The 111,622-nt window shown below is 60.3% G+C and carries 113 protein-coding genes, 1 other RNA gene and 2 pseudogenes (2 of these 116 running past the window's edge); 71 read left to right on the top strand and 45 right to left on the bottom strand.

The window, feature by feature from the left end; translation table 11 throughout:
* Positions 1-229, bottom strand: the beginning of a protein-coding gene (locus DTW90_RS04900; RefSeq protein WP_149336729.1) for a M3 family oligoendopeptidase. Its footprint begins 1,622 nt before the window's first position; only the first 229 of its 1,851 coding nucleotides appear in the window; the start codon lies at positions 227-229; the stop codon falls past the left edge of the window.
* Positions 230-446: 217 nt separating this feature from the next.
* Between DTW90_RS04900 and DTW90_RS04895 the strand changes: the two genes are divergently transcribed.
* Entirely contained in the window at positions 447-2,027 is a 1,581-nt protein-coding gene (locus tag DTW90_RS04895) for a sigma-54 dependent transcriptional regulator (RefSeq protein ID WP_149336727.1), read from the top strand.
* Positions 2,028-2,199: 172 nt separating this feature from the next.
* Positions 2,200-4,218, top strand: a complete 2,019-nt coding sequence (locus DTW90_RS04890; protein WP_149336725.1) for a DUF882 domain-containing protein — start codon at positions 2,200-2,202, stop codon at positions 4,216-4,218.
* Positions 4,219-4,344: 126 nt separating this feature from the next.
* Here DTW90_RS04890 and DTW90_RS04885 read toward each other — a convergent pair whose 3' ends face one another.
* From DTW90_RS04885 to DTW90_RS04875, 3 genes are all read right to left on the bottom strand, one after another.
* Positions 4,345-4,608, bottom strand: a complete 264-nt coding sequence (locus DTW90_RS04885) for a DUF2312 domain-containing protein (RefSeq protein ID WP_132518183.1) — start codon at positions 4,606-4,608, stop codon at positions 4,345-4,347.
* Positions 4,609-4,704: 96 nt separating this feature from the next.
* Positions 4,705-5,010 (bottom strand): DUF1244 domain-containing protein, encoded by a 306-nt coding sequence (locus tag DTW90_RS04880; protein WP_132518185.1) that lies wholly within the window; start codon positions 5,008-5,010, stop codon positions 4,705-4,707.
* A 12-nt stretch (positions 5,011-5,022) separates the two neighbouring features.
* Complete coding sequence (locus DTW90_RS04875; RefSeq protein ID WP_132518187.1) at positions 5,023-5,817, bottom strand: N-formylglutamate amidohydrolase; 795 nt, start codon at positions 5,815-5,817, stop codon at positions 5,023-5,025.
* Positions 5,818-6,021: 204 nt separating this feature from the next.
* Here DTW90_RS04875 and DTW90_RS04870 point away from each other — a divergent pair, with 204 nt between their 5' ends.
* The 3 genes from DTW90_RS04870 to DTW90_RS04860 all read left to right on the top strand — a co-directional run bounded on the left by DTW90_RS04870 (position 6,022) and on the right by DTW90_RS04860 (position 9,020).
* The gene (locus DTW90_RS04870) at positions 6,022-6,507 is read left to right on the top strand and encodes a DUF1036 domain-containing protein (protein WP_348642628.1); all 486 of its coding nucleotides are present in this window, start codon (positions 6,022-6,024) and stop codon (positions 6,505-6,507) included.
* Positions 6,507-7,946, top strand: coding sequence for a pyruvate kinase (pyk, locus tag DTW90_RS04865; protein ID WP_132518191.1), 1,440 nt, complete (start codon positions 6,507-6,509; stop codon positions 7,944-7,946). Before DTW90_RS04870 ends, pyk begins: the two co-directional genes overlap by 1 nt.
* 192 nt (positions 7,947-8,138) lie before the next feature.
* A complete protein-coding gene (locus tag DTW90_RS04860) occupies positions 8,139-9,020 on the top strand; it encodes an NAD(P)-dependent oxidoreductase (protein WP_149336723.1) in 882 nt (293 codons plus the stop codon).
* An 18-nt stretch (positions 9,021-9,038) separates the two neighbouring features.
* Here DTW90_RS04860 and DTW90_RS04855 read toward each other — a convergent pair whose 3' ends face one another.
* The 6 genes from DTW90_RS04855 to DTW90_RS04830 form a co-directional block, all read right to left on the bottom strand.
* Positions 9,039-10,022: a threonine/serine dehydratase gene (locus DTW90_RS04855; RefSeq protein ID WP_149336721.1), complete on the bottom strand. Its 984-nt coding sequence runs from the start codon at positions 10,020-10,022 to the stop codon at positions 9,039-9,041.
* Positions 10,023-10,172: 150 nt separating this feature from the next.
* Positions 10,173-11,363 carry an aminotransferase class I/II-fold pyridoxal phosphate-dependent enzyme gene (locus DTW90_RS04850; protein WP_132518197.1) on the bottom strand — a complete coding sequence of 397 codons (1,191 nt, stop codon included), beginning with the start codon at positions 11,361-11,363 and terminating at the stop codon, positions 10,173-10,175.
* A gap of 218 nt (positions 11,364-11,581) precedes the next feature.
* The gene (locus tag DTW90_RS04845) at positions 11,582-12,121 is read right to left on the bottom strand and encodes an RES family NAD+ phosphorylase (RefSeq protein WP_149336719.1); all 540 of its coding nucleotides are present in this window, start codon (positions 12,119-12,121) and stop codon (positions 11,582-11,584) included.
* A 114-nt stretch (positions 12,122-12,235) separates the two neighbouring features.
* Complete coding sequence (locus DTW90_RS04840) at positions 12,236-12,808, bottom strand: DUF4865 family protein (protein WP_149336717.1); 573 nt, start codon at positions 12,806-12,808, stop codon at positions 12,236-12,238.
* Positions 12,805-13,233 (bottom strand): cupin domain-containing protein, encoded by a 429-nt coding sequence (locus DTW90_RS04835; RefSeq protein ID WP_149336715.1) that lies wholly within the window; start codon positions 13,231-13,233, stop codon positions 12,805-12,807. Before DTW90_RS04835 ends, DTW90_RS04840 begins: the two co-directional genes overlap by 4 nt.
* 20 nt (positions 13,234-13,253) lie before the next feature.
* Positions 13,254-13,643, bottom strand: a complete 390-nt coding sequence (locus DTW90_RS04830) for a tautomerase family protein (protein ID WP_149336713.1) — start codon at positions 13,641-13,643, stop codon at positions 13,254-13,256.
* 112 nt (positions 13,644-13,755) lie between these two features.
* Between DTW90_RS04830 and DTW90_RS04825 the strand changes: the two genes are divergently transcribed.
* Positions 13,756-14,682 carry a LysR substrate-binding domain-containing protein gene (locus tag DTW90_RS04825; protein WP_132518206.1) on the top strand — a complete coding sequence of 309 codons (927 nt, stop codon included), beginning with the start codon at positions 13,756-13,758 and terminating at the stop codon, positions 14,680-14,682.
* Here DTW90_RS04825 and DTW90_RS04820 read toward each other — a convergent pair.
* Positions 14,679-15,530, bottom strand: a complete 852-nt coding sequence (locus tag DTW90_RS04820) for a helix-turn-helix transcriptional regulator (RefSeq protein ID WP_132518208.1) — start codon at positions 15,528-15,530, stop codon at positions 14,679-14,681. The genes DTW90_RS04825 and DTW90_RS04820 overlap by 4 nt on opposite strands.
* Positions 15,531-15,634: 104 nt before the next feature.
* On the opposite strand from DTW90_RS04820, the gene DTW90_RS04815 reads away from it, so the two are divergent.
* A complete protein-coding gene (locus DTW90_RS04815) occupies positions 15,635-16,468 on the top strand; it encodes an SDR family NAD(P)-dependent oxidoreductase (RefSeq protein ID WP_149336711.1) in 834 nt (277 codons plus the stop codon).
* 49 nt (positions 16,469-16,517) lie between these two features.
* Positions 16,518-17,240: an SDR family oxidoreductase gene (locus DTW90_RS04810; RefSeq protein ID WP_149336709.1), complete on the top strand. Its 723-nt coding sequence runs from the start codon at positions 16,518-16,520 to the stop codon at positions 17,238-17,240.
* Here the strand turns inward: DTW90_RS04810 and DTW90_RS04805 are convergent.
* The 6 genes from DTW90_RS04805 to DTW90_RS04780 form a co-directional block, all read right to left on the bottom strand.
* Entirely contained in the window at positions 17,237-18,271 is a 1,035-nt protein-coding gene (locus DTW90_RS04805; RefSeq protein ID WP_149336707.1) for an alpha/beta hydrolase, read from the bottom strand. The two genes, DTW90_RS04810 and DTW90_RS04805, sit on opposite strands and share 4 nt — an antisense overlap.
* A 74-nt stretch (positions 18,272-18,345) precedes the next feature.
* On the bottom strand, positions 18,346-18,963 hold the full coding sequence (locus tag DTW90_RS04800) for a tetratricopeptide repeat protein (protein WP_149336705.1): 618 nt from the start codon (positions 18,961-18,963) through the stop codon (positions 18,346-18,348).
* Between the two features lie 122 nt (positions 18,964-19,085).
* Positions 19,086-19,211 (bottom strand): type B 50S ribosomal protein L36, encoded by a 126-nt coding sequence (gene ykgO / locus DTW90_RS04795; RefSeq protein ID WP_003582204.1) that lies wholly within the window; start codon positions 19,209-19,211, stop codon positions 19,086-19,088.
* A 169-nt stretch (positions 19,212-19,380) separates the two neighbouring features.
* Positions 19,381-20,436: a 5-(carboxyamino)imidazole ribonucleotide synthase gene (locus DTW90_RS04790; RefSeq protein WP_149336703.1), complete on the bottom strand. Its 1,056-nt coding sequence runs from the start codon at positions 20,434-20,436 to the stop codon at positions 19,381-19,383.
* Positions 20,433-20,927 (bottom strand): 5-(carboxyamino)imidazole ribonucleotide mutase, encoded by a 495-nt coding sequence (purE, locus tag DTW90_RS04785; RefSeq protein ID WP_132518220.1) that lies wholly within the window; start codon positions 20,925-20,927, stop codon positions 20,433-20,435. The genes DTW90_RS04790 and purE overlap by 4 nt, the downstream gene beginning before the upstream one ends.
* A gap of 15 nt (positions 20,928-20,942) precedes the next feature.
* A complete protein-coding gene (locus DTW90_RS04780) occupies positions 20,943-21,146 on the bottom strand; it encodes a DUF465 domain-containing protein (protein WP_132518222.1) in 204 nt (67 codons plus the stop codon).
* Between the two features lie 230 nt (positions 21,147-21,376).
* Here DTW90_RS04780 and DTW90_RS04775 point away from each other — a divergent pair, with 230 nt between their 5' ends.
* A complete protein-coding gene (locus tag DTW90_RS04775) occupies positions 21,377-21,550 on the top strand; it encodes a DUF465 domain-containing protein (protein ID WP_132518224.1) in 174 nt (57 codons plus the stop codon).
* A 199-nt stretch (positions 21,551-21,749) separates the two neighbouring features.
* On the opposite strand, the gene DTW90_RS04770 is transcribed toward DTW90_RS04775, so the two are convergent.
* Positions 21,750-22,010 (bottom strand): metalloregulator ArsR/SmtB family transcription factor, encoded by a 261-nt coding sequence (locus tag DTW90_RS04770; protein ID WP_132518226.1) that lies wholly within the window; start codon positions 22,008-22,010, stop codon positions 21,750-21,752.
* A gap of 284 nt (positions 22,011-22,294) precedes the next feature.
* On the opposite strand from DTW90_RS04770, the gene DTW90_RS04765 reads away from it, so the two are divergent.
* Both DTW90_RS04765 and DTW90_RS04760 read left to right on the top strand, forming a co-directional pair.
* The gene (locus tag DTW90_RS04765; RefSeq protein WP_149336702.1) at positions 22,295-22,948 is read left to right on the top strand and encodes a thiamine phosphate synthase; all 654 of its coding nucleotides are present in this window, start codon (positions 22,295-22,297) and stop codon (positions 22,946-22,948) included.
* Between the two features lie 9 nt (positions 22,949-22,957).
* A complete protein-coding gene (locus tag DTW90_RS04760) occupies positions 22,958-24,109 on the top strand; it encodes a tetratricopeptide repeat protein (RefSeq protein WP_149336700.1) in 1,152 nt (383 codons plus the stop codon).
* Positions 24,110-24,168: 59 nt separating this feature from the next.
* On the opposite strand, the gene DTW90_RS04755 is transcribed toward DTW90_RS04760, so the two are convergent.
* On the bottom strand, positions 24,169-25,911 hold the full coding sequence (locus DTW90_RS04755; RefSeq protein ID WP_149336698.1) for a chemotaxis protein: 1,743 nt from the start codon (positions 25,909-25,911) through the stop codon (positions 24,169-24,171).
* Positions 25,912-26,269: 358 nt separating this feature from the next.
* On the opposite strand from DTW90_RS04755, the gene DTW90_RS04750 reads away from it, so the two are divergent.
* The 12 genes and pseudogenes from DTW90_RS04750 to DTW90_RS04700 all read left to right on the top strand — a co-directional run bounded on the left by DTW90_RS04750 (position 26,270) and on the right by DTW90_RS04700 (position 40,238).
* Positions 26,270-26,593 (top strand): STAS domain-containing protein, encoded by a 324-nt coding sequence (locus DTW90_RS04750; protein ID WP_132518234.1) that lies wholly within the window; start codon positions 26,270-26,272, stop codon positions 26,591-26,593.
* The gene (locus tag DTW90_RS04745) at positions 26,590-26,958 is read left to right on the top strand and encodes a response regulator (RefSeq protein WP_132518236.1); all 369 of its coding nucleotides are present in this window, start codon (positions 26,590-26,592) and stop codon (positions 26,956-26,958) included. Before DTW90_RS04750 ends, DTW90_RS04745 begins: the two co-directional genes overlap by 4 nt.
* A complete protein-coding gene (locus DTW90_RS04740) occupies positions 26,955-29,009 on the top strand; it encodes a chemotaxis protein CheA (RefSeq protein WP_132518238.1) in 2,055 nt (684 codons plus the stop codon). The genes DTW90_RS04745 and DTW90_RS04740 overlap by 4 nt, the downstream gene beginning before the upstream one ends.
* Entirely contained in the window at positions 29,006-29,506 is a 501-nt protein-coding gene (locus DTW90_RS04735) for a chemotaxis protein CheW (protein WP_132518240.1), read from the top strand. Before DTW90_RS04740 ends, DTW90_RS04735 begins: the two co-directional genes overlap by 4 nt.
* A 35-nt stretch (positions 29,507-29,541) precedes the next feature.
* Positions 29,542-31,251, top strand: coding sequence for a methyl-accepting chemotaxis protein (locus DTW90_RS04730; protein WP_132518242.1), 1,710 nt, complete (start codon positions 29,542-29,544; stop codon positions 31,249-31,251).
* 374 nt (positions 31,252-31,625) lie between these two features.
* Positions 31,626-33,662, top strand: a complete 2,037-nt coding sequence (locus DTW90_RS04725; RefSeq protein WP_149336696.1) for a methyl-accepting chemotaxis protein — start codon at positions 31,626-31,628, stop codon at positions 33,660-33,662.
* A 215-nt stretch (positions 33,663-33,877) separates the two neighbouring features.
* The gene (locus DTW90_RS04720; protein ID WP_149336694.1) at positions 33,878-35,797 is read left to right on the top strand and encodes a methyl-accepting chemotaxis protein; all 1,920 of its coding nucleotides are present in this window, start codon (positions 33,878-33,880) and stop codon (positions 35,795-35,797) included.
* 127 nt (positions 35,798-35,924) lie between these two features.
* Positions 35,925-36,473, top strand: a pseudogene (locus DTW90_RS38145) (MCP four helix bundle domain-containing protein); the annotation flags it as partial.
* A 48-nt stretch (positions 36,474-36,521) separates the two neighbouring features.
* Positions 36,522-37,751, top strand: a pseudogene (locus DTW90_RS04715) (methyl-accepting chemotaxis protein); the annotation flags it as partial.
* A complete protein-coding gene (locus tag DTW90_RS04710; RefSeq protein WP_188079871.1) occupies positions 37,748-38,245 on the top strand; it encodes a chemotaxis protein CheW in 498 nt (165 codons plus the stop codon). The pseudogene DTW90_RS04715 and the gene DTW90_RS04710, both read left to right, overlap by 4 nt.
* 26 nt (positions 38,246-38,271) lie before the next feature.
* Positions 38,272-39,132 (top strand): CheR family methyltransferase, encoded by an 861-nt coding sequence (locus DTW90_RS04705; protein ID WP_149337052.1) that lies wholly within the window; start codon positions 38,272-38,274, stop codon positions 39,130-39,132.
* A 14-nt stretch (positions 39,133-39,146) separates the two neighbouring features.
* Entirely contained in the window at positions 39,147-40,238 is a 1,092-nt protein-coding gene (locus DTW90_RS04700; RefSeq protein WP_132518252.1) for a chemotaxis response regulator protein-glutamate methylesterase, read from the top strand.
* Between the two features lie 45 nt (positions 40,239-40,283).
* Here DTW90_RS04700 and DTW90_RS04695 read toward each other — a convergent pair whose 3' ends face one another.
* Positions 40,284-41,030: a 3-oxoacyl-ACP reductase family protein gene (locus DTW90_RS04695; RefSeq protein WP_149336690.1), complete on the bottom strand. Its 747-nt coding sequence runs from the start codon at positions 41,028-41,030 to the stop codon at positions 40,284-40,286.
* A gap of 75 nt (positions 41,031-41,105) precedes the next feature.
* The gene (locus DTW90_RS04690) at positions 41,106-41,684 is read right to left on the bottom strand and encodes a TetR/AcrR family transcriptional regulator (RefSeq protein WP_149337050.1); all 579 of its coding nucleotides are present in this window, start codon (positions 41,682-41,684) and stop codon (positions 41,106-41,108) included.
* Between the two features lie 223 nt (positions 41,685-41,907).
* Between DTW90_RS04690 and DTW90_RS04685 the strand changes: the two genes are divergently transcribed.
* The 5 genes from DTW90_RS04685 (at position 41,908) to DTW90_RS04665 (ending at position 46,671) form a co-directional block, all read left to right on the top strand.
* Positions 41,908-42,525: a 50S ribosomal protein L11 methyltransferase gene (locus tag DTW90_RS04685; protein ID WP_149337048.1), complete on the top strand. Its 618-nt coding sequence runs from the start codon at positions 41,908-41,910 to the stop codon at positions 42,523-42,525.
* Positions 42,526-42,669: 144 nt separating this feature from the next.
* Complete coding sequence (locus DTW90_RS04680) at positions 42,670-43,440, top strand: DUF4239 domain-containing protein (protein WP_188079870.1); 771 nt, start codon at positions 42,670-42,672, stop codon at positions 43,438-43,440.
* A 204-nt stretch (positions 43,441-43,644) separates the two neighbouring features.
* The gene (locus DTW90_RS04675) at positions 43,645-44,445 is read left to right on the top strand and encodes an inositol monophosphatase family protein (protein WP_132518254.1); all 801 of its coding nucleotides are present in this window, start codon (positions 43,645-43,647) and stop codon (positions 44,443-44,445) included.
* Between the two features lie 135 nt (positions 44,446-44,580).
* Complete coding sequence (locus tag DTW90_RS04670) at positions 44,581-45,636, top strand: MotA/TolQ/ExbB proton channel family protein (RefSeq protein WP_132519829.1); 1,056 nt, start codon at positions 44,581-44,583, stop codon at positions 45,634-45,636.
* Positions 45,637-45,639: 3 nt separating this feature from the next.
* Positions 45,640-46,671: a peptidoglycan -binding protein gene (locus tag DTW90_RS04665; protein WP_132518256.1), complete on the top strand. Its 1,032-nt coding sequence runs from the start codon at positions 45,640-45,642 to the stop codon at positions 46,669-46,671.
* Here the strand turns inward: DTW90_RS04665 and DTW90_RS04660 are convergent, their stop codons facing one another.
* From DTW90_RS04660 to DTW90_RS04645, 4 genes are all read right to left on the bottom strand, one after another.
* Complete coding sequence (locus DTW90_RS04660) at positions 46,672-47,919, bottom strand: DUF6596 domain-containing protein (RefSeq protein ID WP_149336688.1); 1,248 nt, start codon at positions 47,917-47,919, stop codon at positions 46,672-46,674.
* 7 nt (positions 47,920-47,926) lie between these two features.
* Complete coding sequence (locus DTW90_RS04655) at positions 47,927-48,265, bottom strand: YciI family protein (RefSeq protein ID WP_149336687.1); 339 nt, start codon at positions 48,263-48,265, stop codon at positions 47,927-47,929.
* A 239-nt stretch (positions 48,266-48,504) separates the two neighbouring features.
* On the bottom strand, positions 48,505-48,693 hold the full coding sequence (locus DTW90_RS04650; protein WP_132518262.1) for a YegP family protein: 189 nt from the start codon (positions 48,691-48,693) through the stop codon (positions 48,505-48,507).
* Positions 48,694-48,850: 157 nt separating this feature from the next.
* A complete protein-coding gene (locus DTW90_RS04645; protein WP_149336685.1) occupies positions 48,851-50,653 on the bottom strand; it encodes an ABC transporter transmembrane domain-containing protein in 1,803 nt (600 codons plus the stop codon).
* 194 nt (positions 50,654-50,847) lie between these two features.
* Between DTW90_RS04645 and rpmE the strand changes: the two genes are divergently transcribed.
* The gene (gene rpmE / locus DTW90_RS04640; RefSeq protein ID WP_132518266.1) at positions 50,848-51,069 is read left to right on the top strand and encodes a 50S ribosomal protein L31; all 222 of its coding nucleotides are present in this window, start codon (positions 50,848-50,850) and stop codon (positions 51,067-51,069) included.
* Positions 51,070-51,175: 106 nt separating this feature from the next.
* On the opposite strand, the gene DTW90_RS04635 is transcribed toward rpmE, so the two are convergent.
* The 4 genes from DTW90_RS04635 to DTW90_RS04620 form a co-directional block, all read right to left on the bottom strand.
* A complete protein-coding gene (locus DTW90_RS04635) occupies positions 51,176-52,081 on the bottom strand; it encodes a S1C family serine protease (RefSeq protein ID WP_149336683.1) in 906 nt (301 codons plus the stop codon).
* A 217-nt stretch (positions 52,082-52,298) separates the two neighbouring features.
* Positions 52,299-52,814, bottom strand: a complete 516-nt coding sequence (locus DTW90_RS04630) for a DUF1465 family protein (protein ID WP_132518270.1) — start codon at positions 52,812-52,814, stop codon at positions 52,299-52,301.
* 377 nt (positions 52,815-53,191) lie between these two features.
* Positions 53,192-53,383, bottom strand: coding sequence for a DUF1192 domain-containing protein (locus DTW90_RS04625; protein ID WP_149336681.1), 192 nt, complete (start codon positions 53,381-53,383; stop codon positions 53,192-53,194).
* Between the two features lie 16 nt (positions 53,384-53,399).
* Entirely contained in the window at positions 53,400-54,677 is a 1,278-nt protein-coding gene (locus tag DTW90_RS04620) for an MFS transporter (RefSeq protein ID WP_132518274.1), read from the bottom strand.
* A gap of 181 nt (positions 54,678-54,858) precedes the next feature.
* Between DTW90_RS04620 and DTW90_RS36990 the strand changes: the two genes are divergently transcribed.
* Positions 54,859-55,020, top strand: coding sequence for a hypothetical protein (locus tag DTW90_RS36990; protein ID WP_165927752.1), 162 nt, complete (start codon positions 54,859-54,861; stop codon positions 55,018-55,020).
* On the opposite strand, the gene DTW90_RS04615 is transcribed toward DTW90_RS36990, so the two are convergent.
* Positions 55,017-55,934, bottom strand: a complete 918-nt coding sequence (locus DTW90_RS04615; RefSeq protein ID WP_149336680.1) for a PhzF family phenazine biosynthesis protein — start codon at positions 55,932-55,934, stop codon at positions 55,017-55,019. The two genes, DTW90_RS36990 and DTW90_RS04615, sit on opposite strands and share 4 nt — an antisense overlap.
* A gap of 147 nt (positions 55,935-56,081) precedes the next feature.
* A complete protein-coding gene (locus DTW90_RS04610) occupies positions 56,082-56,459 on the bottom strand; it encodes a nuclear transport factor 2 family protein (protein WP_149336678.1) in 378 nt (125 codons plus the stop codon).
* A 128-nt stretch (positions 56,460-56,587) separates the two neighbouring features.
* Here DTW90_RS04610 and DTW90_RS04605 point away from each other — a divergent pair, with 128 nt between their 5' ends.
* Positions 56,588-57,049, top strand: a complete 462-nt coding sequence (locus tag DTW90_RS04605; RefSeq protein WP_149336676.1) for a MarR family transcriptional regulator — start codon at positions 56,588-56,590, stop codon at positions 57,047-57,049.
* 97 nt (positions 57,050-57,146) lie between these two features.
* On the opposite strand, the gene DTW90_RS04600 is transcribed toward DTW90_RS04605, so the two are convergent.
* Together DTW90_RS04600 and DTW90_RS04595 are read right to left on the bottom strand one after the other, a co-directional pair.
* Positions 57,147-58,349, bottom strand: coding sequence for a phosphoglycerate kinase (locus tag DTW90_RS04600; protein WP_149336674.1), 1,203 nt, complete (start codon positions 58,347-58,349; stop codon positions 57,147-57,149).
* A 72-nt stretch (positions 58,350-58,421) separates the two neighbouring features.
* Positions 58,422-60,272, bottom strand: coding sequence for a potassium/proton antiporter (locus DTW90_RS04595; protein WP_132518284.1), 1,851 nt, complete (start codon positions 60,270-60,272; stop codon positions 58,422-58,424).
* Positions 60,273-60,972: 700 nt separating this feature from the next.
* On the opposite strand from DTW90_RS04595, the gene DTW90_RS04590 reads away from it, so the two are divergent.
* Entirely contained in the window at positions 60,973-61,869 is an 897-nt protein-coding gene (locus DTW90_RS04590; RefSeq protein WP_132518286.1) for a fructose bisphosphate aldolase, read from the top strand.
* Positions 61,870-61,986: 117 nt separating this feature from the next.
* Here the strand turns inward: DTW90_RS04590 and gap are convergent, their stop codons facing one another.
* Entirely contained in the window at positions 61,987-62,997 is a 1,011-nt protein-coding gene (gap, locus tag DTW90_RS04585; RefSeq protein WP_132518288.1) for a type I glyceraldehyde-3-phosphate dehydrogenase, read from the bottom strand.
* Positions 62,998-63,073: 76 nt separating this feature from the next.
* Positions 63,074-65,050: a transketolase gene (tkt, locus tag DTW90_RS04580; RefSeq protein ID WP_132518290.1), complete on the bottom strand. Its 1,977-nt coding sequence runs from the start codon at positions 65,048-65,050 to the stop codon at positions 63,074-63,076.
* A 397-nt stretch (positions 65,051-65,447) separates the two neighbouring features.
* On the opposite strand from tkt, the gene DTW90_RS04575 reads away from it, so the two are divergent.
* From DTW90_RS04575 to ssrS, 3 genes are all read left to right on the top strand, one after another.
* The gene (locus tag DTW90_RS04575; protein WP_132518292.1) at positions 65,448-65,723 is read left to right on the top strand and encodes a DUF4164 domain-containing protein; all 276 of its coding nucleotides are present in this window, start codon (positions 65,448-65,450) and stop codon (positions 65,721-65,723) included.
* A gap of 50 nt (positions 65,724-65,773) precedes the next feature.
* Entirely contained in the window at positions 65,774-66,151 is a 378-nt protein-coding gene (locus tag DTW90_RS04570; protein ID WP_132518294.1) for a cell division protein ZapA, read from the top strand.
* A gap of 60 nt (positions 66,152-66,211) precedes the next feature.
* Positions 66,212-66,370, top strand: a non-coding RNA gene (ssrS, locus tag DTW90_RS04565) — 6S RNA.
* A 49-nt stretch (positions 66,371-66,419) separates the two neighbouring features.
* Here ssrS and DTW90_RS04560 read toward each other — a convergent pair.
* Positions 66,420-67,592 (bottom strand): MFS transporter, encoded by a 1,173-nt coding sequence (locus DTW90_RS04560; protein WP_246664900.1) that lies wholly within the window; start codon positions 67,590-67,592, stop codon positions 66,420-66,422.
* A 157-nt stretch (positions 67,593-67,749) separates the two neighbouring features.
* Here DTW90_RS04560 and DTW90_RS04555 point away from each other — a divergent pair, with 157 nt between their 5' ends.
* The 4 genes from DTW90_RS04555 to DTW90_RS04540 all read left to right on the top strand — a co-directional run bounded on the left by DTW90_RS04555 (position 67,750) and on the right by DTW90_RS04540 (position 73,383).
* The gene (locus tag DTW90_RS04555; protein WP_210251406.1) at positions 67,750-68,223 is read left to right on the top strand and encodes a helix-turn-helix domain-containing protein; all 474 of its coding nucleotides are present in this window, start codon (positions 67,750-67,752) and stop codon (positions 68,221-68,223) included.
* A 297-nt stretch (positions 68,224-68,520) separates the two neighbouring features.
* Complete coding sequence (mprF, locus tag DTW90_RS04550) at positions 68,521-71,130, top strand: bifunctional lysylphosphatidylglycerol flippase/synthetase MprF (RefSeq protein WP_132518300.1); 2,610 nt, start codon at positions 68,521-68,523, stop codon at positions 71,128-71,130.
* Positions 71,127-72,509, top strand: coding sequence for an AcvB/VirJ family lysyl-phosphatidylglycerol hydrolase (locus tag DTW90_RS04545; RefSeq protein WP_132518302.1), 1,383 nt, complete (start codon positions 71,127-71,129; stop codon positions 72,507-72,509). The genes mprF and DTW90_RS04545 overlap by 4 nt, the downstream gene beginning before the upstream one ends.
* Positions 72,510-72,702: 193 nt before the next feature.
* Positions 72,703-73,383 (top strand): HAD family hydrolase, encoded by a 681-nt coding sequence (locus DTW90_RS04540; RefSeq protein WP_348642625.1) that lies wholly within the window; start codon positions 72,703-72,705, stop codon positions 73,381-73,383.
* 142 nt (positions 73,384-73,525) lie between these two features.
* Here DTW90_RS04540 and DTW90_RS04535 read toward each other — a convergent pair whose 3' ends face one another.
* A complete protein-coding gene (locus DTW90_RS04535) occupies positions 73,526-74,965 on the bottom strand; it encodes an FAD-binding oxidoreductase (protein WP_149336668.1) in 1,440 nt (479 codons plus the stop codon).
* A gap of 210 nt (positions 74,966-75,175) precedes the next feature.
* Here DTW90_RS04535 and DTW90_RS04530 point away from each other — a divergent pair, with 210 nt between their 5' ends.
* The 3 genes from DTW90_RS04530 (at position 75,176) to DTW90_RS04520 (ending at position 77,705) form a co-directional block, all read left to right on the top strand.
* Positions 75,176-75,763 (top strand): 5-formyltetrahydrofolate cyclo-ligase, encoded by a 588-nt coding sequence (locus tag DTW90_RS04530; RefSeq protein ID WP_149336666.1) that lies wholly within the window; start codon positions 75,176-75,178, stop codon positions 75,761-75,763.
* A gap of 3 nt (positions 75,764-75,766) precedes the next feature.
* Positions 75,767-76,591 (top strand): TIGR00282 family metallophosphoesterase, encoded by an 825-nt coding sequence (locus tag DTW90_RS04525; RefSeq protein WP_149336664.1) that lies wholly within the window; start codon positions 75,767-75,769, stop codon positions 76,589-76,591.
* A 253-nt stretch (positions 76,592-76,844) separates the two neighbouring features.
* Positions 76,845-77,705 carry an MBL fold metallo-hydrolase gene (locus DTW90_RS04520; RefSeq protein WP_132518310.1) on the top strand — a complete coding sequence of 287 codons (861 nt, stop codon included), beginning with the start codon at positions 76,845-76,847 and terminating at the stop codon, positions 77,703-77,705.
* 56 nt (positions 77,706-77,761) lie between these two features.
* Here the strand turns inward: DTW90_RS04520 and DTW90_RS04515 are convergent, their stop codons facing one another.
* The gene (locus DTW90_RS04515; RefSeq protein ID WP_132518312.1) at positions 77,762-78,265 is read right to left on the bottom strand and encodes a pyridoxamine 5'-phosphate oxidase family protein; all 504 of its coding nucleotides are present in this window, start codon (positions 78,263-78,265) and stop codon (positions 77,762-77,764) included.
* A gap of 184 nt (positions 78,266-78,449) precedes the next feature.
* Between DTW90_RS04515 and DTW90_RS04510 the strand changes: the two genes are divergently transcribed.
* A complete protein-coding gene (locus DTW90_RS04510) occupies positions 78,450-79,196 on the top strand; it encodes a YebC/PmpR family DNA-binding transcriptional regulator (RefSeq protein ID WP_132518314.1) in 747 nt (248 codons plus the stop codon).
* Between the two features lie 214 nt (positions 79,197-79,410).
* On the top strand, positions 79,411-80,037 hold the full coding sequence (locus DTW90_RS04505; RefSeq protein WP_132518316.1) for a LysE family translocator: 627 nt from the start codon (positions 79,411-79,413) through the stop codon (positions 80,035-80,037).
* A gap of 3 nt (positions 80,038-80,040) precedes the next feature.
* On the opposite strand, the gene DTW90_RS04500 is transcribed toward DTW90_RS04505, so the two are convergent.
* Both DTW90_RS04500 and DTW90_RS04495 read right to left on the bottom strand, forming a co-directional pair.
* On the bottom strand, positions 80,041-80,850 hold the full coding sequence (locus tag DTW90_RS04500) for an anti-sigma factor (RefSeq protein ID WP_149336662.1): 810 nt from the start codon (positions 80,848-80,850) through the stop codon (positions 80,041-80,043).
* Positions 80,847-81,632, bottom strand: coding sequence for a sigma-70 family RNA polymerase sigma factor (locus tag DTW90_RS04495; RefSeq protein ID WP_149336661.1), 786 nt, complete (start codon positions 81,630-81,632; stop codon positions 80,847-80,849). Before DTW90_RS04495 ends, DTW90_RS04500 begins: the two co-directional genes overlap by 4 nt.
* A gap of 294 nt (positions 81,633-81,926) precedes the next feature.
* Here DTW90_RS04495 and DTW90_RS04490 point away from each other — a divergent pair, with 294 nt between their 5' ends.
* On the top strand, positions 81,927-82,901 hold the full coding sequence (locus DTW90_RS04490) for an MBL fold metallo-hydrolase (RefSeq protein WP_132518322.1): 975 nt from the start codon (positions 81,927-81,929) through the stop codon (positions 82,899-82,901).
* 31 nt (positions 82,902-82,932) lie between these two features.
* Complete coding sequence (locus tag DTW90_RS04485; RefSeq protein WP_245512621.1) at positions 82,933-83,376, top strand: tetratricopeptide repeat protein; 444 nt, start codon at positions 82,933-82,935, stop codon at positions 83,374-83,376.
* An 83-nt stretch (positions 83,377-83,459) separates the two neighbouring features.
* On the opposite strand, the gene DTW90_RS04480 is transcribed toward DTW90_RS04485, so the two are convergent.
* Positions 83,460-84,461, bottom strand: coding sequence for an LLM class flavin-dependent oxidoreductase (locus DTW90_RS04480; RefSeq protein WP_149336659.1), 1,002 nt, complete (start codon positions 84,459-84,461; stop codon positions 83,460-83,462).
* Positions 84,462-84,676: 215 nt separating this feature from the next.
* Between DTW90_RS04480 and ruvC the strand changes: the two genes are divergently transcribed.
* From ruvC to DTW90_RS04445, 7 genes are all read left to right on the top strand, one after another.
* Entirely contained in the window at positions 84,677-85,189 is a 513-nt protein-coding gene (ruvC, locus tag DTW90_RS04475; RefSeq protein ID WP_132518328.1) for a crossover junction endodeoxyribonuclease RuvC, read from the top strand.
* 60 nt (positions 85,190-85,249) lie between these two features.
* Positions 85,250-85,504, top strand: a complete 255-nt coding sequence (locus tag DTW90_RS04470; RefSeq protein WP_132518330.1) for an AbrB/MazE/SpoVT family DNA-binding domain-containing protein — start codon at positions 85,250-85,252, stop codon at positions 85,502-85,504.
* A complete protein-coding gene (locus DTW90_RS04465) occupies positions 85,504-85,917 on the top strand; it encodes a type II toxin-antitoxin system VapC family toxin (protein WP_149336657.1) in 414 nt (137 codons plus the stop codon). The genes DTW90_RS04470 and DTW90_RS04465 overlap by 1 nt, the downstream gene beginning before the upstream one ends.
* 12 nt (positions 85,918-85,929) lie before the next feature.
* Positions 85,930-86,544, top strand: a complete 615-nt coding sequence (gene ruvA, locus DTW90_RS04460; protein WP_149336655.1) for a Holliday junction branch migration protein RuvA — start codon at positions 85,930-85,932, stop codon at positions 86,542-86,544.
* A 75-nt stretch (positions 86,545-86,619) separates the two neighbouring features.
* The gene (gene ruvB, locus DTW90_RS04455; RefSeq protein ID WP_149336653.1) at positions 86,620-87,660 is read left to right on the top strand and encodes a Holliday junction branch migration DNA helicase RuvB; all 1,041 of its coding nucleotides are present in this window, start codon (positions 86,620-86,622) and stop codon (positions 87,658-87,660) included.
* An 11-nt stretch (positions 87,661-87,671) separates the two neighbouring features.
* On the top strand, positions 87,672-88,181 hold the full coding sequence (locus DTW90_RS04450) for an NUDIX hydrolase (RefSeq protein ID WP_149337042.1): 510 nt from the start codon (positions 87,672-87,674) through the stop codon (positions 88,179-88,181).
* Between the two features lie 44 nt (positions 88,182-88,225).
* The gene (locus DTW90_RS04445; RefSeq protein WP_149336651.1) at positions 88,226-88,789 is read left to right on the top strand and encodes a DinB family protein; all 564 of its coding nucleotides are present in this window, start codon (positions 88,226-88,228) and stop codon (positions 88,787-88,789) included.
* Here DTW90_RS04445 and DTW90_RS04440 read toward each other — a convergent pair.
* From DTW90_RS04440 to DTW90_RS04430, 3 genes are read right to left on the bottom strand one after another with little or no spacing between them, the layout of a single operon-like run.
* Positions 88,758-89,690 (bottom strand): NAD(P)-dependent oxidoreductase, encoded by a 933-nt coding sequence (locus DTW90_RS04440; RefSeq protein ID WP_149336649.1) that lies wholly within the window; start codon positions 89,688-89,690, stop codon positions 88,758-88,760. The genes DTW90_RS04445 and DTW90_RS04440 overlap by 32 nt on opposite strands.
* Positions 89,687-90,553 (bottom strand): glycosyltransferase, encoded by an 867-nt coding sequence (locus tag DTW90_RS04435; RefSeq protein WP_149336648.1) that lies wholly within the window; start codon positions 90,551-90,553, stop codon positions 89,687-89,689. Before DTW90_RS04435 ends, DTW90_RS04440 begins: the two co-directional genes overlap by 4 nt.
* On the bottom strand, positions 90,550-91,770 hold the full coding sequence (locus DTW90_RS04430; protein WP_132518346.1) for an NAD-dependent epimerase/dehydratase family protein: 1,221 nt from the start codon (positions 91,768-91,770) through the stop codon (positions 90,550-90,552). Before DTW90_RS04430 ends, DTW90_RS04435 begins: the two co-directional genes overlap by 4 nt.
* A 138-nt stretch (positions 91,771-91,908) precedes the next feature.
* On the opposite strand from DTW90_RS04430, the gene ybgC reads away from it, so the two are divergent.
* The 16 genes from ybgC to serA all read left to right on the top strand — a co-directional run bounded on the left by ybgC (position 91,909) and on the right by serA (position 109,529).
* Complete coding sequence (ybgC, locus tag DTW90_RS04425) at positions 91,909-92,361, top strand: tol-pal system-associated acyl-CoA thioesterase (protein ID WP_149336646.1); 453 nt, start codon at positions 91,909-91,911, stop codon at positions 92,359-92,361.
* 369 nt (positions 92,362-92,730) lie between these two features.
* Positions 92,731-93,450 carry a protein TolQ gene (gene tolQ, locus DTW90_RS04420; RefSeq protein WP_132518350.1) on the top strand — a complete coding sequence of 240 codons (720 nt, stop codon included), beginning with the start codon at positions 92,731-92,733 and terminating at the stop codon, positions 93,448-93,450.
* Between the two features lie 24 nt (positions 93,451-93,474).
* The gene (gene tolR / locus DTW90_RS04415; RefSeq protein ID WP_132518352.1) at positions 93,475-93,936 is read left to right on the top strand and encodes a protein TolR; all 462 of its coding nucleotides are present in this window, start codon (positions 93,475-93,477) and stop codon (positions 93,934-93,936) included.
* 9 nt (positions 93,937-93,945) lie between these two features.
* Positions 93,946-95,229, top strand: a complete 1,284-nt coding sequence (locus DTW90_RS04410; RefSeq protein ID WP_149336644.1) for a hypothetical protein — start codon at positions 93,946-93,948, stop codon at positions 95,227-95,229.
* Positions 95,230-95,249: 20 nt separating this feature from the next.
* Positions 95,250-95,684 carry a hypothetical protein gene (locus tag DTW90_RS04405; RefSeq protein ID WP_149336642.1) on the top strand — a complete coding sequence of 145 codons (435 nt, stop codon included), beginning with the start codon at positions 95,250-95,252 and terminating at the stop codon, positions 95,682-95,684.
* A 20-nt stretch (positions 95,685-95,704) separates the two neighbouring features.
* Positions 95,705-97,012, top strand: coding sequence for a Tol-Pal system beta propeller repeat protein TolB (gene tolB, locus DTW90_RS04400; protein WP_149336641.1), 1,308 nt, complete (start codon positions 95,705-95,707; stop codon positions 97,010-97,012).
* A gap of 145 nt (positions 97,013-97,157) precedes the next feature.
* The gene (gene pal / locus DTW90_RS04395) at positions 97,158-97,691 is read left to right on the top strand and encodes a peptidoglycan-associated lipoprotein Pal (protein ID WP_132518360.1); all 534 of its coding nucleotides are present in this window, start codon (positions 97,158-97,160) and stop codon (positions 97,689-97,691) included.
* A gap of 180 nt (positions 97,692-97,871) precedes the next feature.
* The gene (gene ybgF, locus DTW90_RS04390) at positions 97,872-98,915 is read left to right on the top strand and encodes a tol-pal system protein YbgF (RefSeq protein ID WP_149336639.1); all 1,044 of its coding nucleotides are present in this window, start codon (positions 97,872-97,874) and stop codon (positions 98,913-98,915) included.
* A complete protein-coding gene (gene tilS, locus DTW90_RS04385; RefSeq protein ID WP_246664885.1) occupies positions 98,905-100,248 on the top strand; it encodes a tRNA lysidine(34) synthetase TilS in 1,344 nt (447 codons plus the stop codon). The genes ybgF and tilS overlap by 11 nt, the downstream gene beginning before the upstream one ends.
* A gap of 125 nt (positions 100,249-100,373) precedes the next feature.
* Positions 100,374-102,317 carry an ATP-dependent zinc metalloprotease FtsH gene (gene ftsH / locus DTW90_RS04380; protein WP_132518364.1) on the top strand — a complete coding sequence of 648 codons (1,944 nt, stop codon included), beginning with the start codon at positions 100,374-100,376 and terminating at the stop codon, positions 102,315-102,317.
* Positions 102,318-102,539: 222 nt separating this feature from the next.
* Positions 102,540-103,892 carry a phosphoglucosamine mutase gene (gene glmM, locus DTW90_RS04375; RefSeq protein WP_132518366.1) on the top strand — a complete coding sequence of 451 codons (1,353 nt, stop codon included), beginning with the start codon at positions 102,540-102,542 and terminating at the stop codon, positions 103,890-103,892.
* 212 nt (positions 103,893-104,104) lie between these two features.
* Entirely contained in the window at positions 104,105-104,953 is an 849-nt protein-coding gene (locus DTW90_RS04370; protein ID WP_132518368.1) for an outer membrane protein, read from the top strand.
* A 202-nt stretch (positions 104,954-105,155) separates the two neighbouring features.
* Positions 105,156-105,449 carry a KTSC domain-containing protein gene (locus tag DTW90_RS04365; protein WP_165927753.1) on the top strand — a complete coding sequence of 98 codons (294 nt, stop codon included), beginning with the start codon at positions 105,156-105,158 and terminating at the stop codon, positions 105,447-105,449.
* 203 nt (positions 105,450-105,652) lie between these two features.
* Positions 105,653-106,486 carry a P44/Msp2 family outer membrane protein gene (locus DTW90_RS04360; protein WP_149336637.1) on the top strand — a complete coding sequence of 278 codons (834 nt, stop codon included), beginning with the start codon at positions 105,653-105,655 and terminating at the stop codon, positions 106,484-106,486.
* Positions 106,487-106,667: 181 nt separating this feature from the next.
* Positions 106,668-107,849 (top strand): phosphoserine transaminase, encoded by a 1,182-nt coding sequence (locus DTW90_RS04355; RefSeq protein ID WP_132518374.1) that lies wholly within the window; start codon positions 106,668-106,670, stop codon positions 107,847-107,849.
* Between the two features lie 84 nt (positions 107,850-107,933).
* Positions 107,934-109,529 (top strand): phosphoglycerate dehydrogenase, encoded by a 1,596-nt coding sequence (gene serA, locus DTW90_RS04350; protein ID WP_149336635.1) that lies wholly within the window; start codon positions 107,934-107,936, stop codon positions 109,527-109,529.
* Positions 109,530-109,592: 63 nt separating this feature from the next.
* On the opposite strand, the gene DTW90_RS04345 is transcribed toward serA, so the two are convergent.
* Positions 109,593-110,516, bottom strand: a complete 924-nt coding sequence (locus tag DTW90_RS04345; RefSeq protein WP_149336633.1) for a LysR substrate-binding domain-containing protein — start codon at positions 110,514-110,516, stop codon at positions 109,593-109,595.
* Positions 110,517-110,908: 392 nt separating this feature from the next.
* Between DTW90_RS04345 and DTW90_RS36985 the strand changes: the two genes are divergently transcribed.
* The gene (locus DTW90_RS36985; protein WP_188079888.1) at positions 110,909-111,055 is read left to right on the top strand and encodes a hypothetical protein; all 147 of its coding nucleotides are present in this window, start codon (positions 110,909-110,911) and stop codon (positions 111,053-111,055) included.
* A gap of 158 nt (positions 111,056-111,213) precedes the next feature.
* A protein-coding gene (locus DTW90_RS04340; RefSeq protein WP_149336631.1) for a histidine phosphatase family protein crosses the window boundary here: on the top strand, positions 111,214-111,622 show its 5' portion. The gene runs 173 nt beyond the window's last position; 409 of the gene's 582 nt are visible here — the first part of the coding sequence; the start codon lies at positions 111,214-111,216; its stop codon lies off the right edge, out of view.

Here is a 111,622-nt window from a genome sequence, read left to right as displayed (position 1 = left end):
CCTCATCGCCGCTCTTCATCGCTGCCGTTGCGAGCTTGCCTTTCCATTTTTCCTCGAAGGCGATCGATGCCTTGCCTGCCTTTTCCATATCGCTGACGAAAGCGGTCGATGTGGCCGAAGGATAGAGATCCTGCAATTTCCAGGTCGGCAGGTCGCCGAGCTCGGCCGAACCGGCTGCGGAAGGATCGGCTGAAAGGTTAAGGGCGGAGCGGAAGGAATGGGGACTCATGAGCATTGTTCCTCTGCTTTTCTTTATCTGGCACGGTCCATACCGTGTCTATTGCGCCCTGAAGGCCACCGCAAGCCTTGATTTTCGGGCAGAAAGCGTCGGTCTGGAACGATTTCGACGTTTGTTGCGATGCTTAAAATGCAATTGTTTCTCAAAACTGGATGTTCAAGCCTTTCTGTCAGAGTCCCCGCCAGGTTTCGCATGAGGTGAGGCACCAATGACCGCATATAACGACGCCAAGGGGGGCGCGCAGATTCTTGTTGTAGAGGATGATCCTGTACAGCGGCGTCTGCTCAAGAATGCCGTGGAGCGATATGGATATATCGCCCATATGGCAGAGAACGGCCGGCTCGGCCTGGAAATCTTGAAGCGCAACAGCGGCCAAATCAATGTGATCGTACTCGATCTCATGATGCCGGAGATGAACGGCCTGGAGTTTCTCGGCGCCCTGCACGAGATGGGAACGGATATTCCCGTCATCGTGCAGACGGGGCAGGGGGGCATCGAGACCGTGGTGCAGGCCATGCGGGCCGGCGCCTTCGATTTCGTGGTCAAGCCGGTATCGCCGGAACGGATCGCGAGTTCGATCTCCAATGCGCTGAAGCTCGACCAGCGCGAGGCAAAGGCCCGTGCGGGACGCAAGTCGCGTTCGGGGGCCATCAGCTTCGAGGATATCGTATCCGCCAGCCCGGCGATGATGCGGGTCATCGATCTGGCCCAGCGCGCTGCGCAATCCACGATCCCTGTCGTACTCGAAGGTGAATCCGGCGTCGGCAAGGAGCTGGTGGCACGCGCCATCCAGGCCGGCAGCGATCGCTCGGGCAAACCGTTCGTGACGGTCAATTGCGGTGCCATTCCGCATAATCTCGTCGAGAGCATTCTCTTCGGCCACGAGAAGGGCGCGTTTACCGGCGCGACCGAGCGTCACATCGGCAAGTTCATGGAAGCCGATGGCGGCACGCTCTTCCTCGACGAGGTCGGCGACCTGCCGCTCGAGGTCCAGGTCAAGCTGCTGCGCGCCGTACAGCAGGGCGAGATCGAAACGGTCGGCGCTCGCCAGCCGCACAAGGTCAATGTCCGGCTGATCTCGGCCACCAACAAGGACCTCATAGAAGAAGTGAAGGCCGGCCGGTTCCGCGAGGATCTGTATTACCGCCTGAACGTCTTCCCGATTACCATGCCGGCGTTGCGTCGCCGCAAGGAAGACATTCCGCATCTCGTCCGGGTCTTTGCCGAGCGGTTTGCGCATGAGCAGAAGATCGGCCATTCGATCGGCGTCAGCGCCGGCGCGCTTGCGCTGCTGACCGCCTATGACTGGCCGGGCAATATCCGCCAGCTGGAAAACGCGATCTTCCGCGCCGTGGTGCTTGCACAGGGTCCGGAACTCGTGGAAGCCGATTTCCCGCAGATCGCAGCACAGCTGCCCGGATACCTGACTTCGGAGCATCTGACGATTGTTGCAGATGGCCGCCGTCCCTCGCTTGTCGAGACGGTTCCTGCTCCGATCGATGGCCACGAAGGGGGTGTTGAACCGGTCCATGCACCGATGTCGCATGTCTCGCCAGCAGAGGCCGTCGATCTCTTCACGCCGGACAATGTGATCGTCAGCACAGGTCCCTCGGGCGACGTGCGCAAGCTTGCCGACGTGGAAGAAGAGCTCATTCGATTCGCGCTGAAATTCTACCGCGGGCAGATGAGCCAGGTGGCGCGCAAGCTCGGGATTGGCCGATCAACCCTCTATCGAAAGTTGAAGGACTACGGGATAGACCCGGATGACCCGCAAAAACACGCCGCATGACGGATTTTTTAATGATTAGACAAGCATAATTTGTTACCCGTCGTAAATGTCTTGTTAGTGGATCGTTCACTATGTAAAGAAGAGGTTGATCAGCTGTGGCATTTTTGCCATCGTGTGACCGCAATTGACAGCCATTTGATCGTGATACGACGTCTGTCGGACGGGGACCGATTTGCCTAGTTTGAATGGAAATACCAAGCGCGAAGGCTTGAGCATATTTTCCGTGTGCTCTGCGATAAGCCGCAAGGTGGCCAAGGCAGTTGCTGTGGTCCTCCTTGCCGCAGCCGTTTCCACTCCCGTATTCGTCAGTACGCCTACGCAGGCGACTGGCGATACGCGCAGTCTCAAGATCTATTACGTCCATACCGGCGAAAAGGCGGTCATCACCTACAAGCGGAACGGCAAGTTCGACCCGCGTGGCCTGGAGCAGCTGAACCGAATCCTGCGTGACTGGCGCAAGAATCAGCCGACCAAGATGAACCCCCGCCTGTTCGATCTGATCTGGGAAGTCTACCGCGAGAGCGGCTCGCATGAATTCATCTACGTGATCTGCGGCTTCCGTTCGCCGGAAACCAACGAGATGCTGCGCACCCGCACGTCCCATACCGGCGTTGCGAAGAAGAGCCAGCATATGCTCGGCAACGCGATGGATTTCTATATACCCGATGTCAAGCTCTCCAAGCTTCGCGAAATCGGCATGAAGCAGCAAGAGGGCGGCGTCGGCTTCTATCCGACTTCGGGCTCGCCTTTCGTGCATATGGACGTCGGCGGCGTGCGCGCATGGCCGCGTATGGATCGCCAGGATCTCGTCCGTCTCTTCCCCGATGGCAAGACGATGCATATTCCGGCCGACGGCAAGCCGCTGCCGGGCTATCAGGAGGCCGTCGCCGATTACAAGCGCCGTCTCGCCGGCGAAGATATCCAGATGGCCAGTGCTTCGCCGAAGCATCGCGGCTTCTTCGCCATGCTGTTTGGCGGTGGCGGTGCTGACGAGGACGAGGATAATTCCGATACCGAATCGGATACCGCAACTCCTGACAAGGCTGCCCCTGTCGCGGTCGCCTCCAATCAGGCGCAGTCTGACGATGACGATTCAGGCGCGCCCGCTGCTGCCGCTCCGGCTGCTGCGCAGGTCGCAAGCGTGAACGCGCCCATTCCGCAGGTTCGTCCGGCCTTCGGCGATGCGCCTGGCGGCAGCGAAGTAGCCTCCGCACTGGTTTCGCCTTCGCAGGGCAATGCCGCCCAGGATGCGCTCAATGCTGCCTTGCCTGCCAATGGCCAGCAGCAATCTGCCGATCTCAGCGCCTATAACGTTCCGGTGCCCTCGCTGCTTGAAAACCGGCGCTCGCCCGGGGATGCCGGAGTCGCCTCTGGCGATCCCGAAATCGCGTCGGTCGATCCTGACATGAGTGGAGAGCGGCTCACCGGCGTTCCGGTTCCGGCCGAGCGTCCTGCCGTCGCCGAGAACCTTCTTGCATCGACTGATGCCGATCCCGACGCACAGGACGATGCAGCCGACGAGGGCACGCTGTCTCCCGCAGTCGTAGCTGCGCTTGAGCAGCGTCGCGCCGATGAGAACCTTCAGAACACGGTGTCCGCGCCTGCGGTTCCGGTCAATACTGCTCCGGCGGTCGCTTCCAACCCTGCTCCGACGGTTGCTTCCAATTCGGTGCCCGTGCCGGTTCCGCCGCCTGGACAGATGCCTGTGAACGCCTTGCAGGCCATCAACGCGGCAATGCCTAAGAAGGTGCCTACGCCGCGTCCTCCGGTGCAGATGGCAGCGCTTGCGCCTGTCAGCGTCAGCGGCACTGCTCGTTTTGGCGATGCGTTCGAGGTGCAGCCGCAATCCTCTGCACTGCAGGGTAATCCGATCGCGGCAGGTCTTCCCGTCAAGGGCGGTCGTCCCGGCAAGCAGGATGCAGATGTTGCGAGCGCAAGCCACGCCGCCGTCCGCACCGAGCCTAAGCTGACCGAAAAGATGATCTCGCAATGGGCGCTGACCAATTCCCGCCTGGAGGTCAGCAACCGACCCGTCAAGGCGCCGCGCTTCGTCAGCCAGACGCTCCGCGCCCAGCCGGTCGCGGTCTATACACAGGGCTTCAAGGTGCAGACCGCGTCGATCGATCCGGGTCGCTTCAGCGGCACCGCCGTGAATTTCCTGGAAGTCAAGAAGTTCAATTCGGTCCAGTAATCGTAGGGTTCATTCCAAAAGAAAACCGCCGGAGCGATCCGGCGGTTTTTCGTTTCTGCGTCAAATCAAAGAGACAGAGCGCTTCCGCGATTTCAAGAAAAGCGGAAATGCCCTAACGTCCTTGGCTCAGCCTTCCGGCGGAGCCTCGATCATGCCGAGTGCATGCAGGTAGGTATCGAGGATCAGGTCCTCTTCCATGCGTTCCTGATCGTCCTTCTTGCGCAGCGCGACGACCTTCTTCAGGATCTTGGTGTCGAATCCCATGCCTTTGGCTTCGCCATAGACATCCTTGATATCGTCGGCGATGGTCTTCTTTTCTTCTTCCAGCCGTTCGATGCGCTCGACAAAAGCGCGAAGCTGATCGCGGGCGACGCCATGAGCATCAGACATCATTGTCTCCTGATTGCGTGATGGATTTGGAATTTGGTCGGGTCGTTGACCTGCCGCGAACGGGACCGAAGGTCAAGCCGTTTCAAGGGAAGGCGGCTATTCTTTCGGTTTATTGCGTTCGAAATCGGCTTTTTGCACAGGGCTGGCCTCGGCCTGATGCAGCCTTTTCCAATCTTCGTAGGGCATGCCGTAGACCTTTTCGCGCGATTCCTCCTTGGAGACATCGAGGCCGGCCTCGTCGGCGGCTTCGCGATACCAATTGGAGAGGCAATTGCGGCAGAAGCCGGCAAGGTTCATGAGGTCGATGTTCTGGACATCGCTACGCTCGCGCAGGTGCGAGATCAGGCGACGGAAGGCAGCGGCTTCCAGTTCGGTCTGCTGGTCTTTGCTCAACTCGGTCATTGGTCTGTCTCCTCACGCCTCATATGGGCCGGTGCGCGAAGCGTGGATTTCGTATTCGTGCAGCGCCGGATCAGCGTTCAATTGTTCGAAGATCGGCGCCAGCCGGGCGGCCCATTCGGCAATGCCGTCTTCGTCGCCGATCAGATCCTGCCGAACCTCCAGCAACGCATGCGGTATGCCTTTCACCATGCAATGGCGGTACATGGTATCGCCTCTCAACGCGCCGTCATAGGGTTCGTTGTCACCGATCACGAGATCGGTATCCTCACGCAGCTTTGCAAGCAGCGGCAGGACCGCGCGAGCATCGCTGTCCCACAGCACGCTCGCATGCCACGGGCGAGGCACGCCCTTCCAGGCGGGCGTGAAGGAATGCATGGACAGCACCAGCGGTGCCTTGCCGATTGCGCGCTCGATCGCGGCGATCTCGGCCGATACGGCATGATGATACGGCCGGTGGAATGCGTCGATGCGATAGTTCCATTCTTCATCCGAGATCGGATGATTGCCGGGAATGATGGCGCCGTCGGAGATCTTCATGATCAGCGTCGGGTCGTCCTCGCCGCGGTTAGGATCGATCAACAGACGGGAAAAGCCGCCGAGGACAGCCGGGACGCCGAGCTTTTCGGCGAGCGCCTTGCACAGGCCTTCTACGCCGATGTCATAGGCGATGTGGCGGGCAAAGGCGGTCTCGGCAAGGCCCAGGCGACCATAGCGATCGGGCAGGCGGTTCATGGCGTGGTCGCCAAGAATGACCATGCCTTTGTCACGATTGCCGGATATGATTTGGTAAGGATTGAAGTCGTCCACGAGGGGATTGCCCTTGCCTCATTTACAGTCGCTGCTTGATGGCATGCGTGCGCCGAAGGTGCAAGGCTTGCCGGATCGCCAGTGCTGCGAGAGGTCGTCATGACGATGGCGTGAAACGAATATAACCGATTAGCATTGCGTTGACATTCGGCTGATGGCAGCGCAAGAAGACGAAACAAAAATAACCGTGGAGCCATTGAAGCCGTGTTCAGCACAGTCGCGCCAAGCTTCGTTACGCGGTCCGGTCCGCTTGCTCGAATTGCCCTCTTCGCCTTTGCCGCCTTCTCGCCGTTCTTCATAGCGAATGCCGCCCATGCGGACTTCCGTGTCTGCAACGGAACACAGAATCTCGTCGGCGTGGCGATCGGTTACCGGGCCAAGGAAGGCTGGACGACGGAAGGCTGGTGGCAGGTGCCGGCAACGACCTGCGCGACGCTGATCGAAGGCCCGCTTCAATCCAGATATTATTACCTTTACGCAGAGGACGCCGCCCGGGGAGGACGTTGGACGGGCGATGTCGACATGTGCGTGGCGGAAAATGAATTCAAGATCGTCGGCGTGAAGGATTGCTACGCCCGCGGTCATCAGAAAATGGGATTCAAGGAATATGACACCGGACGTCAGGCGAGCTGGATGGTTCAGCTCTCCGATAGTCCTAGCGCCCAGGCAAATCAGGGAAGCCAGAATTAATGAGACGCAACCGAAAAGTTAAAATCCTCGCCACGCTGGGTCCGGCCTCGTCCTCCGAGGAAATGATCCAGAAGCTGCACGAAGCCGGCGCCGATCTGTTCCGCATCAACATGAGCCATGCCAGCCATGATGTGATGCGGTCGCTGATCGAGCGCATCCGTGCGGTCGAGACCCGTTCCGGTCGTCCGATCGGCATTCTCGCTGACTTGCAGGGTCCCAAGCTGCGCGTCGGGAAGTTTGCCGATACCAAGGTCGATCTCAAGATCGGCCAGACGTTCACGCTGGATAACAACGACACGCCCGGCGACAACAGCCGCGTGTTCCTGCCGCATCCGGAAATTCTCGAAGCGGTAAAACCTGGCGATCGCCTGCTGATCGACGACGGCAAGCTCGCTCTGCGCGCTGAAAAATGCGATGGCAAGAGCATCGTCACGACCGTGATTGCGGGCACGAAGATTTCCGACCGCAAGGGCGTGAGCCTGCCCGATACCATTCTGACTGCCGGCGTTCTGACGGACAAGGACAGGGCCGACCTCGACGCGGTTCTCGCAACCGACGATGTCGACTGGATCGCACTGTCCTTCGTGCAGCGTCCGGAAGACCTGGTCGACGTGCGCAAGATCGTTCGCGGTCGCGCCGGCCTGATGGCGAAGATTGAAAAGCCGCAGGCGATCGAGCATATCGAAGAGATCATCGAGCTGTCCGACGCGCTGATGGTTGCCCGCGGCGATCTCGGCGTTGAAATGCCGCTCGAAGCTGTTCCGGGCATCCAGAAGCAGCTGATCCGCGCCTGCCGCCGTTCCGGCAAGCCGGTCGTCGTTGCGACGCAGATGCTGGAATCGATGATTACGTCGCCGGTTCCGACCCGCGCCGAAGTGTCCGACGTCGCGACCGCCGTCTTCGAAGGCGCCGACGCCGTCATGCTGTCGGCAGAATCCGCTTCGGGCGACTATCCGGTCGAAGCCGTCGCCATGATGGCCTCGATCGCCCGCACGATCGAGCGCGAGCCGCATTATCCCGGCGTCATCTACGCCCAGCGCCCGCAGCCGGAAGCAACCGGCGCCGACGCCATCTCGCTTGCCGCCCGTCAGATCGCAGAGACGCTGAAGCTTTCGGCGATCGTCTGCTACACCTCGTCGGGTACCACTGGCCTTCGCGCTTCGCGCGAGCGTCCGCAGGTTCCGATCATCGCCCTGTCGCCGATCATCCAGACCGCTCGCCGTCTCTCCGTCGTATGGGGCCTGCACTGTGTGGTCACGCATGATGCGACCGACCTGGACGATATGGTCGATCGTGCCTGCCGCATCGTCGCCGCCGAAGAGTTCGGCAAGCCGGGCGACCGCATCATCATCTCCGCCGGCGTCCCTCTCGGAACGCCTGGAGCCACCAACATGCTGCGCATCGCCTATATCGGTTCCGACGGCCAGAGCGGCATCTGAACCGATCAAGATCGAATAGCTGAGGCCCGCTGCCGAAAGACAGCGGGCTTTTTCGTTGATAAAGGGCGGCATGTGGCCCTTTACGACGCATAGCTGTTCTGCCCTGACACGGGATTTGAAAGGCGGACGCGCTTGTCTACATTGCCGGGGGTATTCGGGCGGATCGTCGCTAGGCAAGATGGAGAAGAAGAGATGAAAGTCGGCTTTATCGGATTGGGTCAGATGGGCAGCGCCATGGCGTCAAACCTGTTGAAGGCGGGCCATGTGGTGACGGTTTACAATCGCTCGCGCGACAAGGCAGAAGCGCTTGCAGGAGAGGGCGCAAAGGTTGCGGCATCGCCGGCCGAGGCCTGCGACAACGAAGCGGTGTTTACCATGCTAGCCAATGACGATGCGCTTTCGGCCGTCGTTCACGGTGACCAAGGGCTGATTGCCGGTCTTGCCAAGGGGGCGATCCATATCTCGGCTAGCACCGTCAGCGTTGCCATGTCCGAGCGGCTTACCGGGGAGCATGGAGAAGCCGGCCAGCGCTTCGTCGCAGCCCCCGTCTTCGGCCGGCCGGAAGCAGCTGCCGCCGCAAAGCTCTTCGTCATTGCGGCCGGCGCCAAGGATGCTGTCGACGCGGTCTCACCGCTGTTTGACGCGATCGGCCAACGCACCTTCGTCGTTTCCGAGGAACCGAAGGCGGCCAGCCTCGTCAAGCTCAGCGGCAACTTCATGATTGCTTCGACCATCGAAACGCTCGGCGAAGCTATGGCGCTGGCGGAGAAGGGTGGTGTCGATCGCCATCAGTATCTCGACATCCTGACCTCGACGCTGTTCACGGCGCCGATCTTCAAGACCTATGGTGGATTGATCGCCGACCGCAAATTCGAGCCGGCAGGTTTTGCAGCACCCCTCGGCCAGAAGGATATCCGTCTGGCACTTGCCGCTGCTGAATCGCTCAACGTGCCGCTGCCGCTGGCAAGTCTTTTGCGTGACCGCTTCCTGACCTTGCTCGCCCATGGTGGCGAGAAGCTGGACTGGTCCGCGGTCGGCGCCCTGGCAGCAAAGGACGCCGGATTGAAGGATTAAAAGAGGCCCATCGGGCCTCTATGCCGCAACGCTGGCGTGGCTCAATGCGCGCGTGAACACGTCGCCATCGACATTGCCGCCCGATGTCACGGCGATCACGGTATCGCCGTTGATCTCGCTGCCGTGGAAGAGTGCCGCCGCCAACGCGACGGCGCCCCCCGGTTCGACGACGATCTTGAGCCGGGTAAAGGCAAGAGCCATGGCTTCCTGCGCCTCATCGTCGGTCACGACGATGCCGGGACCGCACAGGCGCTTCATGATCGGGAAGGTAATGTTGCCGGGCTGCGGGGTGACGATGGCATCGCAGATCGAGCCCTGCATGGCGGCGTTGCGCTCGATCTTGCCTGATGCCAGAGAGCGTGTCGTGTCGTCGAAACCGAAGGGTTCGCAGGGGCGAACCTTGAAGCCGGGGGCCTTGGCTTCCAGCGCCAGGGCTATGCCCGATGTCAGGCCACCGCCGCCGCAGGGGACCAGCACCTCGGCGGACGTAATTTCATGCTCCTGCGCCTGCTCGGCGATTTCAAGCCCTGTCGTGCCCTGGCCGGCGATGACCAGAGGCTCATCGAAAGGCTTGATCAGGGTCAGGCCGCGTTCTCTGGACAGGCGCGCGCCGATCTCGTCACGGTCTTCCTTGACGCGATCGTAGAGCACGACTTCGGCACCGAATGCGCGGGTATTGTCGATCTTCAGCTTCGGCGCATCCGTCGGCATGACGATGACCGAGGGGACCCCGTGCAGCTTGGCGGCCAACGCCACGCCCTGCGCATGATTTCCCGATGAAAAGGCAATCACACCTTTGGCGCGGATCGACGGTTCCAAGGCAGAGACCGCCGACCAGCCGCCGCGAAACTTGAACGAACCGGAATGCTGGAGGCATTCGGCTTTCACGAAGAGGCGGCGGCCTGCGATGTCATCAAGGAAAGGGGAGGAGAGAATCGGCGTGCGGCGTGCGCGGCCGCCCAGGCGAATGCGGGCGGCTTCGATCATTGCGATATCGACCATGGAAAATGCTCTCTGCTGCAGGAAGGTAAGTATCTCTATCCATAGGACGGAGCGACATTTTGCGAAACAGCGACTTTGTCGCGGTGACAGCATTTTTTTTCGAGGTCAGGCAGCAGATGCCGCCCCTTGGTAATTCCTGCTCGCCAGGCGTTAGGCCGCGACTTCCCGGATCGCTCGCGCAAAGACGGGCAAGGAGCGCTCCACCATGCCGTCGTTTGCGGTCAAGCTGATCCGCAGGCGTCCGGGCAATTGGGCGACGCTGCCGGGCAGCACCCAGATGCCGTCCTTTGCAAGACGCGCCGCGAAGGCCATGTCGTCAGGTATCGGGGAGCGGGGAATGAGATAGAAGGTACCTTCGGGCACCGGCAGGTCGTATCCCGCTGCTCTCAGGCCTTCGATCATGCGATCGCGCCGCCGCTGAAGGGCTGCGACATCGACGCTGAGTTTCTCCAGATCAGGCAGTGCCCGCTGCATGGTACGGCCGGCGAAAGCCCAACCATGTGAAACCTGTGCCATGTCGACAGCCTCGCGCAGCCGTATGCGGTCCGCCTCGGGCATATCCGCCCCGAGTGCGAGCCAGCCCAGGCGCTCGCCGGGGGCGAGCAAGGTCTTGCCGAAGGAATAGGCGACCAGCGTGTGCGGATAGCTCTCGGCCGGGCTGATATGGGCATGGCCGTCAAACACCAGCCGCGCATAGGGCTCGTCGGCAAGGAGATAGATCACCCTGCCAAATCTTTCGGACGCAGCCGTAAGCTTATCCGCGAGCGCGTCGAGCTGGGCGCGGGGAAAGATGCGGCCGGTCGGATTGTGCGGCGTGTTGACAACAACGACGCGGGTGCGCGCGGTGATCATTGCCTCGATCCTTGCGAGATCGAGGTCAAAGGTTTCCGGCACGAGGTCGACAGCGACGGGTGTTCCTGCAGCGCCGCGAATCTGGGCGCCATAGGCAAACCAGCCGGGACGCGGATAGATGACCTCATCTCCCACCTCAAGCACGGCAAGCAGCGCTGCCGCGATTGCGCCGAACCCTCCGGCCGTAATCGCAATGTCGGCCGGCTCATAGGAGCGGCCGCGGGCTTCGCTCAGCCTGCGGGCGACCGTTTCGCGCGCCGGAGAATCATATTTCTTGTAGCCGAACCAGTGAACATCCTGCGGCTCGGCGTGGCGGACCAGCGCATCGACGAGGCCGCGCAACGGCATTTCCTGCGGATTGCCGAACATGAAATCACAGGCATCAGGCCCGAGACCGTCGCCCTCCAGAACCTTTTGCGCAAAATCCATGACGGTGCGCATTTCCTCTGTCACGGCGAGCATCCGGCTGGACACGGTGGCGATTGGCATGACGCACCCCCTGTTGCAGGCGGTGCATATCCCCGACGAAACCGCCCCTCACCAAGACTACCATTCTTTCGTGATCCACAAATAGTAGAAAGTTCTTATATATTGAGGGAGGCCGACATAAACGAACTTGGCTGGACAAATGGCTGTGTCAGGTCGACATCAGGCATACGACGATCGGGTGACGTAGACTTAATTCCTCGTTCGACAACAGCGACCGCTCACAAGCCCCATTTTGGCCCATCAGGGGTCAGGATGATTTCGACGGGATCACCGCAGACTTCCACGCAGGGGCCGCCAAGTTCATTCCAACGGAACAGGTTGAGGTGCCATCCGCCGGGTATCATCCGAGACCGATCGATGATGCCGTCTGCCCCGGCGGATCGAGCAATATCAACATTGCGCCAGGAGGCGGGCTCTCGTCCTTCGGACAAGGCAATACGCCAGGATTCGTTGGATAGATCACGATCAATTCCAAGCTGCCTGCAAGCCTGTTCGTCATGTTGATCGAGCACCGCAGCCTCACTGACCCTCAACGGAACGACAACCCGCGGGCGTTGATCCTCACGCATGTATCCGGCAATGGCCATGATGGACCATTCCAACGCGGCGCTTGTGTAAAGGGTCGGCTCTCCCAAACGATGGTAGCGACCTGCACTGGCCGGACCCGGAGGGTCCAATACCTGGTCAACACGATCTGCCATGACAGAGCGGAAGAAAATCCCGGATACTTTTCTAAATGGTGTTTGGGTCCCGACCATTCCGCAGCTCCGCCCGCTTTGTTCGACTATGCTGCCTCGGCGTCTATGGCGCTATTGCGAAGGTCTCGTGACAGTTACTTCAAGCCGATAGCCGATGCGCTTCAACGGCTACAGTCAATTCGTGTCAGGCAGAGACAGATGGCCGACACTGTAGGTCTGCGCGCCGAGTTGCCGGGCCGATTTCGGCAGATCGGCCCAGAGCCGGAAGCGGACCTCAGTCCAGCTTCCCGGTTCGAAGGCGGCGACTGAGGCGAGTGCTTCGTTCCGTGCGACATCGGCAGAGACGGCATCGCTCTCGCGCTTCCGGATTTCCGCGAGCGGGGCATAGGGCTCTATGTCGATGATCTCGCGGGTGGCGAAACGGGCGGCGCGGATATGTTTCGAGACTTCCGCGTTCCAGACGATCCAGGTCTTCACCTGCGGCCAGCCGAAGGATTGCGTCAGCGTTTCGAAGCCCGGGCCACAGATGAAGTCGCTGAGGCCCTCGCCCTTTTCCCAGACATAGAAGGGTGCATAGAGGTTTTCGGTGCTTGACGTCACCGCATCAGCCTTCCGGGCACTGAGATAGGCCTTGAACTTGAGGTTGGGGAAATTGTCCAGCAGGGGGCCCTTGTCGCGGATGCGGCGATCGATGATCGTCATGTCGTAATCCGCCGGCAGGGTGAAGGAATATTGCATCGCGATCATGGTCTTGATCCTCCGTCTTGCTCGACGGTTTCCAGCCAGGTGGCGGCGCTGCCGTCTTTGACAGCCTGGATGCTGATATAGGAGAAGGTGTTTTCCGGGGTAGCGCCATGCCAATGGCGCTCTCCGGCTTTAAAGGTGATGCAGTCGCCGGCGCGCAGTTCCTCGACCGGACCATCGCCGCGCTGGGCCAGTCCCACGCCTGAGAGAACATAGAGGATCTGGCCCTCAGGATGCGTATGCCAGCGCGTGATCGCGCCTGGTTCGAGGACGGCGCGCATGGCGGTGAGATCGCCATCCCTGTTGCCTTCAACCAGCATCTCGACCCAGAAGGACGCCGTGGCAATGCCGTCAGGAGAGCGCGTAGTGGCACTGCCCGCGCGGTGAACGGGAGAAGCGTCGGTTGTTTGTTTCTGCGAGTTCTGCATTGCCTTCGTCCGGTCCCGTCTCAGGCCTTTTCCAGCATTTGCGCGATGCCGTTGCTGAAGGACCAGTCTTCGAGTTGCGTGGTGGTAACCGTCACCATCACGTCCTCAGGCCGTACGCCGGGTGCGTCGGCGAGCAATTCGACGATGCGCCGGTAGAAGGCCTGCTTCACCTCGGCCGAACGTGGCCTGCCGATGGTGACGTCAAAGAAGACGAAATCATCGGAGCGCGGGCCGCCGAAATAGTTGCGATCGAAAATCAGTTCGCCGGGCTCCAGCTGATGGATCGTCTGGAAACGGTCGGCCTCGGGCACATTGAAGGTTTCGACCATGGCGCGATGAAAATTGTCGGAGAGGGCCTTCAGGTATTCCGGCGACTTGCCGCGATGAAAGGAGATACGGGTGACAGGCATGAGAGCCTCCTTGTTGTTCATCGAACTTGACGCAGCTGTTATCGCACGCGATAATTATCCGGAAAATCAGATAATATTGGATCGATGATCCCAAAAAATAGGATGATTTCAGATGGCCCGCGTCATCTTCGATCTCGATGTCTTGCGCAGCTTCGTTACCGGTATGGAGCTCGGCAGTTTTGCCAAAGCCGCCGATCGGCTCGGGCGCTCGACGTCGGCCGTCAGCGCGCAGCTGAAGAAATTGGAGGAGCAGGCGGGGACGCCGATCTTCCGCAAGGCCGGGCGCGGCCTGGCGCTGACCGAAGCCGGCGAGACGATGCTTGCCTATGCCCGCCGTCTGCTCGACCTTAACGACGAGGCCGCTGCTGCTGTCCACGGCCTCGAGCTGGAAGGCTGGGTTCGGCTCGGCCTGCAGGAGGATTTCGGCGAGAACCTGCTGCCTGAGGTGCTTGGACGATTCGCCCGGGCGCACCCGAAGGTGAAGATCGAGGCTCGTGTCGTGCGCAATATCGAGCTGGTGGAACGCGTGACCTCGGGGCGGCTCGATCTGGCGCTCGCCTGGAGCGACGGCTATCGCTCCGCCCATTGCGACCGCATCGCCGAGGTGCCGATGCGCTGGATCGGCCCGGCGCATGGTGACGTCGGCTGGAATATGCAAAGCGGCGAGCCGATGCCGATGGCTTCGCTGGAAGCGCCTTGCCTGCTGCGGAGCGTTGCGACCAAGGTGCTCGACCATGCCGGCGTTCCCTGGCGAATCTCCTTCGTCAGCCCAAGCCTTGGCGGGCTCTGGGCGGCGACTGCCGCGGGACTTGGTCTGACAGTGCGGACGCCGCTTGGCCTGCCGGACAAGGTCCGTCTTCTCGATCCCGGCGAAGCGGGATTGCCGGCGCTGCCGAAGCTCGATCTGGTGCTGCACCGGGCTGAAGCCGAGCCAAGCCCGGCGACGCAACGGCTGGCCTCGATCGTGTTGCAGACCGTGCGGTCATCGATTGGGGAGCTGGGTCTTCTTCCGACCGAAAGCGTTACCGCTGCCGCTTAGACATTCCGGCGCAGCAGTTCGGTGAGCTTGTCGATCGTTCCGTCTGCCTCGACGGCGGTGTAGACGACAAGCTTCAGGTCCGGACGATCGGTCACGGCGAAGCTCGTATGCTCGAATGACATCAATCCCTGCTGTGGGTGATTAAGTCGCTTGTGGCCGGCGGGGAGCTGCAGCACTTCGTGGCGCGCCCACCAGTCGCGGAATTCGCGGCTGTCGCGTTTCAGCGCTGCGATCAACCGTTCGAAATCCGGATCGCCGGCATAACGGGCATTGTCCGAGCGGAACATGGCCAGCGACATGCGGGCAAGGCCCTCCCAATCGACCAGCAGCTTGCGATGGTCCTTGTTGGTGAAAACGAGGCGCATGATGTTGCGTTCGTCACCTTCCAGCTTGCCGTAATCGCCGAAGAGGGCGACGGCCGCACTGTTCCAGGCAAGCACATCCCAGCGGCGGCCGATGACATAGGCGGGTTGCTGCGTCAGGCTCGCCAGCATGCGCTGAAGGGGCTCGCCGACATGATCGGGATCGGCCATTTTCGGCTCCGGCGGCTGCCGGTCGTTGAGGATGAAGAGATGACGCCGCTCCACCGGGTCCAGCAGCAAGGCGTCCGATAGCGCCGTCAGCACTTCGGGGGAGGGGCGGACGTCGCGACCCTGTTCCAGCCAGGTGTACCAGGTCGTGCCGACGCCGGCGAGCAGCGCGACTTCCTCGCGCCGCAGGCCGGGCGTGCGGCGACGGTAACCTTCCGGCAACCCGACATTGGATGGCGACAGGCGTTCGCGGCGCGAGCGGAGGAAGGCTCCGGCTTCGCGGCGGCGGGCTTCGACGGCAATCTGAAGATCTCTCATCCGCTCATCATATCAGGATTGATACTAGGATAAAACTGGAACTGTTTGGCCTTTTTCAATTGTGCGAACGTCTCCTCATCAGCAGGCAAAACGAGGTGCATCGCATGACGGAAAGACAGAAAATCGTGCTGGTGACAGGTTCGACGGATGGCGTCGGCCGTTACGTCGCCATTCAGCTCGGGCGGGATGGCGCCACTGTGCTGGTGCATGGACGCGACCGGATGCGCGGCGGGGAAGTTGTCGCCGAGATCGAGGCGGCGGGTGGAAGCGCGCAATTCTACGAGGCTGATTTCTCCTCGCTGGATGGCGTGCGCGAATTGGCCAACGCGATCGGCAAGGACCATCAGCGGCTCGACGTACTGGTCAACAATGCCGGGATCGGTACCGGTGGGCTCGACAACAGGCGACAGCTCAGCCGCGACGGGTACGAGCTGCGTTTCGCGGTGAACTACCTGTCCGGTTTTCTCCTGACCTATCTTCTGATGCCGCTGTTGAAGGCAGCGCTCTCCGCGCGGATCGTCAACGTCTCCTCGGCCGGTCAGCAGGCGATCGATTTCGACGATCCGATGCTGACGCGAGGCTATAGCGGCACGCGCGCCTATTGCCAGAGCAAACTCGCGCAGATCCTCTTCACCTTCGATCTTGCGGCCGAGCACGAAGGATTCGGCATCACCGCCAACTGCCTGCATCCGGCGAGCTACATGGACACGACCATGGTTCGTGCCGCCGGGATTTCACCGGCCAGCACGGTGGAGGAGGGCGGCAGGGCGATATTGCAGTTTGCAGCCTCGGCTCAACTGGAAGGCCGAAGCGGGCTCTATTTCGACGGGCTGCGGGCCAGCCGGGCAAACGCGCAGGCCTATGATCTCGCGGCCCGCGATCGTCTGCGTGCACTCAGCCTGGAGCTCTGCGGACTGCCGGCGCGGCCCAGTGCCTGAAGCGCTTTCACTCTCTCATTTATCACAAGTCACGGAAGGAAATCATATTATGTCATCGCAACATGCAGTCATCGTAGGCGGCTCCTCGGGCGTGGGGCTGGCCACCGCGGGTACACTCCTAGCACGCGGATTTCGCGTCACCATCACCGGCCGCGACGCGCAGAGATTGGAAAAGGCGAAAGCGTCGCTGAGGGGCGATGTTCACGCCCTGGCGATAGATGCGGCCGATGCGGCAAGCGTTGCCGAGGGCTTTTCGGTGGTCGGCCCGTTCGATCATCTGGTGCTTGCCATGAGTGGCGGAAGGGGCGGCGGTCCCTTCGCCTCGGTGCAGGCGGCCGATATCAGGGCGGCCTTCGATGAGAAGATGTTTCCACATTTTGCAACAGCGCAGGCGGCGCTGCCGAGTCTTTCGAAGACCGGCAGCATCACCTTCGTCTCGGCCGTTTCTGCCCATGCCGCCTTGCCGGGAACCGCCGGTCTCGGCGCGGTCAATGCGGCGGTGGATGCGCTAGTGCCGATCCTTGCCAATGAGCTGAAGCCTCTGCGCGTCAACAGCGTCTCGCCGGGCGTTCTGGATACGCCGTGGTGGGATTTTCTGGCCGAGGAACAGAAGGCGGCGCTCTTTGCCGAGTATGCAGCAAAGACGCCGGTCGGCAGGATCGGGCGTCCGGAGGATGTCGCCGAGGCGATCGCCTTCCTGATCGGCAACAGCTTCATGACCGGCCATGTCTTGATCTGCGACGGCGGCGTCCGGCTCGCGATCGCGAGTTAGCCGTTGGGTTCCAGAGCCGGCATTGCCGTCCCTGTCAGGCCGGCAATGCGCGTTTCGGCCTGTCGGCCGATCGCCTGAAGGTCGCGGGGCAGTCCGGCAAGCTTCTCCATCGCTGCGATCGCCACATCATTGGCGACATAGTCGGGCTTGTGGCCGAGATTTCTGATGGTGATGAGTTCGGCGCCGGGAATATCGCGCGCCAGGCCGCGGGAATGCAGCTCTTCGAGCACGACGCCATCACTGTCGCCGGTGATAATGACAGTCGGTGCGGTGATCTCGCGGTAGCGAGGCGATTCGGCGGTCACATAGGCCAGCAGCCGGGCGACATCGACGGCATTGTTGCGGAAGGCATGCGGCCGGAGCACCAGGGCAGGCCCGGTCTTTGCCACATAGTCTTCGGGCCGTGCATTCGGCCTGAAGACGCCAAGCGTGCCGCTTTCAAGCCTTCGCATGCCCATCGGTACGACAAGCGAGCGAGTGAATAGCCAGCCCAGGAAGGGCATTGCCGCGAGCGTATAGTACCAGTCTACGCCGCCGGGCCAGGGATGGGTTGCCGGCGCCAGAAACAGCACGCCGATCGTCCTGTCCGGGTGGCGCAACGCGAAGGCAGCGGCAATGGCTCCGCCGAAGGAGTGGCCGACGATGATGGCTTGGCTGATGCCACGCTTCTCCATGAGCTTTGCGATCGAATCGGCCTGACCCGAAGGCACAGCATTTTCCGGGCCGCCGCGCTCGGAATAGCCGTGGCCCGGGCGGTCGACGAAAAGCATTTCCGCCCGTTGCCGCAGGGGATGGCTGAAAGCTTCGAATTGGTCGCGAAGATTGCCGCTGGCGCCGTGGACGAAAATGAGCGGTGGGAGATCCGCATCGGCCGGCCGTGCCAGATGGACGGCGTTCATGCGGAAGCCGCCGATGTCGGTCAGTTCGCCTATGTTCGGGTAAGTCCGTTCGATCTGCGCAGCATGATAAGCGGAATAGCCGAGACTGGCAGCGATCATCACAAGGAGAACGATGACAAATGTGAGCAGCATGGAGCCAGGATCAAACTCGGTCAGACATCAGATGCATCGTCGCCAGTCCGACCATCGAAGTGTATTGCTTCAGGCTATGTTCGGCTGCCGGCGAGCTTTTCGGAAAGCGTGTCGACCTGCTGCTGGGCAGCACGGTTGGCGGGGAAGATTTCCAGGAACCGCTCCCAGGCCTTCAATGTCACCTGATCGTTGCCGCTGTCGCCGAGAATCGCGGCCATGCCGGCCAGCGCGCCGAAATGGCGCGGCTCGATGCGCAGCACCTGATCGATGTCTTCCATGGATTTGCGATAGTCGCCCAGCGCGTAATTCAGCGTGGCGCGGCGATTCCAGGCTTCGGCATAATCCGGCTTCAGCGCGATCGCCTGGTCGAGAAAATCATAGGCTGCCGCATTCCGCTTCTCGGCAATGGCCTTGTCGGCCCATTGCATCAGCAGATTGATCGTGGCGCTGCCCGAATCGGCCCATTCCATCCGAATCTGGTCGGCGATGATATTGGCCCGCTCAGGATCGCGCTCGCGCTTCAAGTCGGCGAAAAGCTGGTCTAACCGCTGCTTTGGAGTCGTGTCAGCGCCCTGTTGCTGCTCGGCAGGCTTCGAATCGTCAGCCGCCGCGAAAGAAGGAACGGTGAGACCAACAACGAGAAGAATCGGCAAGGCCGAGCGTGACAAAGCATAAAAGCGCATGGCGGGCATAGTAGCCCGCCAGCGCTGAAGATCAAAGCAATTTTGATGTGATCACGGCAAAGCGACCTGTCTCAGGTCGTTCCGCGCGCCGGCTCAAGGCAACGGCGCGGCGGACAAGCGCACGCGAAAAATCAGCCCTGACGAGCCTTGTAGCGCGGGTTCAGCTTGTTGATAATGTAGATGCGGCCCTTGCGGCGAACCAGACGGTTGTCACGGTGGCGAGCCTTGAGCGACTTGAGCGAATTCTTGATCTTCATTTTTCTGATCCGCGATGTTTGGGGGAATGTCACATTCGCCCGTATCTCTATTAAACAATCAAAAGCGCGCTCAGGGCGCGCTCTTTAGGGTGGGGAGCAAATACCCTGTCGCCCCTTGCCTGTCAACCGGTGCGGCGGGGTTTTTCCCCTCCGTACTGGCAGGCATTCCCTAAAGAAGCTGCGTTATATGGCCCATTTTGCGGCCAGGACGCGATTCCGTCTTGCCATAGAGATGGACGAGAACATTGGGGCGTCTCAGCCAGTCCGGCACGTCAAGAACGTCGTCGCCGATCAGATTCTGCATCACACAATCCGAGTGCCTGGCGGGATCGCCAAGCGGCAGGCCCGCTATGGCGCGGATATGCTGCTCGAACTGGGAGATGACGCAGGCCGCCTCCGTCCAGTGGCCGGAATTATGGACGCGCGGCGCGATCTCGTTGGCGATCAGGCTGCCGTCGGCAAGGACAAAGAACTCGATCCCGATGACGCCAACATAATTCAGTGCGGCAAGGATCTTCTCGGCGGCCTCACGGGCAGCCTCGGCGGTTTCGTCCGAAATGCGGGCGGGCAAGGTCGAGGTATGAAGGATGCCGTTGCGGTGAACGTTCTCTGCCGGATCGTAACAGGCGACCGTGCCATCGACGCTGCGAGCGGCGATGATCGAAATTTCGCGTTCGAAATCGACGAAGCTTTCCAGGATGAGCGGCACGCCGCCGAGCGCGTCATAGCCGCTCCGTGGATTATCCGCAGGCGAGCGATAGATGCGCTGGCCCTTGCCGTCATAGCCGAGGCGGCGGGTCTTCAGAACGCCTTTGCCGCCAAAATCCTGAAGGGCCGATTCGAGGTCTGCCTGGCTGTCGACCGCGTGGAAACGGGCCGTCTCTATGCCGCAGCCGTTGATGAACTGCTTTTCTATCAGCCGGTCCTGCGCCACTTCGAGCGCTTTCGGCGGCGGATAGACCGGTACGTCCTTTGCAAGACGCTCCGCTGCAGCAACAGGCACGTTCTCGAATTCGTAGGTGACGAAATCACAAAGGCCGGCCAGTTCGGCAAGCCCGGTCGGATCATCGTAAGCCTTGACGATCTGATGATTGGTCAGCTGCGCCGCCGGGCAGTCATCCAGGGGCTCCAGGATGACGGTGTGGAAATTCAAACGTGAAGCCGCGATCGCGAGCATGCGGCCGAGCTGGCCACCACCGATAATGCCGATCGTCTGAGACATCACAAATCGTCCATTGGGTATTCGGCAACGGCGGCACTCTGGCGTGCGCGCCACTCGTCGAGCCGCTCGGCCACCTCTTCATCCGAAAGGGCGAGGACGGCTGCTGCAAGCAATGCGGCATTCACGGCTCCCGCCTTGCCGATGGCAAGCGTGCCGACCGGAATGCCGGCGGGCATCTGGACGATCGACAGAAGGCTGTCCTGTCCCGAAAGGGCTTTCGATTGCACGGGAACGCCGAAGACGGGCAGAGGCGTCATCGACGCCGCCATGCCCGGAAGATGGGCAGCGCCCCCTGCACCGGCAATGATCACCTTGAAACCCTCGTCGCGCGCACCTTTGGCAAAATTCACCAGGCGGTCGGGTGTACGATGTGCCGAGATGATGCGGGCGTCATAGCTGATTTCCAGCGCTTCCAGCGTGTCTGCGGCATTCTTCATCGTCTCCCAGTCGGATTGACTGCCCATGATGATGGCAACGGGAGGTCTTTCTGTCATCGTGTCGTCTATTCCTCAGGCGATGATATCGGGAATAATCTGGTCTTCCAGCTTGCTCAGCTTGTCCTTGATTACAAGCTTCTTTTTCTTCATGCGCTGGACTCTGAGCGCGTCGCAGCCCGTTTGGATCATGGCGTTGATCGCGGCGTCATAATCTTCGTGCTCTTGGCGCAGGCGCGCTACCAAAAGCCTGACTTCCGCCTGTTCCTGATCGGCCATTTCAAAATCCCCAGTATCGCCGTCGGAATCGTATCTCCCCGGCGCATCAATTGCGCAAGCTCCTATCACCAAATAGTGGTAACGGGAAGTTATCCTTGATCACGAATTTGCCGCGGACAAGTCATGTTTTCGCCTTCGACACACACGGAATATTATGGCACACTAAATAGGTTGACACCTAGAGCCCCAGCGATGGATGGCTGGGGCGGGTAAGAGGAAGGAAGGGTCAAATGACTGTTCAAGCTCATCTTGAATCGCTCCAGAAAAAGCATGTCGCTCTTGAGGAGGAGCTGCATTACGCAATGACGTCTCCCTCTATGAATGATCGTGACATTGCAGAAATCAAACGTAGAAAGCTCCGTATCAAAGACGAAATCCAACGTCTGAGATCCTCAGTTCATTGATGACTGAACATGTCGAGGTCGCCGCATATTGGAGTTGTGACAGGGTGAAGTGAACTTCGAAGTTCCAAAATTCCATCCGAATGCGATGATCCGAAAAAAGAATTGATGCGCCAGCTTCTATAAGTGCGGAGTGAAGTTGGCGCCATCCTCGGTAAGGCAAAGCTTAAAAGCCGGTCCGCAGCCCCCACATAATTCCGGCTTAACCCCAGAACTGATCCAGCCACAAATTCAGCTTGTCGAAGCCCCGGCTATTGACCGCATAGATGCGCTTGGTCCCATCAGAGGTCACCGAAACAAGATTGCTGTCGAGCAGCGCCTTGAGATGCTGGGATACGGCCGGGCGGCTGATCGGAAGGCCCTGCGCAAGCTCGTTCACCGTTTTGGGTGCCCGCCGCAGTTCCTCAAGCAGATAGCGCCGGTTCCGGTCGGCGATCGCGGCGAAGGGATCCATGTTCGACATGCCGAAAAGCTACGTCAAACGCCTGTAGGCGGCAAGTCAATTGTGCTGCGCAAAGGTAGTAGAGCACTATCAGTTCGAGGGTTCCGATCCGCCTGAGTTGTAGAAATTATCATCCATCCGGAGGTTATTCACTGCCTTTGCTTCGTTGCGGCATTCGGTGGGGTAAAACCAGGCCTTGTTTTCACGACATCCTCTTGTCAGCCCGGCCCAACGGATTTACTCACACTGGATCGTTAGCGGCATGGTCCTATATGGCTGACCAGGCGCCCAATATGGAAGCTCGCATGACCGGACCGGAAAACCGCTGCCGCCTCGTTCTCATCGTCCCCGACATGGCGGACGCCAGCGAACAGGCGACCATCGTTGCCGATGCGCTGAGGGGTGGGGATGTCGCCTCCGTCATCATTCCTCAATATGGTCTCGACGATGGAACCTTCCAGAAACATGCCGAGAAACTGGTGCCTGTGGTGCAGGCAGCGGGTGCGGCAGCCCTGATTGCCGGCGACACCCGCGTTGCAGGCCGCGCCAAGGCGGACGGATTGCACGTGACCGGCAGCCCTTCCGAACTCGAAGAGGCGATCGAGAAATTCGTGCCGAAGCTGATCGTCGGCGGTGGCAATGCGACGGACAGGCACCATGCGCTTGAAGTCGGTGAGTTGCGCCCCGACTACGTCTTCTTCGGCAAGCTAGACGGCGACATCAAGCCGGAGGCGCATCCGAAGAACGTGGCGCTCGGCGAATGGTGGGCTTCGATGATCGAGATCCCCTGCATCGTGATGGGCGGCACCGATCCGGCCTCGGTGCTGGATGTTGCGGCCGCGGGCGTGGAGTTCGTGGCGCTGCGTCTTGCGGTATTTTCCGATCCGGCGGCCGCGCCTTCGATCGTTGCGCAGGTGAATGCGCTTCTTGACGAAAAAGCGCCACGGTTTGAAGATTGATATCACGGCATGTCGCTCACGCCCCAGCATCGGCTTCGGCCATTTCTTGTCACGCTCGCAGCCTGTCTGACGGCTTTGCCGTTGGTCGCGGCAGCGCAGCAGTCCGATCCCAGTGTCGTTACCCGTCCGCCGGTCGAAAATCCCGGGACATTCAAGAACGAGCGCGTCGAGCCATCCAATGAACCGAATGCGCAGCCTTCCCAGGGGGGCGACAAGCCGGCAGCGTCGGCAGGCGCCAATGATGTCAAGCCTTCCGAAGGCATCGGCATTTTCGACCGCATGGGCGCCAAGCTCCCCGATCTGCCGCCGGAAAAAACTTATAAGGGACCGGTCGACGACGCCTATGGTGCGTTTCAGCGCGGCTATTACCTGACGGCCTTCCAAAAGGCGTTGCCGCGCGCGCAGCTCGGTGATCCGGCAGCGCAGACACTGATCGCCGAGTTGATGTCGCAAGGCCTCGGGGTGAAGCGGGATACGAAGAACGCCGCCTTCTGGTATGGCAAGGCGGCCGAGGGTGGCGATGCCAGCTCGATGTTCAAGTATGCGCTTATCCTGATAGAAGGTCAGGACGTGCCGCGCGATCGCAAGAAGGCCGACGAGTGGATGAAGAAGGCGGCCGATGCCGGACAGGCTTCCGCCGAATTCAACTGGGCGCAGAGCCTGACGGCCGACAATCCCGGTCTCAAGGGTCTTCAGCTTGCGCTGCCCTATTATGAGAAGTCGGCAGCGCAGGGGATCGCAGATGCGGAATATGCGGTCTCGCAGCTTTACATGAGCCTTCCCGATATCTCGCCGGAGAAAAAGAGCGAGGCGCGCATATGGCTATTGCGCGCGGCCAATGCGGGTTACGATACGGCCCAGCTCGATATGGGCGTCTGGCTGATCAACGGAACCGGCGGCAAGCCCGACCTTGAAGCAGGCTTCACCTGGATGAAGATCGCGGCCTATCGCGGCAATGTGGCCGCGCAGAACAAGCTTTCCCATCTCTATATCAATGCGATCGGCACGAAGCAGGATCCTATCGCAGCGGCCACCTGGTACGTCATCTCCCGCCGCGCCGGGTTCAAGGACCCGGAGCTCGAGGATTTCTATCTCGGTATCGAGGACGATCAGCAAAAGGCGGCGATCGACGCCGCCAACAAGTTCCATCCAGCCAAGTAAAGCCGGGCCAGCAAAGTAAAGCCGGGCCGGGGACACGAATTTCGGTCCCGGCTCCGATCTTAAAACAGCGCGTCGGCGAAAAGGTCTTCGTCGTCTTTCTTTTCGGTCTCGACGAGGGTCAGGACCGGGGCGCCGTTTGCGGCCGGGATGACGTCGCGGTGGACGACGCGTTCCTGCGACATCGTATAGACCTTGAAGATGCGCTCGCTCAGCGGCGCAATGACCTCTTCGAGATCGGATATGTCGGCAATGTAGTCGCCGGCCATCTCGCTCAAGGTGTCGGCACAGCTGCTCAGGACTTCGCCGAGATCGTGCTGGAAATCGAGCTTGCTGATCGACAGCGTTATCTTGCTTGCGACCTCGCGGCCGTGCTCGGATAGCGTGGCCAGTTCGCCTTCCATGACGTTTGCGGCCGAACGCAGGCTCTCGACGGCACCGCTCAGGCGTTCGTCGAGGCGACGGCCGCCGGCTTCCTGGCCGGAAGCGATGCTGGACGCAGCGCCTTCCAGGCCGGTCAGGCCGGTCACGATATGGTCGGCGGATTCATCGAGCTTGGCCGCAAAGATGCGGAGTTCGGCAGTGACGACGTTGATCGAACGGCCTTCTTCTCCCATGCGGCTGCAGCGCAGGTTGGTGTTCAGCGCCATATAATGGATGTCGGTCTTGACGGCGCGGATGGTCTCGATGCGCTGAAGCAAGTTCGATGCGGTTCCGAGCGTCGACTGGCTGATCTTGTCGGCCTGGAGGCGTGCGGTTTCGACCTGACGGACGATGCCGAGGGCCGTCGAGACGCTCGCCTCCAGTTCGCGCATGAAATTGCCGTCGGCGCTGTCGCCCTGACCCTGCATTTCATCGCGAAGATCGAGAATGCCCTGCGTGTCGCCGCCGAAGCTCGCAATCGTCTTGACGACGCTGCTGGAGTCCCGCTGAAAATCCGCGACCATGTCGCGCATCTGCGCTGCGGTCAGATGGTGAATGACGTTCTCGATGCGCTCGCGCGCATCTGCATTCAGTGCCCGGCCTTCATCGCTGGCGAAGAAGTCCTCCAGGAAAGCGAAGGAGCTCTGTACGTGCTCGATGCGCTGGCGGGTAATGTCGCCGATCTGCAGGGCCGAAAGGGTGGAAGCGACCTTGCTCTGTACACCGCGTGCAATTGCGCCAACCTGGCTTGCAATCCTTGCCAGTTCCTTGCGGTGGCCGGAGATGGTCTGAACATCTCTTTGAAGTGCTTCGACGACCTTGGGGACCGTAGTGTCATAGGCCTTGGCCGTCGTCGAGCCGAAGCTCATTGCGACCTTCAGGTCTTTTTCAAGCGCATTCAGCTGTGCTGCGAAATCGTTGACTTCGGTCGTGCCGGAGTGGATGCGCTCCAGGATTTCTTCCGCGAAACCGGCAAATTCGGCAATGCCCGCACCGGTTATCTTTACGGTAACAGCGAAGGTGCGGAGGTAGCGCATCGTCTCCTGCATGTCGGTCACATGCGTGCGCAGTTTGGTACCGGCCTCGGAGAGCACACCAAAATTCTGCTGCCGTTTGGCTTCCATAGCAGGGAGGTCGAGCAGGCTCCTGATCGTCTGGGCAAGATCCGCTGCCGTATCGCTCGCGCCGTCGCTGTCGAGCGCCTTGGTCAGCCGGTCGAGGGAGTTCAGGAGCTGGTTCAGGACTTCCATGACGGAAAGCAGAACGGCGCCGCCGTCGAGAAAGCGCTTTTCGACCTGGCTGCGTGCTGATTCAAGGGTACGGCTGATGTCGATATTGGGTTTTGGTGCCGCCTGATACGCGAGTGCTGTTCCACTTGTCATTGTTATCTCTTTACTTTGTGAAAGGCCCTGTTTGACTCGGAACCTAACGCATAGATGGAAAATTCCGGTAAATTCCCCAGACTCGCGGACGTTGTATCGTGGTTAACGCAAGCCACAGTTAATAAGGGGCTAAGCGACTATTATCATTTCTAGGAATCGGAAATTATGCGTTTGAAAAGCAAGGCATTTTTCTAACTCATGCCGAGGCTCTACTATTTATATCGGGTAAAAAATAATCCCTCTGAGACTCGCGGGAATTGCAATTCCTGCAACCAGCATTTACGCGCTATTAAGGCTGACATGAGATTCCTAGATATGTTCCTCAAGTATTTATTTTGCCGAAAGGGGCAGTAATAGGATGGACTCTGCGTATTCTGAAGCTATTTCTATGCCTAATTCTTTGTTGATCAGGAATATTTCCGATCTACACTCTACTATTACTGCGCAAATTCAAGGCGGAAAGTCGATCGTCCTCGAAATCCCGCCGGACGCTGAGGCCGATCTCAGCTTCGTTCAACTGGTGGAGTCGGCGCGCATACATGCGAAGTCGTCCGGAAAATCCCTCCGTCTTTCTTTGCCCGCCAGCGGATCTGTTCTGAAAGTACTGCAACGGGGTGGGTTCATCGATGCTTTCTCGGTGGAGGACGCCCAATTCTGGTTACATAACGAGGTACATCAATGAGTGCGAAGATCCTGACGGTCGATGATTCCGCAAGCATCCGTCTTACAACCAAGATGACGCTGACCAATGCCGGCTACGATGTCACCGAAGCCGTGCACGGTGCGGAAGGCCTCGAAAAAGCGAAGGCCGGCCATTTCGATCTGATCGTGACCGACCTCAACATGCCGATTATGGACGGTCTGACGATGATCGAAGAGCTGCGCAAGCTGCCGGCCCATATGGGCGTACCGATCATCTTCCTGACCACTGAATCTGACGCGGACCTGAAGGCGCGCGCCAAGGCTGCAGGCGCCACCGGCTGGCTGACCAAGCCGTTCGATCCCGAAAATCTCGTCAAAATCGTGAAGAAGGTGCTGGGAAGATGAGTTCGCCTGATCCGATTGCAGTATTCCGTACAGAGGCTGCCGAATGCCTGGAGCAGATCGAAGCCGGCCTTCTCGACCTGACGCATCGCCTTGACGACAAGGCTCTGATCGACGCGGTGTTTCGCGGCCTTCATACGCTCAAGGGCTCCGGCGCAATGTTCGGCTTCGACGCGCTGGCCGCCTTCACCCACCATTGTGAAACTGCCTTCGATCGCGTCCGCAAGGGCGAAGTACCGGCAACGAGCGAACTGGTCGCCGCCGTCCTGAACGCGCAGGATCATATGCGTGCCCTGGTCGACGATCCGACCGGCGATCACGGCGCGACGAGCGAGCGCCTTCTGGCTCAGCTTCATGCTGCAGTCGGCGCCAAGGGCGAGGCTGCAAAGCCTGCACAAGCCGCCGCCGCCGTTGAGGCGGCTCCTGCCGCGCCGGCGAGCAAGGCCAAGACCTTCCGCATTCATTTCAGCCTGCCGCAGAATGCCATGATCAACGGCACCAATCCGCTGGGCCTTCTCGACGAACTGCGCGAGCTTGGCGATTGCCGGATCCTTGCAAACACATCGGCCGTTCCGTCGATCGATGCGCTCGTTCCGACCGAGCTGCACATTACCTGGGATGTCACCCTTACGACCGAGCAGCCACGCTCGGCAATCGACGATGTTTTCATCTTCGTCATGGATGACATGGTGCTTGAGGTCGAAGAAGTCGGCGCTGCAGCCGCTGCTCCGGCCGAGGTCAAGGTTGCCGCCCCCGCTGTGGTCGCCCCCGTCGCGGCGCCCGCTGCCCCGGCACCGGTCGTCGAGATCGCGCAGGTCAAGCGCGAGGCTGCACCGACGCAGCAGGCGCCCGCAGCCGCGGACAACCGCCAGGCAAAGGCGGCAGAGAGCGTGCGCGTTCCCGCCGAACGTCTCGACGAACTGATGGACCGCGTCGGCGAGCTTGTCATTGCGCAATCGCGCCTCAGCCAGCTTGCAAGCTCCAGCAGCGACATTGCGCTCCGTTCGGTCTCAGAAGAAATCGAGCGCCTCTCCGGCGAACTTCGCGACACGATGATGGTGCTGCGGATGGTGCCGGTCGCAACTCTTTTCGGTCGCTTTCGCCGCCTCGTTCACGATCTCGCCCGCGAAACGGGCAAGGTTATCGAGCTGGTGACGGAAGGCGAGACAACGGAAGTCGACAAGACAGTTATCGAACGGCTTGCCGATCCGCTCGTCCATCTGGTTCGCAATTCCATCGACCACGGCCTCGAGCCGCCGGAAGAGCGCCTTGCTGCCGGCAAGACGGAGGCCGGAACGGTCACCCTGTCGGCGCGCCAGGCAGGTGGCGAAGTCATCATCTCGATCAAGGACGACGGCCGCGGCATCAACCGGGACCGTGTCCGCGCCAAGGCGGAATCGTCCGGCCTGATCCAGCCCGGCCAGCAGCTCACCGACTCCGAGTTGCTGCAGCTGATCTTTGCTCCGGGCTTCTCGACGGCTGCCACGATCACCAATCTTTCGGGCCGTGGAGTCGGGATGGATGTGGTCAAGAAGACGGTCGAGGCCCTGCGCGGCGCGATCGACATCACCAGCCATAACGGCGAAGGCTCGGACGTTTCCCTGCGCATCCCGCTGACGCTTGCCATTATCGACGGCCTGCTCGTCCGTGTGGGAGCGGGAAGCTATGTCATTCCGCTTTCGGCGGTCGAGGAATGCCTCGAACTGTCGCTGGAGGAAGATCTTCGTTCGCGCGGCCGCAGCTTCATCTCGCTGCGCGACAGCCTTGTGCCCTTCCTGCGCCTGCGGGAAGTGTTCCGCACCGGCACCAAGCCGGACATCCATCAGAAGGTGGTCGTGATTTCCACCGGCACCGAGCGTGTCGGCCTGGTCGTCGACCAGATCATCGGCGATCACCAGACCGTCATCAAATCCATGTCGAAGCTGCATAGCGACGTTGCCCATTTCTCCGGTGCAACGATCCTCGGCGACGGTAGCGTCGCGCTGATCCTCGACGTGACCCATCTGGTCAGTGCCGGCCAGCAACAGGAGGCGCAATTGCGCGCAGTAGGATGAGCGAAGCAGCCCTGAAGATCGACAATCACTGGAACGATGCCGAGGAGATGGAGGTCCTGACCTTCGATCTCAACGGCGAAACCTTCGCTCTCGAGGCGGTCATGGTCCAGGAAATCCTGGATCTGCTTCCGGAAACCGCCGTTCCCGGCAGCCAGCCCTTCGTGGGCAGCGTCATCAACTTCCGCGGCAAGGTCATACCCCTTGCCGATCTGCGCCTCGCTTTTGGAATGGAAGCAGCAGAGGCAACCATCGATAGCCGCATCATCGTTATCGAACTCGACCTGCAGGATGAGCCCACGCTGGTGGGTCTGCGGACTGACAAGGTGAATGAAGTCACCACCCTTGCAAAAGCTTCTAGCGAAGCACCGCCGAGCGTGGGGATGCGTTGGCGTCCCGACTACATCAACTGCCTGGTCAAGCGCGGAGGAGAATTCATCATTCTTCCGAATCTCCAGGCAATTTTCGCAGCCAGACATGACAAGGCGGCTTCCGCCTAGCGTCTTCGGCCGCTTACTTCAGAGGGGACATACCGATGCGTTTAACAATTAAAGCCAAGCTGGTGGGGGCATTCACCTTCATCATTCTTATGCTCATAGGTACCGCGGGATATGCGGTCATGAGCCTCAGTTCTTTTAATGATACTATTAGCAATGTTCTAGAAGGTCCCGCCGCTCGCCTCGAGCTGACACAGGAAGTCAATATCGCGGTGCTGGAAGCTATCCGCGAACAGAAGAGCTTGCTGTCTGCCCGCAGCGATGACGACACGAAGAACGCTATCCAGCGTGGTGACGAGGCGCGCGGAGATATCGCAACAGCACTCGCCGGCCTCGACAAGGTCGCTACAGCAGAAAACGGTGCCCAGCTGACCGCGCTGAAGTCGATCATCGACCGCTTCGAGAAAGCAGATGACGAGATCAGGGATTACATAAAGGCAGGCAACAAGGACAAGGCTGCCGATGTTTCGTCGACAGACGGCAAGGCTGCCAACAATGATCTCGACACCAATATCGACAATATGTTGAAGGTCGAAAAGCAGGCGATGAAGGCAGCGGATGACGACGCCGACGTGCAGTTCGCCAACATTCGCAACATGATGATCGGGATTACCGCCGCCGCGCTGCTGATCGCTGCTATTACCGCTTTCTGGATCGCAAGCTCGATCAGCAAGGGCCTCAGCCGCGCCAACACCGTTGTTCGTGAAGTCTCCGAAGGCGATCTGACGAAGACGGCAGAGGTCACGAACCGCGACGAAATCGGCGAGCTGCTTGGCAACGTCAATGTCATGATCGAACGTCTCCGCGGCGTCGTCGGCGATGCGCTTTCCGCTGCAGACAATGTTTCGTCGGGCAGCCAGGAACTTTCGGCCAGCTCTGAGCAGGTCTCGCAGGGCGCGACCGAGCAGGCAGCATCTGCAGAAGAGGCTTCTGCTTCGATGGAGCAGATGGCGGCCAACATCAAGCAGAATGCCGACAACGCTGCCCAGACGGAAAAGATCGCCCGTCAGTCGGCCAAGGATGCCGAGGCTTCCGGTGAAGCGGTGACCCGTGCTGTCGGAGCCATGCGCACGATCGCCGAGAAGATCGGCATCGTCCAGGAGATCGCCCGCCAGACCGATCTTCTCGCTCTGAACGCAGCCGTCGAAGCAGCTCGTGCCGGCGAACACGGCAAGGGCTTTGCGGTCGTTGCGTCAGAAGTCCGCAAGCTCGCCGAGCGGTCGCAGTCGGCGGCTGCCGAGATCAGCTCGATGTCGGGTGACACCGTCAAGGCAGCCGCTGAAGCCGGTGACATGCTCGGCCGCCTTGTGCCCGACATTCGCAAGACCGCCGAGCTGGTTTCCGAGATCAGCGCCGCCTGCCGTGAGCAGGATATCGGTGCGGCCCAGATCAACGAGGCAATCCAGCAGCTCGACAAGGTGACCCAGCAGAATGCCGGCGCTTCCGAGCAAATGTCGGCAACCTCCGAGGAGCTTGCCGCCCAGGCTGAGGAACTGCAGACCTCGATCGCCTTCTTCAAGGTCGATACGGCCGGACACAAGGCTGCTGCCCCAAGGAAGGTGGCGGTCAAGGCAACGACCAAGGTGGTTTCCGCATCACCGACGGCTCGCAAGACAGCCCCCGCGCATGCACCCATCCATGTGGGCAGCAGCGTTGCCGCCCAGCAGGCACGCGCCAAGGGTTTTGCACTCGATCTCTCGATGGGCGGCCCTGACGCCAGCGACGCCGACTTCCGCGAGAGCGCCTGATAAGATCAAGGACGGCCTCGAATAGAGGCCGTCCTTTCGTGCATGCCGGACGCGTGAACGCGTCGCGATCAGGGTTCATGAGGAGCCTGGTCCCAAGGTCGATCCGGGCTTTCGCCCTTTGGACGCCGAGTTTCAAAACCCGAACATGACCTGTTTCATTCCCGTCGGGAATAAGTGCCACTACCGGTGCCGGTTTGAGGCCCCGATTATCCAATCCCCAACGTGTGTATGCGTTGGCGTGAACTGAAAGATGTCTGTCCGCCGGAGAAGTGAATGTCATCGCACATTCGTCGGAAGCCTTTCACCCGCCATGACGCACTGCTCCCAAGGCTGCGTCAAACATCTGAAATTGCATTTACGTATGGGGTATTAAAATGCGTTTCACCATTAAGCTCAAACTGGCTTTGGCCTTTGGTTTTGTCATTGCGCTTCTGATCGGCAGCGCCGTCTATGGCGTCATCAGCCTCGGCTCGCTGAACGACGCTATCGGCGATCTCATCGCCGGACCTGCGGCCAAGTTGGAGGCTGCGGAAGAACTCAATATCAATATGCTCGAGCTTGTTCGCGACCAGAAGAACATCATCACGGCAAGCAACGCCGACGAGATGGCGCAGTATGAGACCTCGGCCGAAGGCAACAAGAACGATGTCAACAAGATCATCACCGACCTGATAGCGGGCAGCACGTCCGACGACGCAAAAAGTCGTTGGCTGCAGTCCAAGGCGCTGATCGACAAATTCATCCAGACGCATGATCGCGTCGTCGGCCTGATGAAGGCTGGCAACGCGGCCGAAGCAGCAGGCCTTTCCAACAAGGACGGCCGACAGATCACCGACGAACTGGACAAGTTGATCGACTCCGCAATCGATAGCAGCAAGGGCAAGATGAAGGACGCGGACGATTCGACCGACGTCCTTTATGCCAATACGCGCCTGCTGATGATCATCACCGCCGCCGTCGCGAGCCTTATCGCCTTCGGCGCCGCGTTGTGGATTGCGCTCGGCATCAGCCGCGGCCTGAACAAGATCAAGATGGTCGCCAATGCGGTTGCCATCGGCGATCTCGAACAGAATGTCGAGATCAAGACCAATGACGAGATCAAGGATCTGGTCGACACGATCAACGTCATGACCGGCAACCTGCGTAACACCGCCAGGATCGCCAATACCATCGCCGAGGGCGACCTCACCGTCATGCCGACACCGCTTTCCGACAAGGATACGCTCGGTTTCGCGATGAAGGGCATGGTGACGAACCTGCGCGCAACATCCGATATCGCGACCCAGATTTCCACCGGCGACCTGTCCGTCACGGTCAAGCCGCTGTCCGACAAGGATACGCTCGGCCTTGCGATGCAGAGCATGGTGGCAAACCTGCGGGCAACCTCAGAGATCGCGAACCAGATCGCCGAGGGCGACCTGACCGTGATGACGAAACCGCTATCCGACAAGGATACGCTCGGCATCGCGCTGGAGCTGATGGTGGAGCGTCTTCGCAGCGTCGTCGCTGACGCGCTTTCGGCCGCCGACAATGTCTCCGCCGGCAGCCAGGAACTTTCGGCGAGTTCCGAGCAGGTCTCGCAGGGTGCGACCGAACAGGCTGCATCGGCCGAAGAGGCTTCCGCCTCGATGGAAGAGATGGCAGCCAACATCAAGCAGAATGCTGATAACGCTGCCCAGACCGAGAAGATCGCCCGCCAGTCCGCCAAGGATGCGGAAGTCTCCGGTGAGACCGTCAATCGCGCGGTCAATGCCATGCGGACGATCGCCGAGAAGATCAGCATCGTTCAGGAAATCGCCCGCCAGACCGACTTGCTCGCTCTGAACGCCGCCGTCGAAGCCGCTCGCGCCGGTGAACACGGCAAGGGCTTTGCGGTCGTCGCCTCGGAAGTGCGTAAGCTTGCCGAGCGCTCGCAGGCCGCGGCGGCTGAAATCAGCTCCATGTCCAGCGACACGCTGAAATCCGCGCAGGAGGCCGGCGACATGCTCGGCCGTCTGGTGCCGGATATCCGCAAGACGGCAGAATTGGTTTCCGAGATCAGTGCGGCCTGCCGCGAGCAGGATATCGGTGCCGGCCAGATCAACGAGGCTATCCAGCAGCTCGACAAGGTGACGCAGCAGAATGCCGGTGCCTCCGAACAGATGTCTGCAACGTCAGAAGAGCTCGCTGCCCAGGCGGAAGAATTGCAGGCCTCGATCGCCTTCTTCAAGGTCGAAGTCAGCACTGCGAAACCTGGTCGAGCGCCCGCCGCGAAATCGACCCGCTCGCATCTGACGGCGACGAAGAAGGCACCTGCTGTCAAGGGCGCCAATACGGTTGCAGGCCAGCAGGCCCGTGCAAAGGGTTTTGCACTGGACCTCGCAATGGGTGGTCCTGATGCCGCGGACGATGATTTCAAGGAAAGCGCCTAAGGCGCTTTCCACCCATTGGTTCCCCCGACCGTACGGCTCGGGGGAAAGGAATGACCAACGCGTGTATGCGCTGGCGCAGTGATGTTGAGATGTCCGGAAAAAGGGGAGGCGGATGAGCTGATCTCCCCGATTGGTAGGCTCTTTGGGGTGGCGCATTGCTCGAAGGTCGGGCCGCCGTTTGCCTTACCGTTTCTTTTTATCCTAGGGGATTATTCATGCGTTTCACCATTAAATTGAAACTCGGACTTGCATTCGGCGTTATGACGCTGCTGCTCATCGGCATTGCCGTATACGGCAGCATCAGTCTCGGCAATCTCAATGACTCCAGCGGCGCCATGATCGATGGCCCCGTCAAGCGCCTGCAATTGGCTCTGACTGCGAATGTCAACGTGGTCAACGCCATCCGTGCGCAGAAGAATGCGCTGCTGACGAGCGTCCCGTCCGAAACTGCGGCTTTCTACAAGGAGTCGGACGGATACATGCAGGCAGAGGCATCCAATGTCCAGGACGGCCTCGCCATCGCATCTCCTGAGGGAAAGCCTTACTGGGAGAAATTGGTTTCGCTCGGGCAGACCTTCCGTCAGCGTTCGAACGATCTTCAGGCATTGGACGCCAAGGGCGACCAAGCCGGTGCACAAGCTCTGTCGGTGGGTGAACTGCGTGACCTGACCAACCAGATGACGGACGCCGTCAATACCTTGATCCAGGTTCAGCAGAAGGGCCTTGCCACTGCAAACGCGAACAACGACGAGCTTTACGCCAGCACTAAGATGGCGCTGACAATTGCTTCGGTGGTCGCGCTGATCGTTGCTCTGGGCGCCGCTTTCTGGATCACGCTAGGCATCAATCGCGGCCTTTCCAAGGTTGCCAGTGTCGCGAAGGCAGTTGCGCTCGGCGATCTGGGCGTGAAGGTCGAGGTCAAGACGAATGACGAGATCAAGGATCTGATCGACACCGTCAACATCATGACCGCAAACCTTCGCGATACGGCTGCCACCGCTGACCGTATTGCTATCGGTGACCTTTCCGTCATGGCGAAGCCGCTGTCCGATAAGGACGTGCTTGGCATTGCCATGCAGAGCATGATCACCAATCTCCGTCAGACCGCTGAGATCGCCAAGCAGATCTCCGATGGCGATCTGATGGTCTCTCCGAAGCCCATGTCCGACAAGGATGCGTTGGGCCTGGCACTCGAGCAGATGGTCGAACGCCTTCGCGGTGTGGTCGCCGATGCGCTTTCCGCCTCGGAGAATGTCTCGGCTGGCAGCCAGGAGCTCTCTTCCAGCTCAGAACAGGTCTCGCAGGGCGCGACCGAGCAGGCGGCATCGGCCGAAGAGGCTTCGTCCTCGATGGAGCAGATGGCAGCCAACATCAAGCAGAACGCCGACAACGCCGCGCAGACGGAAAAGATTGCCCGCCAATCCGCGAAGGATGCCGAAGCTTCTGGCGAAGCAGTCAGCCGGGCAGTTGGTGCCATGCGCACGATTGCCGAGAAGATCGGCATCGTACAGGAGATCGCTCGCCAGACCGATCTCCTCGCCCTCAATGCCGCTGTCGAGGCCGCCCGTGCCGGCGAGCATGGCAAGGGTTTTGCTGTCGTCGCCTCGGAAGTGCGCAAGCTTGCCGAACGCAGCCAGTCCGCCGCCGCAGAGATCAGCTCGATGTCGAGCGATACCGTCAAGGCGGCTGCCGAAGCTGGCGACATGCTCGGACGCCTGGTCCCCGACATCCGCAAGACGGCGGAATTGGTTTCCGAGATCAGTGCCGCCTGCCGCGAGCAGGACATTGGTGCTGCCCAGATCAACGAAGCGATCCAGCAGCTCGACAAGGTGACGCAGCAGAATGCCGGTGCTTCCGAGCAGATGTCGGCGACCTCTGAAGAGCTTGCTGCGCAGGCGGAAGAACTGCAGGCCTCGATCGCCTTCTTCAAGGTCGATACATCAGGCACCAAGAGCAACCGTGTCGCTGCTGCCGTTGTGAAGACGCGCAAGCCGCTTCCGGCCACTCGCAAGCCGCAAATGACCAAGACCGGGGCAACCGTTTCGGCGCAGCAGGCGCGCGCCAAGGGTTTTGCACTCGATCTGTCGATGGGCGGGCCGGATGACGGCGACGCCGACTTCCGCGAGAGCGCGTGACGATCGCTGGTGCGGCACCACAAACGCATCCCGCGGGGGTCCAAACCTACGGGATGCAAAGAAAATGTCCCTCACGATGGGCATTTCTTAATGAATTCAACAAAATATCTGTAGCGAGGAACAGCCAATGACCACCAGCCGCAAAAAAGGAATTTTCCGTTCCATCGGCGCCAAAATTCTTGCAATCCAGGTCAGCTCCAGCATTGCGATTGCCGGGGTGATCGGTGGTGGCGCCTATTACGGCATGAACGCCATGACCGAGTCGATGAAATCGATCTATGACGACCGGGTCGTTCCGCTGCAGCAGTTGAAGCAGGTCTCGGACGCTTACGCCGTCAGCATCGTTGACACGACACATAAGTTGCATGCGGAGAAACTGGACTGGCAGCAGGCGGCCACCAATATCGAAACCGCGAAGCACGTGATTTCCGACCAATGGTCTGCCTATCTGGCGACCGAACTGACGCCTGAAGAAAGCGCGATCGTCGAAAAGGTAAAGGCCGACATGGCCCAGTCCGACGTAAAGGTCGGCGAGCTGCAGAACATCATTCAGGCCCGCGACGCGACGAGGCTCGATACATTTGCCAAGAACGATCTCTATCCTGCGATCGATCCCACGACGGGTGGTATCAGCAAGCTTACCGAATACCAGCTCGAAGCCGCCAAGGAGCTGCGCGAACAGGGTATAGCGCTGTTCCACTCTCTCATTGAGATGACGATAATTTCGGGTCTTCTGATTACGCTTGCCGCAATCGGTATCGTCGTATTCGTGACCAATGCCATTAAGCGCAATCTCTCTTCGGCCACCGAACTTGCAAACGCCGTTGCACGAGGCGACGTCTCCGCAACGGCCTCGGTCAATTCGAATGACGAAGTCAAGGATCTCGTTGACGCTCTCAACACCATGACTTCGAACCTCCGCGGCACTGCCGAAATCGCCGACAAGATTGCCAATGGCGATCTGACGGTTTCGCCAAAGCCCATGTCCGACAAGGATACGCTCGGCATCGCCCTGGAGCAGATGGTCGAGCGCCTGCGTGGCGTGGTCGCCGACGCGATCTCCGCCGCCGAGAATGTCTCTGCCGGCAGCCAGGAGCTGTCGTCGAGCTCTGAGCAGGTGTCGCAGGGCGCGACCGAACAGGCAGCATCCGCCGAACAGGCCTCGTCTTCGATGGAAGAGATGGCCGCCAACATCAAGCAGAATGCCGATAACGCCGCACAGACGGAAAAGATCGCCCGCCAATCGGCCAAGGATGCGGAAGCCTCTGGCGACGCGGTTTCCCGCGCCGTCAGCGCCATGCGTACGATCGCCGAGAAGATCGGCATCGTCCAGGAAATCGCTCGCCAGACCGATCTTCTGGCGCTGAACGCCGCCGTCGAAGCCGCACGTGCCGGCGAACACGGCAAGGGTTTTGCGGTCGTCGCTTCCGAAGTGCGCAAGCTTGCCGAACGCAGCCAGTCGGCTGCCGCCGAGATCAGCGCCATGTCGGGCGATACCGTCAAGGCAGCGGCCGAAGCCGGCGACATGCTCGGCCGCCTGGTTCCAGATATCCGCAAGACCGCCGAGCTGGTTTCCGAGATCAGCGCCGCCTGCCGTGAGCAGGATATCGGTGCGGCCCAGATCAACGAGGCAATCCGGCAGCTCGACAAGGTGACGCAGCAGAATGCCGGCGCGTCGGAAGAGATGTCGGCTACCTCGGAAGAGCTTGCCGCCCAGGCGGAAGAACTGCAGGCCTCCATCGCCTTCTTCAAGGTCGATACGGCTGGACACAAGGGCGGACGGGCTGCGGCACGCGTGACGGTCAAGGCGCCAGCAGCGCTGGTACGCAAGCCCAAAACCGTGAAGCCTGCCAACACGGTTGCGGCGCAACAGGCACGCGTAAAGGGCTATGCCCTCGATCTCTCCATGGGCGGTCCCGATGATGGCGACGCCGAATTCAAGGAAAGCGCATGATCATGGCGACAACATCAACGGAATCTCAATTCGTTACTTTCAGCCTCGGCGAGGAAGTCTTCGCTGTCCCGGTGGAAGTGGTCCGGGAAATTCTCGACTATGCCGAGGCCTTCAAGATCCCGAACGGCCCTGACTATCTTCTCGGCCTCAGGGACGTCCGCGGCCAGGGCGTGCCGACGATCGACCTGCGGCTGAAGCTCGGCCTGTCGAAGACGGTGCCGACCTCCCATACACGTGTGCTGGTGCTTGATGTCCCGATCGAAAGCCGCGTGCTGACGCTCGGCCTCGTCGCCGACCGCGTCTTCGAAGTCACGCCGTTCCGCCAGGATCAGATCGAGGCGGCACCCGATATCGGCATTCGCTGGCGCTCGGATTATATCGCCGGCGTCGTGCGCCGCGAGAACGGCTTCGTCGTCATCGTCGATCTCGCGCGGCTGCTGTCGCGCGAAGACACCATGGCGCTTGATCCGCGCGCTGCAGGACATGCTGCATAATCTGGGAGTAGGGGGACATGTTTGGCATGGGGAATGCTGCAATAAAAGAAGGTCAGCAGCTGGTCGGTGATCACATCAGCAAGCGGAACTTCGAGAAGCTCGCGCGCTTCATCTACGACTATAGCGGCATCAAGATGCCACCGACGAAATTGACCATGCTCGAGGGGCGCCTGCGGCGTCGCCTGCGGGCAACCAACATTTCGTCCTTTGACAGCTACTGCGACTTCCTCTTCGACGGGGGCGGGCTGGAGCAGGAGGTCGTGCATCTCATCGACGCAGTGACCACCAACAAGACCGACTTCTTCCGCGAGGCGAAGCATTTCGAATATCTGCAGACGGTTGCCCTGCCTGATCTGGTCAAGCGTGGCAGCCGTCGCCTGCGCGCCTGGAGTTCGGCCTGCTCGACGGGGGCCGAGCCATACACGCTAGCGATGGTTCTGGCCGATTTCGTTGCCGACCGCTCCGATGTCGACTATTCCATCCTTGCGACCGATCTCAGTACCGATGTGCTGCAGGTCGCAAAGCGCGGGATTTACGCCGATGATGTCGTCGCGCCTGTCCCGACGGATCTCAGACGCAGATATGTCATGACGGCATCGCAGCCCGGACGCCGCGAGGTCCGCATCACGCCGCGGTTGCGATCCAAGATCGGCTTCGGCCGGATGAACCTGATGGACAAGACCTATTCCGTCGGGGATCCGATGCACATCATTTTCTGCCGCAATGTGCTGATCTATTTCGACAAGCCGACGCAGGCCGACGTACTCGGCCGCCTGTGCGATTGCCTGGCACCGGGCGGGTATATGTTCATCGGCCATTCCGAGTCGATTTCGGGCTTCGACCTGCCCTTGAAACAGGTTTCGAACACCGTCTTCCAGCGCTACTAGTCGAAGGAGCGAGCATGCAGAAAAAAATCCGCGTTCTCATCATCGATGACTCGGCAAGCGTTCGTCAGACCCTGGCAACGATCCTGTCGGAGGATCCGGAAATCGAGGTGATGGGGGTCGCGACCGATCCTTTCATGGCCGCGCGCAAGATCCAGGAAGAGATTCCTGATGTCATCACGCTCGATGTCGAGATGCCGCGCATGGATGGCATCACCTTCCTGCGCAAGCTGATGTCGCAGCGGCCCATTCCCGTTGTCATGTGCTCTTCGCTGACCGAGGCTGGGTCTGAAACCCTGCTTCAGGCCCTCGAGGCCGGCGCGGTCGATGTCATCCTCAAGCCGAGGATCGGCGCTGCCGACCATCTCGCCGACGAAGCCATGCGCATTCGCGAAGTGGTCAAGAGCGCCTCGCACGCGCGGCTTCCCAATCTGAGGCGCAGTGAAAGCCGGTCGGCTTCGGCCACCGGTCCGGCCAAGAAACTGACGGCGGATGCGATGCTGCCGCCGCCGACGGGCAGAGCCATGGCGAAGACCACGGAAATGGTCGTCTGCGTCGGGGCATCGACGGGCGGAACGGAAGCCCTGCGCGAAATGCTGGAGGCTCTTCCCGCCAACGCGCCGGGCATGGTCATCGTGCAGCACATGCCGGAGAAGTTCACTGCCGCCTTTGCCAAACGCCTCAACGGGCTTTGCGAAGTCGAGGTCAAGGAGGCGGTTGACGGCGATCCCGTGCTGCGCGGCCATGTGCTGATCGCGCCCGGCGACAATCACATGCTGCTCGAGCGGCAGGGCGCCCGCTACTATGTTACCGTCAAGACGGGGCCGCTGGTATCGCGTCACCGCCCTTCCGTCGACGTGCTCTTCCGCTCGGCTGCGCGTGCGGCCGGCTCGAATGCCATGGGCGTCATCATGACGGGCATGGGCGACGACGGCGCCAAGGGCATGCTGGAGATGCACCAGGCCGGCGCCTTTACCATTGCCCAGGATGAAGCGACCTCCGTTGTCTTCGGCATGCCGAAGGAAGCGATCGCCAAGGGCGGTGTGGACCGCGTCGTCCCGCTCGATCACATCGCCCGGGAAATCCTGATGGCACAGCAGAAGTTTTGAAAATCAGCAAAGGGCGACGAGTGTCGCCCTTTCCGTTCGGGGCGATCAAGCGAGATAGCCGCCATCGATCGTCAGGGCCGAACCAGTGATGAAAGCCGCTTCGGGGCCGGCGAGATAGGCCGCAAAGCTGGCGATCTCTTCATCCTTGCCCATCCGGCCGACCGCAAGCAACGGCTTCGTGATTTCTTCGTGCTCGGCAGACATGTCCGTCAATGTCGGACCGGGCTGGATCGCGTTGACCGTGATGCCGCGCGGGCCGAGATCGCGTGCAAGGCCGCGGGTCATGGCGGCGACGGCTCCCTTGGTCATGCTGTAAACCGAAGCGCCGGGAAAGCCCGAGCGATCGGCGGCGACGCTGCCGATGGTGATGATGCGTCCGCCATGGCCCATCTCCCTAGCCGCTGCCTGTGCGGCGACGAAAACCGCACGTACATTGACGGCGAACATGCGGTCGAAATCGGCAAGATCGTAATCAGCGACGTCGCCGCGGATCAGAATGCCGGCATTGTTGACAAGGATGTCGATGCCGCCAAGGCGTTCGACCGTTTGCGAAACGGCTGAGCGCACGGCATCCGGATCGGCGCTGTCGGCACGGATCGCCAGCGCCGAGCCGCCGGCCTCGTTGATCGTGAGAGCCAGCAATTCGGCCTTTTCGCTCGAGCTCGAATAGGTGAAGGCTACGCTTGCGCCTTCGTCGGAGAGGCGCTGGACGATGGCTGCGCCGATGCCGCGCGAGCCGCCGGTGACCAGGGCGATTTTTCCGGCAAGGGTTTTTATGGTGGACTGCGGCATGATGATTTCCTTTGTTATTTTGGACTGATTAATCTAGAATTAGGCATGCAAAAGCGGCTTCGCGGAGCCGGGATCCTAGGTGAGGCTTCGAAGCGCCATGCGGGCGATCGCGCGCAGCGTTTCCGCGGAGGCGCCGTTGCGGGCGCTGACCTTGAGGCCAGACAGGGTCGAGCCGAGGAAGTGGACGGCCGTCTTCACATCGAGATCCGAGGCGAATTCGCCTTTCGCGACGCCGTCGCGCAAAACGGTCTCGATAGCGGATGACAAGATGCGGCTGGCGCTATCCGTGAGCATCGAGACTTCGGCATCCGAACGTCCGAATTCGCAGACGGCGCTGACGCCGAGACAGCAGCGCGCGGCTTCTTCGGGCGGTCGCGAGGCAAAGGTGACGAGGGCTGCTTCTAGCCCCTTGCGCGGTGAACCATCGCTATTGATATCGGCGATCAGCCTAGAAATGCTGCCGGCATTATACTGCTGGAGTGCCTCGAGATAGAGGCTGCGCTTGTCGCCGAAGGTGTCGTACATGCTCTGCCGGCTGATCTTCATCGCCTTCAAGAGGTCGTCCGTCGACGTGCCTTCGTATCCATGATCGGAAAAAACCTGGATCGCAGCAGCCAGCGCCTCGTCGCGCTCGAATTCCTTGTGTCGTGCCATGAATCTCATTTAGTATTTCTGGATCAATCTGTCCAGAAATATTTCCGACGACGCGTTTCTGCTCTTTGTCGCATTGCGGGTCGGCTGTGATTGCAGCAGTTTGCGGTTTGATCGAGAGGCGGACATTACGTCTCAGAGAGGATTTCAGATTTTGAAAACCGATGCCGGCGGGTGTGACAGGTCCCAATCCCGCGTGGATGCGGCAAGCTTCATCTCTGCAAACATGGTGATCGCTCCTGCGCCCTCCGTTCCGGAGATCAGCCTCTACACCGCGCATCCCGGCAGCGGGCTCTGGCGGCTGGTCGGACGAGGCGAGGCCGGCGAGGTACCACCATACTGGGCTTATCGCTGGGCCGGCGGGACGGTGCTTGCGCGCTACATCCTCGACCATCCGGAAACGGTATCGGGAAAACGCGTGCTTGATCTCGGCGCCGGCTCCGGAATCGTCGGAATTGCGGCGATGAAAGCTGGGGCAACGAGCGTGGTCGCAGCCGATATCGACGAGAATGCCGTTATCGCGATTGGCCTCAACGCGGCCCTGAACGGCGTGTCGGTTGAAGCCATGCTTGGTGATCTCACCATCGGCCAGCCGCCCGCTGTGGACCTTATCGCCGTTGGCGATCTCTTCTACGACCCCTCGCTCGCGCTCCGGGTCACAGCCTTTCTCAGGCAATGCGTGGCTGCCGGCATCCGGATATTGGTCGGCGATCCAGGTCGCGCCTTTCTACCGCATGTTCATCTGCGGCCTGTCGCTGAATATCCGGTCTCGGATTTCGGAGAAGGCGGTGCGATCGAGAGGAAGCCGAGCGCGGTGTTTTCATTCATAGAAGTGGACGAGTGATCGGCGAAACGGTTGCCGATAAGTGTTCCAAATGGACGGAATGACATTTGCGTCCGTCGAAGAGCGATACTAAGCTTCGCAACCTTGGAATGCGCTGCGATTACCGATATGGGCCAGCGATCAAATGGTTGAAAGGAACCGATCTTGGGCTCGCTGATCCTCGGGGGAATTGTCAGTGTCTGTCTGTGTATTGCGACCGGGCTCGGGATGTGGATGCGCACGAGGCTTCCGGATCATCATTTGAATGTCGATTCCAAGGAGGTGATCCGTCTTGCGACGGCGGTGGTCGGTACGCTTTCCGCACTTGCGCTTGGGCTGCTGATCGCATCGGCCAAGACGGCCTATGACAACGCCGACCAGGAGCTGAAATCGTCCGCGGCCCATGTGGTGCTGCTCGATCGTCTCATGGCGCATTACGGCCCTGAGACCAGCGACGCCCGCAACCTTTTGAAGAGCATTATCGAGAAGCGGCTGGAGCGCGGCTGGACGGTCGATGACTCGGACGAGACAACGGGGCAATTTCGGGGAGAGTTTCAGGATATCGAGTCGGTCCAGAACAGCCTGCGGACGCTCAAGCCGCAGACCGATGCCCAGCGTCTGATCCAGACGCGTGCCCTTGAAGTCAGCGGCGTTGTTGCAGAGGGCCATTGGCTGCTGGTCGAGACGAACAATGAGGGCTTGCCCTGGGCGTTTCTGACAGTCCTGGTTTTCTGGCTCGCGCTGCTTTTTGCAACCTTCGGGCTTCAGGCGCCGACCAACGCCACGGTCGCCATCATCCTCGTGGTCTGCTCGATCTCGGTCGGCGGCGCCGTCTTCCTGATTGTCGACATGGCAGAGCCCTATACCGGCGTGATCCATATACCGGACACGTCGCTGCGTGCTGCCCTTACCCGCCTGGGGCAGCCGGGAGACTGATAGGGAAAGACTACTGCGCTGCGAAAAGGCGAGGAGAACGCGGTCGCAGGATGGGGATGGAAGCCGGAAAACAAAGCCGCACTTGAAATTCGCCCCATTTTGTGTTCTTGAGGCCGCCAATCATTTTCGCGCTGCCGATCTTGCTCCGCCGGGGCTCCTTTTCAGGTCCGGCTGGCGCCTTTTGCGTTACCCAAGGAAAACCCGATGGCCCGTTCTGCTCTTCTCAATGTCATGGTCCAGGCCGCCCTGAAGGCTGGCAAGTCGCTCAGCCGCGATTTTGGCGAAGTGCAGAACCTGCAGGTTTCGGTCAAGGGACCGGGCGATTTCGTAACCCAGGCCGACCGCAAGGCGGAAAAGGTCATTCGCGAAGACCTGCTGAAGGCGCGGCCCACCTACGGCTTCCTCGGCGAGGAGAGCGAGGAGATCAAGGGAACGGACGGCGCGCATCGCTGGATCGTTGATCCCCTTGATGGCACGACCAACTTCCTGCACGGCATTCCTCTGTTTTCCGTCTCGATCGCGCTGGAGCGCAATGGCGAGATCGTCGCCGGCGTCGTCTTCAACCCGGCGACCGACGAGCTTTACACCGCCGAGCGGGGCGGTGGGGCCTTCCTTAATGATCGCCGTCTGCGGGTTGCGTCGCGCCGGGTGCTTTCCGATGCGGTCATCGGTTGCGGCATTCCGCATCTCGGCCGCGGAAATCACGGCAAATTTCTCGTCGAGCTGCGCCATGTGATGGGCGAAGTGGCCGGCATCCGCCGTCTCGGTTCAGCGGCTCTGGATCTGGCCTATGTGGCGGCCGGCCGTTTCGACGGCTTCTGGGAGGTCGGTCTTTCGCCCTGGGACATCGCTGCCGGCGTGCTTCTCATCCGTGAAGCTGGTGGTTTCATCAGCGACTGGGATGGCGGCACTGATATGGTCGAGAGCGGTTCCGTCATCGCTGGCAACGAGCATATCCAGAAGTTGCTGTCCGAAGTCGTCAAGCGGCCCGTTCCGACGCGTTAATGCCGCACCCTGCGGCGCGTTTACCCTGCGGCGAAACTGTCTGTTGCCAAGCCAAGCTTTTATGCTTGCGACTCTTCAATTCGGCGCAATGTTGCTCTAGTCTCCGCGACGGAAACTGCGGTGGCTGAGGTACCCATGGAAAATGTGAAATTGACGGAGTTGGGGTCGACGGACAATTCTCTCGATGATCGTGCCTACAAGCTTTCCAGCCCGATGGCCTTCTTCTGGACGATGATCCTGTTCCTGATCATTGTCGGCTTCATCGCCGCAATCCTCTTCAGGCAGGCACAGACGGCCTTTATGCACAATCCGGGCCTGAACGGGCTCATCCTCGGCGTCCTTGCCGTCGGTATTATCCTGGTCTTCAATCACGTTCTGTCGCTGAGACCGGAAGTTCGCTGGTTCAATTCCTTCCGCGCCGTCGGCAGCATCGACAAGGTCGGCCGGACTCCGAAGCTGCTCGCGCCGATGCGCTCGCTGATCGGCAGCCGCAAGTCGATGGCGCTGTCGACCACCACCTTGCGCTCCATCCTTGATTCCATTGCCACCCGCCTGGACGAATCGCGCGACACCTCGCGCTACCTCATCGGCCTTCTGGTCTTCCTCGGCCTGCTCGGCACCTTCTGGGGCCTGATCGGCACGATCGGCTCGATCAACCAGGTCATCCAGTCGCTGGATGCCGGCTCGGGCAACACAGCCGATATTCTCGGCGCGCTCAAGGAAGGCCTTGCCGCGCCGCTGGTCGGCATGGGCACGGCCTTTTCGTCCTCGCTGCTCGGTCTTTCCGGTTCGCTGATCCTCGGCTTTCTCGATCTGCAGGCTGGCCGCGCCCAGAACCGCTTCTATACCGAGCTGGAAAACTGGCTGTCCTCGGTGACGGACATCGGCTCCGATCTGACGCCGGTCATCGATGCGGCCGCGGCCGGTGGTGCGTCCTCCGAAGATGTCCGAGCGCTTTCGGAATATCTGAAGCGTATTGCGGAAGAGGGCGGTGGCGGCGGCCAGCGTTCGGTAACCGCGATGGCCAATCTCGCCGAGGGTATCCAGGGTCTGGTCAAGAACATGCGCAACGAACAGCAGATGCTGCGCGACTGGATCGAGGCGCAGCAGGAAGAGTCCAAATCCATGCGCCGCACGCTGGATCGCCTCTCCGATCGTATCGGCAGCATCGAAAAGACCGGGAGCAAGTAAGCCATGGCGCTCGCGAGAAATCGTCGCACCCAAAGGAGCGTCGACTATTGGCCGGGCTTCGTGGATGCGCTCTCCACGCTGCTGATGGCGATCATGTTCCTGCTGACGGTCTTCGTGATCGCGCAGTTCGTCCTCAGCCGCGAAATCAGCGGGCGTGACGAGGTGCTGAGCCGGCTCAACAGCCAGGTCAATGAGCTGACGCAGCTGCTGGCGCTGGAAAAGAGCGGCAAGCAGGACCTGGAAGATACCGTCGCCAACCTTCAGGCCTCGCTGACATCGGCCCAGAGCGAGCGGTCGCGGCTGCAGGCTCTGCTTGATGCTGGTTCCGGAAATTCGCAAGCAGCGCAGCAGCAGATCGGCACGCTGACGCAACAGCTCGACGAGCAGAAGCAGACGAGCACGCGCGCTCTCAGCCAGGTCGATCTCCTGAACCAGCAGATCGCCGCGCTGCGCAGCCAGATTGCTGCCGTCGAGGCGGCGCTGCAGGCTTCCGAGGACAAGGACCAGAGTTCGCAGGCCAAGATTGCCGATCTCGGACGCCGGCTGAACGTGGCATTGGCGCAGAAGGTGCAGGAACTCAACCGCTATCGCTCGGATTTCTTCGGACGCCTGCGGGAGATCCTCTCCGATCGCGACAATATCCGCGTGGTGGGCGACCGCTTCGTATTTCAGTCCGAAGTGCTGTTCCCGACCGGTGCCGCCGATCTCAATCCCGTCGGCCAGGCCGAGATGACCAAGCTTGCCGCGGCATTGATCGATATTGCCAAGGAAATTCCGCCTGAGATCAACTGGGTGCTGCGCGTTGACGGACATACCGACAACGTGCCGCTGTCAGGCACTGGCCGCTATCCGGATAACTGGGCGCTCTCTTCAGCGCGTGCCATCTCGGTGGTCAAGTATCTGATTTCGCAAGGTGTTCCGGCTGATCGGCTCGTCGCTGCCGGCTTTGGCGAATTCCAGCCGATCGATCCGGCCAATACGCCGGAAGCGCGGGCAAACAACCGCCGCATCGAACTCAAGCTGACCGAGAAGTGATCAAAGCCTTGCGGTCAGCGCAGCTTGTCGATCGCTGAGGAACCGGCGAACGGCGGCGCTTTCGCTAAGGCCGATGGCAGTCATATAGGCTTCTGAAGCGGCGGCTACATCGCCCTTCTGCGCAAGAAGATGGGCGCGCACGGCCCAATAGGGCTGATAGCTTGCAACGTCCTTACTATCGATCGCTTCCAGCGCGGCAAGTCCGGCCTCGATGCCTTCGCTGCGGGCAATGACTGCGGCCTGGCTGACGCGGCATCCCAGCGTCGGCTTGATCAGCATCAGCGCCCGATAGAGGGTTTCCAGCGCTTGCCAATCGGTCCTGCCGGAGCGTCGGCGCTGTGCATGGACGGATTGGACCGCCGCCTGGCATTGAAAAGTGCCGAAGCGATCGAAGTTGCCGGCTTCGTGCAGAAGCCGGTCGGCCTCGGCGATCATGATGGCGTTCCAGCGCGTGGCGTCCTGCTCGTCGAGCGGCACGTAGTCGCCCTCGGTGGTGCGGCGTGCATTGCGGCGCGCTTCGCAATAGAGCATCAGCGACAGCAGGCCGAAGACTTCCGGCTCTTGAGGCAGCGTTGCAAGCAATGCGCGCCCGAGCCAGATCGCCTCCTCGGTCAGGGCCAAGCGGCTGTCGTCCTCGCCATCGAGCCCGTCCCATCCCAGCCCGTAGGCCGCATAGATGGCGGAGAGGACAGTGGCCAATCGCGCCGAAAGCTGGGATGTGTCGGGAACCTGAAACGGAATGCCGGTATCGCGGATCTTGGTCTTTGCCCGCACTAGCCGCTGGCTCATTGTCGTCGGCGACACGACGAATGCCAGCGCGATCGTTCTTGCATCGATGCCGAGTACCGTCTGCAGCATCAGCGGCGTGTGGATTGCGGCATCGATGGCGGGATGGGTGCAGGCAAAGAGCAGCTTGATGCGCTCGTCGGGGAAGGGCGTGTTGCCGGCGGCGTTCATCCGCTGCTCCGCCTCGTCGAAGGCCATGGCAATGGTATCTGCGCCGTTCGCCTCAGTGTGGCGACGGCGGGCCATGTGATTGAGGTTGCGTCGCGCCGCGACCAGAAGCCATGCCTCCGGATTGCCGGGAATGCCACGTTCGGGCCAGACGCGCAAAGCGGTCGTCAGCGCCTCCGACAAGGCATCCTCGGCTGCGGGAACATCGCGCGAGCGGGCGGCCAGGAAGGCAACGAGCTTGCCGTAGGATTGGCGCGCCACCTTCTCGGCAGCGCGCGCAGCGTCAGGGCTCATCGCCGTCTCACATCTGCAGGCGAGCGCGGATCTCGACCGAGCCTTCGGCGGAAACGGGAACGCGCATCGCCCATTCCAATGCCGCGTCGAGATTCGGCACGTCGATCAGATAGAAGCCGCCCAGCTGCTCCTTTCCTTCCGGATAGGGGCCGTCCTGGACATCATGATCCTCGCCGCGGCGACGCACGACCGTTCCCGTTTCCGGCGTCGTCAGCCCGGCGCCGCCGGTCATGATGCCTGCCTGCACAAGAGCCTGGGTATAGGCGATCCAGCCGTTCTTATAGTTCGGGTCTTGGCGCTTGGCGAAGTCTGAGGCGGATTCGCGAATGATAAGGGCGTATTGCATTGCTCACTCCTGCTCGTGGTTTGCGTTGATCCGGAAGGCTGTCCTATCTAAGGACCTGATGTCAGAGACGGCAACCGTTTCCCGGGGGAGCGGCTTCCAGCCGTTCCGATACAATGAGCCTCGAAGCGAACGCATTTCGACAACGCGGTCGAATTTTTTTGTTAAGCCTGATTTTGGATGCAAAAAAGCGCGCAGACTATCCCGCGCGCTTCCAGGAAATTTCGAATTGTCGGCAGGCGTCAGGCGACGGCAGTGGTCTGGTCGTCGATCGCGGCGCCGGGAGTGTGCTTCTGGATAGACTCAATGGCGTGCATGGCCGAAGCCTTCGCCTTGTAGCCTTCCGAGGAGAACATCGTTTCACCATTCGAGGCCTTGAAGCGGAAACGGAATTCGCCAGCCTTGTCCTTGTAAACTTCGAACTTATACATTCATCGTCTCCCAATGTCGCATGATGCGCCCTGACAACATTGGCAATCTATAACAAGTCTTTGGCTATTTCCACCATCTGCATCAGTGGTGTCCGATGCTCAACACCTTCTATTTGAAGAAAAAAGACAACATCGCGATCACGATGTGGTGGGCAGATTATTTTACAGCGGTCAGCCGGTCTTCCACTCCGGCATCAAACTGAAGCCGGGCGAGCTTGGCGTAGATGCCGCCATGGCTGACCAGGGTCTGGTGCGTGCCTTCCTCGACGATCCGGCCGTTGTCCATCACAAGGATGCGGTCGGCCTTGAGAACGGTTGCCAGCCGATGGGCGATCACGATGGTGGTGCGTGCCTGCATCAGGCCGTCGAGCGCCTTCTGAACTAAGGTTTCGCTCTCAGCATCGAGCGCCGAGGTTGCCTCGTCGAGCAGCAGGATCGGTGCGTTCTTCAGGATGGCGCGGGCAATTGCGATGCGCTGGCGCTGGCCGCCTGACAGCGTGATGCCGCGTTCGCCGACCTGCGTCTCATAGCCTCGATCCAGCCGCGAGATGAATTCGTCGGCCTGGGCTGCGATGGCTGCCGCACGCACTTCGTCTTCCGAAGCGCCGGGACGGCCAAAGGCGATGTTGTCGCGAATGGATGCTGCGAAGATCGTCACATCCTGGGGCACGATCGCGATCCGGTCGCGCAATGCATCGGGATGAACGCGGCGGGCGTCGATGCCGTCGATTGCGACGCTGCCCTGCTGCGGGTCGTAGAAGCGCAACACCAGCGAGAAGACGGTGCTCTTGCCGGCGCCGGAAGGTCCGACGATCGCGACGGTTTCGCCGGGATTGATCTTGAGTGACAGGCCGTGCAGCGCGGATCTGCCTGGGCGGGACGGGTAGGAGAAATGCACGTCGGAGAATTCGACGCGGCCGAGCGGCGGCTGTGGCAGGGGCAGCGGATCGGAAGGGACGGAGATCGGCGAGACTTCAGCGAGCAATTCGCCGAGACGATCGGCGGCGCCCGCTGCTTGAGACAGTTCGCCCCAGACTTCGGAGAGTGCGCCCAGCGATCCGGCCGCAATGACGGAGTAGAGCAGGAACTGGCCAAGCGTTCCTGCAGACAATGTTCCGTCGAGGACATTGTGCGCGCCGACCCAGAGGACCGCAACGACGCTGCCGAAAACCAGGGTGATCGCAAAGCCGGTCAGCAGCGAGCGCGACTTGATGGCGGAGCGAGCGGCCTGATAGGCATCTTCAACCGCGCTGCCATAGCGGGCGGCTGCCGAATCCTGGCCATTGAAGGCCTGGACGGTGCGCGTGGCGGCAATGGTTTCGTTGGCGAAGGCCGATGCGTTGGCAAGCGTATCTTGGGCCGCGCGTGAACGCTTGCGGACCGACCTGCCGAAGGCGACCAGCGGAAAGACGATCAGTGGGATTGCGAGCAGCACGATGCTCGAAAGCTTGGGGCTGGTGACGATCATCATCACGATGCCGCCGAGACAGAGGATGAGGTTGCGCAGTGCAACAGAAGCCGTCGCACCGACGGCGGACTTGATCTGCGTGGTGTCGGCCGTCAGCCGCGAAACAATCTCGCCGGATTGGTTGACGTCGAAGAAGGAAGGCGACAGGCGCGTGACGTGGTCGAAGACCTCGCGGCGAAGGTCCGAGACGATGCGCTCACCGAGCGTGATGACGAAGTAATAGCGCATGGCGCTCGCAACGCCGAGCACGATCGCCATGATCAGGATGACGACAAAGTAGCTGTTGATGAAGGTGCTGTCGGAATGCGTGAAGCCGTGATCGATCATCCGGCGGACGGCCAGCGGCAGGGCAAGCGAGGTGATTGCCGCGAGTGCCAGCGCAATGAGCGCGCCTGCCACCATGCGCTTGTAGCGCTTGAGATAGGGCGTCAGCCGCGCGAGCGGCCGGATCGAGCCGCGTTTCTTCTCTTGCGCCTGTGCAGCTTCTGACAAAACCTATTCCATCTCCATAAAGCCTGCGGATCTTGGCCCGGTTGGCTCTTGTTATCCTCGGCACCTTCATGTATAGGCACGGCATCTTAATTGGAAGCCGTAGCCTTAATCGGACTGCGGCTTCATTTATTCAATCGGCTCGGTTGCCGCAATGGCTTGCGACAAATCGACCCCCGCCTGGCAGGAAGATTGTTATGAAGGCAAGCATCCATCCCGACTACCACATGATCAAGGTTGTCATGACCGATGGCACCGAATACGAAACCCGTTCGACCTGGGGTTCGGAAGGCGCCGTCATGAACCTGGAAATCGACTCCAAGTCTCATCCGGCCTGGACCGGCGGTAACCAGCAGCTCATGGACCGCGGTGGCCGTCTCTCCAAGTTCAACAAGCGTTTCGGCGGCCTCGGCCTCTAATCGCTTCGCGATATCGAATATTAAAAAGCCCGGCTTGGACCGGGCTTTTTTATTGCCGTAGGTTTTGGCGTGGGGCAGGGCGGATGCGTGCCAGCTCCCAACCGTCCTACTGAAGCTGTGGCTTCTTCAAGAAGCTGTTCCTGTCCGCAGACTTGATGCGCAGCCATGCCTCGCGACCGTCGCGTAGGATCCGCATCGGGATCTCTGCGCCGGCGGGGCCGCTCTTCCAGACCTTGCGGTAGAAATCGGCAAGTCCATCCACTTCGCCATCCCTGATCTCGGAGATGACGTCGCCTTGGCGCAATCCTGCCTGGGCTGCCGGGCTTCCCTCGGCAACGCTCATGACGACGACTTCACCGTTGCTCTCGGCCGAGAAGGCGCCGAGCCATGGCCGCGGCGGCTTATCGATCTGGCCGCGGTTGAGCAGATCGTCGAGGATCGGCAAAAGCAGGTTGATGGGCACGACCATATTGATGTCGGCCACTTCCTGGTTCTGGACCATCTGCAGGCGGAGCGAGCCGATCCCCAGAAGCTTGCCGTCGGAGCCGATCAGCGCAGCGCCGCCCCATGACGGGTGAGCGGGCGCGGTGAAAATCGCCTCGTCCAGCAGGTATTCCCAATAGCCGGCGAATTCCTGTCTGGCGACGATATTTGCCTCGACGAATTGGCCGATGCCGTCGGCAAGCACGACGTCGTCACCGACATCCGCCTTGGTGGCATCGCCGAACTGCAGCGCTGGCACATCAAGATCGCCGAGGGCCTGCACCAGGCCGAAGCCGGTTTCCTGGTCGTAGGCGAGGGGGTGGGCCGGAATGACCTTGCCGTCATGGCGCGTCAACCAGACCTCCGTCGCTTCGGTGATCAGATAGCCGATCGTCAATACCAGGCCATTTTCTCTGATGACGACGCCGCTGCCCTCTCTCTCGGTACCGAGCGCGGAGGCAGTGAAGGCGTCTTCGGGAACTGAAGCTCGCAGAGCTACGATGGATCGCAAAACCGTGTCGATGTTCATGCTCTTAGTCCTGTGAGATGGGGCGTCGGGGCAAGAAGCCCACCAAGCCGGCGGGAGCCGACATATACCGTCCCCTATAGGTATGAGTTTAATGCCTGGGGTGCAAGACCTTGCGCCGGGGAAGGTCGGGACTCAGCCCCAGCTTTGGGGTGGTGGCAAAACAAAACCGGCCGCGCAGGGAGCGGCCGGTTCGCTTTTCAAATGAATAAAATATACCTCAGTTCGTGCCAAATGCAGTCTGAAGCAAATTCAACTGAGCCTTGACGCTGTTCTGGTTGTCCGGAACGATCGCAGCTTCTGAAGGACGGTAGATTTCGCGGTCGAGTAGGGCGATACGGTTCTGAAGGCGCAGCGAGCGCTCAACGAGGCTGCGGAAGGATTCCGGCAGATCGTTCCAGCCCGGTGCGTTGCGGTCGACGTTGAAACCGTCGAGGCGAACCTTGCTCTTTTCGTTCAGCACCTGGTCGCGGGACATTTCGCCATTGTTGACGGCGCGCTGCAGGAGAAGCCAGGACGCCATCTGCATCAGGCGGGTCGTCAGTCGCATGGATTCCGCCGCGTAAAGCACCGAGGCCATGCGCGGCAGAACCTTGGAGGCTGCGCGGCCATCGCCATCGAGGTAGCTTGCGGTTTCCTCGACGAGGGTCATGCCTTCAGAATAGAGCGCCTTGAATTGCGACGAGGAAGCTGCACGTCCTGCGAAACTGACCGTATTCAATCCAAGTTCAGACATTAAGGTAATCCCTGTTCCACGCATCACTTTTGTTCAGGTAACGCCGGCCAAGCAAAAAAGGTTGCGCCCGCCTCGTTCTTATAGGTTCAACATGGTGGTTTTAGCCGAAATTCGCAAGGCGTTTCTTAAGAAAGGGTTAATCTCCACAGTTTCGTTAACCTCTTGAGCGAGATCAACAAAAAGAAGAGCCGCAAACGCGGCTCTCAAGGTAAAACAGGGAGAAAAATCAGACCATTCGCCAAGTGGAGAAACTGTCTGAGTCCGGATAAAAACCCGGATAGACACAGTAATATCTCGTAAAGCTTAATATTTCGTTAAACCTGTCCCGAAGTTGTACTTCGGCGCTGGATTTTCGCCTTACGCAGCGTGCCGCGATATCAGGAACGGAAGAGATTTTCCGCCGCCTGGCGGCCCGAGGCTTTCCTTGCCATCTCCGACTCGAGGCGAGCGATTTCGGTCTGCATCAGGGCGATGCGGGTTTTCAGCTCATCGACGGAAAGCAGCGAAAGGTCGCTGCCGATCTCGTGAGCGACGGGCTTCTTCGGCCGGTCGTCGTCAAAAAGGCTCATGGGCGCTCCTCCTTTATCAGCCGTAGTTTACCGCAGGATCCTCGGGCGGGGGAGCGTTTTCGCTGCGCGATTTCATTGCCAAGCTCTCCGGCGTGATCATGTTCGCATTGCCGGAAGGCAGGTTGGTGTAGGCATCACGCTCGCCGGCGGGAACGGCTGCGCGCATGCGGCTGCGAATGATCGCGTAGCTCGTGATCAGGACGTGAGCGACGGCGGTGACGAAGAACAGCGCATAGGGGCCAACGCTTGCCATGACCGGGCCGCCGACGGTCGGGCCGATGATCGTGCCTATGCCGTAGAGCAACAGCAGGCCACCCGAGACCTTTACGAAGTCCTCTGACGAGGCGAAGTCGTTGGCATGGGCAACAGCGATCGGATAGAGCGTGTTGGCGACGGCGCCGTATAGAATGACGAGGCCGATGAGGAGGTAGGGAGTCGATGGCTGGAGCAAGAAAAGCAGCAGTCCGGCAATGGCTGCCACCGCCGACATTCCCGCCAGGACGTAGCGCCGGTCGATGCGATCGGAAAGCCGGCCGGCCGGCAGTTGCATGACAGCGCCGGCAAAGATCGTGGAACTCATCATGATGGCAATGTTGCTATCGGAAAGGTGGGCTCCGGCGCCGAAGACGGCGCCGAGCGTGCCGTAGGCGCCGTTGGCGATGCCGACGAGGAGAATGCCGAGGCAGGAGACCGGCGAATTGCGATAGAGCGCCGGCAAGTCCAGCCGCACGGCCTTCAGCGGCTGCGGCGAGGCGGCGTTGGAAAGCGTCGTCGGCAGCATGGCGATGCAATAGCAGATGCCGCAGACCATGAAGAGTATCGGCGTGTGGATGTCGGCAAACGGCACCATCATCTGGCCCGCGACCGCGCCGAGCAGCGTAATGCCGATATAGAGCGAGAAGATCGCGCCGCGGCTCTCGTTCGTCGCGCGTTCGTTCAGCCAGCTTTCGATGATCATCGAGGTGCCGGCCGTGCAGAAGCCGGTGACCGCGCGCAGGGCGACCCACCAGATGGGATCGACGATCATGCCGGTCAGAAGCGCGATGATGGCGATAATGGCAATGAAGCCGGAGAAGGCGCGAACATGGCCGATGCGACGCACCAGCTTCGGCGCCGTCAGGCAGCCGAGCACAAATCCCGTCGCCCAGGTGGTGCCGAGCAGGCCGAGCGTTGTCGTGGGATATCCCTCGGCTGTGCCGCGCACCGGAAGCAACAGGCCGTGCAGGCCATTGCCGGTGAACAGGAACAGCGTGCCGAGCAGCAGCGCAAGGACTGGTAAAAGGTTTCTTCTCATTTCCCCCACTTTTGGTTGTTCCCGCTTAAAAAACAGATAAGGCGGGACGAAATCTTGCCAAGCGCTGCAATGCGTTGATTGTACGACGAATAGTCTCTATCGGCTGGAAGAGCTTGTCTGTTGGCGCGCAAAAGTGTCGGCCATATGACCGTTTCGAAATATGCTGCGCGGTGGGGAAGATATGACGAAAGTGATCGCGGTCTTGCTGCTGCTGGCCATGGTGGTTCACATCATCAAGCCGCTCAATCTCCCCGGCCTTCGGCGTCGCGCCGACTTCTGGAAGATCGCTATTTTTGCCTTCGCGATCTGGACGATCGCGCTTGTGATCAACGAGAGTTTCTAGAGCCGGATCGTGCCCTGCATCACATCGACGCACCGGCCTGCGATTTCGACATCGGTGATTTCGCCCGACGATTTTTGGACCACGAGTTCGATCATGCTGCGCCGTCCCATCTCGACGCCCTGTTCGATGGTGATGCTTATCTTGGCGTCGGCATCCGGCAGGAGCGAGACGAGGTAGGCGCCGAGTGCTGCCGAGGCGCTGCCGGTTGCGGGATCCTCGGTGACATTATCGAGCGGGGCAAACATGCGTGCGCGGATCTGCCAGGGACGATCCGTGCTGCGCGTATAGAGGAAGAGAGAAAAATCGTGATTGCCGTTGCCCTGACCGTCGGCCGCCTCGGCGAAGATCGCGGCATTGGGTCTCGCAGCGGCAAGCGCATCCAGGCCATCGACTTCGGCAAGCACGAAGGGCAACCCGACCGAGGCAAAAACAGGCGCATGGGTGGACAGACGGATGGCTGCCGCGTCGAGGGATGCGCAACGGGCGACGAGCTCGGCTGCGACGCTTCTTCCGACCGTCAGCTTACGCGGTGCTCTGATGGCCGCGCCGACGACCACGTCATGCTCGCGATGGAGCTTGACGTCCACCAGGCCGGCCTTCTCCTCGAAGCGTAGCGTATCGCCGACCGGACTCCCGAACAGTTCATTTCGCTGCCCGAGCACGAAGGCCGTGCCGACATTCGGGTGGCCGGCGAAGGGTATTTCCATGGTCGGCGTGAAAATGCGCACCCGGGCGCTGTTGGCCGGATCTTCCGGCGGCAGGACGAATGTCACCTCGGAATAGTTGAACTCCGCCGCAATCTTCTGCATCGCCTCATCGCTGAGCCCTCGAGCATCCGGGAAGACGGCAAGCGGATTGCCGGCGAAACGCTCCGACGTGAAGACATCGACGGTGACATAGGCAGCGTTGGTCATGGTGTCTCCGCGTCATTGGTGTCATTCGGATTTATCGCCAATTGCGACTGTTCCAAAGGCCCGACTTGTGGCGGTGACAATTGCGGACGGCAGGGCAAGCCAAGCAAGCCCGGCCGCGGCCATTTCATGGCATCGCCTATGAGACGCCTATTGGGTGTCCTTGATATCGAAACGCGCGATCTTCCCGCCCTCGATGCGAAAGATGTGCAGGACAGTCTTGTCCTTCAGCGCATGCGTCTGCTCCGTCAGCGGCCGGCCTTCGAGATCAAACACGGATTGGATCACCTCGACGGTGATAACACCGTCGTCCCTCGTCTGAATTGCCACTGGCTCGACGTGCGGGCTGATGACCGCCCATTGACGTGTCCAGTAATCGCGGACAGCCTCACGCCCATGAACGTGGCCTCCGTCCATGCCGTTCGCCCATGCAACATCATCGGCAAGCTCTGTCAGCACGCCGTCGATGTCTCTCGCGTTAAACCGGTCGTAGATGCGTTTGATAAGTTGGGTATGAGCTTCAGACATATCGTTTCCTCACTGTGGGACCAAGGGATCATTGGGCGGCGTGGAACCGAGCTTGCCAGCGCGCCCCTCAATATATATACGTACATATGTAATTTGCAGTCAACCATGGACAAGGGATAAGATCGAAGATGAAGAACGACGTGCTTTCCACGCCAGGACATCTCGTCAGTCTCGCTGCGCGGGCATTTGCTCGTCTAAGCGAGGCGCGTCTGAAGCCGCTTGGGTTCGGCGTCGGCCAATTGCCTGTCTTGGTCGCGCTGCAGGATGGGAAGGTGAGCACGCAACGTGATCTGGCCCGCTTCGCCAAGGTCGAACAGCCGCCGATGGCACAGATGCTCGCGCGCATGGAGCGGGATGGTTTGATCGAGCGGACACCTCACCCGGAAGACGGCCGAAGCAGCCGCATAGTCCTGACGAAGGAAGCGCAGGCCCGCATGCCCGACGCGATTGAAACTCTGTTCAGGGGAAATCGTGAAGCAATGGCTGGCTTCACGGAAGAAGAGGCGACACAGCTTGTCGCCTTGCTCACCCGGCTGATTGCAAATCTGGATCAAATGACCAGCACAGAGCCATCGTCACAAAGCTCCTGAGCGGCATCGCCTCCGCTACCCGGATGCGCCGGAGATTTCATAGTCACAACGGAAGCCGGAAGGCCCGTCCTTCCGGCTCCCGAAATCCGAAGCCGGACTACTTCTGAGCGGTGAGTACAGCGACGCCGGGCAGGACCTTGCCTTCCATCCATTCGAGGAAGGCGCCGCCGGCGGTCGAGACATAGGTAAAGTCGTCCGCCACGGCTGCATGATTTAACGCCGAGACCGTGTCGCCGCCACCGGCGACCGAGGTCAGCTTGCCGCCCTTGGTGCATTCGGCTGCATATTTGGCAACGGCAACCGTTGCGGCATCGAAGGGCGTGATCTCGAAGGCGCCGAGCGGGCCGTTCCAGACGAGCGTGGTGGCGCGGCCGATCCATGCCTTGATGGCTTCCACCGACTTCGGACCGACATCGAGGACCATTGCATCCGAGGGGATGGCGTCGATGGCGACGGTTTCGTTATCCGCGCCTGCCTTGAATTCGCGGGCAACGACGCCGTCTTCCGGCAGCACGATCGCGCAGCCGGCGGTGGCGGCCTCGATCATGATCTGCTTGGCGGTCGCGGCGAGATCGTGTTCGCAGAGCGACTTGCCGACATCGGTGCCGCGCGCGGCAAGGAAAGTGTTTGCCATGCCGCCACCGATAACGAGTGCGTCGACCTTCTTCACGAGGTTCATCAGGAGATCGATCTTACTGGAAACCTTGGCGCCACCGACGATCGCGACAACGGGGCGGACGGGATTGCCGAGGCCCTTTTCCAGTGCTTCGAGCTCGGCCTGCATCGTGCGGCCGGCATAGGCCGGAAGATGATGGGCAAGGCCCTCGGTTGAGCTATGCGCGCGGTGGGCAGCGGAGAAGGCGTCGTTGACATAGATGTCGCCGTTGGCGGCGAGCGCCTTGGTGAAGCCGGCCTCGTTCTTTTCCTCTTCCTTGTGGAAGCGGGTGTTTTCCAAAAGCAGGATCTCGCCGTTGCTCATCTTCGCAATCGCGTCCGTTGCCGGGGTGCCGATGCAGTCGGAGGCGAAAGCAACGTCGCGGCCAAGCACGCTGTTGACGGCAGGAACGATCTGGGAGAGCGAGAATTCATCGGACGGGCCATCTTTCGGGCGGCCGAAATGGGCGAGCAGAATGACCTTGGCGCCCTTGTCGGCCAGTTCAAGGATCGTCGGGGCGACGCGTTCGATGCGCGTTGCGTCGGTGACCTTTCCGTCCTTGACCGGCACGTTGAGGTCGACGCGAACGAGTACGCGCTTGCCTGCGATATCCGTGAGGTCGTCGAGAGTCTTAAAGGCGGGCATAGGGAGTATCCAATGTTGTTAAGGACGAAATTCGGGCCGACCTTACTACGGATGAGGTGAGACGCAAGGCATTCAGTCCTCCTTTTCGCCTCCGTCCAGCGTCTGCGAAACCGGCGACGCCGAGGCCTCGCGGCGGCGCGTAAGTGCGCTGCGGATGCGCTGGGCGATTTCGTGAAAATTGAGGAAGATCGGCAGGTTCATGGCCGGCTCGACCGCTTCCAGCGACATGCCGACGGAGCTGATATGGTCGGTCTCGTCGATGTCGCGCACGATCAGGATGATCGAGCCCAGGCGGACGCGGTCGGCATATTCCGCTCTGCCGCCGAGGCGCTGGCGCATCAGTTCGGCGATGGTCAGCGTCTTTTCGTGCTCGGAAAGGAGACCCGGCCCGTAGGCAGCGTCCAGATCCGATGCGGGGCGCAGAGGCGATAGCGAGAACGCGCCGAAGAAATCGGCATCTTCCGGATCGACCGGCGGGCGGCTGGCAAAGAGCCGGTCGAGAAGACGCGAATAGCTCGGCACGATGAAGAGATAGACGAGATCGTTTTCCCTGAGCCTGCCGGCATATTGATAGCGCATCGACCTGCCGTCACGCACGACGAGCGAGGGCATCGCCCAGCGCGGGATGCGCTCGCCCTTCAGCACCGGGCTGTCCTTGGCAACGCGATAGGAGAGGAGTTCGTGATTGACGGCGCCTGGCAAATCGACCTCGACCTTGTCGACTGCGCCGAGGCGCGGCGGGATTATGAGATTGAGACGCCGCGCCATCGGCTTGATCGTCCACCCTTGCACGAGCAGCGAGACGAGCACGACGATGAAGGCGACGTTGAAATAGGTGCGACTGCCATCAAGATTGCCGAGGATCGGCATGATGGCGAGCAGGATGGAGACGGCGCCGCGCAGGCCGACCCAGGCGAGAAAGCCGGTCTCTGGCTGGGTATAGTCATAGGGCAGCAGGCAGAGCCAGACGGCAAGTGGGCGCGCGACGAAGATCAGGAAGAAGGCGAGCAGGATGGCGGGAACGGCGATCGCCGGAAACTGCGATGGTGTCGCCAGGAGGCCGAGTACGAGGAACATGATGATCTGGGCAAGCCAGGTCATGCCGTCCTGGAAGCGTTTGATGCTCGCGGAGTTGGGGATGCGCCGGCTGCCGGCATAGATGCCGGCGACGTAGACGGCGAGAAAGCCGCTGCCGCCGACGGCGCCGGTGAAGGAAAAGACGAGCAGGGCGAGTGCCAGCACGAAGATCGGCGTCAGGCCGCGATCCGTCTCAAGCTTACCGGCCACGAGCACGATCATCATGCCGCCCAGCAGGCCGAGAATGACGCCGAGGCCCATTTCCTCGATGAACATCACAAGCATGCCGATATTGATGCCGTGATAGCCCTGGCCACTGCCAATCACCTCGACGAGGGCGATCGTCAGGAAGATGGCCATGGGATCGTTGGTGCCGGACTCCACCTCGAGGGTCGAGCGCACCTTGTCGCGGATATTGATGCCGCCGATGCGCAGCAGGAAGAAGACGGCGGCCGCATCCGTGGAGGCGACGATGGAGCCGAGCAGCAGACCCTCCAGCCAGGAAAAGTGGAGCAGCCAGGAGGCGGCGAGGCCGAAGATCGCGGCGGTCAACAGGACGCCGACTGAGGCCAGCGTCAGAGCGGGTGCCGCCGCGAGTTTGAAGGCCTGGATTGGTGTGCCGAAGCCGGAGTCGAAAAGGATGATGGCGAGCGCCAGCGAGCCGAGGATATAGGCGAGGTAATTGTTGCTGAACTCGATGCCGAGGCCATCCGTGCCTGCAAGCAGACCGATGACGAGGAAGAGTAACAGCAAGGGTGCGCCGAAGCGAAAGGCGAGCAGACTCGAAAAAGCCGCGATCAGGATGAGCGCCGTTGAGACCAAGACCACGATGTAGAAGGCTTGCAACGTCCGTCCCTTTCATTTCTCGATAGGACCCTGCCAATCTGGCTGGCGCCGCCACCGATCACTTGCCCCGATCCTTGATCCTCCGCGACATTCCCCCTTCTCCAGTAGACGGCAAAAGACAGCATAAGGGTAGGCCCTGCGGCTTAACCTCTATGATGCGACGTCATGCTGCTGAACGGGCGGCCTGCGGCCGGGTGAAATGGAATGCTGCGAAGAAATACCTATAGGAAATTTATAGGAAAATCAGGCAATAGCGGGGCGGAATTGGGGAGAATGTTTTTTATTGTCGGATTGGGTCGACAGAGGTCATTGTGGCCTGCATCCATACGCCTGTCTTCCGGTCGTGCTGAGGAAGAGGGCGGAGCTATCTTCATGCACGGTTCAAGCCAATAGATGTATGGCGAAACTGAAAAATCCGGGTACTGCTTCGAATGCCATGCCGGCGTCATCCTGTATCGATACAAGGGCTGGCCAATTCTCGGAACCGCTATAGATTGACAGGATTGGACGGCCGCAAACCTTTAATTTATAATCGATTTTATGATCGGAGCCAGGGTTTGGGGCGTTGACAACTCATATCAAACGTAGGGGTATGGCGCGCCTACGAAGGAATCTTAATCTGGCGCCGCTTCCGGACGTGCAAAATTGTACCGAGTGAAGCGTGGGGGCCGAATGCAGCTGAAGGAGCAAGGAGAGAGAGATGGTCGACGCTAAGCAGATGTCGCAGATGGCCGAAAAGAAGGGCTTCATCGCCGCCCTCGATCAGAGCGGGGGCTCCACTCCGGGCGCTTTGCGCCTCTATGGGATCGCTGATTCCGATTATAGCGGCGACGAGGAGATGTTTCGCCTGATGCATGAGATGCGCGTGCGCATCATGACGGCGCCGAATTTCTCCGGCGACAAGGTTATTGCCGCCATCCTGTTCGAAAAGACCATGGATGGCGAAGCCCAGGGTAAGCCGGTTCCTACCTATCTTTGGGAAGATCGCGGCGTTGTTCCTTTCCTCAAGGTCGACAAGGGCCTGGAGGCCGAGGCAAACGGCGTTCAGCTGATGAAGCCGATGCCTGATCTTGACACCCTGCTCGCCCGTGCCGTCAAGAAGGGCATCTTCGGCACCAAGATGCGTTCTGTCATCGCCAATGCCGACAAGACCGGTATCGCGGCCATCGTCAAGCAGCAGTTCGAAGTCGGCCGCCAGATCCTCGGCCACGGCCTCATCCCTATCATCGAGCCGGAAGTCTCGATCAAGAGCCCGACGAAGCAGGAAGCGGAAGCCATCCTGCGCGACGAGATCACCAAGGAACTCGACGGGCTGCCTGAAGGCACCAAGGTCATGCTGAAGCTGACCATTCCGACGGTGCCGGATTTCTACAAGCCATTGATCGACCACAAGGCGGTCGTCCGCGTCGTGGCGCTCTCGGGCGGCTACAGCCTGGCCGATGCCTGCGAGAAGCTCAGCCATAACCACGGCATGATCGCGAGCTTCTCGCGCGCCCTGACGGAGGGCCTGCGCGTCTCGATGAGCGATGGCGAATTCGACGCCGACCTCGGCAGGACCATTGGTCAGATTTACACGGCCAGCGTCGACAAGGTCTGACCTCACAGGCAGTTCCGGCCAACCGGAACTGCCAAGAGCTACAGTCTTTCAGCCATTCAAAACAAAAAAGCCGGCCGTTCGGATGAACGGCCGGCTTTTTCATGTCTGTCGATCGTCTCAGATCGTCTTCGCGAAGGCGACTGCGGTGTCGGACATGCGGCTCGAGAAGCCCCATTCGTTGTCGTACCAGGAGAGCACGCGCACGAAATTGCCTTCCATGACCTTCGTCTGATCGGTTGCGAAGATCGAGGAGTGGCTGTCGTGGTTGAAGTCGCGGGAAACCAGCGGCTCGTCGGTGTAGCCGAGGATGCCCTTGAGCTTGCCGTTAGCGGCAGCCTTGATCGCTTCGTTGATTTCGCCGACGGACGTTGCCTTCTTGGCGACGAACTTGAAGTCGATGACCGAGACGTTCGGGGTCGGAACGCGGATCGACGTGCCGTCGAGCTTACCCTTCAGATGCGGCATGACGAGGCCGACTGCCTTGGCAGCGCCCGTCGACGTCGGGATCATGGACAGGGCTGCGGCGCGGGCGCGGTACAGGTCCTTGTGCATGGTGTCGAGCGTCGGCTGGTCGCCGGTGTAGGAGTGGATCGTCGTCATGAAGCCGTGGTCGATGCCGACGGCGTCATCGAGAACCTTAACGACCGGCACGAGGCAGTTCGTCGTGCAGGATGCGTTGGAGATGACCAGGTGTTCCTTGGTGAGCTGGTCGTGGTTGACGCCGAAGACGACGGTCAGGTCAGCGCCGTCGGCAGGTGCCGAAACGATGACGCGCTTGGCGCCGGCCGTCAGGTGGGCAGCAGCCTTGTCGCGGGCGGTGAAGATGCCCGTGCATTCCATGGCAATGTCGACGCCGAGGTCGCGATGCGGCAGGGTTGCCGGATCCTTGATTGCCGTCACCTTGATCGGCTTGCCGCCGCCGACGATGATCGTGTCGCCTTCGACCTTCACTTCAGCCGGGAACTTGCCGTGGATCGAGTCATAGCGCAGCAAGTGGGCATTGGTCTCGACCGGTCCGAGGTCGTTGATCGCTACGATTTCGATGTCGGTACGGCCGGATTCGACGATGGCGCGCAGAACGTTGCGGCCGATGCGGCCAAAACCGTTGATGGCAACTTTTACAGTCATTCTATCCACTCCCATTAAAGCAGGGCGTTACGTTTCAGTGAGTGGAGGACGCCGTGGGCGCCCTCCCAATTCGCCGTCAGGCGAGCTTTGCTTCCGCAGCAGCGACAACGGCATCCGCCGTGATGCCGAAATGCTTGAAGACATCCTTTGCCGGGCCGGAAGCGCCGAAGCTCTTCATGCCAACAAAAGCGCCTTCCGGTCCGATAAAGGCATCCCAGCCTTCGCGAACGGCGGCTTCAGCGGCGATCTTGACCGGCGAGTTGCCGATGACTTTCTTGCGATAGTCTTCCGGCTGTTCGAAGAACAGTTCCGTGCAGGGCACGGAAACCACGCGAGTCGAGATTCCCTTGCCTTCGAGCGTCGCACGAGCGGCGACGGCAAGCTCAACTTCGGAGCCGGAGGCGAAGATCGTGACCTTGGCGTCGTCGGAACCGGCGAGCGTGTAGGCGCCGAGTTCGCAAAGGTTCTTTTCGCTATACTCGGTGCGAGCCGGAGCCAGGTTCTGGCGGGTCAGCGCGAGAGCCGACGGACGGTTATGCGTCTTGATGGCGATCTGCCAGCATTCTGCCGTTTCCGTGGCGTCAGCCGGGCGGAAGACCATGAGGTTCGGCACGGCGCGCAGACCGGCGATCTGCTCGACCGGCTGGTGCGTCGGTCCGTCTTCGCCGACGCCGATCGAGTCATGCGTCAGAACGTGAATGACGCGGATGCCCATCAGCGAAGCGAGGCGGATCGGAGGACGGCAATAATCCGAGAAGATCATGAAGCCGCCGCCGTAGGGGATCAGGCCGCCGTGCAGCGAGATACCGTTCATGGCAGAGGCCATGCCGTGCTCTCGAATGCCCCAGTGCATGTAGCGACCGGAGAAATCCGTCGGGGTGATCGAGACCATCTGGCTGGTCTTGGTGTTGTTCGACGGCGTCAGGTCGGCGGAGCCGCCGAGCGTTTCCGGCAGGAAGCCGTTGATGACTTCGAGCGCGTCTTCGGAAGCCTTGCGGGTTGCGACCGTCGGCTTGGTTTCGGCGAGCTTCTTCTTGTATTCGCTGATTGCGGCGTCGAAGCCTTCCGGCAGTTCGCCGGCGAAGCGACGGTTGAATTCTGCCTTGGCCGGAGCGTTGGCGAGAATGCCTTCCCATTCCTTGACGATGTTTTCAGAACGCGTGCCGGCAGCGCGCCATGCATCGAGAACGTCCGAAGGAATGACGAAGGGTTCGTAATCCCAGTTCAGCGCCTTGCGGGTCGCCGCAATTTCCTCGGCGCCGAGCGGCGAGCCGTGAACCTTGTGGGTTCCCTGCTTGTGCGGTGCGCCGAAGCCGATGACGGTCTTGCAGGCGATGAAGGTCGGACGGTCGGACTGGTGAGCGGCTTCGATGGCGGCAGAGATCGCGGCCTGGTCGTGACCGTCGACTTCGATCGTGTTCCAGTGAACGGCCTTGAAACGAGCGATCTGGTCGGTCGAGTCCGAGAGCGAGAGAGCGCCGTCGATGGTGATCGAGTTGTTGTCCCAGAAGAGGATCAGCTTGTTCAGCTTCAGGTGGCCGGCAAGCGCGATTGCTTCATGGCTGATACCTTCCATCAGGCAGCCGTCGCCGTTGATGACGTAGGTATAGTGGTCCTGCAGGTTGGCGCCGAATTCCTCGCGCAGCTTGCGCTCGGCGATCGCCATGCCGACAGCGTTCGCGATGCCCTGGCCGAGCGGGCCGGTCGTCGTTTCGATGCCCGTTGCATGGCCGTATTCCGGATGGCCGGCGGTCTTGGAGCCAAGCTGGCGGAACTGCTTCAGGTCTTCGACTGTCATATCAGGATAGCCGGTTAGATAGAGCAGCGAATAGAGCAGCATGGAGCCGTGGCCGGCCGACAGTACGAAGCGATCCCGGTTCGGCCAATGCGGCTTCTTCGGATCAAACCGCAGATATTTGGTGAACAGAACCGTTGCGACGTCGGCCATGCCCATCGGCATGCCCGGGTGGCCAGAGTTCGCCTTTTCGACTGCATCCATGGCAAGGAAACGGATCGCATTTGCCATCCGGTCGTGTTGTTCGGGAGAGATCATCGTCGTTCCGCAGGTTCCGGGTCTCGGGAGATGGTCTCAATGTGGGAGGCAGACCATCGGTTGAAAGGCCTTCTTAGATGGAGCACCTTATACACTCCCAATCCAGGTCAGCCTCAGGCGGCTGAGACATAGCAGTTGGGGCGAGCAAGTCAACAAATCGAACCCCAGTTCAGGGGTGGGTGCGGCAATTTTTTGACATTTGCCCGCGGCCTTGTACAAAAGACGACATCCTTCCCGAGCGCCCGCCGACAGCAAGAAACCGTCCGTTCATCCACAGATAACGCCACCTGCCGCACGGGTGCCTTTATTGACGGGCAGTTGCCGAGGTGAATACTGTTTGTAAATCAGACAAGTGGCCCGATAAACGATTCGGAATCTTGCGCGGGAACCGGAAGACATGATGCCCACGGGGAAAACCATGGATGCGGCGCTCAGCGAATTGCGACAGGCGATCGCGGCGCTGGAGAATGCCGTCGATATGCGGTTCGAGCGGGAGCGTGAGAGAAGCGAAATCGACGGTGAAGTCCGCCGGGTGCATGCCGACCGCTCGCGGCTGGCACAGGAACTCGATCAGGCCGAGTTCCGCGCAAACCGTCTGGAAGAAGTCAATCGCGAGGTTTCCCGCCGGCTAGTCACTGCGATGGAAACCATAAGGGCCGTGCTCGACCGCTGAGGATTTGCCTTGTGCGGGGCGGGCGATAACGGCCAGGAACGAGAAGTCGAATGGCGCAGGTAACGGTAACGATCGACGGCAAGGCCTATCGGATGGCCTGCGAAGAGGGCCAGGAAGAACACCTGACGGATCTTGCCACCCGCTTCGACCGTTATGTCGGTCATCTCAAGGATCAATTCGGGGAGATCGGCGATCTTCGCATCACCGTCATGGCCGGCATCATGATCATGGACGAGGTTTCGGAGCTTTCCCGCCGGGTTTCCTCTCTGGAAGGCGAGCTGGAGACGCTGCGCAGCAATCGCGACACCGCGCTTGCGACCAGCGCCCGGTCGGAGGAGACGCTGGCACAGGCTCTCAACGAGGTCACGGCCAATATCAGGGGTATCACCGAGAAGCTGGTGGCGCGACCTAGCGCAGAGGTCAACTAATTTCGAGGGTTCAGTGCCGTGCTACTGGTGCGGCGCGCCGAATGCCTCTATATACTCGGATGCGGTCTGCGCTTCCCGACAGGAACCACAATCCCTGGGGCCATACTCGATCCAAAGGGAGCTGTCCCTGACCAGGCTCGTGGGCTTGGTCATATGGCGCCCACCTACGTTTGTAGGCACCCAGGATCGTAAATCTCCATCGGTCGCCGTGGATCGCACTTTTTCCCCCTGAACGACGCGATCATTTTGGCGCGCCCTGCACCGACGTCTATGCTCTGTCGGCCACTGCTATGGGGCAATCCGACATCTGTCTCGTTGCAGCCCAGAAGATCAGCGCCGTGACGCTTATGCCGGCGCCGAGGATGCAGACGCCGGGCCAGCCTGCAATTCCGTAGACGATCGTCGAGCCGCTGGCGCCAGCCGCGCTGCCAATCGAATAAAATACCATGTAGCCGGCGACCAGTCGGCTGCGCGCTTCCGGGTGCAGGGTGAAGATCATGCTCTGGTTTGTAACGTGGACGGCCTGGATAGCCAGGTCCAGAGCAACGACGCCGAGGACAAGCAGCCAGATCGACCAGTGAAGCATCGCAATCGGCAGCCACGCGGCCAGCATGAGAGCAAGCGAGAGGCCGGTCGTCCTTTCGCCGTATCCGCGATCGGTGAGCCGTCCGGCGCCACCGGCTGCCACGGCGCCCGCCATGCCCGCCAGGCCGAACAACCCGATTTCCGTATGTGACAGAGATAGAGGCGGTGCGCTCAGCGGCAGAACCATTGCCGTCCAGAATGTGCTGAAGGCGGCGAAGATCAAGAGGGCCAGCGTGGCGCGAACGCGCAGAAGCCGTTCCCCTGCAAAAAGAGCAAACAGGGAGCGCAGCAGATCGCCATAGGATTCCGTTTTTCCTGATGATCGTTGTCGGGGCAGCGTCCAGGCAAGCAGGACCGCCATCGAAAGGGTCATGGCGGCGGATACGAGATAGACGCAGCGCCAGCCGCCGATATCGGCAAGCATGCCGGAAGCGAAGCGCGCCATCAGGATGCCGATCACCACGCCACTGGTCACCAAGCCGACAGCCCTGCCGCGCTCGGCAGGTGCTGCCAATGTAGCAGCGAAGGCAACGAGGCTTTGCACGACCACGGCCAGTAGACCGACCGCAGCAATTGCGGCAAGCATGACCGCAAATCCCGATGCGGTGCCTACGATCGTCAAGGCAATTGCTGACAGAACCGCCTGACTGACGATCAGCTTGCGGCGATCGATGGTGTCGCCAAGCGGAACGAGAAAGATGAGGCCGAGCCCATAGCCGACCTGCGTCATGGAGATGATGATGCCGATGGATGCGGGATCGACGTCGAAATCCCGCGCCATCGCATCGAGCAGGGGCTGCGCGGCATAGATGTTGGCCACACTCAGACCGCAGGCGATCGCAAAGATCATTGTCATGGCGGGCGTCAATCTTCCGTTGGCGGCATCTCCTCTGATTTCATCAGGAATTTGGTCATCGCTATCAGTCATCCCATTCGTCCTTTCTATTTGGTCCTATAATAGGACCAGTTGTCATGGGACTTGTCTAGTCCTATGTTGAGACCAAACAATCAGGATGCGAAGGAGACCTGTCTTGGTCAGGCGAACCAGTCTCAGAGAGGCGGATTGTCCTGTCGCGCGGTCGTTGGACACGATCGGCGATTGGTGGTCGCTTCTCATCATTCGCGATGCTTTTGACGGCATGCGGCGGTTCGGCGAATTCCAGAAGAGCCTCGGTGTGGCAAAGGGCATCCTGTCTGCGCGGCTGAACAGCCTCGTGAACGCGGACGTCCTGGCGCTAGTCCCTGCCTCGAACGGCAGTGCCTATAAGGAATATGTGCTGACGGAAAAGGGGCGTGGTTTGTTCCACGTCATCGTCGGGCTGCGACAATGGGGAGAAGCCCATCTTTTTGCGCCGGGGGAACCGCATTCCGAACTGATCGATATTGCCGCAGGCCAGCCGGTCGGCCCGCTCGAATTCCGCTCGCTGGATGGTCGTGTTCTCGGTTGGGAGGGCACGGTGGTCCGAAAAGTATCGGCGAAGACCTGACGCCGGTAGAGGTCACATTGGTGGTTCACGTCCTGATTGCTCAGGAATCCCACCATGTCCGATTTTCCATGTGGATAAGCTCAAATACGGCGTGAACAAGAAATTCCTTACAATAAGAAGAGATTCTCGGCTTGGGGGCGAGTCCTGCGCCAAAATTGCCCAAATTGCTGATAATGGGAGCGCGTAGAGAAAAGAGCCTGCCAAAGGCGTGCAGACGGTCATAACAAACTTAAGATTTATCTTTACTGCACATCTGCTGAGTGGGCCCGGCGAAAGCCAGATCAAAACAGGAAAATCATGTCGACTCCAATCGATTTGGAAAAGTCCGAAGAGGAAGTGGAAGAGCGCGGCTGGCTGAGAAGCATCCTCGGCAGCTACAAGACACAGATCGTCGCGGTTCTCAGCGTCTTCGTCTTCGGGCTGGTGGCGCTTGCGATTTTCCATATGACGCAGGAGGTGCGCTATGACGATGTCGTCCTGGCGCTGGCCGAGACCAAAGTCAGCTCGATCCTGCTTGCCTTGTTCTTCACGGGCCTCAGCTTCTTCGCGCTGGTCTTCTACGACCAGAACGCGCTGGAATATATCGGCAAGAAGTTGCCGTTTCCGCATGTGGCTCTGACCGCCTTCAGCGCCTATGCGGTCGGCAATACTGCCGGGTTCGGTGCACTCAGCGCCGGCGCGATCCGCTACCGCGCCTATACGCGCCAGGGACTGACGCCGGAAGAGATCACGCGCGTCATCGCCTTCGTGACGCTCTCCTTCGGTCTCGGCCTTGCTGCCGTTGGCTCCATCTCCCTGCTTATCATTGCCGATGAGATCGGGCCGTTGATCAATGTCAACGGTATTTGGCTGCGCGTGCTCGCTTCGGTGATCATACTGATGCTTGCCATCGTCGTTGTCCTTGGGCGCGACGAGCGCGAGGTTTCCATCGGCCCGATTTCGTTCCGCCTGCCGGATTCGCGCACATGGTCGCGGCAATTCCTGGTCACGGCATTGGATATCGCCGCTTCGGCTTCGGTACTCTACGTCCTGCTTCCGGATTCGGCCATCGGCTGGCCGGCGTTCCTGGCGGTCTATTCCATCGCCGTTGGCCTAGGCGTGCTCAGCCACGTTCCGGCAGGGCTTGGTGTCTTCGAAACCGTCATCATCGCCTGGCTCGGCAATGCGGTGAACGTCGATGCCGTCCTCGGTTCGCTCGTTCTCTATCGCGTCATCTACCACGTCATTCCGCTGCTGATCGCGATCCTTGCGGTCGCGGCTGCCGAGCTGCGCCGCTTCGTCGACCATCCTGCGGCATCGAGCGTGCGCCGCATCGGCGGGCGGCTGATGCCGCAGCTGTTGTCGGCTTTCGCCCTGCTTTTGGGCGTCATGCTGGTGTTTTCGAGCGTCACGCCGACGCCGGACGAAAACCTCGAATTCCTGTCGGACTATCTGCCGCTATCGGTCATCGAAGGCGCGCATTTCTTCTCGAGCCTTCTCGGGCTTGCGCTTGTCGTTGCCGCCCGCGGTCTCGGTCAGCGACTGGATGGCGCCTGGTGGGTTTCGGTTTCGGTCGCGGTCGCCTCGCTGATGCTGTCGCTACTGAAGGCGATCGCGCTGGTCGAGGCGAGCTTCCTCGCCTTCCTGATCTTCGGTCTTTTTGTCAGCCGGCGGCTCTTCAACCGACCGGCTTCGCTGTTGAACCAGGCGCTTACTGCCGGATGGCTGATGGCGATCGCGGTCATCTGCATCAGCGCCATCGTGATCCTGTTCTTCGTCTATCGCGACGTGGACTACAGCAACGAGCTCTGGTGGCAATTCGAATTCGTCGGCGAAGCGCCGCGCGGGCTTCGGGCCGCACTCGGCATTTCGATCGTGGCGTCTGCCTTTGCGATCTTCAGCCTGCTGCGCCCTGCAACCGCGCGGCTGCAGCCGGTCAGCGACGATGCGCTGGAGCGGGCCGTCACCATCGTCGAAAAGCATGGCGTCGCCGACGCCAATCTGGTGCGCATGCGCGACAAGAGCATCATGTTCTCCGAAAAGGGCGATGCCTTCATCATGTATGGCAGGCAAGGACGCTCCTGGATCGCGCTATTCGATCCGATCGGGCCGCGCCAGGCCATGTCGGATCTTGTCTGGCGCTTTGTCGAGGCCGCACGTGCCGCAGGCTGTCGGGCCGTGTTCTACCAGATATCGCCATCGCTTCTGCCCTATTGCGCCGATGCCGGCCTTCGCGCCTTCAAGCTCGGTGAGCTTGCCGTCGTCAATCTTGCGAATTTCGAGCTCAAGGGCGGCAAATGGGCCAATCTTCGCCAGACGGCGAGCCGCGCGCTGCGCGACGGACTGGAATTTGCCGTTATCGAGCCACAGGATGTCCCTGCGGTCATCGATCAGCTTGCCGCAGTTTCCGATGCCTGGTTGTCTGATCACAACGCCAAAGAGAAAGGTTTTTCTCTCGGTGCCTTCGATCCGGATTACGTTGCCTCGCAGCCGGTCGGGATTTTGAAGAAGGATGGCAAGATCGTCGCCTTCGCCAACATCCTGCAGACGGAGACCAAGGAAGAGGGATCGGTCGACCTGATGCGCTTTTCGCCGGATGCGCCGAAGGGCTCGATGGATTTTCTGTTCGTCCAGATACTCGATCACCTTAGGAATGCCGGATTTCAGCGCTTCAACCTCGGCATGGCACCGCTCTCGGGCATGTCGAAGCGTGAATCTGCCCCTGTCTGGGACAGGGTAGGCGGGACGGTCTTCGAGCACGGTGAACGGTATTACAACTTCAAAGGGCTAAGAGCCTTCAAATCGAAATTTCACCCCGAATGGCAAGCGCGCTATCTTGCAGTGTCAGGTGGGGTAAGTCCGATGATTGCTTTGATGGATGCGACATTCCTGATCGGCGGCGGACTGAAAGGGGTCGTCAGGAAATGATCTTGAAATACGCAATGTCGTTCGTCGCTGCCGCGCTTATCGCAGCCGGTGTGGCGAGAGCGGACGAAGACAATACCAAATATGATCTCGGCATGATCTCGCCGCCGCATATCATGCGGCCACAGGGCAAGGTCACCAGCGAAATCGTGCTGATCTCCGATGGAGACGGCTGGGGCGATAAGGAGAATAATGTTGCCAAGAAGCTGGTGGCCGGTGGCTCGCTGGTGATCGGCATCGATTATCCGTCCTTCCTGGCTTCGCTCAACAAATATGATGTCAGCAAGAACGATGGCTGCATCTACATGGTGTCCGACATCGAGTCGCTCAGCCAGCAGATCCAGCGCTCCATCGCCGACAGCACCTATGAGCTGCCGATCATCGCCGGCGTCGGCGAAGGCGGGGCGATGGCGCTGACGATCGCGGCGCAGACGCCCGATGCGACGGTCGCGGGAACGTTGGCAGTCGATCCGACGCCGGGCATTGGCCTGAAGCAGGAGCTGTGCACGCCGGCCGAGAAGACGACCTATGGCGACAATATCGCGTTCGGTCTCCAGGACGGCACCTTGCCCAATCCTGTTGTCGCGACCTTCACGGAAAATGCCAACAAGGATGGCCGCACGCATGTCGAGGATATCCAGAAGGTGCATCCGGATGTCCAGATCACTGATTCCGACGATAGCGATCCCTATCAGGCGCTGAGCGACGGGCTGGTCAACTTCATCAAGGTTCTCGACAGCGAGAAGTCATCACTCAACCTGCCGCTCGATCTGATGAATGCCAAGCCGAGCATGGACACGGTCGCGATCGTCTATTCGGGCGACGGTGGCTGGAGAGACATCGACAAGGAAGTGGGCGGCTATCTGCAAGACCAGGGCATCCCCGTGGTTGGTGTCGATACGCTTCACTATTTCTGGTCGGAGCGGACGCCACAGGAAACGGCCAAGGATCTCGGTCGCATCATCGACTACTACACCAAGCGGCTGAAGGTGCGCCATGTCGTGCTGGTCGGTTATTCCTTCGGGGCAGACGTATTGCCGGCGAGCTACAACATGCTGACCCCGGAACAGAAGAACAAGGTCGCGCAGATATCGCTTCTGTCGCTGTCGCGTAAGGTCGACTACGTGATCTCGGTCATGGGCTGGCTCGGCGCGGCAAGCGAGGGCAAGGGCGGAAACCCGCTCAACGACCTGAAGTCGGTCAACCCCAAGATCGTCCAGTGCATATACGGCAAGGACGACGACGAGGATGTCGCATGCCCGTCGCTCGATGGGTCGGGCGCTCAGGTGATCGGCATGTCCGGCGGCCACCATTTCGACGATGACTACGAAGCGCTTGCGCAGCACATCATCGACGGGCTGAAGAGCCGGCTGGTCGAGTAATCGAAATTTTGCCGGCGGCGACGTCCTGTCGCCGCTGCATTATTGGTTTGAATGTCCGGGTCGATACCGGCCCGATCCCTGAAGACATTCGTTTGCTTCCTGGCCTGACTATCGGTAGTCGGAAGGAGGCAGCCGTGAGTCGATACTTCGATCGACGGCGCGCCATTCGTTCGAAATCCAAGAGGAAACAGTCTTGCCTGTCGCACCCGTCTCCGCCTTCGACAAACATTATTCGGCCTTCCTCTTCGACATGGACGGCACGATCCTCAATTCGATCGCGGCGGCTGAGCGCGTGTGGGGCGACTGGGCCAGGCGGCAGGGGCTCGATGTCGTCGAGTTCCTTCCGAAGATGCATGGCAAGCGCGGCATCGACACGATCGGGCAGCTCAATCTGCCGGGCGTCGATCCCGTACGCGAGTCGGCGCTGATCGCTGAAGCCGAAATTGCAGATACGCGCGGCGTGATACCGATCCCAGGCGCTGTCGAATTCCTGGCATCGCTGCCGCCGGATCGTTGGGCAATCGTGACGTCCTCGCCGATCGCACTTGCCAAGGCGCGGCTTGAAGCGGCCGGCCTGCCGATGCCGCGTTTCATCGTCACCGCCGAAGACGTCACCGTCGGCAAGCCCAATCCGCAATGCTATATCCTGGGGGCTGAGCGTCTCGGCGTCAGCACATCGCATTGCCTGGTGTTCGAGGATGTTCTGGCCGGCGTTCAGGCAGGTGAGGCGGCGGGCGCTGATGTAACCGTCATAACCGCCACGCATGCCCATCCATTCGAGACGGCGCACACGACGATTGCCGATTATCTCGGCGTCGAAGTGCATATCACCGAGGACCACTTTCTGACCATGAGGCGCAAGGCCTCCCTCTAGGCCCCTCGGGAACAGAGAAAGGGGAAGAGCGGGTCCAGTCCATAGCCGGTCGCTCTTCCCAGGTTACGGGTGACGTGCTCTATCCCTTTGATTTGACGCAATTCCGGACGCAAAACCGTGTTACACTTTTGCTGGAATTGCTCTAGGCCGCCCGCGTACCCGTCGACGGGGCAATGTTCTGGTTCATCCGGAAGAGGTTGAGCGGGTCGTAGCGCTGCTTGATCTCGACCAGATGCCGATAATTGCTGCCATAGGCGGCCTGTACCCGATCCCCTTCGTCAAACGGCATGAAGTTGATATAGGCCGTGCCGATCGCATGCGGCTTGGTTGCCTCGAATAGCTCTCGCGCCCAGCTGATGCATGGGTTGTCCATGCTCTGCTCGCGCCAGCGTGCATGGACGTTCATCACAAAATGGGATTTGCGTTGCGGGAATGCGGTTGCATCCTGCGCAATGCGGCCGGCGCGACCGCCGACATGGCCGATGAATATTTCGCATTCCGGTCCCGGCAGGTTGCCGACCGCCTGGCGCAATACGTCGATCGCGCCATCCGAAAGAGCCGCGAAATCCTGGCTCTTCCAGTAATTGCGCGCTCCCGGCGTCAGCAGCGGATCGAATGCCTGTTGCCATGCCGCAAAGGGTGCCGGGCCGACCACATCGGCGATGGGACGCCCAATGCCGCGCAGCCTTGCCGTCGCCTTCTTGCCCTCTTCGACATCGCCGGCATAGCACATGGCGAGAACGAGGATCTTCTTGCCGTGCCATTCCGTGGGCAGGAAGGGTAGTGGGGGCGCATGGCGCATCACGACCCAGCAGGTCAGCTCATCGGGGGCTGCCTCGAGTGCTTCGCGATAGTCCCGAAGGATGTTTTCAGCGTCGTCGAAGGAATGCACGACCAGTCCGGCCAGAACCTGCGGATTGAGTTCGTTCAGCTGGAATTCGAATGATGTCACGACGCCGAAATTGCCGCCGCCGCCGCGCAATGCCCAAAAGAGGTCGGCGTGCTCCTCCTGGCTCGCACGCAGCAGTTGCCCGTCGGCAGTCACCACGTCGACAGAGAGAAGATTGTCGATCGTCAGGCCGAATTTTCTTGTGAGCCAGCCGAAGCCGCCGCCAAGCGTCAGGCCGGCTATGCCGGTCGTCGAATTGATCCCGGTCGGCAAAGCGAGGCCGAACGCGGCCGTTTCCTTGTCGACATCAGACAGCAATGCGCCCGGCTCAACGCGGGCGCGCCTGGTCTGCCGGTCGACTCTTACGGAGCGCATCTGGGAAAGATCGATCACCACGCCGCCGTCGCAAACCGCATTGCCAGCGATGCCGTGGCCGCCGCCGCGGATGGAGACGAGCAGCTTGTTCTCGCGCGCAAACTTGACCGCCGCGATCACGTCAGCAGCACCAAGGCAGCGGAATATGATGCCCGGCCGCTTGTCGATCATCCCGTTCCAGATGGCGCGCGTTTCGTCATAGGCAGGGTCGTCCGGCGTCAGCAGGGCGCCGCGAAAGCCTGATGCAAGTGCTTCGATGGCCGCGCCACTCACCATCGCTCGACCCTTTTCGAGGGTAGCGAGACTCAAATCATTCATGATTTTTCTCCTCACAGGCGACGCCCCGTCTCGCTGCGGAACTCATTTTGCGCTCAACGTCACAGCTCTACAAGTATTTGCTAAAATAACAGCCCGAAATCAGTATATGGACTCCGCCTCAACCAGGCTCGGAATGTCGCCCCCGCGGCTTGAATTGGGCAGCCAGCCCTCTATGGTCCACGGCCTTGTGATCTGAAAGATCGGGCGGCCATGACACCGAAAGAATTGAAAGCCGAGATGCGCAACGCACGTCTGGCGGAACGCGATGCCATTCCTGAGGAAGAGCGTATCGATAAGGCGCGCGATATGCTGAGGCATAGCGGCGATGCCATTGCGGTCGAGCCGGGCATGATCGTATCGGGCTTTTTGCCGATCCGCTCGGAAGCTGATATCCGGCCCTTGATGGAGCGGCTGCGCGAGCGTGGTGCGCGGCTCTGCGTTCCGGTCATTCTGGACAAGCTGACGATCGTCTTCCGCGAACTTTTGCCCGAGGCGCCGCTCGTCTCCAGCGGCTTCGGCACGGTTGGGCCAGGGCCTGATGCTCATGTGCTCGATCCGGATCTGATGCTCGTGCCGCTCTCGGCTTTCGACCGGACCGGGCACCGGATTGGCTATGGTGCCGGCTATTATGACCGCGCAATCGATAGATTGTGGCAAAAAGGGCTCGATCCGAAGCTGATCGGCATTGCATTCGATTGCCAAGAAGTGCCATCAGTACCGGCTGAGCCCCATGATGTCAGACTGGACGCGATCTTGACCGAGAGCGGGCTCAGCATATTTTCTCCTGAGATTGGATAGTGAATGCGACTGCTGTTTCTGGGTGACATGGTTGGGAAAACGGGACGTACCGCAGTCTGGGACCGTCTGCCCGGATTGATTTCCGACCTGAAACTCGACTTCGTCATCGTCAACGGCGAGAACGCCGCCGGCGGCTTCGGCATTACCGAAGATATCTTCCTTGAGACCATCAATGCCGGTGCCGATGTCGTCACGACGGGAAACCACGTCTGGGACCAGAAGGAAGCGGTGACGTTCGCAGGCCGCCACGATCAGTTCCTGCGTCCGGCAAACTATCCGCAGGGCACGCCGGGCCGCGGCTCGGGCATCTACTATGCCCGCAACGGTGCCCGCGTGCTTGTTGCCAACATCATGGGCCGCGTGTTCATGCATCCCGAACTCGACGACCCTTTCAAGTCAGCCGAGGCGATCCTTGCGGCTGCGCCGTTGAAGGAACAGGCGGATGCGATCATCTTCGACTTCCATGCGGAGGCGACCAGCGAAAAGCAGTGCTTCGGCCACTTCGTCGACGGTCGCGCCAGCTTTGTCGTCGGCACCCATACGCATGTGCCGACGGCGGACGCACAGATCCTGAACGGCGGCACCGCCTACATGACCGATGCCGGCATGTGCGGCGACTATGACAGCTCGCTCGGCATGGAAAAGGAAGAACCGCTCAACCGCTTCATTTCGAAGATGCCGAAGGGTCGGTTCGAAGCGGCATCGGGACCGGCGACGATCTGCGGCGTAGGCGTCGAGATTTCCGATGCGACGGGGCTTGCGGAGAAGATCGCGCCGCTCAGGATCGGTCCGCGGCTGTCCGAGACGATACCGGATTTTTGGCGGTAAGCCCACACACTCCCCTCATCCCTGTGACAAGCACAGGGATCCAGCAACCGCGCGTCCGCGCGGTGAATGACTCGTCCAGATAATGCGTCTCCCGCGCCCAGGGACTTGGGCGCACTGGATTCCGGTGACAAGCACAGGAATGAGGGAGGAACATGCTGCCCTGCCCAACACGCAATCGTGAGCATCGGTCCTCTGGACCACTTCCCACCCATGCCGCATTCTCGCTGCACCGTGAAAGCGCCGGAGGGGTGGCATGAAGCCGCACGATTTTATCCTCGCTATCGCATGCCTTGTGGCCTTCATTGCACCGAACCTTGCCACAGCCCAGCAGACGAAAATCCAGGCCCGACCGCAGACGCCTGCCAGCGAGTGCCAGGCGATTGCGCAATCACTGCCCAAGACGACATTCGTCAATCTGACGTCCGCGCCGCCCTCGAAAGCGGCGGCGGAAGCCAACGACCAGGTGAAGATCACCTTTCTCGGTCACGCGACCTTCTTCATCGAGACGCCAGGCGGCGTGTCGATTGCGACCGATTTCAGCGGTGTTTATCCGCCGCCTTATGCGCCAACCGTCGCAACGATGAACAAAGCGCATCCGTCGCATTACACGTTGAACCCCGATCCCGCGATCAAATATGTCCTGCATGGATGGAGTGACACGCCCGGCGAGGCGGCGAAGATCAACATGAAGGTCGGCGACACGCTGATCCGCAATGTCCCGACCGACATCCGCGCCGGCTACGGCGGCGGCGTCGAACCGAACGGCAATTCGATCTTCATTTTCGAAGTGGCGGGGCTTTGCATCGGCCATCTCGGACATCTGCATTTCGAGCTTAATGACAAGCAATATGCGGAGATCGGCCGTCTCGATATCGTGATGGTGCCCGTCGATGGCGGCCTTACCATGGGCTCTGACAGCATGAGCCGCGTGGTGAAGCGGCTGCGTTCGTCGATCATCCTGCCGATGCATCGCTTCGGGCCGGTCATGGATCAATTCCTGGCGCTATTCGGCCCGGATTTCGATGTCGAGAAATCGTCCGGCGACACGCTTACGGTTTCGCTCAGGACATTGCCGAAGAAGCCGCTCATCTATGTGGTGAACGGCATGATGTGACACAGAAATCCCGGGCGCTTGCGCGGCCCGGGATGTGATGCGGTTGTCAGTTTCGATCAGGCGAACTGCAGATGCCGCTTGATGCCGACGTCAGGCGTCTTTTCGTCGTCGAGATTGGCCTTGGCGATTTCCCAGCCGAACTTCAGCTTGCTCCCGGTCGAGACCCAGATTTCGGCATCGTCCACATGCATGGCAAGCATGGTCAGGTGGGGGTCCTTCTTGCCGTCATCGTACCAGGCAGCGACGATCGAGCTCCAGTACTGGTCGATGCGGGATGGATCGGGCCGCACCTCGATGCTGCCGGCGAGGCATGCGTGATAGTCGTGATCCTTGCCGACGAGGCAGAAATGCGCACGGGTGCCGGGCTTGATGGCGCGTGCGATGTCCGCGTCGGTCTTGGTATAGAACCAGATCGTGTTGGTCGTTGGATCGGCGTGCGGGGCCATGGGCTGCATATGCATTCCGGAGCCGTCGATACCCAGCATTCCGGCGTGAACGTTGTCTACCTGATCCCAGAGCTGTTGCGCCGGATGTTCGCGTGCTTCACTGAAGCTGGCCATGGCTTTCCCTTTCCGTAGCGTATGAGGTTCGGTTCAAAACGTCAGGTAGCTGGCTTTGTTCCCCGGCTTTCGCAATGGCGAGAATGCGGTGCTGCGACGCGCATTTCCGGCTTTTTACTTGAATGCCGGCTGCTTCGCTTTTATAAGGCGGCCCATTCCGAAAATAAGACGTGACAGGGGTGCCATGGCTGGCCATTCACAGTTCAAAAATATCATGCACCGCAAGGGTCGGCAGGACGCGGTCCGTTCGAAGCTGTTTTCCAAGCTCGCACGCGAAATCACGGTTGCGGCCAAGAGCGGTGTTGCCGATCCGACGATGAACGCGGCTCTGCGTCTCGCCGTGCAGAACGCCAAGGCGCAGTCCATGCCGAAGGACAATATCGACCGCGCCATCAAGAAGGCCGCGGGCGCCGAGGGCGAGAACTACGATGCGGTCCGCTATGAAGGCTACGGCCCGGGCGGCACGGCGATCATCGTCGAGGCGCTGACCGACAATCGTAACCGCACAGCCTCCAACGTTCGCTCGATCTTCTCCAAGGCGGGCGGTGCGCTCGGGGAAACCGGCTCGGTGTCCTTCTCCTTCGACCATGTCGGCGAGATCACCTACAAGCTTTCCGTCGGCGACGCCGACAAGGTCATGGAAGCTGCCATCGAGGCTGGCGCCGATGATGTCGAAACCGATGAAGACGGCCACTACATCACCACGGGTTTCGAGGCGATGAGCGAAGTTGCCAAGGCTCTGGAAGCCACGCTCGGCGAAGCAGAGACGGTCAAGGCCGTCTGGAGAGCACAGAACAACGTGCCTGTTGACGAAGAGCGTGCGCAGTCGCTGCTGAAGCTGATCGACAGCCTCGAAGATGACGACGACGTCCAGAACGTCTATTCGAACTTCGAAGTTTCCGACGAGGTCATGGCCAAGCTTTCCGCTTGATCGACGTTTAGGATTGAGTTCACAAGGGCCCTCGAAGTTTGCTTCGGGGGCCTTTTGTTTCGATTGGCAACCGGGTCCTCCGTGCCAATCGCATCGGCATATCCGCGCAGGCGAGAAATTGCGCTTGCGCAGGCGGATCGAAATCGGCTCAGGATGAGGGATTGCACCGCGCTGCCGTTTCCGACAATCGGCGCGTGTCGCCGAGGAGGATGAAATGATCGATACAGCCACGCTTGCGACCTATGTTCTCGTCGTGATGGGTCTGATGCTGATCCCGGGTCCCGCCGTTCTGCTGGTGCTGGCGCGGGCGACGACCGGTGGGCGGTCGATCGGGTTTGCGTCCGGGCTCGGCATTGCGACCGGCGATCTCGTGCATACGATCATGGCGACCTTCGGCCTCTCCGCCATTCTCGCGACATCGGCGCTGGCTTTCAGCATCGTGAAATATGCGGGCGTCGCCTATCTCGTCTATCTCGGCCTGAAGGCAATCACCGAAAAGTCCGGCCGTCTCGATCTCCCGACCACGCGGCCGATCAGTGCCGGCAAGGCATTCCGGCAGGCGATCCTCGCCGAAATTCTCAATCCGAAAACGGCGCTGTTCTTCCTCGCCTTCCTGCCGCAATTCGTGCATCCGGCAAACGGCCCGGCCATTCTGCAATTCGCCGAACTCGGCATCATCTTCGTGCTGCTCAGCGTCAGCTATACGGCTGTCATCGCCTTGGCCGCAGGTTCCTTCGGCCGCTGGCTACAGCGCAATCCCGGCATCGGGCGCTGGCAGAACAAGGTGGTCGGCGCCGTCTATGTCGGGCTTGGCCTGCGGCTTGCGCTTCAGGATCGCTAGAAATCACAGCGCCGCCTGGCGGATGAAATCGTCTCGGAAAGCCGCAAGGTCAGACGCACCGACATCTGAGACCGCATAGAAGACAAGGCCGCCGCCGGACCATCTCACGACATTGTAGCCCTCATGCGTGTCGGCGGTCTCCGCTTCCGGCTTATCGGGCCAGACGAAGACGTTGATGACATGGGCGCGGCGCTTGTAGATCAGAGCGGCGACAACCTTGCCGTCGATATAGTCCACACGACCGCCGACCAGCGGAAAGCCTTGCGGGGCCAGATCGACGACAGGCGGCGAGAAATCGATCTTGCCGTCGAACCAGGGTTTGACGGTATGCTGGTCTGATGTCAGCACGTCGGTCAGATGGTTGGCGAGCAGCGAGCGGATATGGCTCGCCAACACCTCGTCCTGGATCGGCAGGTTTGCGGTCGGCGCGTTGACGAAGAGAAAAGCGCTGGCGGCCAGTACGCCGAGCGAGGGAATAAAGCTCCATTCCTTCACATAGCGCAGGCCGCGCGCCCACCAAGTCTCTTGCGCGGATACGCCCCGACGGGCGTTTGCACGCGAGCGGCTTTCCTCGGCGATGGCATCGAGCAGGGTGGAGCGAACGGCAGATGGCATCGGCCATTTTACCCCATCCCGTCTCGTCAGCCGTCTCATGGTTTGAAGTCTTTCCAGTTCCGCAGTGCAGTCGGGGCAGGTGGCAAGGTGGCTCTCGAATTGTGCGGTGTGCACGGAATCCAGTTCGTCATCGACGAACCCGTGCAACATGATGCTCCATTCCGGGCAGCTTCCCTTGTCGGCATTCTCGTCAGTCATTTCGTCTTTCCGTTGTCTTCAGTCAGGCGCCATGCGTCCGCAAATTCCTGGCGCGCTCTCGCCAGCCTTGACATGACGGTGCCGATCGGCACGTCGACGATCTCGGCGATCTGGCGGTAGGAGAGGTCTTCCAGTTCCCGCAGCACCAGTACCTCGCGCATGGCTTCGGGCAAGGCGCTGATCACCTTGCGGACGCGCAGCGATTCCGTCGTATGGATCATCGACATTTCCGGAGTGTCTTCCTCAGAGGCTACTTCGAAATCGGACGATCGCTCGCCGTCGGCTTCCGTCTGGCCTGGCATTGGGATCTCGACGCGGGACTTGCGCCGCTTTTCGATCAGCCAAGCGTGATAGCAGTTGCGCACGATGCTGAAGATCCATGCGCGTGGATCGCCGCCGCGATATCCACCGAAGCTGCGGCAGGCCCTGAGGAAGGCGTCCTGCAATATGTCCTGTGCCGCATCCTGATCCCGGCTGAGAAAACGCGCGAAATTATAGGCGGCGTCCATGTGAGGCACGATTGTTTGGCGAAAGCGGCGCATCACGTCGGCTTCGTCTGCACCATTGCCGGCTTCGGCGCGTGCCCGTTCCCCGATGTCCGTATCGGCCGTCGTGTCCAGTATGGCCAGAATGGTTTCTCTGAAAGTCGACAGCGCTCTTGCCGGCCCGTCATTCAGGACCGAACGGGCAAATCGCGACGTCGCCGCGCCGAGGTCGCCAAAGAAGGCGAGGAAGGGACGATGGGTAAATGATGTCGAATACGCGAGAGGGGCGTTTGTCATCCTGTTTCCCGAGCTGCGTCGAGGGAGAATAGGCCTCGGATCTGCGAAGGTGCAATGCTGGCTTCATAAGCTAGATCGATGAGGCGCCGCTTTTATTCCATCTAGAACTAAATTTTTTCGATTGTTCTGCGGTGCAGGCAACCGGCGATAAAATTCGGCCTTTTATTTCAGCAAGATAGCAAAAAACTTTGCGGGGTTCGGAATAAATCGACGGCGGCTGCGATCTGGTTTCAGCAGTGGGGCGAAATGCTGCTCCACGCCGCAGACCCCATAATTATCCGAGGAGACATCACAATGTTCAACATGACACGCCGCGCCGTTTTGGGCTCGGCCGCAGCGGCGGCCGCGTTCGGTCTGTCATCGAAGCTCGAATTCGTGGCGCCGGCTTTCGCCGAGACGCCGCTCGAGCCGACCGTCGGCTTCTATCGCTACAAAGTGGGCAACGTGGAAGTCACTGCGATCTACGACGGCATATGGCGCAAGCCGCATGATCCGAAATTCATCCGCAATGCCTCCATCGAGGACACGAAGGACGCGCTTGCCAAGGCAGGCTTGACCACGGAATTCATGCCGATCCCGCTCACCGTCGTCGTTCTCAAGATGGGCGATCGGCTGATCATGATGGATGCCGGCTCCGGCGTCGGGCAGTGGCAGGCAAACGCCACGCATCTGCCGGCCAACATGGCGGCGGCCGGCATCGACTACAAGAAGATCGATACGATCATGATCTCGCATTTCCATCCGGACCATGTCTGGGGACTGATGGAGAAGGGGACGAACGACGCGGTATTCCCGAATTCCGAGCTGATCGTCAACGCCGCCGAATTCAACTGGTGGACCGATCCGGCCCGTCTGGACAAGCTCGCTCCCGATCGCAAGCCGGCCGGCAAGCGCATCGCAGATGTCTTCCCGAAATGGAAGAACTGGAAGCTTGTCAACGACGGAGCCGAAGTCGCCCCGGGCATCCGGTTGGTATCGGCGCCCGGCCATACGCCTGGCCACTCCGTCTACATGGTTGATGCTGGGAGCGACCAATTCATGGTCTCGGCTGACATCATGTACGTGCCGGCTCTGCTTGCGCCGCATCCGGAATGGCAGGGCGCCTATGACCAGGACGGGCCGATGGCCGTCGATACCCGCCGCAAACTGATCGACCGGGTGATCGCAGACAATATCAAGATCTGCGGTTCCCATTTTCCGTTCCCGGGAACGGGGACTTTCGTGAAGGACGGCAATTCCTACGGGTTCACGCCGGTCCTTCAGAGCTGATCGATAAAGGAGAACGATCATGAGAGAATTTATGCTGAGCGGCAAGCTCGTCGCAGCCCTCATCATCTGCATCGCGGCCGCTGCCCCGGCGCTTGCTGTCGACAACATCGAATCATCCGATGCTCCGGATCTGACCTCCGTTCAGGCCAAGATCGCGGCGAAGGATTATTCGGGAGCACTGACCGAGCTTCAGGGCATTGCGCAGACCACGCAGCAGGCTGACGTCTACAATCTGATGGGCTTCACGCTTCGCAAGACCGGCGACTACAAGACGTCGCTCACCTACTACACCAAGGCGCTGGAACTGCAGCCTGACCACAAGGCTGCCCGGGAATATCTCGGCGAACTCTATGTCGAGACCGGCGACATGGCCAAGGCCAACGAGCAACTGGCAACGCTGCAGAAGCTTTGCCCAAGCGGCTGCGAAGAACTGGACGATTTGCGAAAGGCCATAGCTGCCAAGGGGGCTAGCTAATATGGCCGGGGGCAGGCGGGAAACCGCCTGCCCCAACTTGCTTCAAGCTATATTGCATAAAGCCTGTTGCGCGGAGCGGCGAATCAGGCTGCCGTCTTTTCAAACACATCCAATCCCGCAAACAGCTCGACCGATTTCAGCCGCGCCTCGATATCGTGGATCGGCATGGAGAGGATCACCTCGTCGGCCTGCGTTTCCTTCAGGAAATTATTGAGTTTGGCTTCCGCGGTCTTGGGCGAACCGACAACGGCGTAGCGCAGGGTGTGCTCGACATTGAGCTTTTCCATCGGCGACCAGAAGGCGTCCATGTCCTCGATAGGCTTCGGGAACGGGCCGCGCACGTTGCGGCGCAGGTTCACGAACTGCTGTTGGGCCGAGGTGAAAAGGCGCTCCGCTTCAGCGTCGGTATCAGCCGCAGCGGCCATGGCGCCGACCATCACATAGGGCTTGTGGAGCGTTTCCGAAGGCTTGAAGCGGTCGCGATAGATGGCGATCGCATCGATAAGAGAATCCGGCGCGAAGTGGGAGGCGAAGGCATAGGGCAGGCCGAGCGCGGCGGCCAGATGGGCGCTGTAGAGGCTGGAGCCCAGGAGCCAGATCGGAATGTTGGAATTCGTCCCAGGAACGGCGAGGATCGACTGATTGTCGCTTGCCGGGCCAAGCAGATGTTGAAGTTCGACGATATCGTTCGGAAAGCTTTGGGCGCCGGCATCAAGGTTGCGGCGCAGGGCCTGGGCCGTACGCATGTCCGTCCCGGGCGCCCTTCCGAGGCCGAGATCGACGCGGCCCGGAAACAGGGCTTCCAGCGTGCCGAACTGTTCAGCAATCGTCAAAGGAGCATGGTTCGGCAGCATTATGCCGCCCGAGCCGATGCGGATATGCTTGGTTGCCGCGCCGACATGACCGATCACGACAGAGGTTGCTGCGCTGGCGATGCCGGGCATGCCGTGGTGTTCAGCGAGCCAGAAGCGCCTGTAGCCGAATTCCTCAGCTTTCTGCGCCATGCGTTTCGAGCTTTCGAGGGATTGGGTGACGCTGGTGCCTTCGGCAACGGGCGAAAGATCGAGGATGGAAAAGGGAACCATGGCAAAACCTGCGCTATGAAGGGAGAAGCGATCGTCGTTCTCATGTAGGATGACAAATCATCTTTTCCAAAGGAAGATTTGACAAAACTGTCCAAAAATATGTCGGCGGCTGCATTCGCCTTCTCGTTCAACCGGCCAAGCTTCAGTGGCTGGGAGTGTTTTTGTTTTGTTCACATTTTGCTGGCACAGCAATAGGCCGAACGATAGGGTAAACCATGCAAAATACGATTCGCATCATCGGTATCGATCCCGGCCTGCGCAGAACCGGCTGGGGTGTCATCGATACGCTCGGAAATTCATTGCGCTTCGTTGCCTCAGGGACCGTCACATCGGATGGCGAGATGGATCTCGCCTCGCGCCTTTGCCAGCTTCACGATGGGCTTGCCGAGATCGTTCACAGCTACAAGCCTGATGAAGCAGCGGTCGAGCAAACCTTTGTCAACAAGGATGCCGTTGCGACCCTGAAGCTCGGCCAGGCCCGCGGCATCGCCATGCTGGTTCCCGCGCGCGCCGGCCTGCAGGTTTCCGAATATGCGCCAAATGCTGTCAAGAAAGCGGTCATCGGCGTCGGCCACGGCGAAAAGCAGCAGATCCACATGATGCTGAAGATTTTGATGCCGAAGGTGGAGTTCAAGGGCAATGACGCCGCCGACGCCCTGGCGATCGCCATCTGCCACGCCCACAATCGTGGCGGCAACCGGATGCGCATGGCGGCGCTTGCCGGGTAGTTTGTTCTTTACTTGTTCCGATGGTAATGATAATTCTTACCGAGTAATCGGAGCTGTTTGATGCGTGTGACATCCAAGGGACAGGTGACAATTCCGCGTGATCTGCGCGAACTGGCGGGAATTGAGCTCAACAGCGAGGTCATTTTTTCCATTGAGGGCGGAAAATTGGTGCTGTCTCCCAAGAATGGGAAAAGCGAAATCGAGGATCGGCAACGGCTCGATCGTTTTCTGGATACATTGAAAAGACTCGAGGGAACCGGCGATCCCGATATCGATGCCGAGGCCTTGATGTCCATGACGCGCGATCGATCTTAATGGTGACGATCGTCGACACCAATGTCCTTGTGGATTTGACCACGACCGGATCTCCTTGGCATGTCTGGTCGCGCGGGCAGGTGGTTTCCGCGTTTCGGCGCGGGCCTGTTGTAATCAATCCCATTATCTATGCCGAATTTTCCATCCGCTATGACGACATCGAAGAGGTCGAGCGCATTTTGCCGCAGGATGAATTCAGGCGGGAGAATCTGCCGTGGCCTGCGGCTTTCGCGGCGGCAGCGGCCTTTCGCGTCTATCGTTCGTCAGGTGGCGGGCGCGAGCGGATTCTTCCCGATTTTCTGATCGGCGCTCATGCCGCGATCAGGGGCTATGCAGTGTTGACCCGCGATCCCAAAGGTTACCGCCCCTACTTCCCGTTGCTTGACCTCGTCACTCCCGAAACCCATCCCTGAGGGACCAATTTCATGATCGGCAAGCTGAAAGGCACTATCGAAGAGATCGGCGAAGACCATGTGCTCGTCGATGTGCACGGCGTCTGCTATGTCGCCTTCTGTTCGGCGCGAACCTTGTCGAAGCTCGGCTCGGCCGGCGAGGCCTGCATTCTCTTTATCGAGACCTATGTCCGCGAAGACCAGCTGAAGCTCTTCGGCTTCATGACCGCGCTGGAACGGGAGTGGTTCAACATTCTGCAGGGCGTTCAGGGGGTGGGGGCGAAGGTTGCCCTCGCAATCCTGTCGACGATGACACCGCCTGAACTTGCAAATGCCATTGCGTTGCAGGACAAAGCCGCAGTCTCTCGCGCCCCCGGTGTCGGGCCGAAGGTCGCACTTCGCCTGGTGACGGAACTCAAGAACAAGGCGCCCGCTTTTGCAGGCGAGGCGATCAATATCGGGCTGAAGCAGGAACTCGGTGAAGGGGTCGCCTCGGCGCCCGTTGCCGACGCCGTCTCGGCGCTCACCAATCTCGGCTATTCCCGCGACCAGGCGGCAAATGCGGTCGCCGCCGCGATGAAATCGGCAGGCGAGGGGGCCGACAGCGCCAAACTGATACGCTTCGGGTTGAAGGAACTTGCGCGGTGAATTCGTTTCGACGCATCGAACTCCTTACTATAGTAAGGGTGCTGCCGAGATGATCGAAGGAATGGAACTTCTGACATGAGCGAACCCGCCCGCCTGATATCGCCTGACAAGCGGGGCGAAGACCTGGATATGACGCTGCGACCGCAATCGCTGGACGAATTCACCGGCCAGGCGGAGGCGCGCGCCAATCTCAAGATCTTCATCGAGGCGGCCAAGAATCGTGGCGAGGCGCTGGACCATGTGCTCTTTGTCGGTCCTCCGGGTCTGGGCAAGACGACGCTTGCGCAGATCATGGCGAAGGAACTCGGCGTCAATTTTCGCTCGACCTCCGGCCCGGTCATTGCCAAGGCGGGTGATCTGGCAGCGCTTCTCACCAATCTCGAGGAACGCGACGTCCTCTTCATCGATGAAATTCACCGGCTCAATCCGGCGGTCGAGGAAATCCTCTATCCGGCGATGGAAGATTTCCAACTGGACCTGATCATTGGCGAGGGGCCGGCGGCGCGTTCCGTCAAGATCGACCTTGCCAAGTTCACGCTAGTTGCTGCCACAACTCGTCTCGGATTGCTGACCACGCCGCTGCGCGATCGCTTCGGCATTCCGGTACGCCTGAGCTTCTATACCGTCGAGGAGCTGGAACTGATCGTGCGACGTGGCGCGCGGTTGATGGGGCTCGGCATGACCGATGATGGCGCCCGCGAGATTGCGAGGAGGGCTCGCGGCACGCCGCGTATCGCCGGTCGTCTTCTGCGTCGTGTGCGCGATTTCGCGGAAGTGGCGCGGGCCGAAGCGGTGACGCGCGAGATCGCCGACGAGGCGCTGACGCGGCTGTTGGTGGACAATGTCGGTCTCGACCAGCTCGACAAGCGCTATCTGAACATGATCGCGGTCAATTTCGGCGGCGGTCCCGTCGGTATCGAGACGATTGCCGCCGGGCTTTCCGAGCCACGGGATGCGATCGAGGATATTATCGAGCCCTATATGATCCAGCAGGGCTTCATCCAGCGGACGCCACGCGGTCGCGTGCTGACGGCGATCGCGTGGAAGCATCTCGGGCTTCAGCCGCCGAAGGAAATGGAAGCCGCGCAATTCCGGCTCTTCGAGCAGGACGAGTGAGCGGCAGCACCTTGGCAAAACGGACACTCATTCGGCTGAATGCCGGTACCAGTCGCTTCCAGGTGCGCATAGCCGGCCTCGGGTTCCGCAACGGCCATGTGCTGGTACATCGGGCCACGCATGAGGCTTTCTGGACCTTTCCCGGCGGGCGCGCCGAAATCGGGGAAACCTCCGAGGAAACGCTGAAGCGGGAGATGATGGAAGAAATCGGCGTCGAAGTGACGGTCGGCCGGCTGCTGTGGTCGGTCGAGAATTTCTTCCATTACGAGGACAAAAACTGGCACGAGCTCGGCTTCTATTATCTAATGGAGGTGCCGGAGCATTTTCCCTTCGCGCCGGAAGCCATCGTGCACCGGATCAAGGACGGCAGAAGCGAACTTGAGTTCAAATGGGTGCCAGCCACGCGCGCTTCGCTTGCTGCGCTCGATATCCCGCCCTACTTCATCGCCGACGAGATCGAGAACCTGCCGCCGACGCCTCGGCATCTTGTCTGGCGCGATGGCGACCTGGATATCAAATAGCCGGATGTTTCGTCATCAGAGGCGGAACATTGAGGGGAGGAGACATGTCGGATTTCGATCCATGCAGGGTGTTCCGCAAGCTGGCCTATAACAATGCGCTGGCCAATTTCCGGCTGCATCAAGCCTGTGCCGAGCTCGATTCTGGCGAATTCGATGCGATCCGGACGAGCTTCTTCCCGTCGCTCAAGGCGACTTTCAACCATATCTTGACCGTGGACTGGTTCTATGTCGACGGGCTTGAGGGCGGCAACCTCGGGCTGAAGGCATTCGAGATCGAAGAACCCTGCGAGACCATGGCTTTGCTGGCGGAAGAGCAGGCAAAGGTCGACCGTCGGCTCGTTCGGCTCTGCGAGAATTTGAGCCCGGACAAACTCGCCGGCGTCATCGATCTCAATCGCGGCAATCGCATCCAGCGGGAGCGGATGGAGGATGTACTCAGCCACCTCTTCCAGCACCAGACGCATCATCGCGGCCAGGCGCATGCGATGCTTTCAGGAAGCAGCGTGAAGCCGCCGCAGCTTGACGAGTTTATCGTTGCCGACGACGCGCGGTTTCGCGAGCGGGAACTCGCTGCATTTAAATGGAACGAGACGACGCTGATGCGTTGAGTGGCATCGGGATTGCCCGGAGCTTTGAAGCCAGCGTGCGGATCGTTGTGCGCAGCAACTCCTCGCCGCCGCTCGTCCAGCCCAACGCCCGGATCTTCGCCGTATCCATTTCGCTGACGATGCCTTCGGGGGCCGGCGCAGGAAGGGCGCTCGGACAGTCGGTTTCATGCTGCAACAATTTCAGTATCTCGTGGGTCTCGGTCAGCAGGTCGGAGATGTTGAAGATCTCGCGGTCGATGCGTCCGGTCTCCGTTTCCAGCATCATGCGAACAGCCCGGGCGAGATCGCGTCCGTGCACTTCGGTGCCTGCGCGTGCGGATACGGTTCGTCCGCTCAGATAATCGGCGAAAAGATCGTCCCATTTATTGGGGCTTAGGTCGCCGTAAACGCCTGTGGCGCGCAGGATGACGGGCGCAAAGCCCGGTGCTGCAAGCGTCAGCAGCGCGCGCTCGGCATCCAGCTTCACCTGCCCATAGAGCGTGTTCGGGGTCGGCTTCATGCTTTCGCAAAGCACTTCGCCGGCGAGTCGGTCGCCATAGACGGCGCGGGAGGAGATAAAGACGCAACGACGGATGCCGGCGCGCTGTGCGGTTTCGAAGAGCTTGATCGTGCCGCCGAGATTGAGGCGGCGAAACTCGGCGGGATCGTCACCTTCCCCGCCCCGATATTTGCCGGGAATATGGCTGAAGGCAGCGTGGACAAAGAAATAGGCATCGTCAAAAAGGCAGCTTTGGTCTTCCCGCGGGTCCAAGGTCATCGGCAGGAAGGTTACCGGCTTCGAGAAAAAGCCCGAATCCGGCCTGTTGCGGCCACCGACGATGACCGAATAGCCGGCAGCCAGAAGGTCCTCGACGATGTAGCGACCGACGAGACCCGTTCCACCCGATACGAAGACTTTCATGCGGCCTCTTTCGGATTGGCGAATGCGGCGACGTCTGGAACATCATGACCGGCATAGAAGCGCTGCCACAGCTCGATCAACGGCTTCAACTTGTCGACCTTGGGATGATTCTCCTCCCACGGCTTCTCGTATTGATAATGCAGGACCGAAATGCTGTGCCAGTCCCAAAGAGCCGGCATGGTGAACCATACATATTGCAGCATGTTCATGAAAACGGGCAGGCCGTGCCAATCCGGGAAGAATGTCTCGAGAAAGGTCTGGTCCGTTCGACGCCAGAAAGCACCCGGACGGTCGATCATCCGCAGCATGTCGTTGAACGTCGCCAGCGAAGGATGGGCGACGAAAACGCCTGAGTTCATGCGATGGAAGTCCGCCATGCTCTCATAAACATTCGGAGCGGCCGAGAATTCCGGATAGTCGAAGAGCTTGTCGATATTCTTCAGCACCAGCGCGTCGGCGTCGATGAAGACGCAGGCGCGGTAGTCGATCAGCTGCCAAAGCCGCAGCTTGCAGAAATTATCGAGCGGAGAATGGAAGGCCGGCTTGCGACCCTTGGTAAAGGGTGCTGCGGCATGGAGGTTGCCGCGCGCATGGCGTTCGTTGAATTCGTCGGAAACCGGCAGGTGCTCGACCTCGACGAGCCGACAGCCCAGCTCTTCCAGCGGCACCAGATCGCGATCATCGACGCCTGCCGTATGCAGGACGACAATATCCGCTGCGGTGTCAGTCCGCTGAATGGAGCGAGCCAGCGCGACCGCGCCCATGGCATAATCGGCATTCGTCACAAGCGTCACAAAGGCATGCCGGGCCTGCGCTGTCGTGCGCGGCCGGACACCCTGCAGGATTTCGCTTCCGAACATCATGAGACGGATTTCAATCTTTTGCCTTCGGGATCGTGGTTGACGGTCGCCGCGAGATCCTTCGTCCAGGCCGAGACAGCCGGAACGCGCGAACGGTCGACGCGGTAAGCATATTTCTTTGCTACATCGACAATCTCATCGAGGAGACCGGCCTGAAGCGTGGTCGGTTCGAGGCCGAGGCCGAGGAATTTTTCATTCTTGACGATGAGTTCGTTTTCAGGGGCTTCCTTGCGCGGATTGGGCAGCCAGGCGATCTCAGCGCCGGTCAGCTTGGAAATCATCTCCGCGAGATCACGGACGCGATGCGTTTCCGTCATCTGGTTGAAGATTTCGACTCGACTGCCGCGGGCAGGCGGGTTCTTCAGCGCAAGTTCGATGCAGCGCACGGAATCCTGAATGTGGATGAAGGCGCGGGTCTGGCCGCCGGTGCCATGCACCGTCAGCGGGTAGCCGATCGCCGCCTGGATGAGGAAGCGGTTGAGCACCGTGCCGTAATCGCCGTCATAGTCGAAGCGGTTGATGATCTGCGTGTGGCGGCGGGTCTGCTCCGTATGCGTGCCCCAGACGATGCCCTGATGCAGGTCGGTGATCCTCAGACCATCATTCTTGGCATAGAACTGGAATAGCAGCTGATCCAGGCACTTGGTCATGTGATAGATCGAGCCGGGATTGGCGGGATAGAGGATTTCCTGGCTGACCGAGCGGCCGTCCGCCGTCTCGATGCCGACAGGCAGATAGCCTTCGGGAATAGCCGCGCCGACGGTCGAATAACCATAGACGCCCATGGTCCCGAGATGGACAAGGTGAGAATCGAGATTGAGCTCGACCAGTGCGTTGAGCAGGTTGTGCGTCGCGCTGACATTGTTGTTGACGGTGTAATTCTTGTGGCGGTCGCTCTTCATCGAATAGGGAGCGGCGCGCTGTTCGGCAAAATGCACGATCGCATCCGGGCGATGCTCGGCCAGCCACTTCTTCAGCAACTCGTAGTCCTTGGCGAGGTCGATCAAATTGAAGTGAATGCGGCGACCGGTCTCGGCGTGCCAGATGCGCGTGCGCTCCTGGATGGAATCCATCGGCGTCAGCGACTGGACGCCAAGCTCCGTATCGATCCATCTGCGGGAGAGATTATCGAGGATATGGACATCGTGGCCGGCGTCGGAGAGGTGCAGGGATGTGGGCCAACCGATAAATCCGTCTCCGCCCATAACCGCAATTTTCATAAGTTCGTCTCCTTCTGCGCATCGATCGCTATCCGGCACGTTCCCGGATAGTCAGGAATTATGACATTTGTTGAACGCTTGCCTGATGAACTGTCTTCCGTCAAAGAAGGTCCCCAGATTTTTTCGGAGACGGCAAGAATGAACAGCCCCTTCCTGATCGCCGGGGAGTTGACATCAGGCGGACACCGGTTGCTGCAGCGAGTCTATTACGAAGATACGGATTTTTCCGGCCTCGTCTATCACGCCCGGTACCTGCATTTTCTCGAGCGCGGGCGCACCGATTACCTGCGTTGCCTGGGCGTGGAGCAGCGGGAACTCATCGGCGCGGATGAAGACGGCCTGGTTTTCGTCGTCCACCGCATGGAGATCGATTTCAAATCGCCGGCGCGGATGGATGATGTGCTGACGATCCACACCTCCACGGAAAAGGCAGGCGGCGCAAAGATGGTGCTCTCGCAGGAGATCCGCCGCGATGGCGCCCTGCTGATCGCGGCAAAGGTCATCATCGCCGTGATCAATGCCAAGGGGCGCCCGCGACGTTTGCCGGAGGCGCTGGCGCAGCAGATGCTCGTCGCGTCGAAAGAGGGGTAGTCGCGAAAAGCGGGCCGCGTCGCAAATCGTTCTTGTTAAAACTTGATTTTTCTGCGAAGGAATTCCCGCGCTGCAGGAAATGGTCTGGAACCCCTGCTGTTGCGACCCGGTCTTGAGCGGTCGCCTTGCAACTGTAGTAATTCCGTCACGGGACACTAACAATCTTTTAACCATAATAGTGTCTTAATAGCAAAGTCAGGGTTTGTGCGGCGCACGCCTTCCTTTGACCAAATTTGACGGCAAGAAGGCAGTTGTAGCTTGGAGGCTTGACCAGGGCGTTTCGGTGGCAGCTGCCAGACATTTCTTGCGAGATCAGTTTTGTGCCGCCCGGTCTAGCGCCGGGCGTTTGGATTCGAGGATTTTGGATCAATGGAACAAGTTGGATTGGCAGCAGTAACAAGTGACGTGACGCTGTGGTCGCTGTTCATGCAGGCGGGCCTGGTCGTCAAGATCGTCATGCTCGGCCTGATCGCCGCGTCCGTATGGACCTGGGCGATCGTCATCGACAAATACCTGGCCTATGGGCGTGCGCGCCGCCAGTTCGATCATTTCGAGCAGGTTTTCTGGTCCGGCCAGTCGCTGGAAGAACTCTACCGCACGCTTTCGGAGCGGACGAATACCGGCCTCAGCGCCATCTTCGTCGCCGCCATGCGCGAATGGAAGAAATCGTTCGAGCGCGGAGCACGGTCGCCGATCGGCCTGCAGATGCGTATTGATCGCGCCATGGATGTGACGCTCGCACGAGAGTCCGACCATTTCGGCGCTCGTCTCGGCTCGCTCGCGACCATCGGTTCTGCGGCGCCGTTCATCGGTCTTTTCGGTACGGTTGTCGGTATCATGACCTCGTTCCAGGCGATCGCCGGTTCGAAGTCGACCAACCTTGCGGTCGTCGCACCTGGTATCGCGGAAGCGCTGCTCGCGACCGCAATCGGCCTCGTCGCCGCTATCCCCGCCGTTATCGCCTACAACAAGTTCTCCGCTGACGCCGGCAAGCTTTCGGGCCGGATGGAAGGCTTTGCCGACGAGTTCTCCGCGATCCTGTCGCGCCAGATCGACGAAAAGCTGCAGCCGCGCCAGGCCGCACAGTAACGGCCGCAAAGAGGAGAGACGCTGATGGCAATGTCGGTTGGAGCAAAGGGTGGCGGCGGTGGACGTCGCGGCGGTCGTCGCCGAGGTGGTCGTGGCGGTGGTCCGATCTCCGATATCAACGTGACGCCGCTCGTCGACGTCATGCTCGTGCTTTTGATCATCTTCATGGTGGCAGCACCAATGATGACGTCGGGCGTGCCGATCGATCTGCCGCAGACCCAGGCGGGGGCCCTCAACGCCCAGACGCAACCGATCACCATCTCGGTAAAGGGCACGGGCGAGGTCTTCATCCAGGAGACAGCGATCCCCGTGACGGAGATTGCCGCCAAGCTGCAGGCGATCGCCACGACCGGCTACAACGAGCGCATCTTTGTGCGCGGTGACGCAGCGGCTCCTTACGGGGTGATCGCCGACGTCATGTCGCGCATCCAGGAGGCAGGTTACAAGAATATCGGCCTCGTCACCCAGCAGAAACAGGATCATTAACGGACTGACATGAGGGGCAGCGTCGCTACATCCTTTGTACTGCATTGCGTGGTGCTCGTCTGTGCCTTGGTGACCATTGGGGCGCCCCGGACCCTGGACACGCCGGAAAGCGAAGCCATGCCCGTCGATCTCGTTGCTGCGGACCAGCTCCAGCAGGGCGAGAAAACCGCTCCAGTCAAGGATCATGCCGCCAAGAAGCAGACGACCAAGCAGACCCAGGTCGCCAATGCGCAGAATACCGGCGAGAACGATATCGACCTGAAGAACCCGGCAACGCCGAAGGCCCGACCGACCGACGACAATGCTGCGGCGGCGGTGCAGAAGAAGGTCCAGACGCCGGTTCCGAAAGACGATCCGCAGCCGAACGACGTCAAGACGATCGAGCAGCAGGAAACGGATGCCGCGCCGAAGGAAGTGGCCGCCATTCCGCAGCAGCGTCCTGACGTGACGCCGCCGACGCCAACACCGCCGCCCACGCCGAAGGCTGATTCGACGCCGCCGACACCCACGCCGCCAACCCCGCCGAAGGCTGACACGCCGCCTCCGCCGCCGACCCAGCAGCCGGCTGAAATCACTGTGCCGGACAATATTCCGTTGCCGGAGGTGAAGCCACAGGCTCAGCCGCCGAAGACCGCGGACAAGACGCCTGACGTCAAGCCGGACCCCAAGCCAGAGGTGAAGCCGGAAACAAAGCCTGCGCCAGTCAAGCCTGAGACCAAGCCGACAGACAAGACGGTGACACAGAGCACCAACAAGTCGCCCGACGACGGCAAGAAAAACGACGACAAGAAACGCGAGACCGCCAAGGGATCGACCGCGCAGGACAGCGATTTCAACGCTGACGAGATTTCAAAACTGCTCAACAAGAATTCATCGGCAGGTGGTGCCGCGCGCTCCAAGCAGGAGGCCTCGGCTGGAGCGAATACGCAGGTGGCCTCGCTCGGCGGCAAGAAGTCGGCCGGCGGCGGCAAGCTCAGCCAGAGCGAAATGGACGGGCTGAAAGACCTGATCCAGGGCAACTGGAATGTCCAGCAAGGCCTTGAGGGTGCCTCGGAAGTTCGTGTCAAGATCGTTGTGCAGCTCGATCGGTCGGGCAATGTCGTCGGCGACCCGCAGATTACGGCGACCGGCGGTACCGCGGGGACCCAGGACGCAATCAAAGGCAGCGCTTACCGCGCAGTTATGCGCTCGGCGCCGTTCAAACCCGATCTGCTGCCTGCGGATAAATACGACGGTGATAATGGCTGGAACCAACTGGTGCTCAATTTCGATGCGAGCGATCTGGGGCTGTGATGCGGGGAGCTCGGCGACATATGAACGGACGCTCCGCCCGCATACTGACCGCGCTTTGCGCCCTGATTATTTTCCTGCCCTTTCACGTTTTTGCCGCAGAGCCGGTCCACAAACCGCTTCACCATAGGCAGGCGCAGCATGATGCCGCATTGAAGCAGGCCGAAGTGGACGCGTTCCGGAACCAGATTCTTGAACACTGGTCGCTGCCTCTAGGCCTGCCCGGTGCTGACAAGGTTCATGTCCGTGCGCGCGTCAAGTTAGATTCCTCCGGAAACCTCAAGGGCAATCCGGACATTACGGCGACCGGCGGTCCCGAAAATACCCGCAAGGCGCTCATGATGAGCGCTTACCGATCCATATTGAAGGCGGCCCCATTCCACGGCCTGCCTCGCGATAGATACAACGACTGGCGTGAAATCGTTGCCGAGTTCAACGCCAGCGACTTTGCGCTATAATGCTGAAAGGCTTGGCCCATATGTTAAAAAGTTCCCTCGTTCGTGTCCTCCTGGTGCTGACAGGTCTGATGGCCGCCTATGTCTCTCCGGCTTATGCAGTCGTCGAGATCAACATCAATAAGGGCAATGTCGCGCCGCTGCCGATCGCGGTCACGGACTTCCTGTCCAATGGCGATATCGGTGCCAAGGTCTCGCAGGTCATTGCCGCCGATCTTAAGCGCTCCGGACTGTTTGCGCCGGTCGACAAGGCCGCCTTCATCGACAAGATCAGCAATTTCGACGCGGCTCCGCAATTCCAGAACTGGCGCACGATCAATGCCCAGGCGCTGGTGACCGGTCGCGTGACGCAGGAAGCCGACGGTCGCCTGCGTGCCGAGTTCCGCCTTTGGGACACCTTTGCCGGCCAGCAGATGACCGGCCAGCAGTTCTATACGCAGCCGGAAAACTGGCGCCGCGTCGCCCATATCATCGCCGACGCGATCTATGAGAAGATCACCGGCGAAAAGGGCTATTTCGATACCCGCGTCGTCTTCGTCGCCGAAAGCGGAACGAAGACTGCTCGCAAGACGCAGCTTGCCATCATGGACCAGGACGGCTTCAACGTCCGCACGCTGACCGATGGCAGCGATCTCGTCTTCTCGCCGCGCTTCTCGCCGAACCGGCAGGAAGTCACCTACATGTCCTTCGCCAACCAGCAGCCGCGCGTTTACCTGCTGCAGCTGGAGACGGGGCAGCGCGAAGTGGTCGGCAACTTCCCGGGCATGACCTTCTCGCCGCGCTTTTCGCCGGATGGGCAGAAGGTCATCATGAGCCTTCAGCAGGAAGGCAATTCCAACATCTACACGATGGACCTGCGTTCGCGCACGACCACGCGCCTGACCTCGACGGCGGCCATCGACACGTCGCCGTCCTATTCGCCCGATGGCAGCCAGATCACTTTCGAAAGCGACCGCGGCGGCAAGCAGCAGATTTACATCATGAACGCTGACGGCTCCAATCAGCATCGCGTCTCGTTCGGTGATGGTTCCTATTCGACGCCGGTCTGGTCGCCGCGCGGCGATCTGATTGCCTTCACCAAGCAGTCCGGCGGTACCTTCTCGATCGGCGTGATGAAGCCTGATGGCTCGGGCGAGCGCCTGCTGACCTCAGGCTTCCACAATGAAGGCCCGACCTGGGCACCGAACGGCCGCGTGGTCATGTTCTTCCGCGAAGCCCAGGGAGCCAGCGGTCCGCAGCTCTACTCGATCGACCTGACAGGCTACAACGAACAGCTGATCAAAACCCCCGGATTTGCTTCGGACCCGGCCTGGTCGCCGCTTCTCGAGTAGTTGTCCACAGCTGCGCCTCTTTCTCGCCGCAAAGTGCTGTGAGGGACGGGGTAGCGGTTTGTTAACCATAATTGTTGAGCGCGGATTAACCGAAAGCAGTTACTGTCTGGAAACCCTAATACTGAGTCGTAAGGAGAGAACGGCCATGAGCCGAATTGACACCCCGGCCGCAAGCCGCATGCAGAATTTCGCCCGTAATCCGATCATGATCGCGCTGTTCGTCGGCCTTTCTCTGGCCGGTTGCGCCTCCAAGAAGAACCTGCCGGGCAGCGCTGGGGACCTCGGTCTGAACGGCGCTGGCGCCGCAACGCCCGGTTCGCCGCAGGACTTTACGGTCAATGTCGGCGACCGCATCTTCTTCGACACGGACTCCTCATCTATCCGCGCGGATGCGACACAGACGCTCGACCGTCAGGCTCAGTGGCTTGCCCGTTATCCGAACTACGCCGTCACGGTTGAAGGCCATTCGGATGAACGCGGTACCCGCGAATACAACTTCGCGCTCGGTGCCCGCCGCGCAGCTGCTGCCAAGAACTACCTGGTTTCCAAGGGTGTTCCGGCCAATCGCCTGAAGACGATCTCCTACGGCAAGGAACGTCCCGTCGCGACCTGCGACGATATTTCCTGCTGGTCTCAGAACCGCCGTGCGGTCACCGTGCTCAACGGCGCCGGTTCCTGATAAGCTTAACAGTTTCGAAAGATGCGAAAGGCGGCCCTTGTGGCCGCCTTTGTCGTTTACACGCACTCGTTTACTTTTTTGACCACACTTTGGCCGAACTCCGTTGCTTTTTGGGAGCAATTGTAAAAATCTCCTGCACGCGCCGATGGCGCGAAGAATCACGGAAACAGGACGTTACATATGAGAAATCTGGTCGTGGCCGGCATGCTTGGTCTGGCGATGGTCGCCGGAAGCGAGAGGAGCGCAAACGCCTTGTCGCTGTTCGGCATGCACATCGGGCCGCGCAACGAGCAGCAAGCGCAACCAGCCCCGGCAGCGCCGCTCAATCAGCAGGCGCCCGAAGGCCAGCCCACGATCATGGTTCAGAGCAGCGATGCGGAAGTTCGTCTCCAGCAGCTCGAAGATCAGATGCGCCAGCTGAACGGCCGCGTCGAGGAAATGAGCTATCAGCTTCTGCAGATGCAGGAGCAAATGCGCAAGACGCAGGAAGACAATGAATTCCGCTTCCAGCAGCTCGAAAAGAAGGGCGGCGGCGGTGGCGCGGCGACCAACAGCGGCGGCGCGATGAAGAAGAGTGATGCAGCGCCGCCTGCGGCAGCCGGTGGCCAGCAGGACGATGTTGCCGGCGTGATCGGCTCCTCGCAGGGCAATTCTGCCGGCGGCAGCGATATGCCCGATGCCGGGGGACAGCAGGGAAGTGGGCTCGGCAAGCCACCGGGCCAGCTCGGCTCGATCCAGTTCGACCAGAACGGCAAGCCGGTCGGCGGCGGCGTCAACAGCCAGGCCAGCGTTGGGTCCGGTCCCGCGCCGGCTGCCGACTCGACGCAGACCGCCTCGCTCGGCAGCGAAGCCGACACCTATAAGGCCGCTTATGGCCATGTTCTGTCCGGCGATTATGGCGTCGCAGAGCAGGAGTTCCGTCAGTATATCGCCAGCTACCCGAACAGCGCCCGTGCGCCCGATGCCAATTTCTGGCTGGGCGAAGCGCTGTACTCGCAGGGCAAGTATAATGATGCGGCAAAGACATTCCTGAATGCGCATCAGAAATACGGCACCTCGGAAAAGGCGCCGGAAATGCTGTTGAAGCTCGGCATGTCGCTTGCAGCGCTCGACAACAAGGATACGGCCTGCGCAACTATGCGCGAGGTCACCAAGCGATACCCGAAGGCTTCGAAGGCCGTGACTGCCAAGGTTGCCAGCGAAGAAAAGCGGCTTGCCTGCTGATCCCATTCCGGCATCTGCCGCAAGCGCTTTCGCATTGCCCGAAGATGCTGCCGCCGATTTTCTCGATCGTATTCGCCGGCCGGCGCATATTCTTGTCTCCATTTCCGGAGGCAGCGATTCGACGGGTCTCCTCGTCGCCCTTGCCGACAGGCTGAAGTCGTTTCCCCATCCGGATATCACTCTTTCCGCCGCCACCATCGATCACGGCCTGCGCGCCGAATCCGCGGCCGAGGCTGAGACTGTCGCGGCGCTCTGCTCCCGCCTTGGTATTGCCCATCGGACGGGCCGTTGGGTTGGCGAGAAGCCGAAGAGCGGGATCATGGCCGCCGCAAGAGAGGCGCGCTACGGGCTGCTTGCCGATATCGCGGCCGAAATTTCCGCCAACGTGATCGTCACTGCCCATACATCAGACGACCAGCGGGAAACGCTCGCCATGCGCGCGGCCCGCACTGTATTCGAGGACGGTGCCGGAACGGGGATCGCCGATGCCGTTCTCTTCGACCGACGGATCTGGATCGTGCGCCCCTTCCTGGGCTGCCGCAGGAGCGATATCCGCGACTATCTGTCCAGGCAAAGCATCGGCTGGATCGACGATCCCAGCAACGAGGACCCGCATTACGAACGGGTGCGTATCCGGAAGTCTCTCGCAGAACAGACGGACGGTCGGATCGACGGGCCAGACGCCCGCGAAGTAGAGCGTACCGCGTTGTCGGCTGCGGCCGCTGGCTGGCTCGCAGCCCATGTCACCGTGCATTGCTGCGCGCTTGGCGAAATCCGCTCCGAGGGATTGAGGGCTGACGCCAAACTTCTCCGTTACGCCCTCTCCAACCTTGCCGCTGTCTTCGGCGGTCGGGCCTTTCCTGCCGGTCGTGACCGTATGGATCGCATTCTGGATTTCCTGGCTGCGGGCATTGAAGGGCGCCGGACGGCTGCCGGCGTCGTCTTCGACCTGCGCGGGGGTGGGCTGTTTCTGATGAGGGAGAGCAGGGGTATCGCACCGCTCACTGTGGCACCTGGAGAGGCAGGCATCTGGGACGGCCGGTTCGAGGTTACCAATCGTGGCCGTCACACCATTCGCGTTGAGCCCAAGGCAGATGTCGGGGACGATTTATTTTCGAAAAATTTGCCGAAAGGCGCCATTCGTCGCGCCGGCGCAGCATTACCGGAGATTCGGGCTATCGATGGAATTCCAAGGGGTTGGGCAGGCTCTGATGTGACCGTTTCGCCGTATTTCGCGCCATTCGACCGCTTTTTGACACGATTCGATCTCATGTTCGCCGATCGTTTGGCAGTTTCTTTTGGAAGAACACCGTATTTATGTCCGCCGCTTTAAGGGTTATTGACGGAAAACGCATCCGACAGTGTGGATTGCCTTGGCAATGGCACAGCGTAATCCTATGTTAGAGGCCAAGTATAGCAGCCGTCAAAAGGCGGGCTGTGTCAGTGCTGGGGAGTTCAATGAACCCTAATTTTCGTAATTTCGCTCTGTGGGCAATCATAGCCTTGCTGTTGATTGCCCTTTTCAGCATGTTCCAGACTGCGCCCGCGCAGACGGGGTCCCGGGAAATTCCTTACTCGCAGTTCCTGCGGGAAGTTGATTCCGGCCGCGTTCGCGACGTGACGGTGACGGGCAACCGCCTTGTCGGGAGCTATGTTGAAAACGGAACGACCTTCCAAACCTATGCTCCAGTCGTGGACGAAACTCTGCTCGATCGGCTGCAGACCAAGAATGTCACGATTGTCGGCCGTCCCGAATCCGACGGCTCTTCGAGCTTCCTGAGCTATCTCGGTACGCTGCTGCCGATGCTCTTGATCCTCGGCGTCTGGCTGTTCTTCATGCGGCAGATGCAAGGCGGATCGCGAGGGGCAATGGGCTTCGGCAAATCCAAGGCCAAGCTTCTGACGGAAGCGCATGGCCGCGTCACCTTTGAAGACGTCGCCGGTGTTGATGAAGCCAAGCAGGATCTCGAGGAAATCGTCGAATTCCTGCGTGACCCACAGAAGTTCCAGCGTCTCGGCGGCCGCATTCCGCGCGGCGTCCTGCTCGTCGGCCCTCCCGGCACCGGTAAGACGTTGCTTGCTCGCGCGATCGCCGGTGAAGCAAACGTGCCGTTCTTCACCATTTCCGGTTCCGACTTCGTCGAAATGTTCGTCGGCGTCGGTGCAAGCCGTGTACGCGACATGTTCGAGCAGGCGAAGAAGAATGCGCCCTGCATCATCTTCATCGACGAAATCGACGCCGTCGGTCGCCATCGTGGCGCCGGTCTTGGCGGTGGCAACGACGAGCGCGAACAGACGCTCAACCAGTTGCTGGTCGAGATGGACGGCTTTGAGGCCAATGAAGGCATCATCCTGATCGCTGCGACAAACCGTCCTGACGTTCTCGATCCGGCGCTGCTGCGTCCGGGCCGCTTCGACCGCCAGGTCGTCGTGCCGAATCCCGACATCGTCGGCCGCGAACGTATCCTGAAGGTGCATGCCCGCAATGTTCCACTGGCTCCGAATGTCGATCTGAAGACGCTTGCCCGCGGTACGCCCGGCTTCTCCGGTGCCGACCTGATGAACCTCGTCAACGAAGCTGCCCTGATGGCCGCCCGCCGCAACAAGCGTGTCGTCACCATGGCCGAGTTCGAAGACGCCAAGGACAAGATCATGATGGGCGCCGAGCGCCGTTCTTCGGCCATGACCGAGGCGGAAAAGAAGCTCACGGCCTATCACGAAGCCGGTCACGCGATCACGGCGCTCAACGTCGCCGTCGCCGATCCGCTGCACAAGGCAACGATCATTCCGCGCGGCCGTGCACTCGGCATGGTCATGCAGCTCCCCGAGGGCGATCGCTACTCGATGAGCTACCTGTGGATGATTTCGCGCCTATGCATCATGATGGGCGGCCGCGTTGCGGAAGAACTGACCTTCGGCAAGGAGAACATCACCTCGGGTGCGTCCTCCGACATCGAGCAGGCAACCAAGCTTGCCCGCGCGATGGTCACGCAATGGGGCTTCTCCGACGAACTGGGTCAGGTCGCCTATGGCGAGAACCAGCAGGAAGTATTCCTCGGGCATTCGGTTTCGCAGACCAAGAATGTTTCGGAATCCACGGCACAGAAGATCGACACCGAAGTGCGCCGCCTGATCGACCAGGCCTACCAGCAGGCGAGGGACATCCTCACTGAAAAGCACGACGAATTCGTCGCGCTGGCCGAGGGTCTGCTGGAGTACGAGACGCTGAGCGGCGAAGAGATCAAGGCGCTCATTCGTGGCGAAAAGCCGTCGCGCGATCTCGGCGACGACACGCCTCCGAGCCGCGGCTCTGCGGTTCCGAAGACGGGCGCCAAGAAGGACGGTCCTGTCGGCGCCAAGGGCGAAGAGCCGGAAGGCGGCTTCGAACCGCAGCCGCATTGACCGCGGTATTCGGTTGATAATTAAGGGGCCGGCTCTCGTTTTTCGGGAGCCGGCCTTTTTTGTCGGTAACAGGATATGATAGGCTTTCTCTGTAAGTGACGTGATAGGGCCCCCGTTTTATGGCATGAGCCTCATGATTTGAGGTCTCTACGCTTAGTTGATTTGAGACGTGTGTGGGGATGCGTGGCCCTCATCGGGCACGCTTTAATCGCGGGAGTTTGCATGAAACGCAGTTATTTTGGAACGGACGGTATCCGGGGCCAATCCAATACTTTTCCGATGACGCCCGATCTGGCCATGCGGGTCGGGATCGCGGTCGGGACCATTTTCCGACGTGGCAGCCATCGTCACAGGGTCGTCATCGGCAAGGACACACGTTTGTCCGGCTACATGCTGGAAAATGCCATGGTTGCCGGGTTCACGGCAGCCGGCGTCGACGCTTTCGTTCTCGGCCCGATCCCGACTCCTGCCGTCGCGATGCTGACGCGGTCACTCCGCGCCGATATCGGGGTTATGATCTCGGCCTCGCACAATCCTTACGAAGACAATGGCATCAAGCTTTTCGGCCCTGACGGCTACAAGCTCTCGGACGATCTCGAACAGCAGATCGAGGAGCTTCTGGAGAAGGACATCTATTCGCAATTGGCAAAGGCCGATGACATCGGTCGGGCCAAGCGTATCGACGGCGTGCATGATCGTTATATCGAGCATGCGAAGCGCACGCTTCCACGGGACGTCACGCTTCAGGGGCTGAGGATCGCCATCGACTGCGCCAATGGCGCCGCCTACAAGGTCGCGCCCGCTGCGCTCTGGGAGCTTGGCGCGGATGTCGTGACCATCGGCAACGAGCCGAACGGCATGAACATCAACCTCAATTGCGGTTCGACCAGCCCGACGGCACTTCAGAAGAAGGTCGATGAAGTGCGGGCCGATATCGGTATTGCGTTGGATGGAGATGCCGACCGTGTCGTCATCGTCGACGAGAATGGCACCATCATCGATGGCGATCAGCTGATGGCTGTCATTGCCGAAACCTGGGCCGACAATCAGATCCTGCGCGGCAACGGCATCGTTGCGACTGTTATGTCCAATCTCGGCCTGGAGAGGTTTCTCGGCGGCAAGGGGCTGGAGCTCGCCCGCACGAAGGTCGGCGACCGCTATGTTGTCGAGCACATGCGCCAGCATGATTTCAACGTCGGCGGCGAGCAGTCTGGCCACATCGTGCTGTCAGACTATGGCACGACGGGAGACGGGCTTGTTGCCGCGCTGCAGATTCTTGCCTGCGCCAAGCGTTTGGACAAGCCGGTCAGCGAGATCTGCCGTCGGTTCGAGCCGGTGCCGCAGCTTCTGCGCAATGTGCGCATCTCCGGAGGAAAGCCCCTGGAGGACAACCAGGTGCGGCAGGCGATTGCCGATGCGGAAAGCGAACTTTCGCGAAACGGCAGGCTGGTGATCCGGCCTTCGGGTACGGAGCCCTTGATCCGCGTCATGGCGGAGGGGGATGACCGCAGCCAGATCGAACGTATCGTCAATGACCTTATAGGCGTGATCGCAAACGTTCGCACCGCTGCCTGAGCATCCATCCACTCCTTTTTTGAAACAGCCGGCGTGTTCAACGCCGGCTGTGTTGTTTTTATACTCATAGTTGAATGCTTCGTGGTCTGATTTTCCGAAGAACAAGGTAAATAGTCGTAGTTAAGCGGGTTTTAACTTTTCCAATTCATTATCCATGGCATGTGTCAGGCTGCTTCGTCCGGCCGATGACGACGAATTGGGAGTCCCAAGCCATGATGAAAAGATTGATCGGAACGGTTGTTGCAACGCTTCTAACCACATCCGCATTTGCTGCGGATCTCTACACGCCCGAGCCGGCGCCGCAGGCCGCCCCGCCTGTCGTCAGCCAGTCGAGCGGATGGTATCTGCGCGGCGATGTCGGCTATGCCTTTACGGATCTGCGCGGGGCAAACTATTTCCAGGGGTCCAACAGCAACCTCGTTGATTTCAGCAGCTCCAGTCTCGACGACAACTTCACGCTCGGCGGCGGTGTCGGTTACCAGATCAACAACTACCTGCGCGCCGACTTGACGATGGACTATCTGTTCAGCTCGGATTTCAACGGCTCGACCCATGGTGACTGCGGCGCTTGCGGACCTGGATTTACCTCGGTGGCGGCAACCTCGCATGACGTGGCTTCGATGACGGCCTTCAGCTTGCTGGCCAACGCCTATGTCGACCTCGGCACGTACGGCGCCTTCACGCCTTATCTCGGCGGCGGTCTCGGTGGTACCTACGTCAAGTGGGACAATCTGCACAACACGTCCTGCGCCGACGATGATTCCTCGTCTTGCGATGGCACGGTTAGCCATAACGGCCGCGGCAGCTGGCGGTTCACCTACGCTCTGATGGCCGGTACCGCGATCGACCTGACCTGCAATCTCAAGGCCGATGTGGGCTATCGCTTCCGCCATATCGAAGGCGGCGACATGTTCGGCTACGCCGAGAATGGCGGTCCGGGCTACGACAAGGGCATCAACATCCACGAGGCTCGCCTGGGTGCTCGCTACACCTTCGGCGGTTGCGAGACGGCAACCTACATGCCGCCGGCCGATATCCCGCCGGCCCCGGTCTACAAGTAATATCCCGATTTCCTGCCTTGGTGCCCCGAAAGCCGCTCGATCCGTCGGGCGGTTTTTTCTTGTCCGACTGCGATCCACCTGATCCCGGCGGGCCGATTGGGTCATTTCAGTTTTGGCGGTGGAAACCCCCGATATGGAGGGTGCAAAGGCTGCCATCCTTGGCTTATTATGCCTCATATCCCTCGGGACAATTGGGTGGGAAATGCGTGTTCAATCCTTCAGCTTGAGCGCTATCCGGTCGGCTGCCTACGAGGCGGATACCGAGACCCTGACCATCTATTGGCACAATGGCCGCAAATCCTCGCATTATCTGGTTCCCGAATGGGTCGCGGTAAAGATTTTTTCCCTTGCCGATCCCTATTCCTTTTATCTCAATCATATCAGGGACACGTACCCCGCCACTCAGCTGTCATGGCGATCGCTCTTCAAGCGACGGAGAGATAGCGTCGCTCAATCCGAGATCGAAGCCTGGGAGAGAGAGATGTCGGCGGGGTGATCTCCCTGGTGTCTCGTCAAATTGATCCGGCTTGAACACAACTTCCTAAACGCCAGCATCGCCCTTTTAAACGTTCGTTAACCATGAATTCCTTATGGTTAATGAAACGACAATGGCGCGACATCCGTCATCCCTAGGGGATCGAGATGCGAGCCACGCAGGATTGAAATGCGGGGCGACCCGCGGGTGAGAAGGGCAGTTCGATGATCCGTTTCAAGGCGCTGGCCGTCGGAACCGCGATGGCGGCTACGCTGGCCGGGACGGTTTTCGCCGGTGATCTGCCGCCCGAGGTCAAGATGCAGGAAGTCACCGTCAAGGACGCGCAGGGCTTCTACGTCCGCGGCGATGTCGGCTATGCCGTCAATGCCGATCATCACGGCGTCGGCTTCCGAGACTATGATTCGGCGACCGGCGACTACAACAGCGGCAGCTTCGATTCGGCTCGCTTCGATGGTGGAGATTTCACCGGCAGCCTTGGCGTCGGCTACCAGTTCAACGACCTTGTTCGCGCCGATATCACCGGCGATCTCTTCAGCGGTGATTTCAAGGGCAAATTTTCGAGCGACGAGCCATGCGCCGGCGGTGGCGCCGGCACGGGCTGCGGCTACAAGGGTTCCTCCTCCTACACCGCCGGAAGCCTGTTGCTGAACGGCTATGTCGATCTCGGCACGCTTGCCGGCTTCACACCCTATGTCGGCGCTGGCCTCGGGGCCACGCGGGTGGATTGGAACAGCGTCAACGCCACGGCCTCCTGCATCGATGGCAGCGCGGGTTGCGGGGGGGCAGGGTCTTCCGCCAGCCGCTATCCTGGCCAGGCTGACTGGCGCTTTACCTATGCGCTCATGGCCGGCGTCTCCTACGATCTTGCCCAAAACGTCAAGATCGATCTCGGCTACCGCTTCTCCCATGTGGCAGGCGGGGACATGTTCGGCTATTCCGGCGCTGATTCGGCGGCGGGTGCCTCAGGGGCCATGGGACGTGACGGTTCATTGTCGCGTCATGAAATCCGTATCGGCCTGCGCGTGACTACCTGGTAGTCACGTAACCACCTGGTAGTTTTGCGCATTTCCCCTCGCATCCGCGACCTTGCGACGCAAACACGCCAAAAATTAATCCGCCTGCGACACTTCCATCTTGACCGCGTGCGCGGCCTCCTATACCCACGGCGGCGGGACACCTCTCCCCAACGAGAGGCTAATTACCTGGAAGGGTATACATATGGCCGCTGCCACCGCAAAGCCGGACGTACGTCCGGAGAACACCCATTTTTCTTCTGGCCCCTGCTCGAAGCGCCCTGGTTGGTCGCTCGAAGCTCTTTCCGACGCGGCCCTTGGCCGTTCGCACCGCGCGAAAGTCGGCAAAGCCAAGCTCAAGCAGGCCATTGATCTCACTCGCGAAATTCTGGAAGTGCCGGCGGATTACCGCATCGGTATCGTTCCTGCGTCCGATACCGGCGCTGTCGAGATGGCGCTCTGGTCGCTGCTCGGCGAGCGCGGCGTCGACATGGTCGCCTGGGAAAGCTTCGGTGCCGGCTGGGTCACCGACGTCGTCAAGCAGCTGAAGCTCAAGGACGTCCGCAAGATCGAAGCGGGCTATGGCGAGCTTCCGGATCTCTCTACCATCGATTTCGACCGCGACGTGGTCTTTACGTGGAACGGCACGACCTCGGGCGTCCGCGTTCCGAACGGCGATTTTATTCCTGATGACCGCAAGGGCCTGACGATCTGCGACGCGACGTCTGCAGCCTTCGCCCAGAACCTCGATTTCGCCAAGCTCGATGTCGTTACCTTCTCCTGGCAGAAGGTTCTCGGCGGCGAGGGCGCGCACGGCATCATCATCCTGTCGCCGCGCGCTGTCGAACGCCTGACGACCTACGCACCGGCCTGGCCGTTGCCGAAGATCTTCCGCATGACGTCTGGCGGCAAGCTGATTGAAGGCATCTTCACCGGCGAGACGATCAACACGCCTTCGATGCTTTGCGTCGAGGACTATATCGATGCTCTCCTCTGGGCAAAGCAGCTCGGCGGCCTCAAGGCGCTCGTCGCCCGTGCCGATGCCAACACCAAGGCGATCGCCGATTTCGTCGCCGCCAACGACTGGATCGCCAACCTGGCCGTCAAGCCGGAAATCGAATCCAACACCTCGGTCTGCCTGAAGATCGTCGACAAGGACGTGGCCGCTCTCGATGAAGCCGGTCAGGCGGATTTTGCCAAGGGTCTCGTCGCTCTCCTCGAAAAGGAAGGCGTCGCCTATGACATCGGCGCCTACCGCGACGCGCCGTCCGGTCTTCGCATCTGGGCCGGCGCCACGATCGAGACTGCAGACATGCAGAAGCTGATGCCGTGGCTCGACTGGGCTTTCAAAACCCAGAAGGCGACGCTGTCCCAGGCCGCTGCCTGACGTGATCGCATAGGCTCCGCCAGAAGGGCGGAGCCCCGCATCTCCATTCGATTCATCGCTGAACACTTTTGAAGGAAGCCCCCAATGGCACCTCGCGTTCTCGTATCCGACGAACTGTCGGAAACCGCCGTCCAGATCTTCCGCGATCGCGGGGTCGAAGTCGATTTCCAGCCGCAGCTCGGCAAGGACAAGGACAAGCTTTTCGAAGTCATCGGCAATTATGATGGTCTTGCCATCCGCTCTGCCACGAAGGTGACGGAAAAGATCATCGAAGCCGCCAAGAACCTCAAGGTCGTCGGCCGCGCCGGCATCGGCGTCGACAATGTCGACATCCCGGCCGCTTCCAAGCGCGGCATCATCGTGATGAACACGCCCTTCGGCAATTCGATCACGACAGCCGAACACGCGATCGCGCTGATGTTCGCCGTCGCCCGCCAGCTTCCGGCTGCCGACGTCTCGACGCAGGCCGGCAAGTGGGAAAAGTCGAAGTTCATGGGTGTCGAAATCACCGGCAAGACGCTCGGCGTCATCGGCGCCGGCAATATCGGCTCCATCGTCTGCGCCCGCGCTATCGGTCTGAAGATGCATGTCGTCGCCTACGACCCGTTCCTGTCCAAGGAGCGCGCTGAAGAGATGGGCGTCACCAAGGTCGAGCTCGACGAGTTGCTGGCCCAGGCCGATTTCATCACGCTGCATGTTCCGATGACGGACAAGACGCGCGGCATCCTCAACAGAGAAGCGCTGGCAAAGACGAAGCCGGGAGTGCGCATCATCAACTGCGCCCGCGGTGGTCTCGTCGACGAGCAGGCGCTTGCCGATGCCATCAAGGCCGGACATGTCGCCGGTGCCGCCTTCGACGTCTTCGAAGTCGAGCCTGCCAAGGAAAGCCCGCTCTTCGGCTTGCCGAACGTCGTCTGCACGCCTCATCTTGGCGCGTCGACCACGGAAGCCCAGGAAAATGTCGCCCTGCAGGTTGCCGAACAGATGGCAGATTACCTCGTGAAAGGTGCTGTTTCGAACGCCATCAACATGCCGTCGATTACGGCCGAGGAAGCGCCGATCCTGAAGCCCTTCATCAAGCTCGCAGACGTGCTCGGCGCCTTCGTCGGCCAGGTCACCGACGAGCCGATCAAGGAAATCGAGATCCTCTATGACGGTGTCACTGCCGGCATGAACACCAAGGCGCTGACCTCGGCGTTGCTGGCCGGCCTCATCCGCAGCCAGGTCGCCGACGTGAACATGGTTTCGGCGCCGATCATGATCAAGGAAAAGGGCATCGTTCTCGCCGAGGTCAAGCGCGACAAGACCGGCGTCTATGACGGCTACATCAAGCTGACGGTCACGACCGAAAGCATGACGCGCTCGGTTGCCGGCACCGTCTTCTCCGATGGCAAGCCGCGCTTCATCCAGATCAAGGGCATCAATCTCGACGCCGATGTCGGCAACCACATGGTCTATGTCACCAACACCGACGTCCCCGGCATGATCGGCTTCATCGGCACGACGCTCGGTTCAGCCAACGTCAACATCGCGAACTTCCAGCTCGGCCGCGACAAGCAGGGCGGCGACGCCATCGCTCTGCTTTATGTCGATGCGCCTGTCAGCGATGAAGTTCTGGCCAAGCTGACCGCCAATGCGGCTATCCGCCAGGCAAAGCCGCTGACCTTCAACGTCGATTGATTTCTCCTCCCAAGGGAAACATGCGAACCCGGCGTGGCGAAAGCTGCGCCGGGTTTTTCTTGTCTATGACGCGGTGATGGTCCGCTGGGCGATCAGCCAGTTGCGAAACAGCGCTATGACAGGGCGCTTCAGCGCATTTGCAGGATAGATTAGCGTGTAGTTCAGCGATGCCGGCTGGATTTCGGTGAAGCAGCGGGCGAGGCTGCCTTTCTGCAGGTCGTCTGCCACAAGAGACGTGCGGACGAGCGCAAATCCGGCGCCCTGTCGGCAGGCCTGCAGCATCTCCTCGAGAGAATCGAAGTCGGGGCCATCCGCAACGGCTTTGGCGATATCGAACGAAGCGAGTTCCTCATTCTCCCCCGTGGTCACCTGCTCATACCAACGCTGCCAATCCAGCAAGGCATGGCGCATGCCCGCAAACCTGAGCAGGGGCGCCGAGGCAATCGCGCCGCGCGGGGGAAGCCGTCCGAGATATTCCGGGGCGCAAACGACAAATTCCTCCTCGGCGAAGAGCGGTTCTCCCACCAGGCCGGGGGTCTCCGGTCCCAGACTGATTGCAAGATCGATATCCTGCTGGCCGAAGTCCGGGCGCCGGTAGGTCACGGTCAGATTGAGGACGACCTCAGGATATCGCTGACAGAAATCCTTGAGGCGCTGACCCAGCCAGCCGCTGGAGAATTCCGGGGTGACAGACAGTGTCAACGTTTGGCTGCTGATATTCGAACGCGCCTGATGGAGCGCACGCTCCAGTTGGTCGATTGCCTGCGACACGGCGGGATGGAGAGAGGCCCCCAGTGGCGTAAGGGTGGCGCCTCTGCGGCCGCGAACCAGAAGCGCGCCGCCGATCCACTCCTCGAGCTGGGCTATCTGATGGCTGACGGCCGTTTGGGTGAGACCCACACGCTCGGCGGCCCGACCAAAACCACCGGTGTCGGCAATGGCGCAGAAAGCCTTCAAAGCGGCGATGGGTGGCAGCGGCCTTGGCATGAAAATCCTTCATGTCTAGAAAGGAAAGCTTCATTATAAGAGCTATGAAATTGGATGCATAGCTGTTCTTTCATCGGGAGCAGGACGATTTCCATGAAAGAATATTATATCTACTGGTGGAGATTTCGATGGCGATGGGGGAGTGTTTTTCGTCTGTTCTTCCGAAGGCCGCCAGAGGTTTCGCGCCAATCCACGGAGGAGGTCAGTGCTCATCTCAGGCGCGATTTCGGACTTGAAGATCCGTCTGGGGTGTAGGGAGCATCTCTCAACGATCGATGAAGCGAAGCTTTTGCTTCACTCGCCCAGCACTGAATGCATCAGCGGCCCCGTTCAGCCTGATGTCAGTCTCGATCTCTAAGTTGTGAAAGCGACAGTCATGGGAGGCGGACGGATTGGCGATCAGGCAGATGATATATGGAGCCGTGTTCGTCGCGGGTCTGATGGCAGCAGTCATGACCATTCCCATGGTGAATAGGACATCACCCGATGTCATCACCAATGGTGTCTCGCCGCTTGCTTCGCTCGCGGCCTCTCACTGAGCGGCAGAGGCCGAACAATCTACGCCGATCCGATCTGGCCTTTAAGCCAGTGCCCTGATTGTGCATGACAGCAGTCAGCTCTCGACAGCCAACCTTTCGAATGCGATGAAGGGATAGCGGCGCTTGCAAGTGCCATCCGCGATCGAAAGGTGGGTCAGATGAGCAGCGCGTTTCCCGAAATCTATCTCGTGCGTCATGGCGAAACGGAATGGAGCCGATCCGGCAAACATACCGGTCGCAGCGACATACCTCTGACGCAAGCCGGGGAGGAAGCTGCCCGGAAGGTCGGCGACCGTCTGCAGGGGCTTTCCTTTTCCGTCGTCTGGTCGAGCCCTTCCCAGCGGGCATCAAGTACTTGCGCGCTTGCCGGCTTCGGCGCGAGCCGCATCGTCAAGGATGATTTGGCTGAATGGGACTACGGCGCCTATGAGGGCGTGACCACAAAGGAAATTCTCGCCGAACGACCCGGCTGGCAGATTTTTCGCGACGGTTGCCCGCGGGGCGAGATGGCGGCGGATGTCGGTGCGCGCGCAGACCGGATCATCGGTGACTTCAGACGGACCGAAG

Source organism: Neorhizobium sp. P12A, assembly GCF_008365395.1.
Classification (GTDB): Bacteria; Pseudomonadota; Alphaproteobacteria; order Rhizobiales; family Rhizobiaceae; genus Rhizobium.
This window is presented reverse-complemented; position numbering and strand designations above follow the sequence as displayed.

Coding starts and splice junctions, on each gene's coding strand:
- DTW90_RS04665 (WP_132518256.1), top strand. CDS start 45,640: ATGGCGCTCGCGAGAAATCGTCGCACCCAAAGGAGCGTCGACTATTGG.
- DTW90_RS04555 (WP_210251406.1), top strand. CDS start 67,750: ATGCGAAGGAGACCTGTCTTGGTCAGGCGAACCAGTCTCAGAGAGGCG.
- DTW90_RS04745 (WP_132518236.1), top strand. CDS start 26,590: ATGAGTGCGAAGATCCTGACGGTCGATGATTCCGCAAGCATCCGTCTT.
- DTW90_RS04445 (WP_149336651.1), top strand. CDS start 88,226: ATGTCGGATTTCGATCCATGCAGGGTGTTCCGCAAGCTGGCCTATAAC.
- ybgC (WP_149336646.1), top strand. CDS start 91,909: ATGAACAGCCCCTTCCTGATCGCCGGGGAGTTGACATCAGGCGGACAC.
- DTW90_RS04770 (WP_132518226.1), bottom strand. CDS start 22,010: ATGTCGAACATGGATCCCTTCGCCGCGATCGCCGACCGGAACCGGCGC.
- DTW90_RS04835 (WP_149336715.1), bottom strand. CDS start 13,233: ATGCAGAACTCGCAGAAACAAACAACCGACGCTTCTCCCGTTCACCGC.
- pal (WP_132518360.1), top strand. CDS start 97,158: ATGAGCCGAATTGACACCCCGGCCGCAAGCCGCATGCAGAATTTCGCC.
- DTW90_RS04535 (WP_149336668.1), bottom strand. CDS start 74,965: ATGAATGATTTGAGTCTCGCTACCCTCGAAAAGGGTCGAGCGATGGTG.
- DTW90_RS04840 (WP_149336717.1), bottom strand. CDS start 12,808: ATGATCGCGATGCAATATTCCTTCACCCTGCCGGCGGATTACGACATG.
- pyk (WP_132518191.1), top strand. CDS start 6,507: ATGAGACGCAACCGAAAAGTTAAAATCCTCGCCACGCTGGGTCCGGCC.
- DTW90_RS36990 (WP_165927752.1), top strand. CDS start 54,859: ATGACGAAAGTGATCGCGGTCTTGCTGCTGCTGGCCATGGTGGTTCAC.
- DTW90_RS04675 (WP_132518254.1), top strand. CDS start 43,645: ATGGCCCGTTCTGCTCTTCTCAATGTCATGGTCCAGGCCGCCCTGAAG.
- DTW90_RS04520 (WP_132518310.1), top strand. CDS start 76,845: ATGAAGCCGCACGATTTTATCCTCGCTATCGCATGCCTTGTGGCCTTC.
- ruvC (WP_132518328.1), top strand. CDS start 84,677: ATGCAAAATACGATTCGCATCATCGGTATCGATCCCGGCCTGCGCAGA.
- DTW90_RS04435 (WP_149336648.1), bottom strand. CDS start 90,553: ATGATGTTCGGAAGCGAAATCCTGCAGGGTGTCCGGCCGCGCACGACA.
- DTW90_RS04630 (WP_132518270.1), bottom strand. CDS start 52,814: ATGTCTGAACTTGGATTGAATACGGTCAGTTTCGCAGGACGTGCAGCT.
- DTW90_RS04605 (WP_149336676.1), top strand. CDS start 56,588: ATGAAGAACGACGTGCTTTCCACGCCAGGACATCTCGTCAGTCTCGCT.
- tolB (WP_149336641.1), top strand. CDS start 95,705: ATGTTAAAAAGTTCCCTCGTTCGTGTCCTCCTGGTGCTGACAGGTCTG.
- DTW90_RS04440 (WP_149336649.1), bottom strand. CDS start 89,690: ATGAAAGTCTTCGTATCGGGTGGAACGGGTCTCGTCGGTCGCTACATC.
- tkt (WP_132518290.1), bottom strand. CDS start 65,050: ATGATCTCTCCCGAACAACACGACCGGATGGCAAATGCGATCCGTTTC.
- DTW90_RS04430 (WP_132518346.1), bottom strand. CDS start 91,770: ATGAAAATTGCGGTTATGGGCGGAGACGGATTTATCGGTTGGCCCACA.
- DTW90_RS04590 (WP_132518286.1), top strand. CDS start 60,973: ATGGTCGACGCTAAGCAGATGTCGCAGATGGCCGAAAAGAAGGGCTTC.
- DTW90_RS04625 (WP_149336681.1), bottom strand. CDS start 53,383: ATGAGCCTTTTTGACGACGACCGGCCGAAGAAGCCCGTCGCTCACGAG.
- glmM (WP_132518366.1), top strand. CDS start 102,540: ATGAAACGCAGTTATTTTGGAACGGACGGTATCCGGGGCCAATCCAAT.
- DTW90_RS04345 (WP_149336633.1), bottom strand. CDS start 110,516: ATGCCAAGGCCGCTGCCACCCATCGCCGCTTTGAAGGCTTTCTGCGCC.
- DTW90_RS04525 (WP_149336664.1), top strand. CDS start 75,767: ATGCGACTGCTGTTTCTGGGTGACATGGTTGGGAAAACGGGACGTACC.
- DTW90_RS04845 (WP_149336719.1), bottom strand. CDS start 12,121: ATGGTCGGGACCCAAACACCATTTAGAAAAGTATCCGGGATTTTCTTC.
- DTW90_RS04765 (WP_149336702.1), top strand. CDS start 22,295: ATGACCGGACCGGAAAACCGCTGCCGCCTCGTTCTCATCGTCCCCGAC.
- DTW90_RS04895 (WP_149336727.1), top strand. CDS start 447: ATGACCGCATATAACGACGCCAAGGGGGGCGCGCAGATTCTTGTTGTA.
- DTW90_RS04515 (WP_132518312.1), bottom strand. CDS start 78,265: ATGGCCAGCTTCAGTGAAGCACGCGAACATCCGGCGCAACAGCTCTGG.
- ftsH (WP_132518364.1), top strand. CDS start 100,374: ATGAACCCTAATTTTCGTAATTTCGCTCTGTGGGCAATCATAGCCTTG.
- DTW90_RS04850 (WP_132518197.1), bottom strand. CDS start 11,363: ATGCCAATCGCCACCGTGTCCAGCCGGATGCTCGCCGTGACAGAGGAA.
- DTW90_RS04880 (WP_132518185.1), bottom strand. CDS start 5,010: ATGACCGAGTTGAGCAAAGACCAGCAGACCGAACTGGAAGCCGCTGCC.
- DTW90_RS04885 (WP_132518183.1), bottom strand. CDS start 4,608: ATGTCTGATGCTCATGGCGTCGCCCGCGATCAGCTTCGCGCTTTTGTC.
- DTW90_RS04860 (WP_149336723.1), top strand. CDS start 8,139: ATGAAAGTCGGCTTTATCGGATTGGGTCAGATGGGCAGCGCCATGGCG.
- DTW90_RS04360 (WP_149336637.1), top strand. CDS start 105,653: ATGATCCGTTTCAAGGCGCTGGCCGTCGGAACCGCGATGGCGGCTACG.
- DTW90_RS04750 (WP_132518234.1), top strand. CDS start 26,270: ATGGACTCTGCGTATTCTGAAGCTATTTCTATGCCTAATTCTTTGTTG.
- DTW90_RS04695 (WP_149336690.1), bottom strand. CDS start 41,030: ATGCCGCAGTCCACCATAAAAACCCTTGCCGGAAAAATCGCCCTGGTC.
- DTW90_RS04700 (WP_132518252.1), top strand. CDS start 39,147: ATGCAGAAAAAAATCCGCGTTCTCATCATCGATGACTCGGCAAGCGTT.
- DTW90_RS04805 (WP_149336707.1), bottom strand. CDS start 18,271: ATGCTGCTCACATTTGTCATCGTTCTCCTTGTGATGATCGCTGCCAGT.
- DTW90_RS04855 (WP_149336721.1), bottom strand. CDS start 10,022: ATGGTCGATATCGCAATGATCGAAGCCGCCCGCATTCGCCTGGGCGGC.
- DTW90_RS04545 (WP_132518302.1), top strand. CDS start 71,127: ATGATCTTGAAATACGCAATGTCGTTCGTCGCTGCCGCGCTTATCGCA.
- DTW90_RS04410 (WP_149336644.1), top strand. CDS start 93,946: ATGAGGGGCAGCGTCGCTACATCCTTTGTACTGCATTGCGTGGTGCTC.
- DTW90_RS04470 (WP_132518330.1), top strand. CDS start 85,250: ATGCGTGTGACATCCAAGGGACAGGTGACAATTCCGCGTGATCTGCGC.
- ruvB (WP_149336653.1), top strand. CDS start 86,620: ATGAGCGAACCCGCCCGCCTGATATCGCCTGACAAGCGGGGCGAAGAC.
- DTW90_RS04725 (WP_149336696.1), top strand. CDS start 31,626: ATGCGTTTCACCATTAAGCTCAAACTGGCTTTGGCCTTTGGTTTTGTC.
- DTW90_RS04730 (WP_132518242.1), top strand. CDS start 29,542: ATGCGTTTAACAATTAAAGCCAAGCTGGTGGGGGCATTCACCTTCATC.
- DTW90_RS04600 (WP_149336674.1), bottom strand. CDS start 58,349: ATGCCCGCCTTTAAGACTCTCGACGACCTCACGGATATCGCAGGCAAG.
- ybgF (WP_149336639.1), top strand. CDS start 97,872: ATGAGAAATCTGGTCGTGGCCGGCATGCTTGGTCTGGCGATGGTCGCC.
- mprF (WP_132518300.1), top strand. CDS start 68,521: ATGTCGACTCCAATCGATTTGGAAAAGTCCGAAGAGGAAGTGGAAGAG.
- DTW90_RS04575 (WP_132518292.1), top strand. CDS start 65,448: ATGATGCCCACGGGGAAAACCATGGATGCGGCGCTCAGCGAATTGCGA.
- purE (WP_132518220.1), bottom strand. CDS start 20,927: ATGACAGAAAGACCTCCCGTTGCCATCATCATGGGCAGTCAATCCGAC.
- DTW90_RS04465 (WP_149336657.1), top strand. CDS start 85,504: ATGGTGACGATCGTCGACACCAATGTCCTTGTGGATTTGACCACGACC.
- DTW90_RS04610 (WP_149336678.1), bottom strand. CDS start 56,459: ATGTCTGAAGCTCATACCCAACTTATCAAACGCATCTACGACCGGTTT.
- DTW90_RS04815 (WP_149336711.1), top strand. CDS start 15,635: ATGACGGAAAGACAGAAAATCGTGCTGGTGACAGGTTCGACGGATGGC.
- DTW90_RS04480 (WP_149336659.1), bottom strand. CDS start 84,461: ATGGTTCCCTTTTCCATCCTCGATCTTTCGCCCGTTGCCGAAGGCACC.
- DTW90_RS04830 (WP_149336713.1), bottom strand. CDS start 13,643: ATGCCTGTCACCCGTATCTCCTTTCATCGCGGCAAGTCGCCGGAATAC.
- DTW90_RS04650 (WP_132518262.1), bottom strand. CDS start 48,693: ATGTATAAGTTCGAAGTTTACAAGGACAAGGCTGGCGAATTCCGTTTC.
- DTW90_RS04655 (WP_149336687.1), bottom strand. CDS start 48,265: ATGCAATACGCCCTTATCATTCGCGAATCCGCCTCAGACTTCGCCAAG.
- gap (WP_132518288.1), bottom strand. CDS start 62,997: ATGACTGTAAAAGTTGCCATCAACGGTTTTGGCCGCATCGGCCGCAAC.
- DTW90_RS04820 (WP_132518208.1), bottom strand. CDS start 15,530: ATGAGAGATCTTCAGATTGCCGTCGAAGCCCGCCGCCGCGAAGCCGGA.
- DTW90_RS04405 (WP_149336642.1), top strand. CDS start 95,250: ATGAACGGACGCTCCGCCCGCATACTGACCGCGCTTTGCGCCCTGATT.
- DTW90_RS04365 (WP_165927753.1), top strand. CDS start 105,156: ATGCGTGTTCAATCCTTCAGCTTGAGCGCTATCCGGTCGGCTGCCTAC.
- DTW90_RS04355 (WP_132518374.1), top strand. CDS start 106,668: ATGGCCGCTGCCACCGCAAAGCCGGACGTACGTCCGGAGAACACCCAT.
- DTW90_RS04735 (WP_132518240.1), top strand. CDS start 29,006: ATGAGCGAAGCAGCCCTGAAGATCGACAATCACTGGAACGATGCCGAG.
- DTW90_RS04370 (WP_132518368.1), top strand. CDS start 104,105: ATGATGAAAAGATTGATCGGAACGGTTGTTGCAACGCTTCTAACCACA.
- DTW90_RS04760 (WP_149336700.1), top strand. CDS start 22,958: ATGTCGCTCACGCCCCAGCATCGGCTTCGGCCATTTCTTGTCACGCTC.
- DTW90_RS04690 (WP_149337050.1), bottom strand. CDS start 41,684: ATGGCACGACACAAGGAATTCGAGCGCGACGAGGCGCTGGCTGCTGCG.
- ykgO (WP_003582204.1), bottom strand. CDS start 19,211: ATGAAGATCAAGAATTCGCTCAAGTCGCTCAAGGCTCGCCACCGTGAC.
- DTW90_RS04705 (WP_149337052.1), top strand. CDS start 38,272: ATGGGGAATGCTGCAATAAAAGAAGGTCAGCAGCTGGTCGGTGATCAC.
- DTW90_RS04495 (WP_149336661.1), bottom strand. CDS start 81,632: ATGACAAACGCCCCTCTCGCGTATTCGACATCATTTACCCATCGTCCC.
- DTW90_RS04775 (WP_132518224.1), top strand. CDS start 21,377: ATGACTGTTCAAGCTCATCTTGAATCGCTCCAGAAAAAGCATGTCGCT.
- ruvA (WP_149336655.1), top strand. CDS start 85,930: ATGATCGGCAAGCTGAAAGGCACTATCGAAGAGATCGGCGAAGACCAT.
- DTW90_RS04740 (WP_132518238.1), top strand. CDS start 26,955: ATGAGTTCGCCTGATCCGATTGCAGTATTCCGTACAGAGGCTGCCGAA.
- DTW90_RS04530 (WP_149336666.1), top strand. CDS start 75,176: ATGACACCGAAAGAATTGAAAGCCGAGATGCGCAACGCACGTCTGGCG.
- serA (WP_149336635.1), top strand. CDS start 107,934: ATGGCACCTCGCGTTCTCGTATCCGACGAACTGTCGGAAACCGCCGTC.
- DTW90_RS04490 (WP_132518322.1), top strand. CDS start 81,927: ATGTTCAACATGACACGCCGCGCCGTTTTGGGCTCGGCCGCAGCGGCG.
- DTW90_RS04505 (WP_132518316.1), top strand. CDS start 79,411: ATGATCGATACAGCCACGCTTGCGACCTATGTTCTCGTCGTGATGGGT.
- DTW90_RS04825 (WP_132518206.1), top strand. CDS start 13,756: ATGGCCCGCGTCATCTTCGATCTCGATGTCTTGCGCAGCTTCGTTACC.
- DTW90_RS04620 (WP_132518274.1), bottom strand. CDS start 54,677: ATGAGAAGAAACCTTTTACCAGTCCTTGCGCTGCTGCTCGGCACGCTG.
- DTW90_RS04685 (WP_149337048.1), top strand. CDS start 41,908: ATGGTGATCGCTCCTGCGCCCTCCGTTCCGGAGATCAGCCTCTACACC.
- DTW90_RS04660 (WP_149336688.1), bottom strand. CDS start 47,919: ATGAGCCCTGACGCTGCGCGCGCTGCCGAGAAGGTGGCGCGCCAATCC.
- DTW90_RS04635 (WP_149336683.1), bottom strand. CDS start 52,081: ATGAACATCGACACGGTTTTGCGATCCATCGTAGCTCTGCGAGCTTCA.
- tolQ (WP_132518350.1), top strand. CDS start 92,731: ATGGAACAAGTTGGATTGGCAGCAGTAACAAGTGACGTGACGCTGTGG.
- DTW90_RS04510 (WP_132518314.1), top strand. CDS start 78,450: ATGGCTGGCCATTCACAGTTCAAAAATATCATGCACCGCAAGGGTCGG.
- DTW90_RS04500 (WP_149336662.1), bottom strand. CDS start 80,850: ATGACTGACGAGAATGCCGACAAGGGAAGCTGCCCGGAATGGAGCATC.
- DTW90_RS04710 (WP_188079871.1), top strand. CDS start 37,748: ATGATCATGGCGACAACATCAACGGAATCTCAATTCGTTACTTTCAGC.
- DTW90_RS04810 (WP_149336709.1), top strand. CDS start 16,518: ATGTCATCGCAACATGCAGTCATCGTAGGCGGCTCCTCGGGCGTGGGG.
- DTW90_RS04670 (WP_132519829.1), top strand. CDS start 44,581: ATGGAAAATGTGAAATTGACGGAGTTGGGGTCGACGGACAATTCTCTC.
- DTW90_RS04720 (WP_149336694.1), top strand. CDS start 33,878: ATGCGTTTCACCATTAAATTGAAACTCGGACTTGCATTCGGCGTTATG.
- DTW90_RS04570 (WP_132518294.1), top strand. CDS start 65,774: ATGGCGCAGGTAACGGTAACGATCGACGGCAAGGCCTATCGGATGGCC.
- DTW90_RS04800 (WP_149336705.1), bottom strand. CDS start 18,963: ATGCCCGCCATGCGCTTTTATGCTTTGTCACGCTCGGCCTTGCCGATT.
- DTW90_RS04615 (WP_149336680.1), bottom strand. CDS start 55,934: ATGACCAACGCTGCCTATGTCACCGTCGATGTCTTCACGTCGGAGCGT.
- DTW90_RS04780 (WP_132518222.1), bottom strand. CDS start 21,146: ATGGCCGATCAGGAACAGGCGGAAGTCAGGCTTTTGGTAGCGCGCCTG.
- tolR (WP_132518352.1), top strand. CDS start 93,475: ATGGCAATGTCGGTTGGAGCAAAGGGTGGCGGCGGTGGACGTCGCGGC.
- DTW90_RS04755 (WP_149336698.1), bottom strand. CDS start 25,911: ATGACAAGTGGAACAGCACTCGCGTATCAGGCGGCACCAAAACCCAAT.
- DTW90_RS04485 (WP_245512621.1), top strand. CDS start 82,933: ATGCTGAGCGGCAAGCTCGTCGCAGCCCTCATCATCTGCATCGCGGCC.
- rpmE (WP_132518266.1), top strand. CDS start 50,848: ATGAAGGCAAGCATCCATCCCGACTACCACATGATCAAGGTTGTCATG.
- DTW90_RS04560 (WP_246664900.1), bottom strand. CDS start 67,592: ATGACAATGATCTTTGCGATCGCCTGCGGTCTGAGTGTGGCCAACATC.